At 62.3% G+C, this 115,343-nt stretch carries 103 protein-coding genes and 1 tRNA gene (2 of these 104 only partly in view); 65 read left to right on the top strand and 39 right to left on the bottom strand.

What is annotated here, in order from left to right; all coding sequences use genetic code 11:
* From serC to kdsB, 4 genes are all read left to right on the top strand, one after another.
* Positions 1-202, top strand: the final stretch of a protein-coding gene (gene serC, locus DYST_RS02015; protein ID WP_239949647.1) for a 3-phosphoserine/phosphohydroxythreonine transaminase. It extends 884 nt beyond the left edge of the window; 202 of the gene's 1,086 nt are visible here — the last part of the coding sequence; its start codon lies off the left edge, out of view; it ends in the stop codon at positions 200-202.
* Positions 203-281: 79 nt separating this feature from the next.
* The gene (pheA, locus tag DYST_RS02020) at positions 282-1,370 is read left to right on the top strand and encodes a prephenate dehydratase (RefSeq protein WP_102304693.1); all 1,089 of its coding nucleotides are present in this window, start codon (positions 282-284) and stop codon (positions 1,368-1,370) included.
* 41 nt (positions 1,371-1,411) lie between these two features.
* Entirely contained in the window at positions 1,412-2,710 is a 1,299-nt protein-coding gene (gene aroA / locus DYST_RS02025) for a 3-phosphoshikimate 1-carboxyvinyltransferase (RefSeq protein WP_239949649.1), read from the top strand.
* A gap of 89 nt (positions 2,711-2,799) precedes the next feature.
* On the top strand, positions 2,800-3,573 hold the full coding sequence (kdsB, locus tag DYST_RS02030) for a 3-deoxy-manno-octulosonate cytidylyltransferase (RefSeq protein WP_239949650.1): 774 nt from the start codon (positions 2,800-2,802) through the stop codon (positions 3,571-3,573).
* 4 nt (positions 3,574-3,577) lie between these two features.
* Here the strand turns inward: kdsB and DYST_RS02035 are convergent, their stop codons facing one another.
* Both DYST_RS02035 and DYST_RS02040 read right to left on the bottom strand, forming a co-directional pair.
* Positions 3,578-3,736 (bottom strand): hypothetical protein, encoded by a 159-nt coding sequence (locus DYST_RS02035; RefSeq protein ID WP_239949652.1) that lies wholly within the window; start codon positions 3,734-3,736, stop codon positions 3,578-3,580.
* A 66-nt stretch (positions 3,737-3,802) separates the two neighbouring features.
* The gene (locus DYST_RS02040) at positions 3,803-4,222 is read right to left on the bottom strand and encodes an energy transducer TonB (protein WP_239949654.1); all 420 of its coding nucleotides are present in this window, start codon (positions 4,220-4,222) and stop codon (positions 3,803-3,805) included.
* 198 nt (positions 4,223-4,420) lie between these two features.
* Between DYST_RS02040 and DYST_RS02045 the strand changes: the two genes are divergently transcribed.
* The 4 genes from DYST_RS02045 to DYST_RS02060 all read left to right on the top strand — a co-directional run bounded on the left by DYST_RS02045 (position 4,421) and on the right by DYST_RS02060 (position 7,616).
* Positions 4,421-4,894, top strand: a complete 474-nt coding sequence (locus DYST_RS02045; RefSeq protein WP_239949656.1) for a low molecular weight protein-tyrosine-phosphatase — start codon at positions 4,421-4,423, stop codon at positions 4,892-4,894.
* A 17-nt stretch (positions 4,895-4,911) separates the two neighbouring features.
* A complete protein-coding gene (gene uvrC, locus DYST_RS02050) occupies positions 4,912-6,741 on the top strand; it encodes an excinuclease ABC subunit UvrC (protein ID WP_239949658.1) in 1,830 nt (609 codons plus the stop codon).
* Positions 6,742-6,870: 129 nt separating this feature from the next.
* A complete protein-coding gene (pgsA, locus tag DYST_RS02055; protein WP_239949660.1) occupies positions 6,871-7,479 on the top strand; it encodes a CDP-diacylglycerol--glycerol-3-phosphate 3-phosphatidyltransferase in 609 nt (202 codons plus the stop codon).
* A gap of 61 nt (positions 7,480-7,540) precedes the next feature.
* Positions 7,541-7,616: transfer RNA gene (locus DYST_RS02060), tRNA-Gly, on the top strand.
* A 144-nt stretch (positions 7,617-7,760) separates the two neighbouring features.
* Here DYST_RS02060 and cycA read toward each other — a convergent pair.
* The 4 genes from cycA to DYST_RS02080 form a co-directional block, all read right to left on the bottom strand.
* Positions 7,761-9,173 carry a D-serine/D-alanine/glycine transporter gene (gene cycA, locus DYST_RS02065; protein ID WP_239949662.1) on the bottom strand — a complete coding sequence of 471 codons (1,413 nt, stop codon included), beginning with the start codon at positions 9,171-9,173 and terminating at the stop codon, positions 7,761-7,763.
* A 343-nt stretch (positions 9,174-9,516) separates the two neighbouring features.
* Positions 9,517-10,245, bottom strand: a complete 729-nt coding sequence (locus tag DYST_RS02070; RefSeq protein WP_239949664.1) for a 2OG-Fe(II) oxygenase — start codon at positions 10,243-10,245, stop codon at positions 9,517-9,519.
* Positions 10,246-10,341: 96 nt separating this feature from the next.
* Positions 10,342-11,340 (bottom strand): AraC family transcriptional regulator, encoded by a 999-nt coding sequence (locus DYST_RS02075; RefSeq protein WP_239949666.1) that lies wholly within the window; start codon positions 11,338-11,340, stop codon positions 10,342-10,344.
* A 25-nt stretch (positions 11,341-11,365) separates the two neighbouring features.
* Positions 11,366-12,250 carry an oxidoreductase gene (locus tag DYST_RS02080; RefSeq protein ID WP_239949668.1) on the bottom strand — a complete coding sequence of 295 codons (885 nt, stop codon included), beginning with the start codon at positions 12,248-12,250 and terminating at the stop codon, positions 11,366-11,368.
* Between the two features lie 432 nt (positions 12,251-12,682).
* On the opposite strand from DYST_RS02080, the gene DYST_RS02085 reads away from it, so the two are divergent.
* Together DYST_RS02085 and DYST_RS02090 are read left to right on the top strand one after the other, a co-directional pair.
* Positions 12,683-13,549: a hypothetical protein gene (locus DYST_RS02085; RefSeq protein ID WP_239949670.1), complete on the top strand. Its 867-nt coding sequence runs from the start codon at positions 12,683-12,685 to the stop codon at positions 13,547-13,549.
* Positions 13,546-14,001 (top strand): hypothetical protein, encoded by a 456-nt coding sequence (locus DYST_RS02090; RefSeq protein WP_239949672.1) that lies wholly within the window; start codon positions 13,546-13,548, stop codon positions 13,999-14,001. The genes DYST_RS02085 and DYST_RS02090 overlap by 4 nt, the downstream gene beginning before the upstream one ends.
* Before the next feature lie 28 nt (positions 14,002-14,029).
* Here the strand turns inward: DYST_RS02090 and DYST_RS02095 are convergent, their stop codons facing one another.
* Complete coding sequence (locus DYST_RS02095) at positions 14,030-14,569, bottom strand: DUF2058 domain-containing protein (protein ID WP_239949674.1); 540 nt, start codon at positions 14,567-14,569, stop codon at positions 14,030-14,032.
* Positions 14,570-14,707: 138 nt separating this feature from the next.
* On the opposite strand from DYST_RS02095, the gene DYST_RS02100 reads away from it, so the two are divergent.
* Together DYST_RS02100 and DYST_RS02105 are read left to right on the top strand one after the other, a co-directional pair.
* Positions 14,708-15,091: a YidH family protein gene (locus DYST_RS02100; protein WP_102304682.1), complete on the top strand. Its 384-nt coding sequence runs from the start codon at positions 14,708-14,710 to the stop codon at positions 15,089-15,091.
* Between the two features lie 77 nt (positions 15,092-15,168).
* Entirely contained in the window at positions 15,169-15,933 is a 765-nt protein-coding gene (locus tag DYST_RS02105) for an SDR family oxidoreductase (protein ID WP_239949676.1), read from the top strand.
* Between the two features lie 70 nt (positions 15,934-16,003).
* Here DYST_RS02105 and DYST_RS02110 read toward each other — a convergent pair whose 3' ends face one another.
* The 3 genes from DYST_RS02110 to DYST_RS02120 all read right to left on the bottom strand — a co-directional run bounded on the left by DYST_RS02110 (position 16,004) and on the right by DYST_RS02120 (position 20,391).
* On the bottom strand, positions 16,004-17,212 hold the full coding sequence (locus DYST_RS02110) for an acetyl-CoA C-acyltransferase (protein ID WP_239949678.1): 1,209 nt from the start codon (positions 17,210-17,212) through the stop codon (positions 16,004-16,006).
* 76 nt (positions 17,213-17,288) lie between these two features.
* Complete coding sequence (locus tag DYST_RS02115; protein WP_239949680.1) at positions 17,289-19,673, bottom strand: 3-hydroxyacyl-CoA dehydrogenase/enoyl-CoA hydratase family protein; 2,385 nt, start codon at positions 19,671-19,673, stop codon at positions 17,289-17,291.
* A gap of 94 nt (positions 19,674-19,767) precedes the next feature.
* Complete coding sequence (locus DYST_RS02120) at positions 19,768-20,391, bottom strand: TetR/AcrR family transcriptional regulator (protein WP_102304678.1); 624 nt, start codon at positions 20,389-20,391, stop codon at positions 19,768-19,770.
* A gap of 236 nt (positions 20,392-20,627) precedes the next feature.
* Between DYST_RS02120 and ndk the strand changes: the two genes are divergently transcribed.
* From ndk to moeB, 9 genes are all read left to right on the top strand, one after another.
* Positions 20,628-21,053: a nucleoside-diphosphate kinase gene (gene ndk, locus DYST_RS02125; RefSeq protein ID WP_102304677.1), complete on the top strand. Its 426-nt coding sequence runs from the start codon at positions 20,628-20,630 to the stop codon at positions 21,051-21,053.
* 11 nt (positions 21,054-21,064) lie between these two features.
* The gene (gene rlmN / locus DYST_RS02130) at positions 21,065-22,201 is read left to right on the top strand and encodes a 23S rRNA (adenine(2503)-C(2))-methyltransferase RlmN (protein ID WP_199179065.1); all 1,137 of its coding nucleotides are present in this window, start codon (positions 21,065-21,067) and stop codon (positions 22,199-22,201) included.
* A complete protein-coding gene (pilW, locus tag DYST_RS02135) occupies positions 22,191-22,991 on the top strand; it encodes a type IV pilus biogenesis/stability protein PilW (protein ID WP_239949682.1) in 801 nt (266 codons plus the stop codon). Before rlmN ends, pilW begins: the two co-directional genes overlap by 11 nt.
* Positions 22,992-23,062: 71 nt before the next feature.
* The gene (locus DYST_RS02140) at positions 23,063-23,668 is read left to right on the top strand and encodes a helix-turn-helix domain-containing protein (protein ID WP_239949684.1); all 606 of its coding nucleotides are present in this window, start codon (positions 23,063-23,065) and stop codon (positions 23,666-23,668) included.
* 8 nt (positions 23,669-23,676) lie between these two features.
* Positions 23,677-24,024: a RodZ domain-containing protein gene (locus DYST_RS02145; RefSeq protein WP_239949686.1), complete on the top strand. Its 348-nt coding sequence runs from the start codon at positions 23,677-23,679 to the stop codon at positions 24,022-24,024.
* A 149-nt stretch (positions 24,025-24,173) separates the two neighbouring features.
* Positions 24,174-24,818: a YfgM family protein gene (locus DYST_RS02150; protein WP_239949688.1), complete on the top strand. Its 645-nt coding sequence runs from the start codon at positions 24,174-24,176 to the stop codon at positions 24,816-24,818.
* Entirely contained in the window at positions 24,815-26,041 is a 1,227-nt protein-coding gene (gene bamB, locus DYST_RS02155) for an outer membrane protein assembly factor BamB (RefSeq protein WP_239949690.1), read from the top strand. The genes DYST_RS02150 and bamB overlap by 4 nt, the downstream gene beginning before the upstream one ends.
* Before the next feature lie 23 nt (positions 26,042-26,064).
* Entirely contained in the window at positions 26,065-27,465 is a 1,401-nt protein-coding gene (gene der / locus DYST_RS02160) for a ribosome biogenesis GTPase Der (RefSeq protein ID WP_102304674.1), read from the top strand.
* A gap of 196 nt (positions 27,466-27,661) precedes the next feature.
* Complete coding sequence (gene moeB / locus DYST_RS02165; RefSeq protein WP_428993975.1) at positions 27,662-28,717, top strand: molybdopterin-synthase adenylyltransferase MoeB; 1,056 nt, start codon at positions 27,662-27,664, stop codon at positions 28,715-28,717.
* Here the strand turns inward: moeB and DYST_RS02170 are convergent, their stop codons facing one another.
* A complete protein-coding gene (locus DYST_RS02170; protein WP_239949692.1) occupies positions 28,718-29,839 on the bottom strand; it encodes a GNAT family N-acetyltransferase in 1,122 nt (373 codons plus the stop codon).
* 66 nt (positions 29,840-29,905) lie between these two features.
* Between DYST_RS02170 and folD the strand changes: the two genes are divergently transcribed.
* The 3 genes from folD to guaA all read left to right on the top strand — a co-directional run bounded on the left by folD (position 29,906) and on the right by guaA (position 34,117).
* Positions 29,906-30,772 carry a bifunctional methylenetetrahydrofolate dehydrogenase/methenyltetrahydrofolate cyclohydrolase FolD gene (gene folD / locus DYST_RS02175; protein ID WP_239949694.1) on the top strand — a complete coding sequence of 289 codons (867 nt, stop codon included), beginning with the start codon at positions 29,906-29,908 and terminating at the stop codon, positions 30,770-30,772.
* Positions 30,773-30,949: 177 nt separating this feature from the next.
* Positions 30,950-32,407: an IMP dehydrogenase gene (guaB, locus tag DYST_RS02180; protein ID WP_102304670.1), complete on the top strand. Its 1,458-nt coding sequence runs from the start codon at positions 30,950-30,952 to the stop codon at positions 32,405-32,407.
* A 129-nt stretch (positions 32,408-32,536) separates the two neighbouring features.
* Entirely contained in the window at positions 32,537-34,117 is a 1,581-nt protein-coding gene (gene guaA, locus DYST_RS02185) for a glutamine-hydrolyzing GMP synthase (RefSeq protein ID WP_239949696.1), read from the top strand.
* An 88-nt stretch (positions 34,118-34,205) separates the two neighbouring features.
* Here guaA and DYST_RS02190 read toward each other — a convergent pair whose 3' ends face one another.
* A complete protein-coding gene (locus tag DYST_RS02190; RefSeq protein ID WP_239949698.1) occupies positions 34,206-34,916 on the bottom strand; it encodes an SDR family NAD(P)-dependent oxidoreductase in 711 nt (236 codons plus the stop codon).
* A gap of 21 nt (positions 34,917-34,937) precedes the next feature.
* On the bottom strand, positions 34,938-35,912 hold the full coding sequence (locus DYST_RS02195; RefSeq protein ID WP_239949700.1) for an NmrA family NAD(P)-binding protein: 975 nt from the start codon (positions 35,910-35,912) through the stop codon (positions 34,938-34,940).
* Between the two features lie 5 nt (positions 35,913-35,917).
* On the opposite strand from DYST_RS02195, the gene DYST_RS02200 reads away from it, so the two are divergent.
* Together DYST_RS02200 and tadA are read left to right on the top strand one after the other, a co-directional pair.
* Positions 35,918-36,853, top strand: a complete 936-nt coding sequence (locus DYST_RS02200) for a LysR family transcriptional regulator (protein ID WP_239949702.1) — start codon at positions 35,918-35,920, stop codon at positions 36,851-36,853.
* Between the two features lie 26 nt (positions 36,854-36,879).
* Entirely contained in the window at positions 36,880-37,368 is a 489-nt protein-coding gene (gene tadA, locus DYST_RS02205) for a tRNA adenosine(34) deaminase TadA (RefSeq protein WP_239949704.1), read from the top strand.
* Positions 37,369-37,400: 32 nt separating this feature from the next.
* On the opposite strand, the gene DYST_RS02210 is transcribed toward tadA, so the two are convergent.
* The 4 genes from DYST_RS02210 to DYST_RS02225 all read right to left on the bottom strand — a co-directional run bounded on the left by DYST_RS02210 (position 37,401) and on the right by DYST_RS02225 (position 41,842).
* A complete protein-coding gene (locus DYST_RS02210; protein WP_239949706.1) occupies positions 37,401-38,327 on the bottom strand; it encodes a CHAD domain-containing protein in 927 nt (308 codons plus the stop codon).
* Positions 38,328-38,403: 76 nt separating this feature from the next.
* Positions 38,404-39,225 carry an NAD-dependent protein deacetylase gene (locus DYST_RS02215; protein ID WP_239952052.1) on the bottom strand — a complete coding sequence of 274 codons (822 nt, stop codon included), beginning with the start codon at positions 39,223-39,225 and terminating at the stop codon, positions 38,404-38,406.
* Positions 39,226-39,256: 31 nt separating this feature from the next.
* Positions 39,257-39,982, bottom strand: coding sequence for an HAD family hydrolase (locus tag DYST_RS02220; RefSeq protein WP_233202775.1), 726 nt, complete (start codon positions 39,980-39,982; stop codon positions 39,257-39,259).
* 99 nt (positions 39,983-40,081) lie between these two features.
* The gene (locus tag DYST_RS02225) at positions 40,082-41,842 is read right to left on the bottom strand and encodes an amidohydrolase (RefSeq protein WP_239949708.1); all 1,761 of its coding nucleotides are present in this window, start codon (positions 41,840-41,842) and stop codon (positions 40,082-40,084) included.
* Positions 41,843-42,059: 217 nt separating this feature from the next.
* Between DYST_RS02225 and DYST_RS02230 the strand changes: the two genes are divergently transcribed.
* A complete protein-coding gene (locus tag DYST_RS02230) occupies positions 42,060-43,298 on the top strand; it encodes an OprO/OprP family phosphate-selective porin (RefSeq protein ID WP_239949710.1) in 1,239 nt (412 codons plus the stop codon).
* Between the two features lie 45 nt (positions 43,299-43,343).
* Here the strand turns inward: DYST_RS02230 and DYST_RS02235 are convergent, their stop codons facing one another.
* The 5 genes from DYST_RS02235 to DYST_RS02255 form a co-directional block, all read right to left on the bottom strand.
* Entirely contained in the window at positions 43,344-44,777 is a 1,434-nt protein-coding gene (locus DYST_RS02235; protein WP_239949712.1) for an amidohydrolase family protein, read from the bottom strand.
* Between the two features lie 56 nt (positions 44,778-44,833).
* On the bottom strand, positions 44,834-46,126 hold the full coding sequence (locus DYST_RS02240) for an acetyl-CoA C-acyltransferase (protein WP_239949714.1): 1,293 nt from the start codon (positions 46,124-46,126) through the stop codon (positions 44,834-44,836).
* A gap of 30 nt (positions 46,127-46,156) precedes the next feature.
* Entirely contained in the window at positions 46,157-46,645 is a 489-nt protein-coding gene (msrB, locus tag DYST_RS02245) for a peptide-methionine (R)-S-oxide reductase MsrB (RefSeq protein WP_239949715.1), read from the bottom strand.
* A gap of 81 nt (positions 46,646-46,726) precedes the next feature.
* Positions 46,727-47,104 carry a TraR/DksA family transcriptional regulator gene (locus DYST_RS02250; protein WP_239949717.1) on the bottom strand — a complete coding sequence of 126 codons (378 nt, stop codon included), beginning with the start codon at positions 47,102-47,104 and terminating at the stop codon, positions 46,727-46,729.
* Positions 47,105-47,214: 110 nt separating this feature from the next.
* Positions 47,215-49,656: a TonB-dependent receptor plug domain-containing protein gene (locus DYST_RS02255; protein ID WP_239949719.1), complete on the bottom strand. Its 2,442-nt coding sequence runs from the start codon at positions 49,654-49,656 to the stop codon at positions 47,215-47,217.
* A 378-nt stretch (positions 49,657-50,034) separates the two neighbouring features.
* Between DYST_RS02255 and fusA the strand changes: the two genes are divergently transcribed.
* Positions 50,035-52,164, top strand: a complete 2,130-nt coding sequence (fusA, locus tag DYST_RS02260) for an elongation factor G (RefSeq protein WP_102304657.1) — start codon at positions 50,035-50,037, stop codon at positions 52,162-52,164.
* A gap of 49 nt (positions 52,165-52,213) precedes the next feature.
* On the opposite strand, the gene DYST_RS02265 is transcribed toward fusA, so the two are convergent.
* Positions 52,214-55,246: a sensor histidine kinase gene (locus DYST_RS02265; RefSeq protein ID WP_239949721.1), complete on the bottom strand. Its 3,033-nt coding sequence runs from the start codon at positions 55,244-55,246 to the stop codon at positions 52,214-52,216.
* Positions 55,247-55,468: 222 nt separating this feature from the next.
* On the opposite strand from DYST_RS02265, the gene DYST_RS02270 reads away from it, so the two are divergent.
* The 11 genes from DYST_RS02270 (at position 55,469) to DYST_RS02320 (ending at position 64,445) form a co-directional block, all read left to right on the top strand.
* A complete protein-coding gene (locus DYST_RS02270) occupies positions 55,469-56,101 on the top strand; it encodes a response regulator transcription factor (RefSeq protein ID WP_275666917.1) in 633 nt (210 codons plus the stop codon).
* Between the two features lie 286 nt (positions 56,102-56,387).
* A complete protein-coding gene (locus DYST_RS02275; protein WP_239949724.1) occupies positions 56,388-56,531 on the top strand; it encodes a hypothetical protein in 144 nt (47 codons plus the stop codon).
* Positions 56,528-57,349, top strand: coding sequence for an alpha/beta fold hydrolase (locus DYST_RS02280; RefSeq protein WP_239949726.1), 822 nt, complete (start codon positions 56,528-56,530; stop codon positions 57,347-57,349). Before DYST_RS02275 ends, DYST_RS02280 begins: the two co-directional genes overlap by 4 nt.
* Before the next feature lie 65 nt (positions 57,350-57,414).
* Complete coding sequence (locus DYST_RS02285; protein WP_102304653.1) at positions 57,415-58,068, top strand: hydrolase; 654 nt, start codon at positions 57,415-57,417, stop codon at positions 58,066-58,068.
* A 26-nt stretch (positions 58,069-58,094) separates the two neighbouring features.
* On the top strand, positions 58,095-58,373 hold the full coding sequence (locus tag DYST_RS02290; protein WP_239949727.1) for a XapX domain-containing protein: 279 nt from the start codon (positions 58,095-58,097) through the stop codon (positions 58,371-58,373).
* Entirely contained in the window at positions 58,370-60,250 is a 1,881-nt protein-coding gene (locus tag DYST_RS02295; RefSeq protein WP_239949729.1) for an amidohydrolase, read from the top strand. Before DYST_RS02290 ends, DYST_RS02295 begins: the two co-directional genes overlap by 4 nt.
* Entirely contained in the window at positions 60,153-60,698 is a 546-nt protein-coding gene (locus tag DYST_RS02300) for a DoxX family membrane protein (protein ID WP_239949731.1), read from the top strand. Before DYST_RS02295 ends, DYST_RS02300 begins: the two co-directional genes overlap by 98 nt.
* 20 nt (positions 60,699-60,718) lie before the next feature.
* Positions 60,719-61,627, top strand: a complete 909-nt coding sequence (locus DYST_RS02305; RefSeq protein ID WP_239949733.1) for a glyoxalase — start codon at positions 60,719-60,721, stop codon at positions 61,625-61,627.
* Between the two features lie 26 nt (positions 61,628-61,653).
* Positions 61,654-63,120, top strand: a complete 1,467-nt coding sequence (locus DYST_RS02310; RefSeq protein WP_239949735.1) for an alginate export family protein — start codon at positions 61,654-61,656, stop codon at positions 63,118-63,120.
* 42 nt (positions 63,121-63,162) lie between these two features.
* Positions 63,163-63,858: a YoaK family protein gene (locus DYST_RS02315; RefSeq protein WP_102304649.1), complete on the top strand. Its 696-nt coding sequence runs from the start codon at positions 63,163-63,165 to the stop codon at positions 63,856-63,858.
* Positions 63,859-63,905: 47 nt separating this feature from the next.
* On the top strand, positions 63,906-64,445 hold the full coding sequence (locus DYST_RS02320; RefSeq protein ID WP_102304648.1) for a Dps family protein: 540 nt from the start codon (positions 63,906-63,908) through the stop codon (positions 64,443-64,445).
* 70 nt (positions 64,446-64,515) lie between these two features.
* Here DYST_RS02320 and DYST_RS02325 read toward each other — a convergent pair whose 3' ends face one another.
* A complete protein-coding gene (locus DYST_RS02325) occupies positions 64,516-65,199 on the bottom strand; it encodes an aspartyl/asparaginyl beta-hydroxylase domain-containing protein (protein ID WP_239949737.1) in 684 nt (227 codons plus the stop codon).
* 255 nt (positions 65,200-65,454) lie between these two features.
* On the opposite strand from DYST_RS02325, the gene DYST_RS02330 reads away from it, so the two are divergent.
* On the top strand, positions 65,455-65,712 hold the full coding sequence (locus DYST_RS02330) for a hypothetical protein (protein WP_102304646.1): 258 nt from the start codon (positions 65,455-65,457) through the stop codon (positions 65,710-65,712).
* A 150-nt stretch (positions 65,713-65,862) separates the two neighbouring features.
* On the opposite strand, the gene DYST_RS02335 is transcribed toward DYST_RS02330, so the two are convergent.
* Positions 65,863-67,194: a thioredoxin family protein gene (locus DYST_RS02335; RefSeq protein WP_239949739.1), complete on the bottom strand. Its 1,332-nt coding sequence runs from the start codon at positions 67,192-67,194 to the stop codon at positions 65,863-65,865.
* A 524-nt stretch (positions 67,195-67,718) separates the two neighbouring features.
* Here DYST_RS02335 and DYST_RS02340 point away from each other — a divergent pair.
* The 10 genes from DYST_RS02340 to DYST_RS02385 all read left to right on the top strand — a co-directional run bounded on the left by DYST_RS02340 (position 67,719) and on the right by DYST_RS02385 (position 79,425).
* Positions 67,719-70,595, top strand: a complete 2,877-nt coding sequence (locus DYST_RS02340) for a type VI secretion system Vgr family protein (RefSeq protein ID WP_239949741.1) — start codon at positions 67,719-67,721, stop codon at positions 70,593-70,595.
* Entirely contained in the window at positions 70,592-71,173 is a 582-nt protein-coding gene (locus tag DYST_RS02345; RefSeq protein ID WP_239949742.1) for a transglycosylase SLT domain-containing protein, read from the top strand. The genes DYST_RS02340 and DYST_RS02345 overlap by 4 nt, the downstream gene beginning before the upstream one ends.
* Positions 71,174-71,244: 71 nt before the next feature.
* Positions 71,245-71,763, top strand: coding sequence for a hypothetical protein (locus DYST_RS02350; protein WP_239949744.1), 519 nt, complete (start codon positions 71,245-71,247; stop codon positions 71,761-71,763).
* 73 nt (positions 71,764-71,836) lie between these two features.
* Positions 71,837-73,822 (top strand): T6SS effector phospholipase Tle3 domain-containing protein, encoded by a 1,986-nt coding sequence (locus DYST_RS02355; RefSeq protein ID WP_239949745.1) that lies wholly within the window; start codon positions 71,837-71,839, stop codon positions 73,820-73,822.
* The gene (locus DYST_RS02360) at positions 73,819-74,001 is read left to right on the top strand and encodes a hypothetical protein (RefSeq protein ID WP_239949746.1); all 183 of its coding nucleotides are present in this window, start codon (positions 73,819-73,821) and stop codon (positions 73,999-74,001) included. The genes DYST_RS02355 and DYST_RS02360 overlap by 4 nt, the downstream gene beginning before the upstream one ends.
* A 179-nt stretch (positions 74,002-74,180) precedes the next feature.
* Positions 74,181-75,668, top strand: coding sequence for a type VI lipase adapter Tla3 domain-containing protein (locus DYST_RS02365; RefSeq protein WP_239949748.1), 1,488 nt, complete (start codon positions 74,181-74,183; stop codon positions 75,666-75,668).
* A 305-nt stretch (positions 75,669-75,973) separates the two neighbouring features.
* On the top strand, positions 75,974-77,404 hold the full coding sequence (locus DYST_RS02370) for a type VI lipase adapter Tla3 domain-containing protein (protein WP_239949750.1): 1,431 nt from the start codon (positions 75,974-75,976) through the stop codon (positions 77,402-77,404).
* Between the two features lie 63 nt (positions 77,405-77,467).
* The gene (locus DYST_RS02375) at positions 77,468-78,013 is read left to right on the top strand and encodes a hypothetical protein (protein ID WP_239949752.1); all 546 of its coding nucleotides are present in this window, start codon (positions 77,468-77,470) and stop codon (positions 78,011-78,013) included.
* A gap of 52 nt (positions 78,014-78,065) precedes the next feature.
* Positions 78,066-78,323: a PAAR domain-containing protein gene (locus DYST_RS02380; protein WP_239949754.1), complete on the top strand. Its 258-nt coding sequence runs from the start codon at positions 78,066-78,068 to the stop codon at positions 78,321-78,323.
* Positions 78,324-78,360: 37 nt separating this feature from the next.
* Positions 78,361-79,425 carry a hypothetical protein gene (locus DYST_RS02385; RefSeq protein WP_239949756.1) on the top strand — a complete coding sequence of 355 codons (1,065 nt, stop codon included), beginning with the start codon at positions 78,361-78,363 and terminating at the stop codon, positions 79,423-79,425.
* 82 nt (positions 79,426-79,507) lie between these two features.
* Here the strand turns inward: DYST_RS02385 and ahpF are convergent, their stop codons facing one another.
* Positions 79,508-81,097: an alkyl hydroperoxide reductase subunit F gene (ahpF, locus tag DYST_RS02390; RefSeq protein ID WP_239949758.1), complete on the bottom strand. Its 1,590-nt coding sequence runs from the start codon at positions 81,095-81,097 to the stop codon at positions 79,508-79,510.
* A gap of 156 nt (positions 81,098-81,253) precedes the next feature.
* The gene (ahpC, locus tag DYST_RS02395; protein ID WP_102304643.1) at positions 81,254-81,817 is read right to left on the bottom strand and encodes an alkyl hydroperoxide reductase subunit C; all 564 of its coding nucleotides are present in this window, start codon (positions 81,815-81,817) and stop codon (positions 81,254-81,256) included.
* A 542-nt stretch (positions 81,818-82,359) separates the two neighbouring features.
* Between ahpC and DYST_RS02400 the strand changes: the two genes are divergently transcribed.
* The 5 genes from DYST_RS02400 to DYST_RS02420 all read left to right on the top strand — a co-directional run bounded on the left by DYST_RS02400 (position 82,360) and on the right by DYST_RS02420 (position 88,299).
* Positions 82,360-83,139, top strand: a complete 780-nt coding sequence (locus DYST_RS02400) for a ferredoxin--NADP reductase (protein ID WP_428993976.1) — start codon at positions 82,360-82,362, stop codon at positions 83,137-83,139.
* Positions 83,140-83,292: 153 nt separating this feature from the next.
* The gene (gene dxs / locus DYST_RS02405) at positions 83,293-85,209 is read left to right on the top strand and encodes a 1-deoxy-D-xylulose-5-phosphate synthase (RefSeq protein WP_275666918.1); all 1,917 of its coding nucleotides are present in this window, start codon (positions 83,293-83,295) and stop codon (positions 85,207-85,209) included.
* Positions 85,206-86,135, top strand: a complete 930-nt coding sequence (ispH, locus tag DYST_RS02410; RefSeq protein ID WP_239949760.1) for a 4-hydroxy-3-methylbut-2-enyl diphosphate reductase — start codon at positions 85,206-85,208, stop codon at positions 86,133-86,135. The genes dxs and ispH overlap by 4 nt, the downstream gene beginning before the upstream one ends.
* Complete coding sequence (gene ispC / locus DYST_RS02415) at positions 86,132-87,340, top strand: 1-deoxy-D-xylulose-5-phosphate reductoisomerase (protein ID WP_239949761.1); 1,209 nt, start codon at positions 86,132-86,134, stop codon at positions 87,338-87,340. Before ispH ends, ispC begins: the two co-directional genes overlap by 4 nt.
* Before the next feature lie 92 nt (positions 87,341-87,432).
* Positions 87,433-88,299, top strand: coding sequence for a polyprenyl synthetase family protein (locus tag DYST_RS02420; RefSeq protein ID WP_428993977.1), 867 nt, complete (start codon positions 87,433-87,435; stop codon positions 88,297-88,299).
* A gap of 19 nt (positions 88,300-88,318) precedes the next feature.
* On the opposite strand, the gene DYST_RS02425 is transcribed toward DYST_RS02420, so the two are convergent.
* From DYST_RS02425 to DYST_RS02450, 6 genes are all read right to left on the bottom strand, one after another.
* Positions 88,319-89,974, bottom strand: coding sequence for a copper resistance D family protein (locus tag DYST_RS02425; protein ID WP_239949763.1), 1,656 nt, complete (start codon positions 89,972-89,974; stop codon positions 88,319-88,321).
* A 55-nt stretch (positions 89,975-90,029) separates the two neighbouring features.
* Positions 90,030-90,392: a copper resistance CopC family protein gene (locus DYST_RS02430; RefSeq protein WP_239949765.1), complete on the bottom strand. Its 363-nt coding sequence runs from the start codon at positions 90,390-90,392 to the stop codon at positions 90,030-90,032.
* A 24-nt stretch (positions 90,393-90,416) separates the two neighbouring features.
* Complete coding sequence (locus tag DYST_RS02435) at positions 90,417-93,029, bottom strand: MMPL family transporter (protein WP_239949767.1); 2,613 nt, start codon at positions 93,027-93,029, stop codon at positions 90,417-90,419.
* A 78-nt stretch (positions 93,030-93,107) separates the two neighbouring features.
* The gene (locus DYST_RS02440; protein WP_239949769.1) at positions 93,108-93,845 is read right to left on the bottom strand and encodes a purine and other phosphorylase-like protein, family 1; all 738 of its coding nucleotides are present in this window, start codon (positions 93,843-93,845) and stop codon (positions 93,108-93,110) included.
* The gene (gene shc / locus DYST_RS02445) at positions 93,842-95,821 is read right to left on the bottom strand and encodes a squalene--hopene cyclase (protein ID WP_239949771.1); all 1,980 of its coding nucleotides are present in this window, start codon (positions 95,819-95,821) and stop codon (positions 93,842-93,844) included. Before shc ends, DYST_RS02440 begins: the two co-directional genes overlap by 4 nt.
* 17 nt (positions 95,822-95,838) lie before the next feature.
* A complete protein-coding gene (locus DYST_RS02450; protein WP_239949773.1) occupies positions 95,839-96,978 on the bottom strand; it encodes a phytoene/squalene synthase family protein in 1,140 nt (379 codons plus the stop codon).
* A 293-nt stretch (positions 96,979-97,271) separates the two neighbouring features.
* On the opposite strand from DYST_RS02450, the gene hpnA reads away from it, so the two are divergent.
* Positions 97,272-98,300 (top strand): hopanoid-associated sugar epimerase, encoded by a 1,029-nt coding sequence (gene hpnA, locus DYST_RS02455; protein ID WP_239949775.1) that lies wholly within the window; start codon positions 97,272-97,274, stop codon positions 98,298-98,300.
* Between the two features lie 13 nt (positions 98,301-98,313).
* On the opposite strand, the gene DYST_RS02460 is transcribed toward hpnA, so the two are convergent.
* The 5 genes from DYST_RS02460 to hpnI form a co-directional block, all read right to left on the bottom strand.
* A complete protein-coding gene (locus DYST_RS02460) occupies positions 98,314-99,204 on the bottom strand; it encodes a ferritin-like domain-containing protein (protein WP_239949776.1) in 891 nt (296 codons plus the stop codon).
* 16 nt (positions 99,205-99,220) lie between these two features.
* Complete coding sequence (locus tag DYST_RS02465) at positions 99,221-100,240, bottom strand: lysylphosphatidylglycerol synthase domain-containing protein (protein ID WP_239949778.1); 1,020 nt, start codon at positions 100,238-100,240, stop codon at positions 99,221-99,223.
* Positions 100,237-101,028, bottom strand: coding sequence for a hopanoid biosynthesis-associated protein HpnK (hpnK, locus tag DYST_RS02470; RefSeq protein ID WP_239949780.1), 792 nt, complete (start codon positions 101,026-101,028; stop codon positions 100,237-100,239). Before hpnK ends, DYST_RS02465 begins: the two co-directional genes overlap by 4 nt.
* A 61-nt stretch (positions 101,029-101,089) precedes the next feature.
* A complete protein-coding gene (hpnJ, locus tag DYST_RS02475; protein ID WP_239949783.1) occupies positions 101,090-102,571 on the bottom strand; it encodes a hopanoid biosynthesis associated radical SAM protein HpnJ in 1,482 nt (493 codons plus the stop codon).
* A 23-nt stretch (positions 102,572-102,594) separates the two neighbouring features.
* Positions 102,595-103,761, bottom strand: a complete 1,167-nt coding sequence (gene hpnI / locus DYST_RS02480; protein ID WP_239949785.1) for a bacteriohopanetetrol glucosamine biosynthesis glycosyltransferase HpnI — start codon at positions 103,759-103,761, stop codon at positions 102,595-102,597.
* Positions 103,762-103,806: 45 nt separating this feature from the next.
* On the opposite strand from hpnI, the gene DYST_RS02485 reads away from it, so the two are divergent.
* The 9 genes from DYST_RS02485 (at position 103,807) to DYST_RS02525 (ending at position 113,583) form a co-directional block, all read left to right on the top strand.
* Positions 103,807-104,361: a DUF2147 domain-containing protein gene (locus tag DYST_RS02485; protein WP_239949787.1), complete on the top strand. Its 555-nt coding sequence runs from the start codon at positions 103,807-103,809 to the stop codon at positions 104,359-104,361.
* A gap of 168 nt (positions 104,362-104,529) precedes the next feature.
* Positions 104,530-105,138 carry an isopentenyl-diphosphate Delta-isomerase gene (gene idi, locus DYST_RS02490; RefSeq protein ID WP_239949789.1) on the top strand — a complete coding sequence of 203 codons (609 nt, stop codon included), beginning with the start codon at positions 104,530-104,532 and terminating at the stop codon, positions 105,136-105,138.
* 42 nt (positions 105,139-105,180) lie between these two features.
* Positions 105,181-106,380, top strand: coding sequence for an adenosyl-hopene transferase HpnH (gene hpnH / locus DYST_RS02495; protein WP_239949791.1), 1,200 nt, complete (start codon positions 105,181-105,183; stop codon positions 106,378-106,380).
* A 143-nt stretch (positions 106,381-106,523) separates the two neighbouring features.
* Positions 106,524-107,630 carry a glycosyltransferase gene (locus tag DYST_RS02500; protein ID WP_239949793.1) on the top strand — a complete coding sequence of 369 codons (1,107 nt, stop codon included), beginning with the start codon at positions 106,524-106,526 and terminating at the stop codon, positions 107,628-107,630.
* Positions 107,631-107,738: 108 nt separating this feature from the next.
* Positions 107,739-108,308: a LexA family protein gene (locus DYST_RS02505; protein ID WP_239949795.1), complete on the top strand. Its 570-nt coding sequence runs from the start codon at positions 107,739-107,741 to the stop codon at positions 108,306-108,308.
* A gap of 7 nt (positions 108,309-108,315) precedes the next feature.
* Complete coding sequence (imuA, locus tag DYST_RS02510; RefSeq protein ID WP_102304625.1) at positions 108,316-108,945, top strand: translesion DNA synthesis-associated protein ImuA; 630 nt, start codon at positions 108,316-108,318, stop codon at positions 108,943-108,945.
* A gap of 12 nt (positions 108,946-108,957) precedes the next feature.
* The gene (locus tag DYST_RS02515) at positions 108,958-110,370 is read left to right on the top strand and encodes a Y-family DNA polymerase (protein ID WP_239949797.1); all 1,413 of its coding nucleotides are present in this window, start codon (positions 108,958-108,960) and stop codon (positions 110,368-110,370) included.
* Positions 110,367-113,444 carry an error-prone DNA polymerase gene (locus DYST_RS02520; protein ID WP_239949799.1) on the top strand — a complete coding sequence of 1,026 codons (3,078 nt, stop codon included), beginning with the start codon at positions 110,367-110,369 and terminating at the stop codon, positions 113,442-113,444. The genes DYST_RS02515 and DYST_RS02520 overlap by 4 nt, the downstream gene beginning before the upstream one ends.
* A complete protein-coding gene (locus DYST_RS02525) occupies positions 113,431-113,583 on the top strand; it encodes a DUF3470 domain-containing protein (protein ID WP_239949801.1) in 153 nt (50 codons plus the stop codon). Before DYST_RS02520 ends, DYST_RS02525 begins: the two co-directional genes overlap by 14 nt.
* A 10-nt stretch (positions 113,584-113,593) precedes the next feature.
* Here the strand turns inward: DYST_RS02525 and DYST_RS02530 are convergent, their stop codons facing one another.
* A protein-coding gene (locus DYST_RS02530; protein WP_343214852.1) for an FTR1 family protein crosses the window boundary here: on the bottom strand, positions 113,594-115,343 show its 3' portion. It continues 173 nt past the right edge of the window; the window shows 1,750 of its 1,923 coding nt (coding positions 174-1,923); the start codon falls outside the window, past its right edge; it ends in the stop codon at positions 113,594-113,596.

The following is a 115,343-nucleotide window of genomic DNA, read 5'->3' on the forward strand; positions in this document are numbered from 1 at the left end:
GCGCATGAATGTGCCATTCACCCTGCACGATAGCGCGTTGGACGCCGATTTCCTCAAGGAATCGGAGGCGGCTGGCCTGCTCGCACTCAAAGGGCATAAGGCGATTGGCGGCATGCGCGCCTCGATCTACAACGCGGTGCCGCCCGAAGCGGTGCAGGTATTGGTGGCCTTCATGCAGGACTTTGCCAAACGTCACGGATGAAACCGTTGCATGGTGATGGGGTATGCGGGACTATCCCGCGTTCCCCGTTTGGACTTCTTTCCTTCCGCATCGTTACGACATGACCGACAAGAAATCCTCGCTTTCCGACGTGCGCGAGCGCATCGACAGTATCGATCAGCAGATCCAACAGCTGATTTCCGAACGCGCCGGCTGGGCGCAGGAGGTGGCGCGCGTGAAGGGCGCAGGGCTCTCGGCGATCGACTATTACCGACCGGAGCGCGAGGCCCACGTGTTGCGCATGGTGGTCGATCGCAACGATGGGCCGCTTACCGATGTTGAGATGGTGCGGCTTTTCCGCGAAATCATGTCCTCGTGCCTGGCGCAGGAAGATCCCCTCAAGGTCGGCTTCCTCGGCCCCGAAGGCACGTTCAGCGAACAGGCTGTGCGCAAGCACTTCGGTCACGCCGCGTATGGGTTGCCGCTTGGCAGCATCGAGGAAGTGTTCCAGGAGGTCGCGGCGGGCCATGCCGATTTCGGCGTGGTGCCCGTGGAGAACTCCGGGCAGGGCATGATCCAGGTCACCCTGGATATGTTCCTCACCTCCGAAGCCACTATCTGCGGTGAGGTGGAACTGCGCGTCCACCAATGCCTGCATTCGCTCAACGGCAAGCTGGAAGGCATCAAGCGTGTCTATGCGCATGCGCAGTCGTTGCAGCAGTGCAAGACCTGGTTGCGCATCAATCTGCCCGGCGTGGAATGCGTCGCAGTGAGCAGCAATGCGGAGGCAGCGCGTCTGGCCCGCCACGCAGATGATGCCGCCGCTATTGCCGGCGAAACGGCCGGGCGCGTCTATGGTCTCAAGACCGTGGCGCAGGCCATCGAAGATCGCGCGGACAATACGACGCGCTTCCTCGTCATTGGGCGCTCGTTGTTCCCGCCTTCGGGCAACGACCGCACGTCGCTGCTCATCACGGTGAACGACAAGCCGGGCGCGCTCTATCATGTGCTCAAGCCGTTCGCCGAACACGACATCAGTCTTAACCGCATCGAATCCCGTCCCGCCCATTCGGGCAAGTGGCAGTACGCGTTTTTCATCGACGTGTCGGGCCACATCAACGACGAGCCGATGCAGGCCGCCATGAAGGAAATGGGCGAGGCCGCCGCGCAGGTGCGCGTGCTTGGCTCTTACCCGGTGGCGCTGCCCTGATATGTATCGGGCCGCCGCAGGGCGGCCCCTGGAGAATCCCCGTGACCCGACTCGACTGGACCAGTCACCATGCCCGTGCGCTGAAAGGTAGCGTGCGCGTGCCGGGCGACAAATCCGTATCGCACCGCGCACTCATGCTGGGTGCGCTGGCCGAAGGTACTTCGCATATCCGTGGTTTCCTGGAAGGCGAGGACACGCGTGCGACCGCCGCCGTCCTTCAGCAATTGGGCGTGCGCATCGACGCGCCGGCTGATGGCGAGCGTGTGGTGCATGGCGTGGGCCTGCATGGCTTGCAAGGCACTACCTCGCTGCTCGATTGCGGTAACGCTGGTACAGGCATGCGTCTGCTCGCCGGCTTGTTGGCGGGGCAGGCGTTCGACAGCACGCTGGTGGGCGACGAATCGTTGTCTAAGCGCCCGATGCGTCGGGTAACCGACCCGCTAGCCAGCATGGCGGCAAAGATCGATACGCAGGATGGTCTTCCGCCGCTGCGTATTCATGGCGGCCAATCGCTTACCGGCATCGCGTATACATTGCCGGTGGCCAGTGCTCAGGTGAAATCGGCATTGCTGCTTGCTGGGTTGTACGCGCAGGGTGCGACGGAGGTGATCGAGCCGCACCCGACGCGCGATTACACCGAACGCATGCTGGCCGCGTTTGGCTGGCCTATCGAGTTCGCGCCCGGCCGCGCGAGGCTGACGGGTGGGCACTCGCTTCGCGCCACGAACGTGGATGTACCTGCGGATTTTTCCTCGGCTGCGTTTTTCCTGGTCGCCGGTAGCATCGTGCCAGGGTCCGAGCTGCATCTGCCGGCGGTGGGTCTCAATCCACGTCGCACTGGTCTGCTGCAAGCCTTGCGCCTGATGGGCGCGGATATCCGCGTGGAGAACGAGCGCGAGAGCGGCGGCGAGCCGGTCGGTGATCTCGTAGTGCGGTACGCGCCGTTGCATGGCATCGAACTGCCCGAGGCACTCGTGCCGGACATGATCGATGAATTCCCCGCACTGTTCGTGGCCGCCACCGCGGCCACGGGTAAGACCGTGGTGCGGGGTGCGGCGGAGCTGCGCGTGAAGGAATCGGATCGCCTTGCCAGCATGGCGGCGGGCCTGCGTGCACTCGGCGCCACCATCGATGAGGTGCCGGATGGCGCGACGATCGAAGGCGGCCCGCTGGGCGGTGGCGTCATCGACAGTCACGGGGATCACCGCATCGCCATGAGTTTTGCGGTGGCCGGGCTCATCGCCAACGGCCCGGTGCAGATCCATGACTGTGGCAACGTAGCGACCTCATTCCCGGGCTTCCTCGAGCTGGCGAACGGTTGCGGGTTCGACCTTCGCTAGGCTTGACCCTCTCCTTCAGCGAGGGAGAGCCTGTCACTCGCCCTGTGGAGATGTAGCCGCTACGCTTGGCGCTCCGTCCCGAGGTGACCATGTCCGCTGCCACGCCCTCCTTCATCGTCGCCATTCCCGCCCGTTACGGCTCTACGCGTTTGCCAGCCAAGCCGCTGCGTGAAATCGCAGGCGTGCCGATGGTGGTGCGTGTGGCACAGCGCGCGCTGGAGGCAGGTGCTGCGCAGGTGATCGTCGCCGTGGACGACCAGCGTATCGCCGATGCCTTGCAGGGGCAGGGTGTGGATGTGTGCATGACCCGCAGCGATCACGCGTCCGGTAGTGATCGCTTGGCTGAATGTGCCGAACACTATCGCTGGGCCGACGATGCCATCGTGGTGAATCTTCAGGGCGACGAGCCATTCGCCCCCGCTGCCGGCATCCGTGAAGTAGCCCGCGCACTGGCCGACGACGATGCCCCCATGGCCACGCTGGCTACACCCATTACGGAAGCCCACGAGCTGTTCGATCCCAACGTGGTCAAGCTGGTGCGCTCGGTCGGTGGGCGCGCGCTGTATTTCAGTCGTGCACCGGCGCCGTGGGCGCGCGATGCGTTCGCGCTTCATCGTGATGTTCTGCCGGAAGGCGTGCCGTTCCTGCGCCATATCGGCATCTATGCGTATCGGGCGGGTTTTCTGAAGCGCTACACCACGCTGGCGCGCACACCACTGGAGCAGGCGGAGTCACTGGAGCAACTGCGTGTGCTTGAGCACGGTTTCCCCATCGCCGCCCGCCTGACGCCGGAACCGTTTCCGCCGGGCATCGATACTGAGGCTGATCTGGAGCGCGCAGAGCGCTGGTTGAGCGGCAGCTGATCGATCAGCGTCGACGGCGTACGAGCATCACGAACAAACCGCCGAGCACCAGGCCCACGACAAGCCCGATACCGGCGCCCCAAAGGGCGCCGTTGTTGCCGGCGATGAGGCGGCCGATGAAGAAGCCGAGCACGAATAGAATGGGTAGTGGCAAACAGCCCATGCGTATCTCTACCGTTCCTTCCGTCCCCTGCGCCGCGACGCGTCGCGCAGAACGGGCGGATTCTGGCTATTTGTTGAAGGTAATCGGGATCTGCACATAGCCGTCGGCGGGTGCGCCCTGCTTGATCGCCGGTTTGTACGACCAGGCTTTCACCGTCCGGATGGCCTCGTCGTCCAGTGCCGTCGATCCGGATGACATCATCACGTGGAAAGACTTTGCCTTGCCGTCGGCGCCCACCTGCACCATCACCACCACCGTGCCCGCGACACCGGCGTTTTTCATGGCGGTGGAATAACGGGGCGCGGGCTGGGGGCGATCCTCGTCGACGCTGGCTGGGCGGTCGGCAGATACGCTGTCGGCATGACTCGCGGCGGATGATGCGGCCGCTGGCGCGGATGAATCCTGTGCAGCGGTCCCGGCGAAAGCCGCCTGACCCAGGATGATCGCGGCAACGCAGGCCGCTGTCGTCATCAGCTTGCTCTTCACGTTCTTCCCCCCTGTTAACCACCCAAGCATAGTCGGGCTGTGCGCTTGGCAACAATCATGTCCTCTGGCACAGCGGGCGGGCTTGATAGTGGCCTGTTGCGCAGCCATAAGAATGAATTGCGCAAGGCGGGCCGTAGAGTCCTGCGCCTGGTTTGTCGACATTCGCGCCATAAGGGCCTGAGAGGAACATTGTTTCTGATGAGAACTCGCGAAGGTCTGTCCATTCTTTTCGTTTGCATGGGCAATATTTGCCGCTCCCCCTTGGTGGAAGCCGTGGCGCGCCAACGCAGTGCAGAGGCGGGCCTGGCATTGACGCTAGCCTCCTGCGGCACGGGAAACTGGCACGCTGGCAAAGGAGCCGATCCCCGGATGGTGCGGGCCGCCGCTGCCGCAGGGTACGACCTTGCGCCGCATCGGGCGCGCCAGGTGCGGACGTCGGACTTTGTGGAGTTTGACTGGGTGCTGGCCATGGACCGGGACAATCTGGCGTACCTCGAAGAGACCCGCCGTGGGCGCGGGGTGGAACCTACGCTGTTTCTGCCCTGGGCGAGCGTGACCGAGCCGGAGGAATTCCCCGATCCGTACTTTGGTGCGGAGGAAGGCTTCCGTCATGCCGTGGCGCTGGCGGAGCAGGGCGTGGATGGCCTGATCGCACGCCTGCGGCGCGGGTGAGCGGATAGAATTACGCGATGCAGTCCACTCCGCCGCCGCAAGCCTTCGACGGCAAGGCTTTCGTCAAAAACCTCTCTACGTCGCCGGGCGTCTATCGTTATTTCGACGAGGAAGGCGACCTGTTGTATGTGGGAAAAGCCGGCAACCTGAAGAAGCGCGTCGGTAGCTATTTCCTCAAGCCGCGCATGGAACCGCGTATTGCGGCGATGGTGTCGCAGATCGCGCGCGTCGATATCACGGTAACGCGCACTGAGGGTGAGGCGCTGCTGCTCGAATCGCAGCTGATCAAGTCGCTCAAACCGCGTTACAACATTCTGCTGCGCGATGACAAAAGCTACCCGTACATCTATCTGTCGGGCAGCGAAGAGTACCCACGGCTCGCGTTCCATCGCGGCGCACGTAACATGCCGGGGCGCTATTTCGGACCGTACCCGAGCACGTTCGCCGTGCGCGAAAGCCTCAACCTGATGCAGAAGCTATTCAAGGTGCGGCAGTGCGAGGATAGCTATTTCAAGAATCGCTCACGGCCTTGCCTACAGCACCAGATCGGTCGATGCACGGCGCCGTGCGTAAAGCTGATCACCGTGGATGACTACCGCAACGACGTGCGTCACGCGGAGATGTTCCTCGAGGGGCGCAGCAGTGCGGTGATTGACGAATTGGCCGGGCAGATGGAGCAGGCCAGCAAGTCGCTGGCATTCGAGCGGGCGGCGTCGCTGCGCGATCAGGTGGCGGCCCTGCGCAAATTGCAGGCGGAACATCACGTGCAGGGTGCTAGCGCGGATATGGACGTGTTGGCGTGCCGCATCGAGGCGGGCATGGCCTGCGTGAGCGTGCTGTTCTTCCGCGATGGCATCAGTCTCGGCACGCGCGACTTCTTCCCGCGCCTACCGCTGGACGCCGAGCCGGCCGATGTACTGGAGCAGTTCATCGCGCAGTACTACCTTGATCGCCCTATGCCACGCGAGCTGATCCTGGGCGAGACGCTGCCGAACCAGCAGATCCTTGGTGAGGTGTTGGCGCAACAATCCGGTCACGTGGTGGAGCTGAAGTCGAGTGTGCGTGGTGAGCGCGCGCGGTTCCTGCAAATGGCGGAGCGCAATGCCCAAGCCTCGCTCACGGCCAAGCTGGCAAGCCGCCAGACGTTGGGAGCCCGCTTCGACGATCTGCAGAAGCTGCTGGAACTCGGTGAGCCGCCGCGTCGCATCGAGTGCTTCGACATCAGTCATACGCAGGGCGAACTGACCGTCGCATCGTGCGTTGTATTCGGACCGGAAGGTCCGGAAAAGTCGCACTACCGCCGCTTCAACATCACTGGCATCACGCCCGGCGACGATTACGCCGCGATGCATCAAGCCCTGGTTCGACGCTTCCGCAAGGTCGCGGAGGGCGATGGGGCCAAGCCCGACGTGCTGCTGATCGACGGCGGTGGCGGGCAGGTGGCTCAGGCGCTGGATGTGCTCCGGGAGCTAGGCGTAACGGGCATCAACGTGGTCGGCGTGGCCAAGGGGCCGGGCCGCCGCGCGGGCGAGGAAACGCTGGTACTGGCCGACTCCGGACGCAACCTGCATCCGGGGTCGGCGTCACCGGCCCTGCACCTGGTGGCGGCCGTGCGCGACGAGGCGCATCGCTTTGCCATCACCGGGCATCGCAAGCGGCGCGAGAAAGCGCGGGAACGCAGCGTGCTCGAAGATGTCCCAGGAGTGGGCGCGCGTCGACGCTCGGCACTGTTGAAGGCCTTTGGTGGCCTGTCAGGTGTCGAGGCGGCCGGCGTGGAGGAGCTGACTCGTGTGAAAGGCATTGATCGCGGGCTAGCCGAACGCATTTATGCTGCACTCCATGGCTGATCGACGCGGATCCGGGTGTGATCCGTCATTTCAGCGAAAGCCAAAATCCCGCATGATCGAAGGCAGGGCTTCAGCCGATTCGATGATGGCCGATTCACTCTGCTGACTGCTTCAACCCGGAAAGGATTTATGCACATCAACCTGCCCACCTGGCTGACCTTGTTCCGTGTGCTGCTATTGCCGGTCATGGTGGTGGTGTTCTATTGGCAGTTTCCGGGCCACAACATCACGGCCGCCATCGTATTCATGCTGGCGGCCATCACCGACTGGCTGGACGGCTACCTGGCGCGGCGCATGAATCTCACCTCGGCCTTCGGGGCTTTTCTCGACCCGGTGGCTGACAAGCTGATGGTGGCGGTCACCCTGTTTCTGCTGGTGGAGACGCATCGCGGCGGCTGGCCGGGCATCCTGATGGCGATAACGGCGGCGGTGATCGTGGGGCGTGAAATCAGCGTCTCGGCCCTGCGTGAATGGATGGCTGAGATCGGCATGCGCTCGACGGTAAGAGTGGCTTTCATCGGCAAGCTGAAGACCGCCATGCAGATGGTGGCGCTGGTGGTGCTGATCGTGCAGCACGAGAAGAGCGCCGAGGCGCTGCGCCTGTATCACATTGGCGAGGCGCTGCTGGTGGTCGCCGGCATTCTCACCATCTGGTCGGGCCTGTACTACCTGCGCGCGGCCTGGCCCAGCCTCCGGGGAGACGCGACGGGCCATCCGTTGCCGCGGAGCGAAGACTGAATATTGTTTGTGACAGGTGCTTGACGGCCGCGCATTACCCATTACAATGCGCGACTCCGATGCGGGAATAGCTCAGTTGGTAGAGCACGACCTTGCCAAGGTCGGGGTCGCGAGTTCGAGTCTCGTTTCCCGCTCCAGATTTCATTGATCGATGCATCGCGATCAGTAAAAAAGCGACCTCCGGGTCGCTTTTTTTATGGCTCACCACCAGGTGCTTCCTCTGCGGTGATCGCCAAGCGGGCTCATTGCGAGCGAGCAATGAGCCCGACGAGTCGGCACTATCAGTGCGTGTGCTTGCGATGCTCGATCGCCTGCTTCCGATAGAACGGATAGCAGATGGCAAGGCACACAAACCACAGCGGTGTATAGATCAGCCCCTGTAGCGTGTCCGCCTTCTGTGCAAACACCCACAGCACGAAAGCGAAGAACGTTAGCACCAGCCAGCACATCACTACACCGCCGGGCATCTTGAAGATCGACGTGGCGTGGCGCTCCGGATGCAATTTCCGGTAGCGCATGTAGGCGATCATGATCAGCGACCACACGAAGATGAAGCAGATGCTGGAGATCGTGGTGACGATGGTGAAGACCTTCATGACATCGCCTTCCTGGTAGAGCAGGAACACGCCGATAAAGAGCAACGCGCAGGAATAGGCCAGACCGTTGGCCGGCACGTTGTTGCTACTCAGCTTGGCGAACGGACGCGGTCCGAGTTTGCCGGCCGAAAGGCCGTAGAGCATGCGTCCCGTCGAATAAATGCCGCTGTTGGCCGACGATGTGGCGGAGGTGAGCACCACGAAGTTGATCAGGCTGGCGGCGATCGGAATGCCGATCAGCATGAACAGATTGACGAAGGGGCTGCGGTCCGGCACCACTTCGTTCCACGGCGTCACCGTCATGATCACCAGCAAGGCGAGCACGTAGAACACGATCACGCGGATGGGAATGGAGTTGATCGCCTTCGGCAGTGTCTTCTCCGGATCGCGCGCCTCAGCCGACGCAGTGCCGACCAGCTCGATGCCGACGAAGGCGAACACCGCGATCTGGAATGCCGCCATAAATCCGCTGCCGCCGTGCGGGAACCACCCGCCGTTGGCCCACAAGTTCGATACCGCGGCCTTGGCACCCGAAGGCGAGGTGAAACCGATAGCGATCAGCACGATGCCAACGGCGATCAACGCCACGATGGCGACGATCTTCACCAGCGCAAACCAGAATTCCATCTCGCCGAACAGCTTCACTGTCAGCAGGTTCAGGCTGAGCAATAGCCCGATGCATACTGCGCCGGGCAGCCACAGGGGCACGCCCGGTGCCCAGAATTGGATGTAGCCCGTAATGGCGGCCACATCTGCGATGCCGGTGACCACCCAGCAGAACCAGTAGGTCCACCCAGTGAAGAAGCCAGCGCAAGGGCCGAGCAGGTCGTAATTGAAATCGACGAACGACTTGTAATGCAGATTGGACAGCAGCAGCTCGCCCATCGCGCGCATCATGAAGAACAACACGCTGCCGATGATGGCGTAGGCGAAGATCACCGAAGGGCCAGCCAGGCTGATGGTCTTGCCCGACCCCATGAACAGGCCGGTGCCGATGGCGCCACCAATGGCGATCAGCTGTAGGTGGCGGTTGCGCAAATTGCGCTGCAGGTGGTGCTCGGTGCCTTCGGTGGCAACGGCAGTATCGTGGCTCTGCATCGGCGGCCCGGTCCCCTCGGAAGCTTGGCGGAAGGGGCCATCTTAGGGCCTGTTAACCCTATTCGCGTAGCCCGCGTTGCTTGTCCGTAGCTGGCCGGTGGTGGTGCGTGGCGCTGGCCTGGCTGGTGGCCAGGTCAAGCCGCGCGCTGCCGCCGGGCGGCTACGGACAAGCAACCTTCGGGCTGGGTCTTTTTGCCCGCCATACTGCGTCATCACTCAGTCGTGTACGGACGTACACTCCTTCGCTCTTCCTTGTCTGGCGGGCAAAAAGATCCCAGCGCGGGCCACGCGAATAGGATTAACAGGCCCTATGATTTCTTGGCCGGGCTAACTGGCCGGGGCCTTACTGCGCGTCGTGGAAGATGATGCCCAGCGTATGGCGCTGCCCGTCGCGGATCGGGCTGACGCCGTGGCGCATGGCCACCCGGTACGTGCCTCGCGTACCGCTGACTGGGCGATGGTTGACCGCAAAGATCACCGCGTCGCCTTGGCGAAGCGGCACCACCTCGACGCGCGACTGCATGCGCGGCCGTTGCTCGGTGAGTACGAATTCGCCGCCGCTGAAATCACGTCCGGGCTCGGACAGCAGAATGGCCACCTGCAACGGAAATACGTGTTCGCCGTACAGATCTTGATGCAGGCAGTTGTAGTCGCCGGGGCCGTACTGCAACAGCAGGGGCGTGGGGCGCCGCTGTTCCGCGGCATGGCAGCGGGCGAGAAAACTGTCGAGCGTATCGGGAAACGTCGTGTTGATGCCCAATTGCGCATGCCATGCATTGGCAACATGGGCGAGATGCGGATAGCACAGCGTGCGCAGTTGTTGCACAAGCGCAGGCAGAGGGTAGGAGAAGTACTTGTACTCACCGCGCCCGAAGCCATGTTTGGTCATCACCACGCGGCTGCGGAAACCGTTCTGCTGCGCGTAAAGCGTCGATATCGCTTCGCACGCGCCGGCTTCCAGCAGGCCTGGCAGTCGCGCACTGCCCGTTGCGTTCAATTGTTCGGTGATCGCACCCCAATCACTATCGTGCAGACGCTGCGCGAGTGAAGGGCTGATGGATGTCATGATCATAGGATGGCTCTGGCGTGCATCGACACAGCATGTACGCGTACGGCACTCATGAACATCCGGTTCTTGCGCTGCGCAAGAATCCCCCCGCGGTGATGTTCAGCCTGGGGCTGCAGAGCGCCAGCGTGTGGGCGTGTCGCCCTCCCATTGGCGGAAGGCGCGATTGAACGAATTGAGTTCCTCGAAGCCCAGTAGGAAGGCGATTTCTCCCGTGTCCAGGTCGGTGGCATCCAGTAGCCGACGTGCGAGATGGTGGCGAACCTGATCAAGCACCTGCTGGTAGCTCGTACCGGCTTCACCGAGCCGGCGTTGCAGCGTGCGGCTACTCAGATGCAGGGTGTCGGCGACCTGGGCCATGCGCAAGTGACCGCCGCGCATGCCTCGCGCGAGCACGTTCCACACCCTATCCCGTAACGGTGTGGCGGCGGTCTGTTCGCGCAGGGAGCCTTCCAGGACCGGGAGCAGGTCGGTGAGGTATCCATCGTCGTGTGTGACGAAGGGCAATTCCAGGTCTAAGCGCTGATAGACGATGCGATCTTGCGGCGCGTTGAAGCGCAGCTCGCAGCGGAAGTGCGCGTGCAGTAGCTCGCCGTCGACCGGCCGCCGGGTCAGTTCGATGCGACGCAAGTGCAGGGGGCGCCCCGTGCCACGTTCGGCCAGGGCAAAGTTGGAGGCGAAGATGGCATCGACGAGCAACTGCGGCGCATGGCCCTCCGCCAACATCCAGCGCATAGACACCGCAGCCTCATCGCGCGTGAGTTCTACCACCACATCTTCGGGGCAGGTCAGACGCTTGTAGCGCGCCAGCTTGTCGAGGGCGTCGCCCAATGTGCTGGCGTGCAGGGCGGCAGCGGTCACCATGTCGTAGACCTCGTGCCGCGTGCCGTCGCCGAGCTTCAAGCCCAGCAATGGATCACGGCAGATAGTCTCAACGGCATGCCAGAACGCGAAGAACTGTGCGGTGGTCACCACCGGACGCGGCACTTCCATGAGATCCAGCGACAGGCCCGCGTGCGTCAGCACCGCGGGCACGTCGAGGCCGATCTCGGTCATGCGCACGAAGGCGCCACGGCTGAGCGGGATCTGATCGGCTCTCATTGTTGGGTTACCCGAGCGGATGTGATCAGATTACCGATTGCACCATCCGGTCGCGCTCTTCGGCGGCTTCCGGTGTCAGGTCGAAATCGGTCGAGAGGCTGAGCGTACGCCATTTTGCGTCCTCAGCAGCCATCTTCGCGGACTGTTGTTCGGCCAGGAATACTGCATCCGACCCCAGCAACAGACGCAACGGCGGCTGCGGTTCGCGCGCGATGGCCAAAATGGCTTGTGCAGCCTTGGTCGGATCGCCGGTTTCGTTGCCCACGTAGCTGCGGCGCGCGTTGAGCATGGGAGCGAGTACGGCGGTGTATTCCGAATTGGCCGCTGGCTCGAACACCGTCATGGACGGGCCACCCCAATCTGTGCGGAAACCACCTGGCTCGATCAGCGTCACGTGGATGCCGAAACCGGCGACTTCCTTGGCCAGCACTTCCGAAAAACCTTCCACTGCCCATTTGGCAGCCTGATAGGCACCAAGCCCCGGCACGCCGATGCGTCCACCGATCGACGAGAACTGGATGATGTGGCCGGAACGCTGTTTGCGCAGCACGGGGAGGGCTGCGCGGGTCACGTTTACGGTGCCGAACAGATTGGTTTCTACCTGGGCGCGGAAATCGGCATCGCTGCCTTCCTCAATCGTGGCCAGGTTGCCGTAGCCGGCGTTGTTGACCACGACGTCGAGACGTCCGAAGGCGTCGAGGGCTGCCTGGATGGCAGCCTGTGCCGCTTTGGCGTCCGTCACGTCGAGCGCAACCGTTTTCACCTGGCTGCCGTAGCGCTCCACCAACGAGGCGAGCTGGGCCGGCTGGCGGGCCGTGGCGACGAGCTGGTGGCCGGCGTCAAGCACGGCTTCCGCCAATGCTTTGCCGAAACCGCGCGAACTACCGGTGATAAGCCAAACCTGGGACATGGGTAACCTCCTGCTGGGGTCATGTGGGTAGACAGACCTTAGGAGGCGGGCCGGGGCGGCGGGTAATCCGATTGCGCCAAAAGTGGCACGGCTGGATTACCAGGTGAGGTCGTCGGGCACCTGTAGTGCAGGCTGCGGTCGCAAAGGTTCTGTGGCGAATGGCGACTCGGCTCGGAAGCGACGATCGGCTCGAGGCTCTGCGGCGGCGGCCTGATCGCTACCTATAGCGATGAACGCGTATCGTAAGAAATTCAAGATTTGAGGCTTCATGCCGCTAAGAAGTGTTAACTATGGTGCATCGGTTGCCAAGTAGTCCTTCTCGAGACTTATCTCGGCACCCTGGCTTTTGACCTCAGCGGGACTCAAAGGCAGACTTGGTTTTGGGGCGATCTTAAAGAATGAGATTAATCGTATTTATCATGGAGCTTCGAAATGCTTTTGGGTCAGGACGCTAACGCGCTTTTTTGCCTTTTTAGGTACCAGATTCTTCCGATCAATCGAAACCTCACTGATGGGCTTTTCCAAGGTTCGTCGGATGTTAGCGCTCTTTTGGCGAGGAAAAACGATTACTTCTCAGAGGCGCTTCTTTCCGCTCAGCGTCTCATATCTAGGGGAGTCCGCGTAGAGCACAGTCTAGTCCATCAGGTCGGGGATTTTTATCTCTTTAAGATGGCGGCGAACCGGCATCTTCGCCGTGAAACCAGGGATTTCAAGAAGGAGGATTTGGATAACTGGCCTGCTGTATATGTCGCAATATGGAATGATCCCGATAGACAGATTATTGCAGTGCAACAGCGGGTGACTGCTTTCGCTGCTGCAATGACTCCTGCGAAGATTATTGAAGGCACAGCCAACGTTCACTTGGAGAAGTGGGGGCTGCGTGCACATGTGGAACCTCTATTCGAAGAGCGTGCGTTTTGGCAGCTCGTAAATGAGTACGGGTCGCGAATTAAGCGCCTTACTTTCGAGCTCGTAACACCGAATATGTCAAACATCTCGGCTTCGCTCGATGATGACTTGAAAAATTTGGCTAAAAGTACCAATACGGCGAAGACGAAGTTAACACTTGAGCCTGACCAAGCTGCGGTGCTCAATGTTGATTCAAATAATCCCGGCCTAACATCTCTTGTGGACTATGCGAGCAAGGGAGGTGGCGACGTCACATTGAAGATCAGAGGGGTGAAGAAAACAATGCGGGCACAAAAGGATATTCGTCAAATTGAGGTTGACTCAATCATCATGAATGGTGCTCCGGAGGCTGTCGTGGATATGCTAAAAGAAATATTGACGACGGAATGAAAAACGTTCTTCCGACAATTAGGTCGCTTGTTTTTGCATTTTCTTTAGGGTGCATGCTTGCGTTTACTCAGATACTTTTTAAGTCCACCACTGTTTCTGATTATCTTGCATTAAATCTACTTGCTATACTGGCCGGTCTCTTTGCGGTCAATTGTGCTACGCTGGGTCTCGTTTTGACCAGAATGAGTCAAATTATCGATTTTGAGCGAAGTGCTGATTTTAGTCAGGCAATTGCAAGCATGAAGTGGTCATTGTTGGAGCAGCTTTCACTGATATTTGTTTGCGTTGTATTTCTAATCATTCGTGGATCAAAAGTTCCATTTATTTTAGAGAATATTCACTCAATTTTTTTTGAGGCGCTTTTGTACTCCATTTTTTCTTATGGGTTGCTTGTGGCCTTTGATGTGGGTAATTCGATATTTGTAATTTTGAAGTACCGAAGGCAACCGTAATGCGCGGTATCTCCGGTAGCCCTAAGCCTCACCAAGCCAGGTCGTCGGGCACCTTGAACTGGCTGTAGAACTCGTCGTCTTCGCTGGCTGTGGCGTTTTCAGCCGACTTGCCGTGATCCAGCACGATAAGCGAAGCGTCGCGCTCGCGAATCTTGTCGGCGGCACCGCGCGGCAGCAGCTCATAACTATCGCCGGCGCGTACAACCACCAGCACGCCCTTGGCCAGTTGGGTACGCAGGGTTTCGCTCACCGGCATGCTGTGGATCTTGTCCCCATCGGTGAAGCGGTAGCTGATCTCACCTTCGCGCTTGACCTTGTTGGTCTCGATAATCTGGCGTACCTGCGCGCCGATTTCGCGCGCCTGCGCCTGGGCATTGCGTTCGGCGGCGAGGGCGCGGTCACGCTCGGCCTTTTCGGTCAGCAGCCGCTGCGCGTCGATCTTCTCTTCCGGAGGCGAGGCCATGCCTTTGCCCTGGCGTTGCTTGACCTGCTCGCGCGCTATCTGGTCGACCTTGCCCTTCTTGGCGAGACCGGCCTTGAGTAGTTGTTCCTGTAGAGGGTTGCGCATGGGAAATTCCGGGAAGCCTGACCGCAGATTGTAGCGCCGTTCTGCGACAGCTCTGGCTGACCTGCTCGGCGGAGGCGAGATCGTACGTGGCATCATGACCTGGGCAGGGGCGTCGGCGCCCGATGAAAAGGACATGCCGTGATACCGCGTTTCTCCGATCATTCGGCCAACGAGCGCACCTATCTGGCCTGGGTGCGTACTGCGATCTCGGTGATGGCGTTCGGCTTTCTGCTGGAGCGCTTCGATATCTTCCTGCTCTTCACCACGCGGGCCGCCGAACGCGCAGCCGAGGGGCTTCATACGCGTGCCTCGCAATGGCTGGGGCTGGGCTTGCTGCTGGTGGGTGCGCTGATGATCGTCGGCGCCACGCTGCGCTTCTATCGCAACCGGCGCGCGATCGAGTCGGCGGAGTCGTCGATGTACGGGGATTCCTGGGTGGCGCGGGCGATGGCCATACTGCTCGTGCTGATGGCGATCTTCCTCACGGGATACGTGGCCAGGCAGATTGCGGCACTGAGTTGAAGCGCAAGATCCGGATATAACGCAGCTGTTTACGTAGTTACCTTGCCCTGCCCGATGAAACGAGAAGGGCAGTGAGCATGAATCAACTCAAGGACAAGGTCGCCATCATCACCGGCGCCAGTTCGGGTATTGGATACGAAGCGGCAAAGCTGTTTGCCAAGGAAGGGGCAAAGGTTGTTGTAGGCGCGCGACGAAAAGCGGAGCTTGACGCGTTGGTCGCCGAGATCGAGCGTGCCGGCGGGCAGGCCATGGCGGTGGCCGGCGACATTCAGGACGAGGCTGTGGCTCGCCATCTGGTTGAAGTGGCCGTGGGCACCTTCGGTGGCCTGGATATCGCATTCAACAATGCGGGCATGACGGGTGACGCAAACCCCGTCCACGAGCTTTCGATCGCGTCGTGGAGCGAAACGCTGAACACCAATCTCACCGCGGCGTTTCTGGGTGCCAAGCATCAGATTCCCGCCATGTTGACCAGGGGCGGCGGCTCACTGATTTTTACATCCACCTTTGTGGGCCACACGGTGGGTTTTCCGGGAATGGGAGCATATGCGGCGAGCAAAGCTGGGCTTATCGGCCTGAGTAAGGTCATCGCGGCCGAGTACGGCGCGCAGGGCATTCGGTCGAATGCGCTCCTGCCGGGAGGCACGGATACGCCGATGGGGCGCGCAGTTGCCAATACCCCCGAGTCGCTTGCCTTTGTACAGGGTCTACATGCGTTGAAACGTCTGGCTAAACCGGCAGAGATTGCGCAGTCCGCGCTCTATCTAGCGTCAGATGCGTCGAGCTTTGTGACGGGAACGGCGATGCTCGTGGATGGCGGCGTTTCCATCACTCGAACCTGAGCTAAATCGCATCAAAAAACGGCGCCGTATCACTACGGCGCCGTTTTCATGTCCCACTTAGTGGCCGCGATCAGAGCGCTTCGAACACGCCTGCTGCGCCCATGCCGGTGCCGATGCACATGGTCACCATGCCGTACTTCTGCTTGCGACGGCGCATGCCGTGCAGCAGCGTGGCGGCGCGGACAGCGCCCGTGGCGCCCAGCGGGTGACCGAGCGCAATGGCGCCGCCCAGCGGATTCACCTTGGCCGGGTCGAGGCCCAGATCGCCGATGACGGCCAGCGCCTGTGCGGCAAACGCCTCGTTGAGCTCGATCCAGTCCAGCTGATCCTTGGTGAGGCCGACCTGCTTGAGCACCTTCGGAATCGCTTCCTTCGGGCCGATGCCCATGATCTCCGGCTTCACGCCAGCCACCGAATAGCCGACGAAGCGGCCGATCGGGGTGAGGTTGAACTCCTTGATCGCCTTCTCGCTGGCCAGAAGCAGCGCGCCCGCACCATCAGACATCTGAGAGGAGTTGCCGGCCGTCACTGAGCCGCCGAACTTGTCGTTGCGGAACACCGTGCGCAGCCTGGACAGCACGTCCAGCGTGGTACCGGCGCGCGGACCTTCGTCCGTGTCGATCAGGCGGCTGTCGGTGGTGATGCCGCGTGTGGCCAGGTCGGGGTAATGATCATCGAGCTGGAACGGGGTGATCTCGTCCTTGAATTCACCGGCGGCAATGGCAGCCAGCGCGCGGCGATGGCTTTCCACGGCGAAGGCGTCCTGCTGCTCGCGCGTGACCTTCCACTGTTCGGCGACCTTCTCGGCAGTGATGCCCATGCCGTAGGCGATGGCGACATCTTCCTTGTTGGCGAAGATGGCGGGATTCATCGCCACCTTGTGGCCCATCATCGGCACCATGCTCATGCTTTCGGTGCCGGCTGCAATCATCAGATCGGCCACGCCGAGCTGGATGCGATCAGCAGCCATGGCAATCGCCTGCACGCCCGACGAGCAGAAGCGGTTGATGGTGACGCCCGGCACGGTGTACGGCAGGCCGGCGAGCAGCGCACCGATGCGCGCCACGTTCATGCCTTGCTCGGCTTCGGGCATGGCGCAGCCGACGATCACGTCTTCGATGCGATGCGGATCGATACCCGGCGCCTGCGCCATCACGGCGCGGATCACGTGGGCGAGCATGTCGTCCGGACGGGTGTTGCGGAACACGCCGCGCGGCGCTTTGCCGACCGGCGTGCGGGTGGCGGCGACGATGTAGGCGTCTTGCACTTGCTTGGTCATGAGTTTTGCTCCGTGGCGTCGCGCGTGATTCGCGGCGACGCACTCAAAGTTTTTTGGTCGCGGGAAAGACGCGCTATCAGTTACGCAGCGGCTTGCCAGTGGTCATGGTGTGCGCGATGCGGGCCTGGGTCTTCTCGGTCTTGGCCAGCTCCACGAAGTGCTTGCGCTCCAGCTGGAGCAGCCACTCTTCGTCCACCTGCGAACCGCGCTCGATCTTGCCGCCGCACAGCGTGTCCGCGATGCGCGTGGCGATGGCCACATCATGCGGCGAGGCGAAATAGCCTTCCGCGAGATTGGCGAGCGAGGCCTGGAACGTAGCGGTGCCGACATCACCAGCGACTGGGATGTTGCGAGCCATCATCGGCGGACGCCAGCCGCTTTCGGCCAGCGACAGCGCAACCTTCTTGGCCACAAACAGCAGTTCGTAGGCGTTGAATACGACCACGTCGCTGTCGCGCAGTAGGCCCAACTGCTTGGCTTCCATTGCGCTGCCCGACACCTTCGCCATGGCGATCGTCTCGAACACTTTCTTCAGAGCTTCGAACGGATCTTCCGGGTTGGCCTTCGCGGCGCGGATGGCCAGCTCATGTAGACCACCACCAGCCGGCAGCAGGCCGACGCCCGCCTCGACCAGGCCGATGTAGCTCTCCAGTGCGGCAACGGTGCGTGCCGAGTGCATCTGGAACTCGCAACCGCCCCCCAAGGCGAGGCCACGCACGGCGGACACCACCGGCACCAGCGAATGCTTGATGCGCATGCTGGTGGCCTGGAAGTTGGCGACCATCTTCTCGAAGTCGTCGAACTTGCCAGCCTGTAGCAGGCCCAGCGCGCCCTTGAGATCAGCGCCAGCCGAGAACGGCTCGCCGGTCTGCCAGATCACCACGGCCTTGAGCTGCTGCTCGGCGACATCGATGGCCTGCTGCACGCCATTGAGCACGTGGTCGTTGACCGTGTTCATCTTGGTCTTGAACGAGATGATGCCCACGCCGTCGTCGCCCAGCGTCCACAGACGCACGCCGTCGTTCTCCCACACCGTGGTGCCCTGGTCGAACTTCTCGCCGAGGATCGGATCGGGGAACAGCTGGCGCTGGTAGACCGGGTGCTGCGAACGCGGTTTGTCGGTGTTGGCGCTGGCCGAGTACGAGCCGTTCTTGCCATGCACGCCGCTGCGGCCGTCGGTAACCCACGCAGGCAGCGGGGCCTTGCTCATGGCCTTGCCGGCGGCGATGTCTTCAGCGATCCAGCCGGCGACCTGCTGCCAGCCGGCGGCCTGCCAGGTCTCGAACGGGCCGAGCTTCCAGCCGTAACCCCAGCGGATGGCGAAGTCGACGTCACGCGCGGTGTCGGCGATGTCGGCCAGGTGATAGGCGCTGTAGTGGAACAGGTCACGGAACGTGGCCCACAGGAACTGTGCCTGTGGGTCATTCGACGCGCGCAGCTTGCCGAACTTCTCGGCCGGATCCTTGATGGCGAGGATGGCGGCGACTTCGTCAGACGCCTTCTGTTCGGACGGGCGGTAGTCCTGCTTGGCCACGTCGAGTACGACGATATCCTTGCCGGCCTTGCGATAGAAACCCGCGCCGGTCTTCTGGCCCAGTGCACCCTTTTCGATGAGGGCGGAGAGCCACACCGGTGCCTTGAAGTACTCGTGCCACGGATCATCGGCCAGCGTGTCGGCCATGGTCTTGATCACGTGCGCCATGGTGTCCAGGCCGACGACGTCGGCGGTGCGGTAGGTCGCACTCTTGGGACGACCCACGGCCGGACCGGTGAGCGCATCGACGGTGTCGAAGCCCAGGCCAAACTGCTGCGTGTGGTGCATGGTGGCCAGCATCGAGAACACGCCGATGCGGTTGCCGATGAAGTTCGGCGTGTCCTTGGCGTACACCACGCCCTTGCCGAGCGCCGTGGTCAGGAACGCCTCAAGGCCTTCCAGCACATTTTTGTCGGTGAGCTTGGTCGGGATCAGCTCGACCAGGTGCATGTAGCGCGGCGGGTTGAAGAAATGCACGCCGCTGAAGCGATGGCGCATTTCTTCCGGCAGTGCTTCGGCCAGGTTGTTGATCGACAGGCCCGACGTGTTGGATGCGATCACGGCGGTCGGCGACAGGTGCGAAGCGATCTTCTTGTAGAGATCCAGCTTCCAGTCCATCCGTTCGGCAATCGCCTCGATCACCAGGTCCACGTCCTTGAGATGATCAAGATGTTCGTCGTAGTTGGCCGGGATGATCGTCGCGGCGACGTTCTTGTCAGCCAGCGGGGCAGGGGAAAGCTTCTGCAGATTGGCGATGGCCTTCAGCGCGATGCCGCTCTTGGGACCGTCCTTGGCGGGCAGGTCGAACAGCACGGTTTCGACGCCGGCATTGCTCAGGTGCGCGGCGATCTGCGCGCCCATGACGCCGGCGCCGAGTACCGCGGCCTTGCGGATACGTAGCGCTTTGGGGATGGATGGAGCGGTCATTGGCTTCTCCGTAGTGCGAAACGCTGGGGGTGATGGAACGTTGGGTAGTGAGACGGGCGGCCGTAGTCGCCCGAAAGAATTCGGTGGTGTGTGATCAGGGGGACTTGAGGCCCGCGGCGGCGAAGCGGATGAGGTGCTCGGCGGTCTGTTCGCGGTGACGGTGCTCCGGCACGTCGCTCTTGCGCTGGATCATGCCGAAGCCCGACATGGCATGCGTCAACGCACCGGTCACCAGGTCCACGCGCCAGTACAGCTCCTCCTTGCTCAGGTTCGGCAGCAGGCGCGCGAATTCGGCGGTGAATTGGCGCATCACGTGGCCGTAGTTGTCCGACAAGAACTTGCGCAGGGTGTCGTCATGCTCGGCGAACGCCCGGGCCAGCACACGCATGAAGAGCGAACCATTGCCATCGTGGGAGAGCTCCAGTGCAGGCACGATGAAGGCAGCCAGCACGTCCTCGATGGTGGTATCGGGCTCCCCGGTGACCTTCTGCAGGGCCGCCATGCGGCGTCCGTTGAGCTGATCCAGGCGGCGGCGGAACACCTCTTCGATCAGGCGGTCCTTGGAGCCGAAGTGGTAGTTGACGGCGGCCAGGTTGACTCCGGCGGCAGAGGTCAGCTGGCGCAGCGAGGCGCCTTCGAAGCCGTGGCGGGCGAACAATTCCTCCGCCGCGCCGAGAATGCGTTCCTTGGTGGGCATGGAAGCACTGGAGACTGGCATGGTTCGCAACCCTGGTCAGGAATCAAACGATCGTTTGAGGATACGCGGGTCGATTTACGCTCGTCAAACGGTCGTTTCAGACAGTGCCCCAAAACCAGCGCCCGGCTTGCGTATCAGGTAGAATCTGTCAAACTTTCGTGAGCTAAATCCGTATATCTAGACAGGATTTGGCGTAAGTTCGCCGGTAACACGGCCGACCGCCCACTCAGATACCAGTTTTTCCGGAGCAGACCCACATGGCGCTGGAGCGCACCCTTTCCATCATTAAGCCCGACGCCGTTGTCAAGAACGTGATCGGTGAAATCTATGCACGCTTCGAGAAGGCAGGCCTCAAGGTCATCGCTTCGAAGATGAAGCAGCTGTCGCGCGCCGAAGCCGAAGGCTTCTACGCCGTGCACAAGGAGCGTCCGTTCTTCAACGCGCTCGTCGAGTTCATGATCTCTGGCCCGGTGATGATCCAGGTGCTGCAGGGTGATAACGCCATCCTGAAGAACCGCGACCTCATGGGCGCCACCAATCCGAAGGACGCCGCGCCGGGTACGATCCGCGCCGACTTCGCCGACTCCATCGACGCAAACGCTGTGCATGGTTCCGACGCCGCCGAAACGGCTGCCGTCGAAATCGCGTACTTCTTCGCGACGACGGAAGTTCATCCGCGCTGAGGCATGCAGTTGTGAACCAGGCAGTCATCATCAATCCGCCCGACAAGGTCAACCTGCTCGATTTCGATCGACAGGGCCTGCGGGATTTCTTCGCGCAACTCGGCGAGAAGCCGTATCGCGCCGAGCAGGTGATGAAGTGGATCTACCACCGCCTGGAAGACAACTTCGAAAACATGACCGATGTCGGCAAGACGCTTCGAGCCAAGCTCGAAGCGTCTTGCTACGTCGGTGTGCCCAAGACGATGTTCGACAAGGGCGCCGCCGACGGCACGCACAAGTGGCTGCTCGGCATGGACGGCGGTAACGCCGTTGAGGCGGTCTATATCCCTGAGCCCACCCGCGGCACGCTGTGTGTGTCTTCGCAGGTGGGTTGCGGCCTGAACTGCCAGTTCTGCTCCACTGCGACGCAGGGCTTCAACCGCAACCTCGCCACGTCCGAGATCATTGGACAGATGTGGGTGGCGGCCAAATACCTCGGCAACGTCACGCACCAGAATCGCCGCATCACCAACGTGGTGATGATGGGCATGGGCGAGCCGTTGCTGAACTTCGACAACGTCACCAAGGCCATGAGCCTGATGCGCGATGATCTGGGCTTTGGCCTTGCGTCCAAGCGCGTCACGCTATCCACCGCTGGCCTGGTGCCGATGATCGACAAGTTGTCCGAAACCATCGATGTGTCGCTGGCCGTGTCGCTGCATGCCGCCAACGATGAGCTGCGTACGGAACTCGTGCCGCTCAACAAGCGTTATCCCATCGCCGAATTGATGGCGTCTTGCCAGCGCTGGCTGGATCGCAAGCCGCGCACGTCCATCACGTTCGAGTACACCCTGATGAAGGGTGTCAATGACCAGCCCGAGCACGCGCGCCAGCTGATCAAGCTGATGCGTCGCATGCCGACGTGCAAGGTCAACCTGATTCCGTTCAATCCTTTTCCTGGCACGCGTTTCGAGCGCTCCGACGTCGAAACCATTCGCGCCTTCCAGACCCAGTTGCTCAATGCCAACGTGCTCACCATGTTGCGCCGTACCCGAGGCGACGACATCGATGCGGCATGTGGTCAGCTCAAAGGGCAGGTTTTGGATCGCACCCGTCGTCAGGCCGAGTTTCTAAAGCGTCTGGACGAAGGGGCGAGCCATGCGGCTTGATCGAATTCTGCTGAGTGCGGGTGCGGCCATGCTCATGGCGGCCTGCGTGCCCGTGTCCAATACCAATACGTCCACACCGCCTCCGGACAAGATTCCGCGCACGACCAAGGCGGAGCAGAAGCAAGAGGGTGCTCGCGTCCACACTGAGCTGGCCCAGCAATACTTGGTCAACGGTGACCTGGAAGATGCACTGGTCAAGATCAACAAGGCCTTGCAGTTCGACCCTAATTACGTGCCCGCCCACACCGTCGCCGCGGTGATCTACGAGCGCATCAACGACATGCCCAATGCCGAGTTGCACTATCGCAAGGCGCAGTCGCTGGCTCCGGACAAGGGTGACACCAATAACAACCTCGGCTGGTTCCTGTGCAGCCGTGAGGGCAAGACGGCCGAGGCATTGCCGTATTTCCAGAAGGCCGTGGCCGACCCGTTCTACCAGACCCCGTCGTTGGCCTGGAACAACGCTGGCATCTGTGAGCAGAAGGCACAGAACCTGCCGGGTGCCGAGGCAGACTTCCGCAAGGCGCTTGAAATCGATCCAAACAACGGTGGGGCGTTGTATCAGCTCGCCAATGTGCTTTATCTTCAGAACGATGCGTTCCGCGCGCGTGCCTTCATCCAGCGATTCGATGCGCTGGGTCAGCCGACCGCGGCATCACTCAAGCTTGGGCACGACATAGAATCACGGTTGGGCAACAGGGATGCTGCTCTTAACTACAGTAGGCGACTGCAAAGCCAGTTCCCGGATTCGGAACAGGCGCGCGCCCTCGACGCAACCGCACGCCAATGACCTCTCAGCAGTCAAATCCGGCCGACAGCGGCAACCGAGAAGTTCCTTTCACCCAAGCACCTGATGTCACCATGGATACCGAACCCTCTCCGCTGGAAGCGATCAAGGGCAATCTTGGCGGGCGTTTGCGCGCTGCGCGCGAGGCCCGTGGGCTTGGTGTCGAGGCGTGCGCGCATGCGCTGCGTCTGCCGACCCGTGTGCTCAAGCAGATCGAGAGCAACGAATACGGTGGCATCGACTACGAAGTCTACCTAGCGGGTTATCTCGTCAAGTACGCGCGCTATCTGGGTGTCGACGAGACCGAGGTGAAGGCGGAGCTTGAGCAGATCAGGCTGGCTCAGCCGTCGCTGGTTGCCACCGGCGGCATTTCGCATTCGCGCTACCTGCTCGAGAACTACGCGCGCGCCGCGACCTACGTGGTGCTGACGGCGGCCATCGTGGTGCCAACCATCTGGCTGGGCGTGCGTGGCACCCTTGATCGCGACGTCAGTCACTTGGCGCCGCTGGACGCCGCCCCTGTAGCGCAGGTGGATGCGCCGGCGAGCAGCGCCAGTGCGGCTGTGGCTGCCGTGGCTGTTGCACCTGTGAAATCGCAGGATGGTACGGCTGATGTCGCCGCCGCTGCCCCTCAGCAGCAAGTGGCTCAGGAAACGCCACCCCGCAAGATCAGCCGCTGATGGCATCCATGACGCCATTCCCCAATCTGAGTGGCGATACGCACGCAGCCGCAGCGCCCGTGGCCTCGGATGCTGTGGGCAATGGTTCGCACAGCCTGGTGCTCAACCTGCAGAGTGCCAGCTGGGTCGAGATCACCACCAAGGATGGCTCGCGTCTTGAATACGGCTTGCTCTCCGCTGGCATCTCCAAGACCTATCACAGCGATCAGGCCATGGAAGTGCGCATTGGTAATGCCAATGGCGCGCAGGTCACGCTGGATGGCCAGCCCATGCCGCTGGACAGCTACCGCCGTTCGAACGTCGCTCATTTCCGCGTAGAAATGCACGACGGCAAGGCAGCGCCTGCCGGCGCCTGAGTCGCGCGCCGGGCCTGTGCGGTCTGGCGCAATCGGTTATGCTTGCCCATTGTCCGCTCGGTGACGAGCGGGCAAGTCGGGCTGATTTCTTTTCCGCATGACGGGTGCCGCCAGAGGCCCTTGATGTGTGGCTCCCTTAGGGTGATTGCATGGCATTTGAAGCGTACGACGACTACGAACAGAGCGAACGCGTACAGCAGTGGTTGCGCCAAAACGGCCTGTCCATCGTCGTCGGCATTGCGATCGGCTTGGTCGGCATCTTCGGCTGGGGCAAGTGGAACGACCATAAGGCTGCGCATCAGGCTGATGCTGCAAACATCTATGCGCAGATTCAGGTGGCCGCGGCCTCTGGCAAGGCAGACAACGCCGACCAGCTGACCGATCAGCTGCTCAAGGACTACACCGACTCCGCTTATGCCGTTTTCGCCGTGAGCGATCGCGCGGAGCGTCAGGTCCAGGCCAAGCAACTGGATAAGGCTATCGAGTCCCTGAGCTGGGCCGAGACCCATGCCTCTGATGCGAACCTCAAGGCGCTGGCCCAGATGCGCATCGCGCGCGTCCAGCTGGCACAGGGCAAGGGCGCGGACGCGCTGGCCGCATTGGATCGCATGCCGCCGAAGGCTTACACGGGCGTCGCTCAGGAACTACGCGGCGATGTGCTGGTCAAGCTTGGGCGCCCGGACGATGCTCGCAAGGCGTACGAAGCCGCCAAGGCGGCAATGGGTGAGAACGCGCCTCAAAGCGTGCAGATGAAAATCGATGATCTGGCCGTGGCCGGGAAGCAGGGTGCATGAAAGCTGAAGTGAAGAAGCGCGGTGCGATGAAGCGCGTTTGGCTGGTGGCGCTGACCTCCCTGGTGGTCCTTGCCGGTTGCCACTCGTTCAAGAAGGAAAATGTCCAGCCGCCGACCCCGTTGGCCAAGGACTTCAAGCCGACCGCCCAGGTCAGCAAGCTGTGGACTACTAGCGTGGGTGATGGTGCTGGCGACAGCGGCGTCCGTTTGCGCCCGGCTTTCGCCGATGGTGTGCTGTATGCCTGTAGCACTGACGGCAAGCTAGCTGCCATCGACGCGACCAGTGGCAAGACGCTGTGGTCCAAGAGCTCGCGTACCAAGGGCTGGTTCGGCTGGGGCGACAAGAAGCGCGCCGATGCCTTGTACGCCGGTGGTCCGATGGTGTCCGGCGATCTGCTCGTGGTCGGCACGCTCGATGGTCACGTGTACGGCATCAACGCGAAGGACGGCAGCCCGCGCTGGGAGTCGGTCGTCAATTCCGAAGTGATTTCTTCGCCGGTCATCTCCGGCAACCTCGTGATTGCCCGCACCCAGGACGGCCGTCTGTACGGTTTCGACAGTGCCACCGGCGAACGCCACTGGGTGTACGACCAGGACAACGTGCCGCTGCTCAGCCTGCGCGGCAACGGCCCGCTGCTGGCCGCCAATGGCGTGGTGTTCTTCGGTAACGACGCCGGCAAGTTGGTGGCGTTGCGCGAGGACAACGGCGAGAAGCTCTGGGAGCAGACGCTCGCCAGCGGCGAAGGCCGCACCGAGATCGACCGCTTGGCTGATGCCGACGGCGCGATCCTGCTTTCCGGTACCACCCTGTATGGTGCTGCCTACCACGGCAATCTGGCTGCCATTGATGGCCCCAGTGGCCGTCCGCTGTGGGGCCGTCCGTTCTCCACTTTCACCGCGCTGGATGTCACCGACAACGCCATTTATGGCGTGAATGACGAATCGCAGGTGTGGGCGTTCGACAAGAGCGGCGGCGCTGACATGTGGAAGAACGACGCGCTCAAGTACCGCTGGCTTACGGGCCCGGCCGTGCTGGGTAATTACGTCGTAGTCGGCGATCTCGAGGGCTACGTGCACTTCCTGCAGACCGGTGATGGTGCACTGGCTGCACGCGAGCGCTTGTCCAAGAAGGCCATCCGCGCCCAGCCACTGGTTGTGGGTGACATTGTGTACGTCGAAGATGAGAAGGGCCGCATCGGCGCTTACCGTCTCGGCGGCCGCTGATCGAATCAAAGGTTGTCTAAATAATGCTGCCCGTCGTTGCCCTGGTCGGTCGCCCTAATGTCGGTAAATCGACCCTTTTCAATGCAATGACGCGCAGTCGTGACGCCCTGGTGGCTGATATGCCGGGCGTCACGCGAGATCGACACTATGGCGTGTGCCGCACCGGCACGCGCCCGTTCGTGGTGGTAGATACCGGCGGCCTGTCGGGCGAAGAGGAAGGCATCGATGGCCTGACCGCGGCGCAGGTTCGCCTCGCTATCGAAGAGGCCAGCGTATTGGTCTTCGTGGTCGACGCCCGTGACGGCCTGTTGCCGCAGGACCGGACCATCCTTGATGAGCTTCGTCGTAGCGGCAAGCCGATCATCGCCGGCGTCAACAAGACCGATGGCCTCGACCTGCAGAACGCCATGGCGGAGTTCGCGGTGTTCGGCATCGCCAACACGTTGCCGCTCGCTGCATCCCACAATCGCGGCACGGAAGATCTCGTCGCCTCGGCCATCAAGCTGCTGCCCGAGGAAGAGCACGAAGAAATCGATCCGGGCGAAGCGGACAGCATTCGTGTTGCCATCGTCGGCCGTCCGAATGCAGGCAAGTCCACGCTGATCAATCGCCTGCTCGGCGAGGATCGCCTGATCGTTTCCAATGTAGCCGGTACGACGCGCGATCCCATTCGTGTATCGCTTGAGCGTGACGGTCGCAAGTACACCCTGATCGACACCGCCGGCGTTCGCCGCAAGGCGCGCGTGGAGGAGGCGGTGGAGAAGTTCAGTGTCATCAAGACACTCCAGTCAATGGCCGCCGCCCAGGTCGTGGTGGTGATGGTCGATGCGCGCGAGAACCTGGCTGACCAGGACCTCACGCTGATCGGTCACGCCGTCGACGAGGGCAGGGCATTGGTGATCGCCGTCAATAAGTGGGACGGCATGGACAGCTATCAGCGCGAGCAGTGCCAGCGAGCGCTGGAGCGCCGCCTGCAATTCGTCGACTGGGCCAAGACCGTGTTCATCTCGGCATTGCATGGCTCTGGCCTGCGAGAGCTGATGAAGGGTGTCGTGCGGGCGCATCACGCTGCCACGAAAGAACTGGGTTCGTCCGAACTCACAAAAACACTCGAGATGGCCTACGAAGGCTATCAGCCGCCGTTGGTGCGGGGTCATGCGCCCAAGCTGCGCTTTGCGCATCCTGGCGGCAACAATCCGCCGACCATCGTCATCCACGGCAGCCGCACGAAACACATTGCGCCCGCTTATCGTCGCTATCTGGAAAATTTCTTCCGCAAGCGATTCAAGCTGGAAGGCACGCCAGTGCGTATCCTTTTCCGCGACGGTGAAAACCCCTTCGCCGGCAAGAAGAACGTGCTCACGGACAGCCAGAAGCGTAAGCGTCAGCGCATGATCCGCGAGATGAAGAAGCGCGATCGCTGAGATTGAGGTCCGGGCGGCGTACTGCTGCTAGCCAAGGTCTGGCAGCCCGCGCCTCATCCCCCGTTTCGCCGTAAGCTAGTCCAATGACGAGCCTCAATCGCGACCGTTGGCTGGAATCCCTGCGGGCCAGCATTCCCGAAATCCCCCCCCTGTCGATGCACTCGCCAGACAGGCGCAAGGTGGCCTGTTGATCGACGTGCGTGAAGACGGTGAGCGGGCCAGTGGCACGCCGGCGGGCGCCGTGGGGCTGTCCCGTGGATTTCTTGAGCTTCGCATCGAGCAGATCGAGGCCGATCGCCAGCATCCCATCCTGGTTCTGTGCGGTAGCGGGCAGCGCTCGCTGCTGGCCGCGGAAGCTCTGCAGCGCATGGGTTACGAGCAGGTGGTGTCGGTGGCAGGCGGATACCAGCGCTGGAAAGCGGAGGGTTTGCCTATCGCGGCGGGAGCCTTGGATAGCGATGCCGCCGAGCGTTACGCAAGGCAACTGCAGCTACCTCAGGTGGGCGAGGCAGGGCAAGCCAAGCTGGCAGCCGCGCGCGTGGCACTGCTGGGGGCGGGCGGTCTCGGTGCGCCGGCCTCGCTCTATTTTGCAGCGGCCGGCGTGGGGCAGATCACCCTGATCGATGACGATCGAGTCGAGCGTTCGAACCTGCATCGACAGGTCATTCATGCCGATGCCCGTGTCGGCATGTACAAAACGGAGTCGGCGCGCATCGCGCTTTCCGCGCTCAATCCCCGCGTGCGCATTGAGATTCGCAATGAGCGCCTTCAAGCGGACAACGTCGAGCGGCTACTGGCTGATCACGATCTAGTGATTGATGGTGCTGACAATTTTCCTGCGCGCTACTTGGTGGCAGCCGCGTCACGGCGCCTGGGACTTCCCATGGTCTATGGCGCGGTCGAGCGCTTTACGGGACAGGTCAGTGTGTTCGATCCGCGCCGAACGGAGTCGCCCTGTTACCGATGCCTGTTTCCGGAGCCGCCTGCAGCAGCAGATGCACCCAATTGCAGCGAGGCCGGCGTGCTTGGCGTGCTGCCAGGGATTGTGGGTTTGCTGCAGGCAACCGAGGCGCTCAAGCTGATCCTCGGCATCGGCGAGCCGCTGGTGGGGCGGTTACTCAACGTCGACGCCCTTGGCATGCGTTTCAAGGAGACGCGTTTGCCGCGCGATCCTGGCTGCCCGGGATGCGGCGACGGCGCCACATTCAATGGGTATGAGGATCTAGTGCAGCTCTGCGCCACGGCGGGTTGATCAGCGCAAGTCGTCTGCGATGAACGAGTAGATCGCGGCGTCCTGCGGTTCGCTGCGCAGTAGCAGACGGCGACGCGCAATGGCCTCGAATCGCGCGCCAGCTTTCTCCGCAACGCGCCGGCTGGCGACGTTGTCCTCGGCGATTACGATTTCCAGTCGACGCAAATCCGTTACACGCAGCGCATGGCGTGCCAATAGGCACACAGCTGCCGTGGCAATGCCTTGCTCCTGTCTGCTCTGGCGGACCCAGTAGCCCAGGTTGGCCATCCCGTACTCAGGTTGCCAGTGATTGAGCGCGATGCAGCCGATGAGTTCGTCGGTCGCCCGGTCCGTAATAGCCAATGCGCATTCGTCGCCGACGCCTTGCCACGCCAGACGCGTCTGCGCGATCCAGCGGGCGCCATCTTCCATGCTGTATTTGGGCGTGCACCACGCTTGCCAGCGACCGATGCTGTCCATCGACTCGTGCAGGGAGGCGTGGAGCGCTGGCAAGTCGGTGTGGCGAAACGGGCGCAGGCGCAACGTACCTTCCTCCAGCACGGGGCCAGGTGAGGCATCGCCTTGCTCCGGCGGTAGCAGCGAGTACACCGCGGCGGGAACGGCCTCATCGCGCAGAAGGATATGGTTGGGCGAGATACCGTCGAGATGCGCCCCAATGCTCTCTGCAGTACGGCGGCTGGCCACGTTTTCTACCGCAGCCACAATCTCGATGCGGGCCAGGCCCAGCACCTCGAAACCAAACGCAGCGATGGCCCGCGCCGCGCGCTTGGCGACACCTTGGCCCTGGGCTGATTCGCGGACCCAGTAACCGAGGTTGGCGCTACCCCTTGTGTGGTCGATGCGGTTGAGGCCGATATCGCCCAGTGCGCGGCCGCTCTCGTCGAAGATCCCGAAGGTATAGGCATCGCCACGCTCGCGGTTGGACTGGCACGTCGCAATCCACGTTGCGCTGTCGTCCCGGCTGTAGCTATCGCGCAGCCACGACATCCACGGTGACACGGTGGCGTGCGATTCTCGGGCGGCCTCATACAGCGAGTCGGCGTCTTCGGGCTGCCATGGGCGTAGCCGAAGCCCTTGGGCGTCGAGTTCGATGCGGGCGGTCAAAGCGGTTGTATCAGCCATGCGGTTTCGTTTGTGTGCGTGCGGCCGAGCCGGGATAATAGGTCTCTTTGTAGGCGGCCCCGGACCATGAGCGCACGTATCCTTGACGGCAAACGCATCGCGCAGGAGCTGATGGACCGCATCGGGCGGCGTGTCGCCGAACGCACGGCCAAGGGGCAAGATGCGCCCGGTCTGGCCGTCGTGCTGGTCGGTGACGATGCCGCGTCGTCCGTCTACGTTCGTAATAAACGCAAAGCCTGCCATCAGGTTGGCTTCCGTTCGTTCGATTTCGACCTGCCGTCCAGCACTACGCAGGACGAGCTGTTTGCCTTGATCGATCGCCTCAACGCCGATCCGGCCGTGCATGGCATCCTGGTGCAGTCGCCGTTGCCCGACCATATCGACGAGGACGCCCTGGTCGACCGCATTGATCCGGGTAAGGATGTGGACGGCTTCCAGGCCGTCAACGTAGGCCGCCTCGCGCTGCGCCGCTTCGGCCTGCGCCCGTGCACGCCGCGTGGCGTGATGACCCTGCTGGGCCATACCGACCGCCCTGTGCGTGGTCAGCATGCCGTGGTCGTCGGTGTCTCCAATCACGTGGGGCGTCCGCTGGCGCTGGAATTGCTGATCGCCGGCTGCACCACCACCTGCTGCCACAAGTTCACCCGTGACCTGGAAGGCTTCGTGCGTCAGGCAGATATTGTGATCGTCGCCGTGGGCAAGCCTGGGCTGGTCAAGGGTGAGTGGGTCAAGCCGGGCGCGGTGGTGATCGACGTGGGCATCAATCGACTCGAAGACGGTCGATTGGTGGGTGATGTGGATTTTGCGCCCGCGGCCGAGCGCGCTAGCTGGATCACGCCGGTGCCGGGTGGCGTCGGTCCCATGACCGTGGCGACGCTCTTGGAAAACACGCTGGAAGCGGCGGACGCGCGCGACGCAGCCCATCACGGTTGATCGCGGCGCGCCACGAAAACGCGGCTCATGAGTTTTGCGCGGGCCTTGAAACTGCGGCGTCAAACCATATGCAGAGAGCCTTCCCGCAGAAGGTCTGACCGGCTTTTCGTTCATGCAGAGAGTAGCGGGGCCTAGGCCTTCTGCGTATAATCTCCTCTTTGCAGCGGGACAAAACGCATGCGCATCCTCGCCGAGGCTCTCACCTACGACGACGTTTACCTCGTTCCGGCCCATTCGGCCGTTCTGCCACGTGACGTAGACACCTCCACGCGGCTCACCCGAAACCTGCGCCTGAATATCCCCATCGTGTCCGCCGCCATGGATACGGTCACCGAAGCCCGCCTCGCCATCACCATGGCCCAGCAGGGCGGCATCGGCATCATTCACAAGAACATGACCGCCGAGCAGCAGGCCGCCGAAGTGCGTCTGGTGAAGAAGTTCGAAGCGGGCGTGATTCGCAGTCCTATTTCGGTCGGCCCGAATACTTCCATCCGCGAAGTGTTGCAGCTCACCCGCGCGCACAACATCTCCGGCGTGCCGGTGGTGGATGGCGAACAGCTGATCGGCATCGTCACCAGCCGTGATCTGCGCTTCGAGCGCAAGCATGAAGACCCCGTGCGCAACGTCATGACCCGCCAGGAGAAGCTGGTGACGGTGCGTGAAGGCGCCAGTCAGGACGAAGTGCTGCAGCTGCTGCACAAGCACCGCATCGAGAAAGTGCTGGTCGTCAATGACGACTTCCAGCTGCGTGGCCTGATCACGGTGAAGGACATCCAGAAAGCCCGCGACAACCCGAACGCCGCCAAGGATCGCCTTGAGCGTCTGCTGGTTGGCGCCGCGGTGGGCGTGGGCGGCGACACCGAAGCGCGTGTTGAAGCGCTGGTGGATGCCGGCGTGGACGTGCTGGTGGTCGACACGGCGCATGGTCATTCGCAGGGCGTGATCGAACGCGCCGGCTGGGTGAAGAAGCGCTACCCGCAGGTGCAAGTGATCGCCGGCAATATCGTCACCGGTGAAGCGGCGCGCGCGCTGCTCGATGCCGGCGTCGATGCGGTGAAGGTGGGCGTGGGCCCTGGTTCGATTTGCACCACGCGCGTTGTCGCTGGTGTCGGTGTGCCGCAGATCACCGCCATCGACCTCGTCGCCACGGCGCTGAAGGATGAGATCCCGTTGATCGCCGATGGCGGTATCCGTTATTCGGGCGACATCCCCAAGGCGCTCGCCGCCGGTGCATCGACCGTGATGCTGGGCTCGATGTTTGCCGGTACCGAAGAGTCGCCGGGCGACGTCGAACTGTTCCAGGGTCGCCAGTACAAGAGCTACCGCGGCATGGGTTCGCTGGGCGCGATGGCGCTGGGTTCCAAGGATCGCTACTTCCAGGACGAAGCCGACGCCGACAAGCTGGTGCCCGAAGGCATTGAAGGTCGTGTGCCGTATCGCGGCTCGCTGCGCAACATCATTCACCAGCTGATCGGCGGCCTGCGCGCCTCGATGGGTTACCTCGGTGCTGCCACGGTCGACGACGTGCGCCAGAAGGCGCAGTTCGTGAAAGTGACCAGCGCCGGCGTCACCGAAGCGCACCCGCACGACATCCAGATCACCAAGGAAGCGCCGAATTACCGGCTCAATTCCTGATGGATACGCGCCGGCCTCATGGCCGGCGCATTCGTTTCAACGGAAGGCGACGCTCACACGCGTCGCTTTCGCATTCAACGATTCAAGCGCGAAGTGCAGGGCGAACCTGTCGCGCACCGGAGCCGGACCGTGACCGACATCCATAACGACAAGATCCTCATCCTCGACTTCGGCGCGCAGTACACGCAGCTGATCGCTCGCCGCGTGCGCGAGATCGGCGTCTACTGCGAAATTTGGGCGTGGGACCACGACCCTGCCGAGATCGCCGCGTTCGGCGCCAAGGGCATCATCCTGTCGGGTGGCCCGGAATCGACCACGCTGCCGGGCGCGCCTAGCGCACCGCAGGAAGTATTCGATTCAGGCCTACCGATTCTTGGCATCTGCTACGGCATGCAGACCCTGGCCGCCCAGTTGGGCGGCGCCACCGAAGCCGCCGACGCGCGTGAGTTCGGCCATGCGGAAGTGGATATCGCCTCCAGCAGCCGCCTGTTCGCCAATCTCAGCGACCACGACAGCGCGCACCGTCTGGATGTCTGGATGAGCCACGGCGATCACGTCTCCAAGGCGCCGCCGGGCTTCGTCATCACGGGCAGCACGGATCGCATTCCGGTCGCGGTCATGGAGAACGAGGATAAGCGCTGGTACGGCGTGCAGTTCCATCCGGAAGTGACCCACACCAAGCAGGGCACAGCGCTGCTTCAGCGTTTCGTCACGGAAATCTGCGGTTGTCAGACGCTGTGGACCGCCGCGCACATCATCGAAGACCAGATCGCCCGCGTGCGCGAGCAGGTCGGCAGCGATCACGTGCTACTGGGCCTCTCCGGCGGCGTGGATTCGTCCGTGGTGGCCGCGCTGCTGCACCGGGCTATCGGTGACCAGCTGACCTGCGTGTTCGTCGACACGGGCCTCCTGCGCTGGAATGAAGGCGACCAGGTGATGGCCACCATGGCTGAGCACATGGGCGTTAAGGTGATTCGCGTCAACGCCGCCGAGCGCTACTTCAAGGCGCTGGAAGGCGAGGCCGACCCGGAAGCCAAGCGCAAGATCATCGGCCGCCTGTTCGTCGAGATCTTCGACGAGGAATCGGCCAAGGTCACCGCTGGCGGGCACGGCCAGGTGAAGTGGCTGGCGCAGGGCACCATCTACCCGGACGTGATCGAGTCCGCCGGCAGCAAGACCGGCAAGGCGCACGTCATCAAGAGCCACCACAACGTGGGCGGCCTGCCGGAGCACATGAAGCTCAAGCTGGTCGAACCGTTGCGCGAGCTGTTCAAGGACGAGGTGCGCCGTATCGGCGTGGAACTCGGCCTGCCGCGCGCCATGGTCTACCGTCATCCGTTCCCGGGCCCGGGCCTGGGTGTGCGCATCCTGGGCGAGGTGAAGCCGGAGTATGCCGAGCTGCTCGCCCGTGCCGATGCCATCTTCATCGAAGAGCTGCGCGCCTGGGACCTGTACGACAAGACCAGCCAGGCCTTCGCCGTGTTCTTGCCGGTGAAGTCGGTGGGTGTAGTCGGCGATGCACGTGCCTACGAATGGGTGATCGCACTGCGTGCGGTGGAGACCATCGACTTCATGACGGCGCATTGGGCGCACTTGCCATACGACTTCCTTGGCAAAGTTTCAAATCGTATTATCAATGAGTTGCGTGGTGTTTCTCGTGTCGTTTATGACATCAGTGGCAAGCCGCCCGCCACTATCGAGTGGGAGTGAGTTCTCCCGCTCCATAATACGGCCCGAACATGAGGTGTATTTTCTAACCACCTGATGTTCGGGCTTTTTTATGGGCGAACGAACCGAGTCACCACGGCACGCTCATACCCAGGTAGTTCAGGAATTTCAGGCCGTGATGACCAGCGTGCGTGGCAATGACGTCGACCACGCATGGGATGCTCTCCTCAACGGACAACACGGCCTCCGGGCCACCCATATCGGTGCGTACCCAGCCCGGGGCGATCAGCAGCAACGAGCGGGGATCGCCGGCGTGGCGTGCGGCGAAGCTGCGCATCAGCGTGTTCAGGGCTGCCTTGCTGGCGCGATAGGCCTCCCATCCCCCATCGATGTTATTGCCGACGCTGCCCAGGTCAGAGGACATCGCTACGATGCTGCCGCTGACGGCGACCAACGGGGCCAACGTCTCGATCACGCGCATCGGGCTCAGCGCGTTGGTCACCATGGTGTCGACGAAGGCGTCTGTGCTGATCTCGGCAATGGGTTTTTCTGCGTCGATCGCGACGCCTGCATTGACGAACAGCAAGTCGAGATCTCGCCCGGCAAGGCGTTGGCTAAGCGCCTGCAGTTGCGCTGGTGAATTGATGTCGAGCAGCTCGATCTCCAGCCGGCCGTCGGCGCTGGCAGCCAGCTCATGGAGCGGCCCGGGTTTTTCGTGACGAACCGTGGCGATGACTTGCCAGCCGCGTTTGAGGTATTCGTCGGCCAACGCGAAGCCAAGTCCGCGGGAAGCGCCCACGATGAGCGCGGTTTGCTGCGTCTGATGCTTGCTCGATGTCATGGAACCGTCCGTCAGTTGGCCTCAGGAAGACCGTTCAACCAGATCGCGCAATACGCTTTCCAGTGTTGTTGTCGCCTTGAGCGAGCCCGCCTCGCCCTGCTCGAAGTCGATCCAGCCCTCGTTGAAGCCATCGAGCATACGCATGCGGGGATCAGGGTTTTGCATGCCTTGCGTTTGGAACAGGTTTTCCCACGTATCGCGGGGTACAGGCTCGGTGCTTACGGAACGTCCGAGAGCGGCAGCGAAGCCGCTGGCGATGTCGAGCGCCGAATAACGGCGCGGCCCTTCCAGTTCGATGATCCGCGTGCCTTGCCAACGGTCCCTCAGGGCTCCCGCTACGGTGTGGGCGATATCGGCGGTTGCCACCATGGGAATAGGGTGGTCGAGCGGTTGCAGAAAGCTGGGGATGAGCCCCTTGCGGGCAGCGGCGACGTCCCACGCGGCGTTCTCCATGAACCAGCCGGCGCGTACGAAAGCCGTGGGTATCGGCAATTCTCGTAGCGCAGACTCAACCATGCGCGAATTGCTCAGCAACGAAAATGCCTCCACATGGGCACCCACCGTGGACAGGAATACCACTCTGTCCGGACGCGCAACATCCACAGCCTGGCACACGGCCGCGATGATCTTCTGGACGCCGGGGAACCCAGGGGCTGGGTCGTAGTCGGGCGGAATCATCAGGAAGACGCCGTCAGCGCCTGCGAAGGCTGTGGCGAGTGCGTCCGGATCGCCGGCTGTCGCCAGCGCGACCTCGCAGCCGCGGTCCATCCAGCGGCCCGCCTTCGTCTCGTCGCGCAGGATCGCGCGAACGGTATAGCCCTCCGCCAGCAATTCGTTGGCTACCTGGCCGCCAACCTGGCCGGTGACACCCATTACTGCATACATGCCCGGAATCCTCATTCTGGCGGCAATGCGCCGCGTTCGAAGGCGATTCTGGATGCGTGCAACTCGTTTCGCGATAACATCAATGACAATAGATAAGTGACGAAAAGGCATCAATTATGTCTTTCGACGAGCGCATGCTTAACGGGATGAGCGTGTTCGCCGCCGTGGTGGATGGCGGTAGTTTTGCCGCCGCTGCCGAGGCGCTGGACATGTCTCCGCCCGGCGTCAGTCGCGCCATCGCCCGGTTGGAGGCTCGACTGGGCATCCGCCTTTTCGACCGCACCACGCGCTCGGTCCGCCTGACGGATGAAGGGCGGCGCTTTTACGCGCAGGTGCTGCCGTTGCTGTCGGGGCTGGAAGAAGCTGCTGCCAATGCCGCACAAGGGGCTACCAGCGTGCGCGGTCGGTTGCGCGTGCACATGGACCCGCTGTTCTCACGCCTGGTGCTGGCGCCGCGGCTGGGTGAGTTCATGACGGCCTATCCACAACTGGAGGTGGAGCTTGCGACGCGTGACCAGCTGGGTGACATCGTGGCCGATGGTTTCGATGTGGCTGTCCGTTTTGGCGAGCCACCGGATTCCAGCCTGGTAGCGCGCAAGCTGCTGGATACACGCATCCTCACCGTGGCGGCGCCGGCGTATCTGCATCGCTACGGACACCCGGCCCGGCCGCAGGAACTGGAAGCCGGCAAGCACATCTGCATCGAGTTTCGCGATCCTGCGACCGGCCGCACGTTTCCCTGGGAGTTCCATCGCAAACGCGAACAGCTTGCCGTGAAAACCACCGGTCGGTTGATCGTCAACGACGGCGGCACCATGCATGCCGCCTGCGTGGCCGGTTATGGCATCGCGCAGGTCATGGATGTGGCCGCCGGGCCTCTGGTCGCAAGCGGGCAGTTGGTCGAACTGTTTCCCGATTGGCCGGACGAGCGCTTCCCGCTCTATGTGCTTTATCCCTCTCGCCATCATCCGTCGGCGAAGGTCCGCGCCTTTCTCGATTTCGTCATCGACATCACGGCCTCGGCACAGCCCGCATCGCTGGCGATAGAATGACCGGCCCGCTGTCTGTAGCCGTCCCGATGACCGACACCCTCCTGCCCCTGCCGCAGCAGTTTTCCGCCGAAGACGAGGGCTACATGCGCCGCGCCTTGCAACTGGCTGCGCACGCGCGTGACGCCGAGAACGAGGTGCCAGTGGGTGCGGTGCTGGTGCAGGGCGAGGAGATCATCGGGCTGGGTTGGAACCGCAACATCACGCTCAACGATCCCAGCGCACACGCGGAAATCATGGCGCTGCGCGCGGCAGGCGAGAAGCTGTCCAACTACCGCATGCCAGGCGCGACGCTGTACGTGACGCTGGAGCCGTGCGCGATGTGCTCGATGGCGCTGGTGCACGCGCGCATCGGGCGTGTGGTGTACGGGGCCACCGATCCCAAGACAGGCGCGGCAGGCAGCGTGTTCGATACGCTGATTTCCGACCGCCACAACCATCGCGTGGTGGTCGAGGGTGGTTTGCTAGCCGATGACGCATCGACCATGCTGCGCGAGTTTTTCCGCGCCCGGCGCTAGTTGCTGCCATGCCATTTCCCGTGCGGCGCGAATTAGTGGGCCGCAGCGCGCCAGTAGGCTTTCAGTTGCTCCAGTTTGGCGAGTGACTGCAACGCTTTTTCCGAAGCCTCATAGGCCGTGCGTTTGGTCCAGCGCCGGAAGGCCTTGAGCTTGGCTTTGGTGTTGTCACCGGTCGCCACCTCGCCGATCAACGTGCGCGCCATCATGCGGTCATGCGCCAGACCCAGGTGCCCCTGCAGGTCGGCAAGGCGCTTCAACCACTGCATGGTGGCAGCCTTGGGGAAGGCGTGCTGGTACAACTCGATGCTATAGCGGAGTTTCTTGGTAGCGCTGCGCAGCCGATGCAGGCGCTTCTGGCCGCCATCCAGCTTGTCGGCACGCTTCCTCAGATCGGCAAAGCGCTTTTCGATAACCGCGGCGGCAACTTCGCGCACGCGTTTGTCGCTGGGTGGTTCCAGCACATGCACCCAATGACGCCAAGCCCGTATCGGCGTGGTCAGACCGTACTTTTTAAGCTGGACGAGTGCGCCCTTGTGATTTTGCTGCTGCCGCTCGCTGAGCGTCTTGCGTACGGCCTGAGTCTCGTCGAGTTCGCCGTGCTCCTTGTCCAGGAAGATCGGCAGCGTTTCCATGGCGAGGATGTCCATGTCGCGGCATTGCCCGGTGGCTTCGCGGCAGCAGCGCAAATAGCTCAATACGTCGTGCAGGTCATCGTCGGACAGGGTAGCCACGTCTTTCAGCGTGGCGGTCACGCGGCGCAGATTGACGCGCCATGCGTGTAGCAACTTGGGATCGTAGGGTTCTTCCAGCAGTCGCTTGCGCGATTCGGCTGCTTTGACCAAATAGCCATCCAGGGTTTGCCGGATGCGATCGAATTCCGAAACTGTGCCCGGGCGGTTCCTGGCGGGAGCCGGCGATGCGCGCGATGGGGTGACGCGATGCTGGAGCCTGGCATTCATGCAGTGATTCCGGACGACCGGGACGTCTACTTTGCATCAAATTGTCATAATGCGCGAGCGGCCTCCCGCCGCACGCTCATGACAGAAAGGCCAGCACCTCAGCGCAGGATTGTTCGATTTTCAGGCTGAGCAGCGGATCCGCCCGGGTCTTGCCCATGTTCACCGCGGCAATCGGCTTGCCGTCGCGCGCGGCGGCGGCTGCGAACCGGTAGCCGGAAAAGACCATCAGCGACGAACCGACCACCAGCATGGCGTCCGCGTCGTTCAGCGATGTGATGGCGGCGTCAACGCGGTCGCGGGGCACGTTTTCGCCAAAGAACACCACGTCGGGCTTGAGGATGCCGCCGCAGTGCGGGCAGGGCGGCACTGCGAAGGACGAGAAATCACGGCCGTCCAGGTCGGCGTCGCCGTCCGGTGCATCACCCGCGTCGAGCATCGCCCAGTCGGGATTGAGCTCGACCAGCGCCTGCTGAAAGGTGTCTCGTGGCAAGTGCACAGCACAGTTCATGCAACGCACTTCATTCAGGCGTCCGTGCAGGTCGATCACCTGGCGGTGTCCGGCTGCTTGATGAAGTCCGTCGACGTTCTGGGTGAGCAGTGCGGTAACACGACCCTGCTGTTCCAGTCGCGCCAATGCATGGTGCGTGGCATTGGGTAGGGCGCGCCCAAAGCGGCGCCAACCCACCAAGCTGCGTGCCCAGTAACGTTGGCGCGTGGTCTGCTCAGCCATGAAGGCCTGATAGGTCACCGGTTGCGGTCGTTTCCAACCGCCGTTGGCATCGCGGTAGTCCGGAATGCCCGAATCTGTACTGCAGCCCGCGCCCGTCAGTACAAACAGGCGTGGATGCGCTTCGATAAATTCGCGCAGCCGCGCCTGATCCTGTGCGATATCGCGCATGGGTTCGATCGTAGATTCAGCGATGGTCGCGTCAGGCTGCAGCACGGCCTTGTAACTCCTCGATGGCGCCAGCGATGCCGCCAGGGCCTTCCACTTGTATGACGCGCGAAGCACGGTCGACAAAGTCGGTATCGGTTTCGTGCGCCCAGGTCACGTGGTAGGGCATATAAACGCCCCAGCCGCCCATCTCAACCACCGGCGCGATATCCGAGCGCAACGAATTGCCGACCATGGCGAAATGCGCAGGCGTGAGCTGGAACTCTTCCAGCACGTTGCGGTAAGCGCGCTCGTCCTTCTCCGAAACAATCTCGATGCGATGGAACAGGTCAGCCAGCCCACTGCTCGCGACCTTCTGTTCCTGGTGGAACAAGTCGCCCTTGGTAATAAGCACCACGCGGTGATGTTGCGCAATGGCTTCCACCGCTGCACGAATCCCCGGCAGAAGGTCCACGGGATGCGCCAGCACCTGCTTGCCCAGCTCGATGATGCGATGCAGGTCGGTCGCGCTGATGCGCTGCTCGGTGATGTCGATGGCCGATTCCAGCATGGATAGCGTCATGCCCTTTGCGCCGTAGCCGAACAGCTTGATGTTGCGGCGCTCGGTGGCCAGCAGCCGGTCATGCACGTGCACATCGGCCAGATCCACGTACGCGCCGATAATGCGTTCGAATTCGCCGTGCGCCGACTGGTAATAGCCCTCGCTGTGCCACAGCGTGTCGTCGCCGTCGAAACCTACCAATTCAATCACGTTGCTCATCCATCCACCGCGCCAGACCAACTAGTCAGATGGGGTCATTTTCCCAGAAAACACTGGATTTGGACGGTGCTGCCGACCTGGGGCTGGCGACCTCGGCGTTCAGGACAGGGCGCCACGGGAAGAGGGGGCCGTACGTTGTTCGGCGTGTCCACACGCTGGTGGCCTCCAGACGCCATAGCCGTGATGCAGGGCTGACCAGACCGGCAGTGGCGCCGGTGGCGGCAGATCCAGCGCGCTGAAGTCACCGTCGGCGAAGACAACGCGCCCGTCCATCACGGTGAGCGTTGCGCTGATGTGCCGGATGTCTTCATCAGCGACGTCGAAATAGTCCTGTGTGAGCACGGCGAAATCCGCCAGTTGGCCGATGTCGATCTGCCCCTTGCGGCCATCCTCACCCGAGAACCAGGTATTGGCCCGAGTGTGCAGCGCAAGCGCCGTAGCTCTATCCAGCCGTTGTTCGGCGGGATACAGCGCGACGCCACCAAGCGTGCACCCCGTGACCAGCCAGGACAGCGTCACCCAGGGATCCATGCTTGACCGCTCTGTTCCGCCGGAGCCGATACCGACACGCAGGCCAGCGTCCAGCATGTGGCGTAGTGGCGGCGTCCGTGCGGCGGCGTGGTCGCCGTGTCGCTCGATGAAGTACACCCCCTGATAAGCCATGTTGGGTTGCACACAGATGCCTCCGCCGAGACGGACCATCCGTGCGATCTGGTGGTCGTCGATCGTTTCTGCGCCGTCGATGAACCAGGGGACTGACTGCAGCGGCAGCTTTGCATCGATGCGTTCGAGTACGTCCAGCACCATGCCTATGGTTTCGTCATAGCTGGCGTGCATGCGCCAGGGCCAATTGCGTGCGACCAGCCGGCTTATGACGTCCTCAAGATCAGCGGCCGCCTGGGTGGGAATGGGCGACGGCGGCTGGCGAAAATGGGCGTAATCCTGGGCGGCGTGTACGAGCACGCTGCCGGCTCCGTTGAAACGGAATGCATCGTCGCCGTCGCGAGGCCGATGGATGGTGGACCAGTGCAGGTAGTCGGCGATCTCCGCGCCGGGTGTTTGGGCGGCGAGATGATAGGCGACGCGCACGCTGAGTAGATGGTGCTGCGCCAGTTCTTCCACGGTGGCGTAGTCGCTCGGGTAGCGCAGCTGTGGCGAGCCGGGATCGATCACGCTGGTGATGCCGAGGCGGTTCAGTTCACGCATGAACTGGCGCGTGCTGTTGATCTGGTATTCGTGAGGAAGCCCGGGCGCGTGCGCGAGCGCCTGCTGGAATACTTCCGTGGACGGTGCTGCGATGAGCAACCCGGTGGGCGCGCCAGCAGCGTCCCATTCGATATGCCCGCCGGGTGGGTCAGGGGTGTTTGCATCGTAGCCGCAGGCAGCGATAGCGGTACCATTGAGCAAAGCGCGATCCTGCAGGTGCTGGATATAGACCGGCGTGGATGGCGCGATGCGATCGAGTTCGTCCAGTGTCGATAGCCGGCGTTCGGCGAACTGGTGTTCGCAGAAACCGCCGATCACGAATACCCATTGCGGAGCCGGCGTGCGCCGCACTTGTTCAGCCAGTACGCGCAACGCTTCGTCCAGTGTCGGGATGCCATCCCAACGCAGTTGCTGGTTGTAGCCCAGGCCTGTGGCGACCAAGGGTAGGCAGGCATCGATCAAACCGGGGATGACGCGGCGTCTTCCCGCATCGATGAGGATGGTCGCCGGACCGGCGAGCGCACGTATCTGGCCATTGGTACCCACCGCAGCAATGCGGTTACCGCTGACGGCCAACGCCTGCACTTCGGGCCGATGCGCGACGCCGGTATGGATCTTCGCGTTGTGGACGATAAGCGTCGGATAGACAGCCATGGGTGTCGCCTTGATGCCAAACCACCCCCGCCCTCAGGTGTAAGCGCTGGCGTGTTTAGGCGACGTCAAGCCGTTTGATCAGGGCGCCGCGTACGCGGATCGTTAGATTTCATGCAGTGCATCGCGGCGGAAACCGGGCATGTGCATATGCGCAAAAGTCATTTCCCGCCATGACAGGGGTTGGACAGCATCCATCTACTCGTTGGGAGGCGAGACCATGAACCGAACCGTGCCTGCAAACACCGTCAGTGTCTTTCGCCGTGCGCTAGTCGCGGGCGCACTGCTGTGCGCATGGCCGGTGTGTTGTCTTGCGGACGGCTATGACTTCTACAGCAACTGGCCTACCCATGTGACGGCATCCGACGGTACGGATTTCGGGCTGGCCGTGCTTTATCAGTACGACGTCAATCAGTTCTCGCACGACAACGGAAAATTCGACGATGCAGGCACCAATCGTCGCCGTTACTTCGGCCTGTATCTGCGCAAGCCCGGTGTTTACGACGCGATCGCGCAGTACGACTTCCAGGCCAAGCAGTGGGCGGATGCCTTCGTGCGTTTCCGTAGCAGCGGCGTGATCGGTAAGGATGTGGGCAATTTCCGCTTTGGTTATTCCAAGACGCCGGTGGGTTTCGAGGGCGTAACCAGCAGCTCCGCCACCACCTTCATCGAAACCGCGCTGCCCACGCAGGCGGTCTGGGAGGGGCGCCGTGCAGGGTTCGATTGGGCGCTGGTGCGGCCGCATTTCATCATCAATATCGGCGACTACTTCTGGCGCAAGGATTTCGACGGCAACAACCCGGGCAGCACCTGGGCCGGACGTGCGGCATGGATGCCACTCAACGCTCCCGGTAAGGTGCTACATCTGGGCGTTTCCGCGTCGCGGGAGAAACTGGACTGGGCGGATGATGGAACGGTGCCACCGTCCGCACGGCTGCGCGCTCGTCCGGAGGATGGTCTGTCGCCGGTTCGTCTGGTCGACTCGGGCAACCTGCCTTACAGCAAGAGCGTGAACCGCCAAGGTTTCGAATCATTATGGATCGAGGGGCCTTGGTCGCTGCAGGGCGAGTACCTGAAGGCACAGGTCGACCGCTACCACGGCAAACCCGACTACGACGCCAGCGGCTTCTATGTGTTTACGACCTGGACGCTGACCGGCGAGTCGCGTGCCTACAGCGATGGCAACGTCGCTGATCGCCGTTACAACGGCCGCGACCTGCAGGCGGTGCGGCCCACCCATGCGTGGGGTGCCGTGGAGTTAGCGGTGCGCTACAGCGAACTGGATCTCAACGACGGCTCCATCACCGGCGGCAAGGAGCACGACTGGACGGCCGGCGCCAACTGGTACCTGGGCGAGCACCTGAAGTTGCAGACCAACTATGTGTGGGCTTTCAGTGACCGGGGAAACCTGAAGGTCGATCCGCACATTTTCGAAGTGCGCGCCCAGGTGTACTTCTGATGGATGTTGCTGGCGCTCCCGTGAGGGAGTGCCAGCAATGCGTGATCAATGCAGGCCGACTGTGTCGTGGGTGGCCTCGAAAATCTTTTGCGTGTCGTAGCCCACACCGTTCTTGAACACATACGGCATGTGTTCGATGTCGGTGGTGGTCTTCGACGGATCGCCGTCGATCACCACGAGATCGGCGCGCTTGCCCACCGCGATCGTGCCCACCTCGGCATCGCGCCCGAGGTACTTCGCGCCGTTGTACGTGGCGACCTTTACCGCTTGCTCGAACGCGAAGCCGGCTTCGACCAGCAACTCGATTTGACGCTTGGATGAATAGCCTGGCACCACACCGCCATAGCCGGTCGGGTCGGTGCCGGCAAGCAGCAGGCCGCCGGCGTCGGCGTATTGCTTCTCCATGCGGGCGAGCTTGAGGTAAGTCTCTGGCGTCATACGCCCCTTGCTGCTCTGCACCTTGTTCCAGGAAGCCTCGTACTGTGCGCGTACTTCGGGAAGCATCAGGTCCAATGCGCCCTGAGGTGCCTTGGGGCGCCCGGGTACGAAGGTCTCGAAGACGGTCAGGGTGGAGGTGAGCGCCACATGGTGGTCGATCATGTCGCGCATCAGTGACTTCACTTCTGTGGAGTTCGCCTCGACTGCAGCAAGCGAGGCGGACACGGCCGGGCTCTTGGGGCACTGATCCGGCTGCTTGTCCTTCACGAAATCGCTGGACACAAAGAATCCGTGCTCCAGATTGTCGATGCCCATGTCCACCGCCTCGCGATAGGTCACCGAACACAGGTGCGCTGTGACTTTGGCCTTGCGGGTATGCGCCGTATCGATCACACGCTTCAATTCATCACGCGTGATCTGCATGTACGCCTTGTAGGAGGTGACACCTTCATCCGCCCAATAATTGACGGTGCGTTCGGCATCGTCGGGGCCGCTGAGTACGTGCACGGCGGGAATCGGCAGGCCAGGGCCGTTGAGGTAGGGTCCGGTCACGTCCATGTCCGGGCCGACCACCTTGCCTGCGTTGATGGCATCGCGCACGTTGATATCGGCATACGGCATCATCGAGCCCGCCGTGCGCATCGTGGTGGTGCCGCCCGCAAGATAGAGGCGCGGAAAGCTGTAGCTCATCTCGTTGTACTCGACGCCACCGGCTGGATAGAACATGTGCTCGTGCACCATCACGAACCCGGGCATTAGCGTCTTGCCCTGGGCGTCGATGACCTTGGCGTTCTGCGGCACCTTTACTTTGCTGCTCCTGCCGAGCGCGGTGATGCGGCCCTTGTCGATCACCAGCGTCTGGTCGCGCATGGCCTTTGCGCCGGTACCGTCCACGACGGTGGCGTGGATGAAGGCGACCAGTGGCTGGTCGTAGGCAACAAAATCTTTGTCCGACGGCGGCTTGCTATCAGCCGCCGAGGCGGATGCCGTGACCTGCAGGCCAGCGAAGGCAAGGGCGAATAGCGTGCGTTTCAGCGTCATGGATGCTCCCCCATCTCAAACGTAGGGAGCATCCTGCCAGTCACGTTGCCGGACGATCAACCCGCTTCGAGCAACGCCACCGTGCCCTGGCCGCCATCGGCGCAGATGCTGACAATGCCAAGCGTGCCAGCAGGCATCGCCGCGAGCTCTTTCACCGCCTGACTCAGGATGCGCGCGCCGGTGGCGCCGAATGGATGGCCGATGGCGAGGCTGCCGCCGTTGGGGTTCACGCGATCGCGTGGGAAGGGGCCAAAGTCGCGGTCGACGCCCGCCTTGCGGGTAAGAAACTCACGGCTTTCCAGTGCTGCCATATGGAACAGCACCTGCGCGGCGAACGCCTCGTGGATTTCCCACAGCGCCACGTCGTCGTAGCGCAATCCGTGCCGCGCCAGCAGCTTGGGAATGGCGAACGCGGGAGCCATCAATAGGCCCTCGACACGGAAGTCGACCGCGGCGATTTCCCAATCCACCAGCTTCACGCGCGGCACGTGCGAGGGAATGCGGCCAAGTCCTTTTTCACTGGCGACCCACAGACCAGCTGCGCCGTCAGTCAGTGGCGACGAATTGCCCGCAGTCAGCGTGCCCTGGCCGCTGGTGCGGTCAAAGGCGGGCGGGAGTTTGGCGAGCTTCTCAAGCGAGGAGTCGGCTCGAGCAATGCTGTCGCGTCGGAACTCGCCGACGGGAATGACCAGGTCGTCGAAGAAGCCGTTGTTCCACGCTGCCACCGTGTGCTGGTGACTGGCCAGCGCCAGGGTGTCCTCGTCTTCGCGACGCAGGTGCCAGTCCTTGGCGGTGATCTCGGTGTGCTCGCCCATGCTCAACCCCGTCGTGCGGTTCACGATGCCGGGGATATACAGGCTGACATCGCCCAGCTTCAGCGACAGTGCGTGCGAAACCTTCTCGCCGAGCGAGCGGGCCTTCTGAAACTGGCGGATCCAATCGGACAGGCGCTGCGGCAAGCCCAACTGCACGCGGCTGAGGCTATCCACACCGCCCACCAGGGCGAGCTGCAGGCTGTCATCGTCCAGCATGCCGGCGGCTTCGATCATGCCGATCATGCTGGTGGAGCAGGCCATGATGGTGGAGAAGGCGGGAATGGTGGCCGGAGCACCGGCGTCCATCAGCACTTCGCGCGCGATGTTGCTCCAGGTGAGGTTGGGCACCACCGTGCCCCAGGCGGCGAAATCGGGGCGCTGACCATCGGGCAGACTGGCCAGCATGCGTTGCACCACGGGCACCGATAACGCGATGGCGTCGTAGGAAGCGAGTGCGCCATCCACCTTGGCGAAGGGCGTGCGCAGGCCAGAGGCCAGCCAGACGGGACGACCGTAACGTGATTTCAGCGACATGGATGTGTCCTGACGATGCGGTTGAGGAAATCAGGCGGGGAAGTTTTGCCAGACCGCGCCCTCGGGCGCGCCACGGCCGAGTTTGTCCGGCAGCGGATCAGTGGCGGCTGCGAATTCGAGCGACACAGAATTGATGCAGTAGCGCTGATAGCTCGGCGGCGGACCGTCGTCGAACACGTGACCCTGGTGGCTACCGCAGCGTGCGCAGCGGATCTCCGTGCGCACCATGCCGTAGCTGGCATCGCGCACGTAATTGAGGTGTGTGTCGTCGAAGGGAGTAGTGAAGCTGGGCCAGCCGGTGCGGCTGTCGAACTTCGCACCGGCCAGGAACAGCGGCAGGCCGCACAAGCGGCAGCCATAAACGCCTGCGCGCTTCTCCGTCAGCAGTACGCCACAGAACGGCGACTCGGTGCCGTGGTCCAACAGCACCTTACGCTCATCGGCGGTCAGCGTCGCGGCAAGGGCGTCGAATTGCTGCGGAGTGGGCGGGGACAGGTCGAAGATGGAGCGATGGCTCACAGCGTGATCTCCTCGGCAACGACTCCGGGGCGGAAGCCCGGGAGTCCTCATAGTCGGGGCAATTGCGCCCGCCTCAAGGGGTCAGCGCTGACGCTCGCGAGCTTCTTCCCCTTGCACCGTGAGCACCGACTCGGGTCGAGCCTCCAGTCGCGCCTTCGGTATCGGGTCGCCGCTTTCGTCCGATACCCCATAGGTGCCTTCGTCGATCTTCTCGAGGGCGCGCTGGATGTCGGCTACTCGTTGGTCGTCCACGTCGTGTTGGGCCTGGCGTACTTCTTCCTGCGCCAGGCTCTGCGCCTCGTCTTCGAACTCCTCCGCCTCGTCGCCGTGTTCTTCGGTGAAGGCACGCTTGCGCGCATTGACGTCGAGTTCGCCGCCCAGCACCTGCCGGCGTAGAGCCTCCAGGCGCTTGCGCTGTTGGGCGATGAATTCAGGGGTAAGAGTAGGTTCTGCGGCCATGGGAAGTGACTCCGTAAGAATAGGTATGCCCGGAGCTATCGCACATGGCTCGTTCGCGCGTGGTGAAGGGGTTGCGTGCTGACCCGCCAGGGCGGGTCAGCACGGTACGCTCACCAGCGATAGGCCACCTTGCCGTACACATAGGCGCCATTGAAGCCGAACGGCGAAAACACCGAGTACGGCAGTGTGCCATTGTTGTCGTTGGCTGGGATTACCCGATCGGGGTATGTGTTGAACACATTGTCGCCACCGAGGGTGAAGGTCCAGCGGTCGAGGTTGTAGTTCACCGCAAAATCAAAAATCCATTTCGCGCCGAAGGTCTGGTCCAGCGCAGCGGTGGTGGAGTTATAGGACACAAAGCTGCCATAACGCGTGGCTGTGCCGTTGAAACTCCAGTGGCCAAGGCTGTAGAGCTCGTTGAGGATGAGCTTACTGCGCGGCGTCGTATCGGCCAGCAGGCCGTACTGGTCGCGCCGGTCGATACGCTTGAGGTTCACGCCGAGCTGATTGAGGATGGCCGGATTGGCCTTGATGTCGGTGACCTTGTTCTTGTTGTAGTTGTAACTCAGTGTGCTCTGCAGCGTGCCGGCGTCACCGAAGTCGCTCAGGTAGCTCGTCACCAGATCGATGCCGCGCGTACGTGTGTTTACCGCATTGGTGAAATAGGCGATGCCGCTGTAGTTGCTGGCGGTGACGCCGTTGGCGGCAAGGTAGGACTGCACCGTCGGCGAGGTCGTCGCCAGGTTGCTGGACAGGGTGATGCGGTTGTCGATGGTGATCTGGTAGATGTCCACGCTCAGGTTGAGCGCATCGACCGGGTTCCACACTGCGCCCAGCGTGTAGTTGTGTGATTTCTCCGGCTCCAGCGGTTGGGCGCCGAGCAAGGTGCCGATCTCGCTGTTCACGGGCACCAGGCCGGTATTGTAGATGCCGGCCGGCAGGTGTAGCGAATTGCCCGCACCGTAATAAAGCGAAGACGTGTACGAGTAATGCTGCTGCGCCAATGACGGCGCGCGGAAGCCGGTGGACGCACTGCCGCGCAGGGCGAAGCGATCGGTAAAGTCAAAGCGGCCCGCGAGCGCGCCGGAAGTGGTGTTGCCGAAGTCGCTGTAATCCTCGTGGCGCAGAGACAGCGAAGTGCTGAAGCGATCGGTGAGGTTGGATTCGAGGCTGACATACTCAGCCACGTCGTGGCGGCTGTAGGAGCCCGCATCGGTGGGCTGATAGCCGCCAAAGCCCTGGGCTCCGCCGGAAACGCCCGACCTGCCGGTGTACCACGAGGTCAGGTCGCCCGCATCGATCGCATAGGTCTGGCGCAGGTATTCCGCACCAAACGCCAACGTCACCGGGTTGGGCAGCCAACTGGTCGAGAACTCCTTGGCGATGTCCACATCGAACGACTGCTGCGCCGCCTTGAGGATGCCGTCGTGGAATTCGGTGGGGCTGTAGCCGAAATCATGCAGGAAGGCGCGATTGACGCTGTTCTCCGTGGCGTACGACACACGGTTACCGCCGTAGTTGCCACTGATGTCCCAGCGCCAGCCGCTTTCCGTCTTGCCACGGATGCCCACCACCAGCGATCGATCGGTGGAATCGGCGTGCTCCAGCGGCAGGTAGCCGTTCGGGTAGAGCGACGGCACCGAGTTGCTGTTCGCCAGGTTGCGGAAGAACGCCGGTGAGGTGGTGTCGCGGTCACTGTAGTGGCCGAACGCGTAGAGCTGAACGTTGGGCGTGAGGTCGAACTGCGCATTCACGAACAGGTTGTGGTCTTTCACCGCCGGGTCACCAAAGCGCTGCGTGGTCCCTTCCCAGGGGCGCGTGCGGTTGGGTTGCGAGCGATTGGTGTAATCCTGGTTGCCGTCCTGCAGCGTGAAGCGGATCCAGCCCTTGTCATCGCTCAATGGCAGCGCAAAGTTGGCCGAGCCCTGCCACTGGCGGCCGTCGCCTGCAGAGTATTGGCCACCGCTCAGGTCGACCTCGCCGCCTTGCGCGCCCTTCTTGAGCACGACGTTGATCACGCCGGCGATGGCGTCCGAACCGTATTGCGCGGACGCGCCATCGCGCAGCACCTCGATGTGATCGATGGCACCGATGGGAATGGTGTTGAGGTCCACCGCTTGCGAACCGCGGCCGAGCACACCGTTGGTGAGCAGGATGGCGCCGGGATGCCAGCGCTTGCCATCCACCAGCACCAATACCTGGTCCGGCGACAGGCCGCGCAATTGGGCGGGGCGTTGTGAATCCGCGGTGTCGGATGCCGAAGGCCGCGGGAAGGTCAGTGACGGGATGATGCGGGCGAGTGCCGTGGTCAGTTCCGTGGTGCCGGTCTGTTGCAGTGTCTGCGCCGAGACGACGTCAATCGGTGTGAGCGAGCTGCTCTCCGTCCGGTTGTCCGCACGCGTACCGGTGACAATCACGGTACTGAGCTTCTTCGCGTTGTCGGTGGACGGCGCCGGTGTCGCGTCCTGCGCAGAGGCCTGCGAGAGGATGGAAAGAAGCGCAACGGCGAGGATGCTTGGCGCGGCCTTAAGGCCGACGGCGTTCTTATGCATGTAGTGGGTTCCCCAGTCGAAAGAAGAGCAGTGACGCAATGCAGCAATTGCAGGCTAATAGCGTTCGTAAGTTCTAGTCAACAGCGGTATAGACGTCTAAACATGTCCAATGACTATTGGTTTTCAGCTCATAACCTCAGGGCATGAGCACCTCGGCCGCAGCAGGCCAGTTGGGCGAGTGAGGCGACAGCCAGGGGACAGTTAGAGGGGTGCCTGGCGTTGGGGTGATGGATGTCGCCTGGCGCTAGTCGCTGATTTCAAACGACTTCACGCGACATTGATGCTTGGCTGAACGACCCTATATTGAGCGGATCCCTGGACAGGGTGGATTGATGGACCCCGTCCGGTTGGCAGGTACCTTCATTCAAGGCGGAACCCATGGCACGTAAGAAGTCGCTTCAGCTGTATCGGAACATTGGCATCATTGCGCACATCGATGCCGGTAAGACCACGACGACCGAGCGCATCCTGTACTACACGGGAAAGAAGCATCAGATCGTTGACGTGCATGACACCAAGGACGGCAAGGGTTCCACCACCACCGATTACCTGGAGCAGGAGCGCAAGCGCGGCATCACCATCCAGTCGGCGGCGGTGTCCACCGAGTGGAAGGGTCACCAGATCAACTTGATCGATACGCCAGGCCACGTGGACTTCACCATCGAGGTGAACCGCAGCCTGCGCGTGCTCGATGGCGCAGTCGTCGTGTTTGACGGCGTGGCGGGCGTGGAGCCGCAGACGGAAACCAACTGGCGTCTGGCTGACCAGTACAACGTGCCGCGCGTGTGCTACGTCAACAAGATGGACCGCACGGGCGCCAATTTCGAGCACTGCGTGAAAGGCATTCGCGAGCGCCTCGGCGCCAACGTACTGCTGTGCCAGGTGCCGCTGGGCAGCCATGACGAGTTCATTGGCATGGCCGACCTGGTGGCCGGCGTGGGCTATATCTGGAAGGGTGACGACAAGGACAGCCCCTGGGATACCGTGCCGCTCGATGAGATCGCCGGGCGTGTGACGTTCTCCGAGGCCGGTGACCAGGCCTGGGTCGCCAATCTGGCGAAGCTGCGCCAGGAAACGTTGGAATACGCCTTGGCGATGGATGACGAAGCCTTCGATCGCCTGATCGAAACGGGCGAGTTCGATCCTGAGAAGCTGAAGGAATGCATCCGTAAGGGCTGTGTGTCCGGCAAGCTGGTGCCGGTATTCTGCGGCTCCTCGTACCGCAATAAGGGCGTGCAGCAGTTGCTGGATGGCGTGATCGACTATATGCCGTATCCGGGCGAGAACGGCGGCATTGCGCTGGTTGACGAAGACGGCCACGTGACCGGCGAGCAAGGCGTAGTGGACGAAGCGCCGGCTCGCGTGTTGGCCTTCAAGGTGATCAACGACCAGTTTGGCACGCTTACCTTCTGCCGCGTTTACTCGGGCGTGGTCAGCAAGGGTGACACCTTGCTCAACGTCACGCGTGGCAAGAAGGAACGCATTGGCCGCATCGTGGAGGTGCAGGCGAATGCGACCAAGGAAATCGACGAAGCACGCGCAGGCGATATCGTCGCTTTCGTTTCGCTCAAAGAAACGGAAACCGGCGATTCGCTGTCGGACCCGGCGCATCCTGCGCTGCTCGAACGCATGCGCTTCCCTGATCCGGTCATCAGCGTGTCGGTTGAGCCCAAGACCCGCAACGACGTCGATAAGCTGTCGTCGGCGCTCTACAAGATGGTCAAGGCCGACCCTTCATTGCGGCTGGAGATGGACAAAGAAACCGGGCAGACCGTGCTCAAGGGCATGGGCGAGCTGCACCTGGAAGTGACCATCGACCGCATGCGCACCGAGCTTGGCGTGGACGCGACCATGGGTAAGCCCAAGGTGAGCTTCCGCGAGGCCTTTGGTCGTACGGTCGAACATACCTATACGCACAAGAAGCAATCGGGCGGCTCCGGCCAGTTTGCCGAAGTCACCATGGTGTTCGAGCCGCTGGCGACCGGTGGCGGTGTCGTTTTCTCCGACGAGATCGTCGGCGGCCGCGTGCCGCGCGAATACATCCCGGCGGTGGAGCACGCGGTAGATGTTGAGTCGCGCGAAGGCCAGGTGGCCGGCTACGAAGTGGTGGACTTCAAGGCCCGCCTGATCGACGGCAAGTACCACGACGTCGATTCGTCCGCGCTCGCGTTCGAGATAGCGACGCGCCAGTGTTTCCGCGAGGCCCAGCGGCTGAGCAAGCCCAAGCTGCTTGAGCCGGTGATGCGATTGGAAGTGTCGATGGAGCCCGATTACCTGGGTGACGTTATCGGCGACATCAATCGGCGACGTGGCACGGTGAATGAGCAAGGGCAGCGTGGCACGCAGGCATTCGTGCAGGGCTTTGTGCCGCTGGCGGAAATGTTCGGCTACATCAACTTCCTGCGTTCGGCCACGCGAGGCCGTGGCACGTTCACCATGGAGTTTGACCACTACGAGGAAGTGCCCGCCAATCTGGTGGACACATTGATGGAGAAAGAGGCGAAGTAATGTCTCAACGCTTACGCCGTGAGCCGTTTCGCGCTCACGGCGTGGCGTTCTACGCTGATCGGTAGGCCGCGCGGCAAGGAATGCTCAACAGCCATTCCGTGCCGCGTGGGTGCGCACGCCTCAGCGCCAGTTTGGCGCCCAGTCGCTGCGCGCGTTCGCGCATGCCGACAATGCCCCAGTGTCCGGCTTGTGCGGCGGAGCGCACGATGGCTTCGTCCATGCCGGTGCCATCATCGGTAATGCGTATACGCAACTGGTGCACTTGATGATCCACGTGGACCTCGACGTGTTTCGCCTGCGCGTGGAGAAAGGCATTGCGGATCGCTTCGCGGACGATGTCGATGATTTCGTCGCGTGCGCTGGGTAGCAACCTGCGTGGCTTGCCTTCTGCCGTGAGGCGGAAGGCTACGTGAGGATAGAGCGAGGCCAGATCCTCACCCACGGCGAGAATCGACTGCACCGGCTCATTGTCCTGCGGACCATCGCCGCGCAAGGCGATGATCTTGCCGCGCCCCTCGATCACCATTTGCCGTGCCTGCTCGATGGCGGTATTCAACGCGTCGCCATGGGCCTGGTCGCGCACCGGTCGGGCCATCAGGGCTTGCAATCGCAGTAGCAGGCCTTGCACACCCTGGAGCAGGGTGTCGTGGATTTCGCGCGCGATACGCTCGCGCTCGTTCATGCGTTCCATCAACTGCAGATGCACCCGGTCGGCGGCCAGGCGTGTGCGCCACAGGAAGAATGCGGCGATCAGCGTGACGATAACGACGATGCACAGCGCGTAAAACCAGCGTGCCTGATAGAACCATGGCGCAATGGTCAGGCGGGTTTCGGCGCCCTGCATGTTCCACACGCCATCGTCGTTGGCCGCGATCACGTGGAAGCGATAAGTGCCGGGGGCAAGGTTGGAATAGAACGCATCGCGGCGGTTGCCCGCGTCCTGCCAGCCCGCATCCACGCCATCCAGCCGGTAACGGAAGCGCACGCGATCCGGTATGGCGAGGCTTGCCGCGCTGTACTGCACCTGCAGGTTGGTCGTGCCCTTGGGTAGGTCGATTTGACCGGCTGCAGCGTAGTGCCTGCCGTTGGCGATGACCGATGCGATATCGACGGGCGGCGGCAACAGGTTGCTGCCGAGCTCGTTGGGATCAATCCAGGCCGGGCCCTGGTTGGTCAGGAACCACAGATGCTGAAGGTCATCCACGACAGCCGTCGGAACGACCGCGGCCTGCTTCGCGATGCCCGGCAACCCGTCGCGGTAGTCGAACAAGCGATAGGCCGGCGCGTGATCGGGCTGATCGAAGCTGGTGGCGGCCTCGGCTGCATCAAGGCGCAGGACGCCCTTGCCGGTGTTCAGCCAAATGTCTCCGCTGGACGTGCGTACGATGCCGGTAATGCCGCTGAATGCGTCGTTGTCGGCCACGGACATGGTTGCGATACGGCCATCGCGCCATCGTGCCAGCCCGTGCTCGCCACCAATGAGTACGTCGCCGCTGCCGGCTTTGATCGAGGTGACCGTGCCCACGTGCAGACCGTTGGCGGCCGTGTAGAGCTGGGCGGAGTGATCGTCAAGGCGCACCAGACGATCATCGGCGTAACCGATCCACAACGCGCCGCGGTTGTCGCTGGCAAGCGCCGTGGGCGTATCGTCGATCAATGCTCGCGTCGGAATGACCTGTTGCCACTGTCCCTGCCGGAGTCGATAAAGACCGTGCTCGGCGAGCGCGAGCCAGAGCTGATCCTGGTTGTCGAGCGCGAAGGCATTGACGCGTGTCAGGTCCGACGAAACCGGCCACTCGGTGCTGTCGATGGATTGTCCGTGCAGGCGATAGAGCTTGTTTCGGCCGACCATCCACAGGTCGCCGGCATGGTTGAACTGCATGCCGCTGGTGTCGTGCAAATCGCTGCGCACGACCTTATCGCCGTTGCCGTCGGAACGGTACAGCGTGCCGCCATTGGCAACCCACATCACGCCTGATGCATCGACGGCCATCGCGTAGTCGGCGGCCATGCCGAGCGGAACCTGTCCGGGCACCTGGAAACTGTTGCGATGGAAGCTGGCCAGGCCCATGTTCGTGCCGGCCCAGATCGTGCCTTCGGCATCCTGCAGCAAGGGCACGGCGCGCTCGGAAACGAGTCCGCTGGCCTTGCCGATGACTTCGGCAAGATCCTGTGCGCGCAAGGAGCGGCCCGTGGCCAAGTGCTCCACATCGGCGACGCGATAGATACCGCCGCGATCGACCAGGGTGCCCCACAGGTTGCCGTAGCGATCGAACAGCAGGCGATTGGCCCAGGCAAAGTCCGTGTCACCCGGGCGTTCCGCGGCGGTGACGCTGGGGTGATCGGGCGTAAGGCCGGGCAGGGCGCGGGTGCCATGGTCGTGATCGGACAGCCACAGCGTTCCATCCGGCGCCTGCGCCACGATGCCGTACTTGGCCATGCTCACATGGGTCGGCTGGAAACGATGTTCGCCAGGGCGAAGAAACATCAACGATTCGCCCGTGGTCACCCACAGCGTGCCGTCGCGCGCGGTGATGAGCCAATCGGCGCGATGCGAAGGGTAACCCCAGTCGGCACCTACGGTCCGCCACTGGCTGCCGTCAAAATGGGCAAGGCCACCTTCCGTTGCGGCCCAGACAGTCCCATCGCTCGTCTGCGCAAACGCCAACACCAAGCCGGGCGGGAAGTCCTTGCCGGGCGCGTATTGCCGGAGGTGTCCTGCTTGCAGCTCGCTCACGCCGCCGTAATAAAAGCCGAGCCACAGCGAGCCATCGTGCAAGGAGCCCATCGCGGTGATGTCGTTGGAGCGGAAACGCTCGCCGTCAGCTGGCTGAAAGCGTTCGAAACGAAATCCATCGAAGCGATATAGGCCGCTGCCAGTACCCAGCCAGAGGTAACCACCCTTGCTCTGCGTCATGGCCCAGATATCGGCGGGCGTGCCGGTTTCCGTGGTCCACAACCGGCGGCGAAAGCCTGGTGAATCACTGGCATGGGCGGTGAGCAGCACGCTCGCCGTCAACAGCGCTGCGCCAAGATAGCGCGCAACGTGACGGACGAAGGCCGGCCATCCGAGCATCGTCATAGGTAGTCCGTGTGAGCCTGGCCGGTGATATCCGGCGGCGATGCGTACAGCATATCGCCACGGGACATGCAGCCATAGGTGTTGCGCGGCGAACACAGAATCACCCGATTGGGCATTGCTCAGCATGGTGTCGCGCCAGCTATAGTTCGAGCCGTTACCCCCGGCCGGTCTCCCCGCGCCTGCCGATGAGGTCCGCCCAGTCATACGTCGAGGGACCATATCGTGACAGTTGATGCGACACGCATCCGGGTCCTGATCGCCGACGATCACCCGATCATGCGCGACGGCATCGTCGCGGCGATCGAGAGCGCACCCGACATGGACGTGGTGGGGCAGGCGGCTGACGGCGCGGAAGCCATCGTGCGCTACCGCGAACTGCGTCCGGACGTAGCGCTGGTCGATCTGCAGATGCCGGGCGTGGATGGCCTGCAAGCCATTTCAACGCTGGGCGCCGAGTTTCCGGACGCGCGGATCATCGTGCTGACGTCCTATCCCGGCGATGCCCGCGTGAAGCGCGCGTTGACGTTTGGCGCCAACGCCTATTTGCTGAAGACGGCCACGCGCGATGAAATCCTTGCCGGCATCCGTTCGGTCATGGGTGGGCGGCGCGTGATGGCGGTGGAAGTGGCGGGAGACATCGCCTCCCATGCATGGTCGGAAATGCTGAGTGATCGCGAGCTCAGCGTATTGCGGCTGGTAGCGACGGGCCATACCAACAAGCGTATCGCCGACATTCTTTGCGTCTCCGAAGACACGGTGAAGGCGCGACTGAAGAACATCATGACCAAGCTGGGCGCACTCGACCGCACACATGCGGTGACGTTGGCGCGCAATCGCGGCTTCTTCGACGGCTGATTCCGTCGCCTCCCCTGTAACACGCAAGACACACTTTCCGCGTCACACGCGGCGTGGCTGCGTCTGCGTTTTCTTCCAAGGCATCAACTACCTGATCGGGTAGGCAAGATTTGCCGCGATTGGGATACCTAGTTGGCGCGTAATGGGAAGAATGTCAGTGGGCGGCGAGGGCACTCGCAGGCCCGACAAACCCCACCACTTCCGTCACGCGCGCATGGCTCTACGCAGGATACGGTTCGCCGCAGCCTGATGTGCCGCGCTCGACGGATTCATCGGGAGAGCCCGCGTGTCGATGAGCGATCAACGTCCGGAGATCGACTCCGCCAAGCGCGTCTTTTCTGGCGGCATGGCGACGGCATCGGCTGCACTGGCGCTGCCCGTGATCGGGCGAGCGCGTCTTCCTATCCCTCACATGGAAAAATCAACATGAGCTCGATCACCACCAAAGACGGCACCGAGATCTATTACAAGGATTGGGGGCAGGGGCAGCCCGTCGTGTTCTCGCACGGTTGGCCGCTGTCCGCCGATGCGTGGGATGCGCAGATGTTCTTCCTCAGTTCGCAGGGCTTCCGCACCATCGCGCACGACCGTCGTGGCCATGGCCGCTCCAGTCAGCCCTGGAATGGCAACGACATGGACACCTATGCCGATGACCTCGCCGCACTGATCGAGAAGTTGGACCTGAAGAACATCGTGCTGGTTGGCCATTCGACAGGTGGCGGCGAAGTGGCGCACTACATCGGCCGTCACGGCAACGCGCGTGTCGCCAAGGCGGTGCTGATCGGTGCGGTGCCGCCGATCATGGTCAAGACAGCCAACAATCCCGGTGGCCTGCCCATCGAGGTGTTCGACGACATCCGTGCGAAGACGCTGGCCGATCGTTCGCAGTTCTTCAAGGACTTGTCCGGCCCGTTCTTCGGCGCCAATCATCCGAACTCCAACGCTACCCAGGGCATGCGCGACTCGTTCTGGATGCAGGGCATGATGGGCGGCTTGAAGGGCCTGTATGACTGCATCAAGCAGTTCTCGGAAGTGGATTACACCGACGACCTGAAGAAGATCGAGGTGCCCACGCTGGTGATTCATGGCGACGACGACCAGATCGTGCCGATCGATCACGCAGGCCGTCTGTCCGCCAAGATCGTCAAGCACGCCACGCTCAAGGTTTATCCCGGCGCACCGCATGGCCTGACGGCCACGCACCAGGAGCAGGTCAACAAGGATCTGCTCGAGTTCATCCGTTCCTGACCCTCCCGAGGCGCGCCGGCAGCCTCAGGCCGGCGTGCCCTTTATTCGCACCCTGGAGTACTCCCATGTCCATCACCGCCACGCCGACCCCGGGCAAGCAACTGATCACCCCGACGGACCACACGCTGATCCTGATCGACTTCCAGTCGCAGATGTCGTTTGCCACGCACTCGATCGATCCGACCGTGTTGCGCAACAACGCGGCGCTGGTTGCGAACGCGGCGGCCAGCTTCAAGGTATCGACCATTTTGACCACGGTGGCCGAGAAGACCTTCTCCGGCCCGATGTATAGCGAGATCACCGATCCGTTCCCGGGCCAGGCGCTGCTGGATCGCACGTCCATGAATACCTGGGAAGACGCCGCGGTGATCAAGCGCGTCAATGCGATCGGCAAGAGCCGGCTGGTGCTGGCTGGCCTGTGGACTTCGGTGTGCATTGTCGGCCCGGCACTGTCGGCGCTGGATCAAGGCTTCGAGGTCTATGTGATTGCCGACGCGTGCGGCGACGTATCGGCCGAGGCACACAACCGCGCCATCGAACGAATGATCCAGGCAGGTGCTCGCCCGATGACGTCGCTGCAGTACCTGCTGGAACTCCAGCGCGACTGGGCACGCACCGAAAGCTACGACAGCACCACGGATATCGCCAGGCGCTTCGGCGGTTCCTATGGGCTTGGCATTACCTACGCCAAGAGCATGTTCGGGGCCCACGAAGGCTGATTGCTGGGCGCCTCTGGAGCATGGCCATGAAAATCTACGTGATCTCGCTAGCTGCCGGCGTATTGGTCGGCGTCATCTACGCCCTGTTGCAGGTCCGCTCACCGGCGCCGCCCCTGGTGGCGCTGGTGGGTCTGTTGGGTATTTTGTGCGGAGAGCAGTTGCCTCCGTTGGTGAAAAATATCCTGCATCGTCAGGCCCAGCCGACCGTCTGGCTGCGCGAACAGGTCAAGCCGCATATGTGCGGTGAATTGCCCTCGGCTCATCACGCCGCGCGCAAGAGCGACTCTACGGAGCAGAAGTCATGACCACCGGCGATAACGCACCCGATCTGATTCTTCATGGTGGACGCATCACCACGCTCGATCGCGGACTGCCCGAGGCACAGGCAGTGGCCATCGCCGATGGCCGCTTCGTGTCCGTGGGGCGCGATGCCGAGGTCATGCCGCTGGCGGGGCCGCGCACGCGCGTGATCGACCTCAAGGGTCAGCGCGTTTTGCCGGGCTTAATCGACAATCACCTGCACATCATCCGCGGTGGCCTCAATTACAACCTGGAGTTGCGTTGGGATGGCGTGCGCTCGCTCGCCGACGCCATGGCCATGCTCAAGCAGCAGGTGGCGATTACGCCAGCACCGCAATGGGTGCGCGTGGTGGGTGGCTTTACCGAGCATCAGTTTGCCGAGAAGCGCTTGCCGACCATCGACGAACTCAACGCTGTTGCACCGGATACGCCGGTGTTCCTGCTGCACCTGTACGACCGCGCCATTCTCAATGGTGCAGCCCTGCGTGCGGTGGGCTATACCAAGGACACGCCGGAGTCGCCGGGCGGGCAGATCATGCGCGATGGCGCCGGCAATCCCACTGGCCTGCTGCTGGCCAAGCCGAACGCTGCGATCCTGTATGCGACGTTGGCGAAAGGGCCGAAACTGCCGTTCGACTACCAGCTCAACTCCACGCGCCACTTCATGCGCGAGCTGAATCGCCTTGGCGTCACTGGCGCCATCGATGCGGGTGGCGGCTTCCAGAATTACCCTGACGACTACGCCGTCATCGAGAAACTCGCAGCAGAAAACCAGCTCACCATTCGCCTCGCCTACAACCTGTTCACGCAGAAGCCGAAGCAGGAGAAGGAAGACTTTCTCAACTGGACGAGTAGTTCGAAGTACAAGCAGGGTGACGATTACTTTCGCCACAATGGCGCGGGTGAAATGCTGGTGTTTTCGGCAGCGGACTTCGAGGACTTCCGGCAGCCACGCCCGGACATGCCGCCGCAGATGGAAGGCGAGCTGGAAGAGGTCGTGCGTGTGCTGGCCGAAAACCGTTGGCCCTGGCGCATGCATGCCACCTATGACGAAACGATCAGCCGCTCGTTGGACGTGTTCGAGAAGGTCAATCGCGACATCCCGCTGCAGGGGCTCAACTGGTTCTTCGACCACGCGGAAACCATTTCCGAGCGCTCCATCGACCGCATCGCCGCGCTAGGTGGCGGCGTGGCCGTGCAGCATCGCATGGCGTATCAGGGCGAGTATTTCGTCGAGCGTTATGGCCCAGCCGCCGCGCAGACGACGCCGCCGGTGAAGCGCATGTTGGAAAAGGGTTTGCGCACCTCGGCGGGCACCGATGCAACGCGTGTGGCGTCGTACAACCCGTGGGTGTCGCTGTCTTGGCTGGTGACCGGAAAAACGGTTGGCGGGCTGAGCTTGTATCCGCGTAGCAACTGTCTTGATCGCGAGACGGCGCTGCGCATGTGGACCGAGAACGTCACGTGGTTCTCCAATGAGGAGGGTAAGAAGGGCCAGATTAAAGCGGGGCAGCTCGCTGACCTGATCGTGCCCGATCGCGACTTCTTTGCTTGCCCCGAAGCGGATATCGCCGACACCACCTCGGTGCTGACCATCGTCGGTGGCCGCGTGGTGTACGGCAGCGGCGGTTTCTCCTCGTTCGAGGATGTGACCGTGCCGCCGGCGATGCCCGAGTGGTCGCCGGTGCGGACCTATGGCGGATACGGTGCCTGGGCGCAGCAGCGAGATGCGACGCCGGCTGTATCTGTCGCAACCTGCGCCTGCAATCACGGATGCTCGGTGCATGGCCACGATCACGTCGGTGCGTGGTCGAGTCGTTTGCCGGTATCGGACCTCAAGTCGTTCTGGGGCGCACTGGGTTGCGCGTGCTGGGCGGTGTGACCATGGCCACCGCGACATCCTCATCGAAAGGTTGGCGGGAGCGCTTTGCCTCGCCGCTGGTGCACTGGCTGGCCTTGCTCGGCCTATGCGCGGCTTACCTGCAGGGTGGGTTACAGAAAGCATGGATATCCCGGCGGCCATCGCCGAAACGGCCCACTTCGGAATGTCGCCAGCGGGGCCGGTGACGTTCGCGGTGATCGTGCTGGAACTTGGCGCGTCGCTGGCCATTCTCAGCGGACGTGGGCGTTGGGTGGGGGCATTGCTGCTCGCGGCCTTCACGTTGGCTGCAACCTTCATGGCCAATCGTTTCTGGGCGGTGCCCGTCGCGGAGCGATTTGGCGTGACGAACGCTTTTTTTGAACACCTCGGCTTGGTCGGTGGCTTCCTGCTGGTGGCATGGCATGACTTGCGCGACCGGGCGACACCTTCTTCATCCGCTGGTTACTGATCATCCAAGGGAGTTTCTCCATGCGCACGTATTCAAAGCTTCTCGCTCTCGCCCTTGGCTTCAGTGCGGCCGGGGTCGCATCGTTGCCCGTTTTTGCCAAGGAAGCGCCGGCCACGCCGATGGTGGCGGTGGGGTCGCAGTACGACACCACGCACGTTTACGTTGCTCCGGCAGATGTGGATCGCTTCGTGGAGAGCTTCCTCGCCACGTTCGGTGGTCAGAGCACTAAGCAAGGCATTGCAACGGTGACGCCCACGCCCAGCAGCACCAGCACCCAGTTGTTGCAAACGCCGGTAGGCACGGTGTCGCTGTTCGGCTTCCGCACGCCGATCCCGCATCCGTTCGGCGATGAACGCACGGGTTATCTGGTGACCGACATCGACGTGGCGGTCAAGGCGGCCCGTGCGGCCGGCGCGGATGTCATCGTACAGACCTTTCCCGACCCGATCGGTCGCGACGTGGTCATCCAGTGGCCGGGCGGCGTGAATATGCAGCTCTACTGGCATACCACGCCGCCGAACTACGCGCCGTTCCAGACTGTCCCGGAAAACCGCGTCTACGTATCGCCGGATCGCGCGGGTGCATTCGTGAAGAGTTTCCTGACGTTCTCGCACGGCAAGGTGGTTGCTGACGATGCCAAGGCGCCCGGCGTGGAAATCGGCCGGAGTGGCGATACGTTCCACCGCATCCGCATCGAGTCCACCTTCGGGAAGATGACGGTGCTCGTCACCGACGGGCACCTGCCGTATCCGTATGGCCATGAGATGACCGGCTATGAAGTGACGAGCCTTTCCGACACGCTGACCAAGGCCAAGGCGCATGGCGTGAAGGTGTTGGTGGAGCCGTATACCAGCGAAGGTCGCGAATCGACGGTGGTGGAATTCCCGGGTGGTTACGTGGCTGAAATCCACGCTAGCGCCAGCCACTGAAGACCATGAAAGAGGCGGGAAGGGCATTGAGCCCTTCATGTATCGGTGCGGGGGCGATCGTTGCTCCCGCACGCTCCATGGCGGCGGGGATGATGTTCGGCCTGGGTCTTGCGTCGGTCGCGGTCAACGCGCAAGAGGTTAGTGCGGATTCGACACAAGTGACGCCCGTCCAGAATGTGGCCGAGAGACCCGCATTGCGCAGCAATCGCTGGCAGGAGGATTGGTCGGTGCTGGCTGATCCTTCGTTGCGCACGCAATGGGGCGATGCGCTCAAGTATCTGTCGCTGAGTAATAGTGATACGAAGACTTATCTGTCGTTCGGCGTGAATTTGCGTGAGCGAACGGAAATGCAGGACGCCGCCAGCTTCGGCATCGGCCACAACCCGAACAACACCTATCTGTTGCAACGCTTCCAGCTGCACGCCGATCTGCATTTCGCCAGCTATTGGCAGGCGTTCGTGCAGTTTGAGGATGCGCGCACCATGAACAAACAGGTGATCAGCGGTGCCGACCGCAATCCCTGGGATCTGCGGTTGGCCTTCGTCGCTTATGTGCGGACCTTCGCCGGCGGCACCTTCAAGGCGCGCGTGGGTCGCCAGGATTTTGCCTTTGACCTACAGCGCTTCGTGTCGTTGCGCGATGGTCCGAACGTGCGGCAGTCGTTCGATGCGATCTGGGCCGATTGGGAGGGCAGCAAGTGGCGCTTTATCGGCTTTCTCAGTCAGCCTGTGCAATACAACGACGAGCACCCGTTCGACGATATATCCAGCCACCATTTCCGTTTCCACACGCTGCGCGTCGAGCGTCTGCTATGGGGCAAGGACGAGCTTTCGGCTTATTACTCGCTCTACAGTCGGGACAACACGCACTATCTCGACGCGGTGGGCGATGAGCATCGCGACGTGTATGACGTGCGCTTCGCTGGCAACCAATCGGGCGTGGATTGGGATCTGGAAGCCATGGCGCAGCGCGGCCATGTTGGTGCGAAGGATATTGACGCCTGGGGTACCGGCGCGCGGGTCGGTTACACCTGGCCTGTCACCTGGTCACCGCGAATCGGATTACAGATGGATGCAGCCTCGGGGGATCGTCATCCGGGTGATGGCACGGTGGGTACGTTCAATCCCCTGTTTCCCAATGGCTATTACTTCACGTTAGCGGCCTATACCGGTTACACCAATCTGCGGCACGTCAAACCCAGTGTGACCATCAAGCCGGTGAGCCGACTCACACTGATGGCTGCAGTGGGATTTCAATGGCGCGAATCCACTGCCGATGCCATCTACGTGCAGCCGAATATTCCGCTGCCCGGCACGGCTGGACAGGGAAGCAAATGGACCGGTGCGTACGGCCAGGTGCGCGCGGACTACGCCTTCAACGCCAACTTCACCGGTGCGGTAGAGGCTGTGCATTATGACGTGGGGCGTGCGATACGCATGGCCGGTGGACGCGACGCCGACTACGTCGGCGTCGAAGGGAAGTTCATGTGGTGACGTTACGAAAAAACACACCCGACCCCGGGAGAGGATGAGTGTATGAATGAAAAACCTTTGTTGCCGACCATCCTCAGTGTGATAGCCGGCTATGTCGATACGGCGGGCTTTCTGGCGCTGCACGGTCTGTTCACGGCGCATGTCACGGGCAACTTTGTCACCATCGGGGCGGCGCTGGTGTCGGGAACGTCGGGCATCGTGGCCAAGTTGCTGGCGCTGCCGGTGTTCTGCGTTTTCGTTATCGGTGCGCGACTGCTTCGTTATCGCCTGATCGATGCCGGGCAGCCCGTGGTGCGCTCGCTGCTGTCGATCAAGCTGGCGTTGTTGGTGGCGGCGATGGTGCTGGCCATCTACTACGGGCCCTTCCCGCAGGGTGACAGTTGGGCTGCGACGTTGACCGGCATGACCCTGGTGGGCGCCATGGCCATCCAGAACGCCGTGCACCGCGTGCATTTGGGCAGCTCGCCGCCGTCGACATTGATGACGGGCACTACCACGCAAATCATGCTGGACGTGGCCGATCGCATTCGTGGCGTGCCTGCGGCGCAGCAGGCCGCCCTGAATGGTCGGCTCAGGCGCATGAGTTTTGCCGTGCTGGCGTTCGCCATCGGCTGTGCGGCGGGTGCGTTGTTTTATGCCTTTGGCGGCATGTGGTGCTTTGTCGTACCGCCCTTGCTGAGCGTGGCGGCGGTGTTGCGATATGGCGATGCCGATCCCGAGCCAATGCCGACATCGTAATGACATTTGCCGGGCCATACTCAACCGGTCAACCGCGGAGATTCCTCATGGGCAAGACAAGCAAGGCCAAGACAGATACCAGTAGTGCGAAGGTCCGCCAAAAGGCGCCCCTCAATACGCCATCGGCGCTGGGTGAAAAGGCTACGCGCGATATCTCGGCAGAGCTGAATGCGCTGCTGGCTGATGTCCTGGCTGTGTACCTGAAGACCAAGAACTTCCATTGGCACATGTCCGGGCCGTATTTCCGCGACTATCACCTACTGCTCGACGAGCAGTCGGACCAGATCTATGCCACGGTGGACCCTATTGCCGAGCGCGTGCGCAAGCTGGGCGGCACCACGCTGCGTTCGCTCGGGCACGCCAAGCGACTGGCTCGCCTGTCCGACAACGACGCGGACTTCGTGACGCCGGACGACATGCTGGCCGAGCTGCGCGAAGACAATCAGCGCCTGGCCGGTTACATGCGCGCCACGCATGAGCTCTGCGACGAGTACCGCGACGTCGCCACGGCCAGCTTGCTAGAGAACTGGATCGACGAGGCCGAGCGCCGCGTGTGGTTCCTGTTCGAGACCAGCCGTCACTCCTGATGGCATTGTCCGCGACCGGCAACGGTCGCGGCCAACTCTGTTGTTGCAGTTTCCTGCTGAGCTGGATCGCTCAGGCGATGCCGCGCCAGCGCGCGACCATGCCGACCCCTTTGGTGACAGCGCTCGATAGCAGGCGCAGGTCGAGCGGCATGTCCGGGCGATAGACGTCCAATAGCAAGGCGATGCGCGTTTGCTCGCAGCGGTTCCACACCTCGTGCGGATAAGTGTCGTCCCACAACAGCTGCTCACCACTGCCCATTCGATGTTCTTCGCCAGCCAGCCATAACACGGCGGCGGGAAGTCCGTCCTCGGCAAGTGGGGCTTCCAGGTTGAGCTGATAGCGCAGGATTCCCCGGAACGGCCCGCTGTGACGCGGTATGTGCTTGTGCGGGGCAAGGAAGGAGAGCGTGGCCGACAGTACGCCGGGGCAGGCGGCCAGCAACTCGGCGAGAAACGGGCAGCGCGCCAGGTTGGCGTGGATGTCCTGCCCGTAGATCTTGAGCAGAAACATGCGCCAGTCACGTCCATCGGTGGCCGAGATCTCGGCCTGGGTTGGCATGATTTCGTGGAAACGCGGAATGGGCTGGGCGCCCTCGAGCACGGCCATCGCCTCGCCGCGGATGACCTCCCATGCGTCGTGAAAGCGGTGGCCGTCGGGGAAGCAGGTGTCGATATCGAGTACGGGTGGCGTATTGATGCGTGCGTCGTAAAGGCGGCGGATGGCCCGCGACGACAGCTCATAGAGCGAATCCATCTTCGGTGTTCCCTCTTTTTTCTTGATGGGCGTACTCGCCCCGGCACCGCGTGGCCACCTTCCCAGTAGCCGACATGTTGCACGGTAGCGACAGAAATCTCCTCGTCACGTGAACGCACGGGGCCCACTTCGGCCGACACGGCCAATAAGCGGATCTACATGAAAAAAATGGTCTTTTTGGCTGTTTTTTCGTGGGATTTTTCTTGTATTTTACGTGACGTCACGTAAAATAGGCGCAAATGAGGAGGGCGCACCATGGTTGACCCACAAGATCCGGGCACGCTTGCCTTGCCCCTGACGTTCAAGCGTTCGCGCGGACGTCCGCGCAAGCCCAATGCCTTGACGCCAGCGGAGCGTGCGCGTCGTTACAGGGCGAGGAAGAAGACGCTATCGATACATGCCGTATCGCTGGCGGTTCACAGCGACGTGGTGCGCGAACGTGACCATGCGTTGTCGCAGGTGAGGCAGTTGCGCGGCGAGCTGGAGCGTTTGCTACAACAGCTGCAGTCATAACGGGTGGCTTGCGCGGCGATCGCTGCGCGCCATGAGCGAATTCGTGACCGCCCAGGTGGCGGTCGTGTGCGTTTGTTTTGCTTCGCTAGAGCAACGGGTCCGGCGGTGTCTGGGCCACCGAACCACGCATGCAGGCCGCCCTAAGCGACATCAGGCCTTGAGTGCGGCCTTCAGTGCTTCAGCTTGCTTGGGGAACCACGGGCCATTGGTTTCCAGCACGCCATCGGCAAGCTTCTTGGCTTCATCGTCGCGATGAAGAGCCTTCAGTGCCTTCACGCGCTGCAACGCTACGGCGAGGCGGTTGGCGCCATAAGCCTTGTTGGCGGCCTGTGCGAGATAAGGCAATGCATCGGCAGGCTTGCCCGTATCCACCAGGCTGCGGCCGTAACGGTACGCATAGACGTAGTCGTCCGGATAGGCGGCGATCAGCTTGCGTTGATAGTCATCCAGCTCTGCGGTGCGCTTGGCGCGTGTCAGGTAGATGCGCAGGTTGTCGGCGAGATTGCGATCGCTGGCGAGGTTGCTGCCAAGGCGCTGGCGTGTCTGCGTGATGGCGCGATCAAGAAGGGCCGTGGCAGCAGCCTGATCGCCAAGCGTTTCGTCCAATTCAGCGCTGGTCAGCACGGCGCTGCGCTGGTCAGCGCAGGCGGGTTTGGCAACGAGCACCTGTGTACTGACGTAAGTGTCGAGCGGTTTGCGCTGCGTGGCGAGCAGGGCCTTGCGTTCGGCGGCAGGCAATTTGTCGGTGGCATCGAGCAGATTGTCGAGTACGTACGGGCGCTGACAGCCGATGTCCTGCGCCAGCACTTTCTGTGCACTGGCGATTACTGCAGTGTTGTCCTTGGCTGCGAGAGCCTTGATCAGCGTGAGTTGATCAAGCGCCACGACAGTGCGGCTGTTCTTGCGGGCATTCTGTTGCCGCGCTGTGGGTAAGGCTGCAAACCAGTCCAGGCCCTCATTGCCCTCGGAGCGCGCCTGATACGCCTCGAGCACGCTGGCGATATCGTCGTCGCTACCCTTGAGTGCTTTCTGCTTCAGGCCATCCAGCGTGTTGCCCGTGGCGAGGATGGCGTTGACCTTCGGATAGAACTTTTCGCGCGGCTGCTCCGCCGAGATACGGCCGAGCTCATTGCCGTGCTCGTCCAGCACCACGTAACTGGGCAGGAAGGATGCATTGAGTTTCTTCATCCAAGTCTGGCCATCCGGCGAATCGGCGTCGGCCTCGACCACGATGGCCTTGCGTTGCACAGCGTCCCATTCCGGGCCGTTCAGCACGTGGCTGGCCATGTAGTAGCACGAGTAGCACCACACCGCCTGGAAATCGACCAGCACTGGGCGATGTTGCTCGGCAGACACCTTCAGGGCTTCGTCGATGGTGAGTGGCGCCTTGGCATCTGCTGCGTGCACGCCGACGCTGGGGAGCATGGCGAGTAGCAAGGAGGCAAGCAGCGGATTCTTCATGCGGCGGTGGGTCTGAGGCATGACGTCGGCTCTCTGTTTCATGGGCGGGATGTTGGTACTGCCGCCGCACGCTTCCATTGCGCCGTGCGGGAGTCGACGACTTTCGCGTCGGCGGCAGCGTTCGGAGAAAGGGTCCCTGCCGGGAGCGGGGCGTTCCGGCGCCTCGATATCATGGGTGCAAGATTGCGCCGATGTCGATGGGTGGATCTATGAAAGCCCGGACCATGAACGATTGAAAGAGGTCGGCAGATGAAGGTTTCTCATGTCGACAGAACTTATGGTTATAAGCCGCGTATTCACGGGCGTGTGGGGTGATAGGCAAAAGTAAATGCGTACTGATTCCTGACTCCTACTCTTGCGCGCACGGAAGGCTTGACGTGCTTTTGTGACTTCAGCGCTACATCGATGGTGGCTCCGGATGAGAGTGCTCTGCACATTCAGACATATCCAGTAGACATGACTTTCTCGGCATCGTTAACGTCGCTTGGCTGCGCGCTCCGCACTTTCGCTGTGCTCGCACTACAGTCACGGAGGATGTTGCAACGATGTCCCGCAGTGCCGATGTTCGCTTCACTTTCACCCCAGCAGCCTCGTCTACCGCTTTTGAAGTGGTGAGCTTTGGGCTCGAGGAGTCCCTCTCGGCTGATGGGCTCCCATCCGCTGACGGCGCCCCGTTGCCTTATCGCTTGAGCGTCGAGCTATCTTCTTTCGACGACAACGTCGACTTCTCCACACTGCTTGACGCTCCAGCCCATTTCGCCATCTGGCGTGATGGCCAAGTGGTACGACATGTCCATGGCATCGTCACGGCCTGGGACCAGGCTGATAGCGGCACACACCGAACGCGTTATAGCGCGGTCTTAGAACCCGCGCTCGCCCGCCTCACGCTGCGCAGCAACTGCAGAATATTTCAGCAACTGTCGGTGCCCGACATCATCGGGGCGCTGCTCAAAGAGCACGGCCTGCTGGGTGTGGAGTGGAACCTCTCGGGTACGCACCTGCCCAGAGAGTTTGCATGCCAATGGAATGAGAGTGACTGGGCCTTTGTGCAGAGAATTTCAGCCGATGAAGGCATCCTGCTATCGATTGAGCACGAAGCGAATCAGCATCGACTGATCTTCACCGACACCACGCAGAGTCTGCCCAAGGGCGGCGCGTTGATCTACGAACCGCAAGCCGGCGGTACCGCCGATCAACCCAGCCTGCGCAAATTCCGCTACAGCCAGCGCATGGCCCCGACGAGTACCGTGGGGCGCGAGTACACATTTTGGAACGCCAAATATAATTTGGAGCATCAGGCGGCACCGTACGCGTCCGAGGCGAAATTGGGGCGGGTCACGTCCGACGACGAGGTGTCCAGCGAGTACGCCTCATCCGTGCCAAGCACGTCAGGGGCATCTGGGGGAAACTACGAGCGCTACCGCTACCCCGCCGATTACAAGAAGGATGAGGTAGGCAAGCCCTTTACGCGTACCCGCCTCAACGCCGAGCGGCGCGAGGCGGCCCAAGCCTTTGGCGCGGGCGATGCCGCGTTTCTCGTACCAGGCACGTCGTACACCTTAGAAGGCCATCCGCGTGACGCGTGGGATCGTGAATGGCTAGCGGTACGCATACACCACGAAGGTACCCAACACCCCAGCCAAGGCGAAGACGCTACCGAAGGTGCTACCACCTACAGCAACACCGTCGTCTTCGTGGTGCGCGAGTTTGAATGGAAAGCCCCGCTATGGCCCAAGCCACGCATGGACGGCCCGCTGATTGCGACCGTGGTAGGCCCCGCGAATGAGGAGGTATGGGTCGATAAGTGGGGCAGGATCAAGTTGCAATTCCCATGGGATCGTGACGGCAAGAGCAACGAGGCCAGCTCCTGTTGGGTGCGTGTCGCCAAGGGCTGGGCGGGCGTTGCCTACGGCATGCAGGCACTGCCGCGCGTTGGGCATGAGGTCGTCGTCGTCATGCTGGCGGGGGATATCGACCAGCCGATGGTCGTGGCGGCCGCGCACCATCCCGGCAATCCGCCTCCCTACGAACTGCCCAAGTTCCATGCGATCCACACCGTCAAAAGCAAAGAGCTCAAAGGCAACCGTGGCAACGAGTTGCGCATCGACGACACTTCACAGCAGATCAGCGCCGCGCTGATGAGCGATCACGGCGCCACCGCCTTGCACCTCGGTTACCTCACTCACCCACGTCCGCGAGGCGGTGCGCCGCGTGGTGAGGGCTTCGAGCTGCGCACCGACGAACACGGTGCCGTGCGTGCGGCCAAAGGCTTGTTCCTATCCACCGATGGGCAAGCCAAGGCGGAGGGCGGTCAGCTCAGTCGTGCCGAGTTGGTGCAGTGCCTGGAAAGCGCGCTGGAGTTGGCCAAGCAACTGGGTGACTACGCAGGCCAGCATCAGGGTCTTTCTCACGACGCGCAGCCGCAGCAGAACCTGAGCCATGCCGTGCGTGACCTGGGGCACGGGGCCAACGATGAGAAAGCCGGTGCCAGTGGTGGACAGCCGCTGATCGCCTTGAGTAGTCCCGCAGGCATCGCCGCCGGCACGCCTCAATCCATCACCCTGGCCGCAGGTCAGCATATCGATAGCGTGGCGCAGCAGAACCAGCAATTCACCGCAGGTCAAACGCTCACCATGAATGCAGGGCAGGGCTTAGGGCTGTTCGCCCACGGCGGCGAACTCAAACACATCGCTCATCAGGGTGACCTGAGCTTGCAAGCGCAGCAGACCAATGTACGCGTGGAGGCCAAGCAGAGCGTGGAGTTCTACGCCACTGATGATCACATCCTGGGTGTTGCCAAGAAGCACGTCACGTTCATGACCACTGAAGGTGCGTACGTCAAGTTGGACGGTCCCGATATTGAGTTTGGGTGCCCTGGAAGCATGCGCTTCAAGGCTGCCAGCTATGACATGGAGGGCGCAGGCAGCATGCATGGTGAGCTGCCGCAGTTCGATGTGGGTGACACGCAGCGGCGATTTGTTGCGTTGATGGCCGGTAGCGATCAACCCATGGCCAAGATCCCCTACAAGATGCGACTTGCCAATGGCGAGCTCATCGAAGGTACGACGGATGCCGGCGGCGCAACATCTCAATTGCAGAAGGGCGCCATGCATCTTGTACAAACCCATTTGTTTAGTCCTGCGCAAGCTCAGATCACACCTTCCACGGGTGTCAGTTCATTGGCCCAGATAAAGCAGGATGGTGCCTATAGCCAGCAATTCCTGTTACAGGACGAGCGTGATGGCAGCCCATTGGCAGGCTATCCGTACACAGTGACCACGGCTGACGGGCAGAACATCTCGGGCGTGGCTGATGCACAAGGGTATACACAGCCTATCTTCACCGATCAGGCGACGGATGTTTCGGTTGCCGTCTACGACATCGCTCAACCTCTGAATCCGATGTGGGATCAACTGACATGAGCACCGCCAAAAAGACGCCGCTCAAAAAACATTCAGCGAAAACCACGCCAAAGTCGGACAAGCAACGCGTTGCCGTCTCCGTTGACCTGTCTGCCCGGCTCAAGCAGATCAGGGCGCTTGTGGTTGCCAACAATAAGTCCCTCCAGGGTGCTGACGTCATCATTTGCCAGATCTACATGGAGTCGCGCTTCGACCCGAAGGCGTCGTCCGACAAGAGCTCCGCCAAGGGCCTGATGCAGCTTCTCAAAGCCCCCATTCGTGAGCTTTACCGTTTGAGGGAGCTTGAGAAACCGGCGGCGCAGAGGCGTACCGAAACCAAGGTCTATCAAGAAGCCGATGCATATCACGATGGTACGGCGCTGCTTGATGAGGCCACCAACATTCAAGCGGGAACCGAGTACCTGCAGCGCCTTATTGATCACCGCACGCGACAAAAGAAGGATGACCCCGTTGCTGAGGGCTTTAAAGACTACAGGGGCGTTCCCAACGGCATCTATTACAAAAAGATAAAAGCAGCCGCCGACAAGCTGCGTAACGACCCGGACAACGTAAAGATCCTTCAGGACATGGTGCAATGAAGCCTGCATGGTGTCTTTTGATGCTTGCACTTCCGCCTTGCATGGCATGGGCGAGTTCCCAGGGACAAAATATGTCGTGTCCACTGGGTCGTGATGGCACCCACGTCGTTGCTGTCACGAGCAAGCGCCCCGTTGCAGATACGCGCCATTACGATCTGCGCGTAGGCAACGACAAACCGGTGGCGCTGTTCGACAGCACGGGCAGGGCAGACAGCGACGACCCCAACTTCGATGCGTCACGCGGATCGGATGTGCAGATCGAATGCCTTGGTGCACCGGAAAAAGTGTTGGTGATTTCTGGCGAATTCACCTCCAACTTTTTGCAGGGCGTCGCCATTCGCTTCAATACCGCCATGCACCGTTGGGAGCGGGTCGATTTTGCCGAGCGCACGCGTCCCATCGCGGTTTACCTGGAAGCCAGCGGCATGTCGGTGATCTTCGCCAATGGCGGGCAAGAGGTGGCAGGACGCTATCTGGTCTATCGCTACCCCGGCCAGGCGGATGCAATGGCCGGTCCTGTCGCGGTGAACACCCTGCCGGCGGGGCGCGATATCGAAACCATTCGTCTTCCTAACCGCCCTAAGCCATAGAGCGCGAACAAATAACGCCTATCTGCATTTGCGAGCGGCGCGCCTTCGTGCCCGCTTCCGGAGATTCATCGTCATGCCCGACGCCCCATCCCCCGCGTTAGCCCGCGCCCAAGGCATCACCATCCCCCAGGGTGGTGATCACTACATGCCCATTGGCCCCAAGCGCCCGTGCATCACCATCCTGGTGCACGGCGTAAACGATCTCGCCGGTGTCTATGCCGACATCGAAAAAGGGCTGTGCGATGGCCTCAACGAACGGCTGGATCTGCTCACGCCCGGCAAACTGTCCGGTGATAACCCCGGGCGGCTGATGGCCGCCACTTACAGCCTGCCGCAGGACGATCAAGGTAAGGCCGCCAACCCTGATGCTATCTACTACCGCCGCAAGTTCGGCAGTGCGCGGCGTGGCGAGGACGGCATCTGCAGCATCGTGGTGCCGTTCTACTGGGGCTACCGCGAAGAAGAGCACGCCATCCAGAAAGACAAGCCGCATGGCGAGTGGCTGGATCGCCACGGCAATCGGCTGGACAAGGCCGGCACCAAAGAAGGTGGCCCATTCGCCAACGCCACCACCACCTTGCCGGACATGTGGGGCAACGGCTTCAGCGGCTACCTGTTTGGTTTTGTACCGGTGGATGCCGTGGCAGGCACCGCCACGCACCCGCTGCTACCTGCCGCGCATCGCCGCTACATGGTACTCGGCGCCCAGCGGCTGGCCATGCTGGTGCAAATCATCCGCAGCCGTTACCCCGGCGACACCATCAACGTGGTTGGGCATAGCCAGGGCACCATGCTCACCTTGTTAGCCAATGCCTTGCTCAGCGAAAAGGGGCAGCGCCCGGTCGATGGGTTCGTGATGATGAACTCACCCTACAGCTTGAATGAGCCGCTCACCGAAACCCTGCAAAGCTTCACTCAGCAACAAACCCGCGAGGCGCGCCTGGCGACGCTGAGCGGCATCGTCCAGTTCATGACCAGTCAGCCCAACACCACCGTCTCGCTGGCCGACATGGCCGGTAACGACGTCAACACCCGTGTGGGCGGAGCCAACTGGAATGGCAGCACCTGCCAAACGCGCATCGATGGTCAACCCGTCAACCTTACCGAGCGCGACAACCGCGGCTGGGTCAACTTGTACTTCACGCCGCAAGACCAAACCGTAGGCCTGTCCAACGTGGAGGGCATCGGTTGGCAAGGCATACCCGATGCCCGTGGCAGCCAGCTGGTGCTGTCGCAACTGGGCGCGCGCTTCAGCCAGCGCGTATTTACCCTGCGTCGTCGCAACGATGCCGTTGAGCAAGTGGGTGCGCAACCGGCCGGCTACCGTTACATCCTGTTGCGCGACGGCGAAAAAACCTGGGAAGACACCGGCATGGACTGGACGGCGCGTTTTGGACGCGCCAGCTTTTCGGCCGGGCAGGCGGTGACCCTCAACAGCGCCGCGCTGCCTTTGCCGGTGACGGCGGATTTTGCCAACGGTGCGGATGTCACCCAGCGCGATACCGCCAGTGGCGTGTATCAGGCCAACCAGCATCTGGACCCCGTCGACGCGCGCATTGCCATCACCCGATCCAGCGGCTGGAACCCCGACAAGGACTTGTTCACCACCGAGATGGACGAAGGCAAAGCCTTCGCTCGGGGGCGCAGCGCGGAGGATGTCGAAGCTGTGCTCAACGAAGGCATGGACGTCGCTGATCGCACTCAGGTCAAGCGAGTCATCATGCTTGGCAATGGCAAGGTCAACATTATCCGCAGCGAAACGCCCAACGAAGCAGCGCGACGTTGGCAGAGAGTGGAAGTGCCACTGTCGTTTCACTCGGCTATTCCGGCCAACCCGATGCATAGCCAGCGCGTGTTGGCTTATGACGTAGCGATAGGGCCTACGCTTAGCGTGATGGAGGAGGGGTTTTATGCGTACCTGTGCCGCGTGGCGGATTGGCGGCTGGATTGGCAGAAAACCAATGCTGGCTGGACGAATCAAAAAAAGACCAGCACACCTGTTGGTGCTGAGGATTTGCCAGTCCAGAGGTGCTGTCGTTTTACAACGACAAACAATTGACCACTGCTGAGTTCAAGAGGCTGATTGACGACACAGTCAGCTACCGACAAACCGGTAAGCCACCGGCACAGATGGACATCGATATGCCGAAGCTGGTGGCCGGCCAGACCATCGGTGGGCGCTTGTTGGGTAAACCTCTGCAATACGGCGGAACACCACCTAAAGGAGATAAGGCGTGATCCATCGGCCTTCATCATGGTGCCGCTTCAGCCTGAGTGCGCTCTGCGCACTCGCCAGTGTCACGGGGCATGCAGTATCTGCGACGCCATCCCCTGATCCGTTGGCCAGGCTTGCCTGTGTGATCACACCTTCCTCTTCTGCGACCACTCCCGCATCGCCGGCCACGGAGGCCATATCCATGCTCGATTCACTGCAGCACAAAGCACCTACCGGTACCTCACGTCTGGAAACGCTGGATGTGCTCAGTGTTGGTCTGAGTGTGGACGTGTTTCGTCAGGGACAGGCGTGGGGTGCGTTGCAGCAGCAGGCTGCGGCGCAGCCCAACAGCCTTCACGTGGGTTCCGCTTTGCCGATGGACCCGAAAAAATATCCATCGAACGCTGACGACAAGGATGTTGCGTATGAGAAGCGTGAGCTTGATGCGCTGGAGTTGGGGTTACGTGATTTTCCTGAAAAGTGGTCCATCCCTACGGTGACGGTGGTGCGCGGCTGGAGTTCGGATATTCCCAACCCGCGCGTTCCTATCGATATGACGCAAAACATGCTGGGCACATTGGTGGATCGTTTGCGTCCGGACGCAGGGCTGCACTGGCACCGCATTCGCAACTTGCCCAACGGCATTGCTTGCGATGACGACCCGGAGTTTGTCATTGAAAGCATTTTTCAGTTGTTCGAGCGCAGTCCTGATTTGCCGGCGGTGCTGATCTACGTTGATGAGGGCTTCAATATGCAGGCGGCACTGTCGAGCAAAAATGTAAGCCTTCAATCCATCAAAGGTGGGTTAGATGGCCCGCGCGAACCCGGCGAACTCACCGACAGTATGGTCGCCCTCGTCGTGGGTCGTCGCGAACGCATCAACTGGTTGCGCTTCTTTGCACCGTACACCAAGGTCAACAAGAACCCGGTCGACCCAGAGTTCACTGGCTGGGCACGGCCGGCCAAGCAAACCTTTGTGCCGACGCCCTACATCCCCCAACCCTTTACCAAGCGCGCGCTGGAACAATGGGATGCACTGAAAACGCTCGCCGTGCTGCATCGCCCGGTGACCGTGTCGCTGGATAACCCCGCCAAGCCCGGCACACGCTTGAAGAGCGAAGCGCTTGCCACGGCCTTGGCCGACGGCTGGAAAAAAGCCATCGACGGTGTCACACCATCACCGGCACGCGTGTTCTACGACGGCGGCCCCAAGCCCGTCACCCCACCGCTGGCTGAACTGACGCCCGCCCTCAAAGTCGCCGGCAGCAGCGTGGATCTGCTCGATTCCAAGGAAAGCTACGACCTCACCCAGCGCCTGGGCGACACCGGTGCGGCCTCGCCATTCGTCGGCATCGCGCTAGCCACCATGGCGACCTATCTCAACGCCGACACCAGTATCGTGATACCGCTGCGTCGCAACGACGAAGCCACGCTGATCACCATCACCTCCGCCACACCAGGCAAGAAACCCGCAGGCGATCCCTTCGGCGTCAACCTGCTGCCGCAGACTGCCAGCAGCGAGAAGCCCTCCGCCCGCATACGCGCCGAACTGGCAGATCAATGGCGCCAGGAAGAAGCCCGCCGCAACCCCACCATACGCCCCATCGATCAGGAGCAGATCGCCCGCGACAAGCAGGCGCTGGACGACTTTATTGCCGGTGGGCCGGGCGTGGATTTGGACAAGCCTTGAGGGCGGGCATATCCATGGGTGAATCCCATGGGCCGTGTACGAAAGGCATGAGATGTCGGCTTTCGCCGGAATGATGAATCCACGGTTTCGCTGGATGGTGTGGGCAGCGTTTGGCCCGACCACGGAGATAGGTCATGACGTTGAAGTCTTTGCTGGGGTGGCGTTTGGGTCTGAGTGCGCTTTGCGCGCTCGCTAGTGTCACGGCGTACGCGGCGCCATCCCCTGATCCATTGGCAAAGCTTGCCTGTGTGATCACGCCTTCTTCTGCGACCCCTTCCGCACTGCCGGCGACGGAGGCCACATCTATGCTCGATTCACTGCAGTACAAAGCGCCCACCGATACCTCGCGTCTGGAAACGCTGGATGTGCTTAGCGTCGGCTTGAGCGTGGATGTGTTTCGTCAGGGGCAGGCGTTGGGTGCGCTTCAGCAGCAGGATGCGGTGCAGGCCAGCAGCCTTCACGTTGGGTCTGCTTTGCCGATGGACTCGAAGAAATATCCTGTCACGGCCGATGATAAGGATATGGCGTACAGCAAGCGAAAGCTCGATGCATTAGAGCTTGCTTTGCGGGATTTTCCCGAAAAATGGTCGATCCCCACGGTTACAGTGGTGCGTGGCTGGAGCCCGGAGACACCCAATCCTCGTCTCACGGCGGATGACGTAAATGAGATGCTCACCACGATGGTCGATGGCTTACGCCCAGATGCTGGTTTGCACTGGCACCGTATTCGCAGCTTGCCCAATGGTATTGCTTGCGATGACGACCCTGAGTTTGTTATCGAAAGCATCTTTCAGTTGTTCGAGCGCAGTCCTGATCTGCCTGCGGTGCTGATCTATACCGTTGACGGTTTCAACATGCAGGCTGCACTGTCTAGTAAGAACGTGAGTCTAAGGTCCATCAAAGGAGGCGGCACAGGCCCCCGCGAATCCGGTGAACTCACCGACAGCATGGTCGCTCTCGTTGTGGGGCGCCGCGAACGCATCAACTGGTTGCGGTTCTATGCGCCGTACACCAAAGTCAACAAGAACCCGATCGATCCGGAGTTCACTGGTTGGGCGCGCCCGCCCAAGCAAACTTTTGTATCGACGACCTACATCCCCCAGCCCTTTACCAAGCGCGCGCTGGAGCAATGGGATGCGCTGAAAACACTCGCCGTGCTGCATCGTCCGGTGACTGTGTCGTTGGATAACCCCGCCAAGCCCGGCACACGCCTGAAGAACGAAGCGCTTGTAACGGCATTGGCCGATGGCTGGAAAAAAGCCATCGACGGTGTCACGCCATCACCGGCACGTGTGTTCTACGACGGTGGCCCCAAGCCCGTAGCCCCACCGCTGGCTGAACTGACGCCCGCCCTCAAAGTCGCCGGCAGCAGCGTGGATCTGCTCGATTCCAAGGAAAGCTACGACCTCACTCAGCGTCTGGGCGACACCGGTGCGGCCTCGCCATTCGTGGGCATCGCACTGGCCACCATGGCCACCTATCTCAACGCCGATACCAGCGTGGTGATACCGCTGCGCCATAACGACGAGGCCACGCTGATCACCATCACCTCCGCCACACCGGGCAAGAAACCCGCTGGCGATCCCTTCGGCGTCAACCTGCTGCCGCAGACCGCCAGCAGCGAGAAGCCGATCGGCGAGATTCAAAACCGCTGGGCAGCACCGTGGCTACAGGCTACCGCGCGCCAGACGACTATGCGCCCCATCGATTCGGACGTCGGCTTGTACTCACCTTGAGCGACATGCTTCGGCGCGGTGATGGCCGATGATCTCTCTGCACCTTTCCAGTAAGGAAATACGATGGATTTACTTCCTCTCCATGCTCCTGATGGCTATCACTGGCACGTGTCCCGCATGGTCCAGACGCAGGCCTTGGTGCCCGATGGCTGGTTTGTTCATGAGGGCGTGACAAGGGACTTTTCGCTGCTGACCATTTCCGAGGACAAGCCCAACGAGGAGGGGCGATTCCATCGGGGGTTGTTTGTGAAGTTCATTTCCGGTTTCTCGCAGCGCCGGGGTGTATCGCCGATTGAGCATGCGCGGCAGGCGATGGAGCAGATTCGGGCAAGCGAGGACGTTCACTTCTCACGGGATGTGGCGACCAGCCCGAACACCGTTCAATTGTTCGCGACGTTTCGCGGGAAACAGCCGTATCCACATGGCGTACATCTGATGCTGATGGGTGATGCCTTGTATGACGAGTTTCGATGGGTCGCGTTCATGGCGCCGGCAGAATCGTGGGTGGAGGCATGGAGCCATGCTCGGTGCATGTTCGAGCATCTGCTTTTCTGGCATCCGAGCGACCTTGATGATCTTTCCGAGTCCTTTTCTGGGGCTATCCATTGATGTCAGATCTGTTGACTGAGTTGTAGCCAACGGACTCTTTGAGGAGGTTCACGTGCTGTTTCCAGGTAAGCGCCCCGTGCGCGAGGGCGATACAACAACGCACGGTGGCACCGTGTTGAATGCATCGCATCTTTGGCGGATCGGCGGTCGCCGCGTTGTGCAGGTTGGCGACGCCGTGATGTGCCCTTCATGCGGGCATACCACCATTGTGGAAGGTGATCCGCTGCTGCGGATGGCAGGTGTATCGGTGGCGCTGCATGGTCACCGCACCAGTTGCGGCGCTTTGTTGCTAGCCAGCCTTCAGGGTTGAACTGGCATTGGATGGTAGTTGAAGGATGGGTGGGTACATGCCGCACAAGGAAGTTCACGACGGGTTAGCGCATCCGGTGCTCGATCACTGCAAAGGGGCGTCAGCAAAAGTGGTGGCATTGGGCTTTACCTGCCTGGATCAGGTGTGGCAGGGGCAGGGCGCTCTGTATCGCTTTCAGTGCCGCCGTGGACATGTGTTTACGAAGAATCTGCGCGGTTTGATCGTTGCAGTAAAGCCACGTTGCACAGAATGCGTTCAGACGGAACGCACGGAGCGGCTTCATGCGATGAGCCGGGAGGCCGGCATAACGCCCTTGATGTCGGAATGGCTGGGTGGCGATGTAATGCATCGTTTTCGCTGCCGTCATGGGCATGAGTGGCAGTGCCTTGGGAAATCGTTTCTATGGAAAGAAGTACTGAGTTGCCCACGGTGTTCCATTGATGCCATGCGCTCGCAGATGCTGCTGGAGGATGGACTGACGCGGTTGCGGCAAGCGGCGGTGAGGCGGGGTGGCGAGTGTCTCGCGACGATTTACAACGGAACGGACCGTCGTTATCCGTTTCGCTGCGCGCAGGGCCATTTATGGAGTGCGATAGGAACGGCAATCTTGCACCAGGATGTCTGGTGCAAGACCTGCTTCGTGGAGCAAAGCACGGAGCGCAAGTTCCTCAAGGACGGCATGATGCGCATACGGGCGAAAGCACAGGAACGTGGTGGGCAATGCCTGGATACTGCCTATGAGGGCACCAATGCCCGCTATCGTTTCCGTTGCGGCAAGGGGCATGAATGGCAGGCGGCGGGCGCCAGCATTCTGGATGGCGGCTGGTGCCGTATCTGCTTCGACAGGGGTAGGCGTCTCGGGATGGATGCAGCGCACGCGGTGGCACGCGAGCGTGGCGGGCAATGCCTTTCAACGGAGTATGAGAACGCCAATGCCAGGATGCATTGGCTGTGTCATCGCGGCCATGCGTGGTATGCGACGCTTGGGAGTATCCGCGCGGGTCACTGGTGCGCAGAGTGTGCACATATGGCGCTGATTGCTCAGCGTAAGTCCAAGGCTCGCCGTCGATATCGCGTAGCGGGCAAGGCGGAGAGCGACTGACCTGGTTTTTCTCCAAAAAAAGCCCGGCCCTGCGAGCCGTGAGGGGAGCGGCTGCGCGGGACCGGGCGTTGGAGCGACGTTGTCAGGCGGCGACGGTTTCCTGTTCCGGCTCATCTACCGGTAGGCGGATCAGGTAGTCGAAGGCGCTCAGTGATGCCTTGGCACCTTCACCCATCGCGATGACGATCTGCTTATAGGGCACCGTGGTGACATCGCCGGCGGCGAACACGCCCGGCACCGACGTCTCGCCACGTGCGTCCACTTCAATTTCGTGACGCGGCGACAGCTTGATCGTGCCCTTCAGCCAATCAGTGTTAGGCAGCAGGCCGATCTGCACGAATACGCCTTCGAGCGCCACGTGATGATTCTGGTCACCGGCACGATCGGCGTAGTTGAGGCCTGTCACCTTCTGGCCATCACCCGTCACTTCGGTGGTCTGCGCGCTGACGATGATGTCCACGTTCGGCAGGCTGCGCAGCTTGCGCTGCAGAACGTCGTCCGCACGCAACTTGCCGTCGAATTCGAGCAGCGTGACATGACCCACGATGCCGGCCAGGTCGATGGCCGCTTCTACGCCGGAATTGCCGCCGCCGATCACCGCCACGCGCTTGCCCTTGAACAGCGGGCCGTCGCAGTGCGGGCAGTAGGTCACGCCCTTGTTGCGGTATTCCTGTTCGCCCGGCACGTTCATGTTGCGCCAGCGGGCACCGGTGGAAAGGATCACCGTCCTCGCCTTCAGTGTGGCGCCGTTGGTCAGGCGGACCTCATGCAGGCCGCCTTCGGTGGTGGCGGGTATCAGTTGTTCGGCGCGCTGCAGGTTCATCACGTCCACGTCGTACTCGTGTACGTGCTGCTCCAGCGAGGCCGCGAGTTTCGGGCCTTCGGTGTAGGACACGGAAATGAAGTTTTCGATGGCCATGGTGTCCAGCACCTGTCCACCGAAGCGTTCGGCTGCTACGCCAGTACGGATGCCTTTGCGCGCCGCATAGATGGCTGCCGCTGCGCCGGCCGGGCCGCCGCCGACCACAAGCACCTCGAACGGTGCCTTGGCGTTCAGTCGCTCGGCGATGCGCTCATGCGCGTTCGTATCCAGGCGTGCGGCGATCTGCTCGATCTCCATGCGGCCGGTGTCGAAGAATTCGCCGTTGAGGAACACGGTGGGAACGGCCATCACTTGACGCTCGTTCACTTCGTCCTGGAACAGCGCGCCGTCGACGGCGACGTGCGAGATGTTCGGGTTGAGCACGCTCATCAGGTTCAGTGCCTGCACGGTGTCCGGGCAGCTATGGCAGGACAGCGACATGAACGTCTCGAAGCGGTATTCGCCGTCGAGGTTGCGCACCTGCTCGATGACGTCCTGCGAGGCCTTGGACGGATGGCCGCCGACCTGCAGCAGTGCCAGCACCAGCGAGGTGAACTCATGGCCCATCGGGATGCCGGCGAAGCTCACGCCCACATCGGTACCGACGCGGTTGATGGCGAACGACGGCTTACGTGCCGCCGTGCCGTCAAGGCGCAGCGAGATCTTGTCCGACAGCGGGGCGATATCTTCCAGCAGGGCCTTGAGCTCCTGCGCCTTCTCGCTGTGGTCGAGGGAGGCCAGAAGCTCGATCGGGTGTACGACCTTCTCGAGGTAGGCCTGCAATTGGGACTTCAGATCGGCATCCAGCATGGTGACTCCGTCGTTTATTCAGGGTGAGCGTTGCCTGCACCCTGGGGTTGCCGGGGTGTTGCGCGTGCTTTCGTATTCGGAAGAAGGACCCGGCAGAACGCCGGGTCCGGTGCGGCCCGATGCAGCGGGCCGCAACACAGTGCTACAGGGTCTAACTTAGATCTTGCCGACAAGGCTGAGCGACGGCTTCAGGGTCTTGTCGCCTTCCTGCCACTTGGCCGGGCACACTTCACCTGGGTGGGAAGCGACGTACTGAGCGGCCTTGACCTTGCGCAGCAGTTCGGCAGCCGAGCGGCCGATGCCGTTGTCGTGGATTTCGCACAGCTTGATCTGGCCTTCCGGGTTGATCAGGAAGGTGCCGCGCAGCGCCAGGCCTTCTTCTTCGATCATGACGTCGAAGTTGCGGGTGATGGTGCCGGTCGGATCGCCGATCAGGGTGTACTTGACCTTCTTGATCGCATCCGAGGTGTCGTGCCATGCCTTGTGTGCGAAGTGCGTGTCGGTCGACACGCCGTAGATCTCGACGCCCAGCTTCTGGAACTGCTCGTAATGATCAGCAAGGTCTTCCAGCTCGGTCGGGCAGACGAAGGTGAAGTCGGCGGGGTAGAACACCACCACAGACCACTTGCCCTTCAGCGTGGCATCGGTCACATCGATGAACTGGCCGTCCTTGAAAGCACTGGCCTTGAACGCTTTGATTTCGGTATTGATCAACGACATCGTTGTTTTTCCGTTGGTTGTGGTGAATTGGTAGACAAGAATACGGGAAGGATGGCGATAGGTCTAATTGATAGTTGGCATGATGGTCATTGATGGTGACTATGGGTGACCGTCTCCAAGCCGGCCTGCCTTTCCCGTTGGGGTGGCAGGCGCCCATCACACCCCAAGATCTGGTGGCGCCGTGGCGAGGGTGCAACCCGGCGCGACGTTCCGTCCTGGTCTCTCGAGCGCGATTTGCTCCGCGACGCGATGTGCATGCGCGCATGCAAGCGGGCGCGCATTGCACCTGTGCGACAACCGTGCGGAACACGTGTCGGCTAGCAGGCAGAACGTGATCGATGCGTGACGATTTGCATGTTTGCGCAAGGACGTTGCGCGGATTGTGCAATAGACGAAAGAGATCAGGGTGCAGGATTGACTTCGACCGGTCCGTACTTGTACCTAGATACTTACGGTCAAGCCATGCGACGCCAGCCAGACCTGTGATGCGCGTCGGATGGTCTGGTCGCTTGCAAGCAACTATTCACTTGGCAACGGTGGCTGTGATGGTGGCATTGGCGACGGAATACGTGATCGACGTTCATCACTGGAACGATAGCCTTTTCAGTTTCCGGACCACGCGTGATCCGGGCTTCCGGTTCGATAGCGGCCATTTCGTGATGCTTGGGCTGGAAGTAGAAGGCAAGCCGCTGCTGCGTGCGTACTCGATCGCCAGTGCCAACCACGAAGAACACCTCGAATTCGTCAGCATCAAAGTGCCCGATGGGCCGCTGACGTCGCGCTTGCAGCACCTCAAGCCCGGCGACCCGCTCATCGTCAGTCGCAAGCCGACCGGCACGCTGGTGCTCAACGACCTTCGCCCCGGCAAGCACCTTTACCTACTCGGTACGGGGACGGGGCTGGCGCCTTTCCTGAGCATTGTGCGTGACCCGGAAACTTACGAGCGTTTCGACAAGATCGTGCTGGCGCACGGCGTGCGCCGGATCAGCGACCTGGTGTTCGCGGAATACCTGGAGCACGAACTTCCGGGCCACCCCTACCTTGGCGACCTGGTGCGCGAGAAGCTGGTCTATTACCCCAGTGTCACCCGTGAACCATTTCACCATCGCGGGCGTCTTACGGATGCGATTGTCGACGGACGCATGAGCGATGCCGCTGGCCTGCCGTCGCTGAATCCGGAAACGGATCGGGTGATGTTGTGCGGCAGCCAGGCGATGCTGGATGACACGAGTGCCTTGTTGGACGGTCGCGGTTTCCAGGTTTCGCCGCGCACACGTGAACCGGGCGACTATGTGATCGAGCGTGCGTTTGTCGAAAGGTGAATGCAGGTGAGCAGGATGCAGTATGGCGTGGCGGTGCCGTCGCAGGCATCGCCCGATGGTGTTCCAGTGGTGCTGTTGCTGGTGACGGCAGGCACGTTTGCTTGGCTAAAAACGTCTAGATAGAGACTCCGAAAGCCCCGAGGAGAGTCCGTCGTGTACGATCTGCTACGAACCGTTGATTCACCGGCGCAGTTGCGCGAGCTGGACATGCCGGCGCTGCATCAGTTGGCGAGCGAATTGCGCGTATTCATCCTGGAGAGCGTCTCCCACACGGGCGGGCATCTTTCCTCCAACCTCGGCAGCGTCGAGCTGACCATTGCGCTGCATTATGTATTCGATACACCAGGCGACCGTCTGGTGTGGGACGTCGGTCACCAGTCGTATCCGCACAAAATTCTCACCGGCCGTCGCGAGGCGATGGGCGGCATTCGACAGCTTGAAGGCATCTCCGGTTTCCCTCGGCGCAGCGAGTCGGAATACGACACCTTCGGTACGGCGCATTCCAGTACGTCGATTTCGGCGGCGCTGGGTATGGCGCATGCCGCGCGCATCCTTGGCGACGCGCGCCACAGCATCGCGGTGATCGGTGACGGAGCGCTCAGCGCGGGCATGGCGTTCGAGGCGATGAACAATGCCGGCGTGGCGGAAGACCTGCCCCTGCTGGTGGTGCTCAACGACAATGACATGTCCATTTCGCCCCCCGTGGGTGCGCTGCGGTATTGCTTCGGCCGGCTGATTTCCGGCCGCTTCTACCAGCACGCGCGCCGGGGTGTGCATTACGCGTTGCGGCCCATTCCGCCGATCAGCCATCTGGCATCGCGGCTGGAGTCGCAGATGAAAGGCTTGGTGGTGCCGTCACCCTTGTTCGAGGAGTTCGGCTTCAACTACACCGGGCCGATCGATGGTCATGATCTGGACGTGCTGATTCCGGCGCTGCAGAACATCAAGACGTTGCGCGGCCCGCAGTTCCTGCACGTCATTACGCAAAAAGGGCACGGCTACAAACTGGCCGAGGCCGATCCCATCCAATACCACGGCCCAGGCAAGTTCGATCCCAAGATCGGCTTGGTCTCGTCTGCCAAGGCCGCGCGCAAGAGCTACACGCAAGTGTTCTCCGAGTGGCTGTGCGACGAGGCGGCGCAGGATCCGCGCATCGTCGGCATTACGCCCGCCATGCGCGAAGGCTCAGGGTTGGTCGAGTTTGAGAAGCGCTTTCCTGATCGCTATTTCGACGTCGCCATCGCCGAGCAGCATGCGGTGACGTTCGCGGCCGGCCTGGCGACGGAAGGGCTGCGACCGGTGGTGGCGATCTATTCCACCTTCCTGCAACGTGGCTACGACCAGTTGATCCATGACGTCGCGTTGCAGAATTTGCCGGTGGCCCTTGCGATCGATCGTGCTGGCATTGTTGGCGCGGATGGCGCTACGCATATGGGCGCCTTCGACCTAGCCTACCTGCGCTGCATTCCGAACATGGTGGTGATGGCTGCCTCGGACGAAAACGAGTGCCGCCAGATGCTGCATACGGCCGTGAACCACGATGCACCTTGCGCGGTGCGTTATCCGCGCGGCACCGGGCCGGGCGTGGCTACCGAAGCGGTCATGAGCGTGTTGCCTATCGGCAAGGGCGAGTTGCGGCGGCACAGTGGAAAAGCACCGGGTCAGCGCGTGGCTATCCTCGCGTTCGGTTCGATGGTGGCGCCCAGCCTTGCCGCCGCCGAAGCGCTGGATGCGACCGTGGCCAATATGCGTTTCGTGAAGCCGCTGGACGAGGCGTTGGTGCGGCAGCTAGCCCAGACGCACGATGCGGTGGTGACCGTGGAAGAAGGTTGCCTACAGGGTGGCGCCGGGTCGGCCTGCGTCGAATGCTTGTCCGACACGGGTACGGTGGTGCCGGTACTTCGCCTGGGTCTGCCGGATGAATTCGTCGAACACGGCGATCCGGCCACGTTGCTCAATCACTACGGGCTGGATGCGGAGGGCATTCGTGCTTCCATCCAGCGTTTCACCGACCGGGTGCTGGCTGCCAAGCCAAGCTGCGCCGTCGCGCGGGAGGCCCGTTCTCCATGAAAGTGATTCTTGCCCAGCCACGCGGTTTCTGTGCAGGCGTGGTTCGCGCCATTGAAATCGTCGAGCGCGCCTTGCAGCGTTATGGCGCTCCCGTATACGTGCATCACGAGATCGTGCACAACCGGCACGTAGTCGACGATTTGCGCTCCAAGGGCGCGATCTTTGTTGACGACCTGGCCGACGTGCCGGAAGGCGCGCACGCCATTTTTAGCGCGCACGGCGTCGGCCGTTCCGTCGAAGCGCTGGCCGAGCGACGCAGTCTGCAGGTGCTGGACGCGACGTGTCCGCTGGTAACCAAAGTGCATAACCAGGGCCAGCGCTACGCACAGGAAGGGCGCACGGTGGTGTTGATCGGCCACGCCGGTCATCCCGAAGTGGTTGGTACGCTCGACCAGATTCCCGGGCCGGTGGTGCTGGTGCAGGACGTGGGGGAGGCCGAAACGCTCGACTTTCCTGCGGACGCACCGCTCGCCTATGTCTCGCAGACCACGCTGAGTGTCGATGACACGCGGCGCATCATCGACGTGCTGCGCCGGCGCTTCACCAACTTGTCCGGCCCGAGCACGGGCGACATTTGCTACGCCACGCAGAATCGTCAGAGCGCGGTGCGCGAGCTGGCGGGGCAGGTGGAAGTGATGCTGGTGGTCGGCTCGCCGAACAGCTCGAATTCGCGTCGCTTGCAGGAAATCGCCGAAGAGTTGGGCGTGCCTAGCTACTTGCTTGCCGACGGTGGCGAACTGCAGCAGGCGTGGGTGGCCGATGCGCGTATCGTCGGACTCACGGCGGGCGCGTCGGCACCGGAAGCGTCTGTTGATGATGTACTTCGTGCCTTGCGGCAACTCGCTCCGGTGGAGCTGGTCACCATGGACGGACGCCGCGAGCGCGCGGTGTTTCCTCTCCCGGTGGTGTTGGAGGCCGTGTCATGAACGTGCAGCGCTTGAGCATTCTTGGTTCCACTGGCTCCATCGGCACCAGCACATTGGATGTGGTCGCGCGCCATCCGGATCGCTTCCGCGTGTTTGCGCTCACGGCGCATCGCCAGATCGATCGGTTGTTTGACCAGTGTCGTGCGTTCCTGCCGGAAGTCGTGGTGGTGGGTGATGCCGAGGGTGCCGCGGAACTGAAGCAGAAGCTTCGCGCGGCGCGTTTGTCCACCGAAGTGGCTTACGGTCCGCAGGCGTTGAGCGCGGCGGCTAGCGCGGCGGCTTGCGATACCGTGGTGGCTGCCATTGTCGGCGCGGCGGGTCTTGCCTCGTCGCTGGCCGCGGCACGCGCCGGCAAGAAGATCCTGCTGGCGAACAAGGAGGCCCTGGTGGTGTCAGGGGCTCTGTTCATGCGCACCGTGGCTGAGCATGGCGCCACGCTGTTGCCACTGGACAGCGAACACAACGCCATCTTCCAGTGCCTTGGTACGGGCTCGTGCACGGGGGCAGGCGTCGAGCGCCTGATCCTCACTGCCTCAGGTGGTCCGTTTCTGCAGCGTGAGTTGGATACGCTGGATGCCGTGACGCCCGACCAGGCCTGCAAGCATCCGAACTGGGTGATGGGGCGCAAGATTTCGGTCGACTCGGCCACCATGATGAACAAGGGGCTGGAAGTCATCGAGGCTCGCTGGCTGTTCGACATGCCGGCGGAGCGTATCGAGGTGCTGATTCATCCGCAGAGCGTGATTCACTCGATGGTGGCTTACGCCGACCAGTCCGTGCTTGCGCAACTGGGCAACCCCGACATGCGCACGCCGATTGCGCATGCCATGGCGCATCCGGATCGTATCGACTCGGGCGTGGCGCCATTGGACCTCACACGCATGTCCAACCTGAGTTTTTATGCGCCGGATCTCGCGAGGTTTCCGTGCCTGCGGCTTGGTCTGCAGGTGTTGCGTGACGGTTGCCGCGCTAGCGTGACCTTGAACGCCGCCAATGAAATTGCGGTGGACGCGTTTCTGCGGGAGCAGATTCGTTTCACCGATATCGCGCGCGTGGTGGAGCGCACGCTTGATCAGTTGCCGGCACTGGCTGCCACCGCGCAGCTGGACGATATCCTTGCCGCCGACGAGCGGGCGCGTGCGACGGCTCACCAAATTATTGCCAAGCTATCAGCGCCGCGCGCTGTCGTAGCAACCATTCATTGATGTGATGCGGAGACGAGTGCGTGAGTGAAGCGATTCAACTGTGGCCTGCTTCGTCCGGTGCGCCGGCACACGCCGAGCCGCTGGAAACCTGGATGCCACGGATCCTGCAGCGCACCGAGCGGGCACTGGAGCATTATCTGCCGTCGGTCGATACCGTACCGGCGACGCTGCATGACGGCATGCGCTACGCCACGCTCGGCGGCGGAAAGCGCCTGCGTGCGCTGCTTTGCCATGCGTCGGGTGAACTGGTGGACGCGGACCCGGCGACTCTCGATGGCGCTGCCAGTGCGATCGAAATGATCCACGCGTATTCGCTAGTGCACGACGATCTTCCAGCGATGGACAACGATCTGCTCCGCCGCGGTCAGCCGACCGTGCACGTGCGCTATGGCGAAGCGATGGCGATCCTCGTTGGTGATGGTTTGCAAGCCCAGGCTTTCGCCGTGATCGGTGACATGCCGGCCAGCGCGACTCAGCGCGTGGCACTGCTGAAGGAGCTCGCGGCCGCAAGCAGCTCACAGGGCATGGTGGGCGGGCAGGCGATCGACCTGGAAAGCGTGGGGCATGTGCTGTCGCGCGATCAGCTCGAACAGATGCATCGATTGAAGACGGGCGCCTTGTTGCGGGCGGCGGTATTCATGGGTGCGCATTGCGGTGCGTTGGCCATGTCGCCGGAACTCCACTCAGCGCTCGATGGTTACCAGCGCGCCGTGGGGCTCGCGTTCCAGGTGGTCGATGACATTCTGGACGTGACTACCGATGCGGCCACGCTGGGCAAGACGCCCGGCAAGGACGCGCAGGACAACAAGCCGACCTACGTGTCGCTGCTTGGGTTGGATGCCTCGCGCAAGTTGGCGGAGGACCTGGGCGAGCGTGCGCGCGCCGCGCTGGCTCCGCTGGGTGAGCGCGCCGCGCACCTGCATGGCCTTGCCGACATGGTGGTGCATCGCATTCGCTGAGCGGGTATCGCGGGGCGCCTCACGCCTCGCGATACCACAGCAAGATCACGCCGATCAGCATGAAGCACGCCGGCCACACGTAGCCCGCAATACGCCCGCCGCGACCGGGCAGGCGCAACTCCAGCCATCGCGACCAACCCGCGGCCACGCCGGCCAGCGCCAGCGGCGTGTGGGTCAATTCAATCAGCATCTGATCTTTCACGTTGGAAATCTGATGACTGTGCGTGAGCAACATGGCGCCGCCTACGGCGACCAGTAGCGGAAAGACCAGCGCCGCGCGCTCGCTCTTCAGGCGGCCAGTGCGTACGGACCATTCGAATGTGCCGAACAGGATGATCAGCAATACGAAGAATCGGTGCTGCGCCACTTCTACATCGCGCCACGCCACCCACCATCCCTCCTGACCCAGTGGCCATACCTCAGGGTCGGATCGGAGCAGCAAAAAGGCCGCCATAAGCAGGAACAGTAGTGGCCAATGGCGCGCCCATCGCATGCCCGCGCGACTGAGCAAGGCGAGGAAGCCGATCAACAGGACGAAGATACCTGCCCAATGATGGTTGTATTCGGACCACGCGATATCTTCGGCATTGCGCGGCGGCAGGATGCCGGAACCAGGCGTCGTGGCCGACTGCGTTACTTGGTGATCACGCGCGGCGTCCTGATCCAGTTGGGTCTGCAATTGCGAAATGGCTAGCGTGTCGTGATCGGGTGAACTCAGGCGCGGCCATGCCGGCGCATTGCGTACGGCGATTTCGTGCAGTGTCACGCGATCGGTGGTCAGGTCGACGGCAGGTGGTACGGACGTCAGCGAGGCCGCCGCGAAGAAGATGGTGAAGCCGATGCCGATCTCCACTTCGGCAAAGCGACGCATGCGCGTCACGGAGGCATCGCCTCCCTTGCGCAGGCGTTCGGTGACCAAGAAGTTGCCGAGCCCCAGGCCCAGCAGGCCGATGAACATCGCCACCTTGGCGCCAACCATGACGCCGTAGGCCGTGCCGTAGAAACCCTGCGCGTCGCCCACGTAGAAGATCCACATGGTGATGCCGGACAGCAGGACGCAGGCCACGCCGATCATCGACATACGGGAGAAGCGCGAACCGACCAACCTTAAGCCATCAGCGTCCTGCAGGTGGCGTAGTACAACCACAAAGCAGGGAATGGCACCGATCCAGATCGCGGCGCCGAACTGGTGCAGGCCTTCCACGAGCATCAGCAGGGTGTTGTCGTCCAGGCGCGCATAGGCATGCGTAGTGGCCGTGGCGGCGGCCAGTTCGATCAGGCCGACCAGCAGCAGTAGCGTGCGCGGAATCGACCGCGCCATGGTGCGTTGGCCCAGGCAAAAGGCGATGGCGAGCGCACAGAGGATCTTGACGCTGGCCGCCACGGCGAACGACGCCTGCATGACGTTGGAGAAGGGCAGGTCGACGGTCGACATCAACACGGACACCTGCAGTGCGGTCGTCGCCAGTTCGGCGAGCACCAGTCCCCAGGCGCTCCAGCGGGTCAGGCGCACGATGCGTTGTTCCAGCGCGTCGCCCTGTACCAGTCGTGAGCTCAGCGGGTGCAGCAGGAACACAAGGAAAAGCAGGCCGCCCAATGTCATGGACTGGGCGACGATCACCAGTCCATGCAGGATGACGCTCAGGTAGCCAAAAATGTCGACGAGCAGTGCCACGGTACCCCCGTTGGTCAGCGGTGGCTAACGATTGCGATGACGTTGATTGCCGCGCTCAGGGCGCGGGCGTCACGTTGAACGGCAGGTCGCCGCGCGTGATGTGTCCGTCCAGAGCCAGTGCCTGCCAGCGGATGACATAAGCGCCGGGCTTCAGGTCCGTCGCGCTGTCCAGCTCGTTGGGCTTGTCTGCACTGGCGGTAATGGCGAGCGGCGTTTCACTCTTGTCGGCGGCGACGAGTAGCAGTCGTGAGCGCCCCTGGTCGATCTTGCTGTTGTACTTGAGTGTCAGTGCCACATGACCGGCCGCGACGCTACCGTTGGCCTTGGGCGTGCTGTCGGTGAGGATGGCGTGGGCGCTGACGTTGAGGCTGGCGAGCAGGGCGAGAGTGGCGAACGCGACGCGACGATTGAGTTGCATGCGGTGACTCCAAAGCGACGGGGATCAAGTGTGGCTGAAGGGTTGTTTGCACAGCCCGATCGAGTAAAGCATGGCGGGCAGGAAGGCGAAGGTGGACAGCAGCACGGCCACCAGACTGAGCAACAGCACGCCGCCCATGCTCGCCGTGCCTGGGTGGCGAGCGATGGCCAGGCTGCCGAAAGCCGTTCCCGTAGTGAGCGCAGAGAACAGGATGGCGCGTGCCGTGGGCGAGCCAAGGAACAACTGCATGCCGTGGCGCCAGTTCATTACGAAGTAGACATTGAACGACACGCCTACGCCCAAGAGCAGCGGCAGCGCGATGATGTTGGCGAAGTTGATGGCAATGCCGAACAAGCGTGCCAGCAGCGCGGTGAGCAGGGCAGACATCAGCAGCGTTGCCAGCACCAGGCCGGCGTCGCGTGCGCGGCGCAACACCAGTATCAGCACAATGGCGATGGCCGCGGTGGCATAGATCGCCGCCTCGCGGAACGCGATGAGAATGGTGTCGGCCGCCCTGATGGTATCGACGGCGGAACCTGCGGCATCCGGGGCTTCCTTCTGCACGGCCTGGACGAAATCGCGCAGGCCGGCAGTGCTCTGTGCCTTGGTGGTGGGCGTTACCTGCACGCGCACGCGCCCATCCGGTGCAAACCAATCGCGGCGCAGGTCGTCCGGCAGATTCTGCATGGTGATGGGTGTGGCCGATAGCGAGTCGGCCAACTGGTTGAGTGTGTAGGGCAGGTACTTCGTCAGCGCGTCGTTCGCTGTCGCCATTTGTTGGTCGTTGCCATGGGCCAGTGCAGCCAGTGCCTTGCCGATGCGTCGCAGCGGCGAGTTGGCTGGCAGCTTGTCGGCAACACTGGCGATGCCGTCGCTGGTTTCCTTGGCGGCGTCACGCATCTCGTCGGCGGTAGGTGCTGCGACTTTCTCGCCAGGGTTCAGTACGGCGTACATCAGGTCGGATGCTTGCTGCAGCTGCTCCAGTTTGTCGTCCTGACCGGTGGGAACGAAGTCGACACCCGATACGACTTGCGCCACTTCCGGCAACTTGCCCAGCTTCTCGCTTAGGGCTTTTGCAGCAGGCAGGTCTTTTGCCAGCACGTCCATGGTGAACGGGTTGGTGTTCGGGTCGTCCATCAGTGACGTGAGTGTTTGCATTGCCTCGGTATCCGCGCGCTTGGTGTGCAGCGGATTGGCGTCGAACGGGATGGTGGCCGCGCACCAGATGCCGATGACGCCAAGCACGACAAAGACCGTCAGCACGGCTTTGCGGTTGCGGTTTAACCACTTATCCGCAGCGACGCTGCCGGGTAGCGCGACTTCTGCGTGCGGTGATCCTTTTGCCAGCAGGCGCAGCAACGCAGGCAGTACAGTGAGCGTGCAGATGAGTGCTAGCAGCATGCCGACGCCAGCGATGATGCCGAGCTCCGCGACGCCGGTGAAGTCGGTCGGTGCGAAGGCGAGGAAGCCGCAGGCCGTGGCGAGCGCGGCAAGCCCGACCTGGCTGACTACGCGATTGGCCGTTTCATGCAGGGAGTCGTCAAACGTACGGTCGCTGTACTGGCGGGCGTGCAGGCGCACGCCGAACTGGATGCCGAAGTCCACCGCGAGGCCGACGAACAGCACGGCGAATGCCACGGAAACCAGGTTGAGTCGGCCGACGGAAAGCGCGGCAAAGCCCAGCGTGTAAATCAGGCCAACCACCAATGTGATGACCACCGGAACGATCAGTCGCCAGGTGCCTAGCGCCAGCACCAGCCAGAACACCAACAGCAGGCTGCTACCGATAGCGATGGGCCCGGCGCGATCGGTCAGCGAGGCGAACTCTTCATCGGCCAACGGCACTGAGCCGGTGTAGTTGATGTGCACGCGGCCCGATTTCACCTCAGGCAGTTCATGGGCCAGTTGCAGCATCGCTTGTGTGGCGGCCTGTCCCGGCTCCAGCGCCGTGTGGTCGAGCACTGGGTGGATCAGGATGAACTCTTGCCCGCCGTTGCTGTTGACCAGATCGGGCGTCAGTAGCGCCTGCCAGGAGAGCGGTGCGTTCTTGCCCGCCACTGCGTCTTCCATGGTTTGCGCGACGTTGCCGAGCGCCGGATCGTACGAGGACAGGTCATCCGCCATGCCGCGACGCACACCTTCAACCATAAGGTTGATGCCGTTGAAGAGGCCGCGTGCGGACGGATCCTTGGCCAGCGGACCGAGCAGAGGCTGTGCCTGCAGCATGCTGTCGAGCGTGCTTTCCAGTTCATCCTGGGGAAGCAGTAGCAGGCCCTCGCGATTGAAGAAGGGGCTGATGCCCGGCGTGGACGACGAGCGGAAATGTTCCTTGTCAGCCACCAGTTTGGCGTTGAGCGCCTGCGCGGCAATGCGAGCTTCTTCGGGCGTAGGTGCGCGCACCACAGCGGTTAGCGTGTCGCTGAACTGGGGGAACTGGCGCGCAAAGGCGGCGCTCTGTTGCCGCCACGGCAGCTTGTCGGAAAAGAGATGGTCCGAGTCGGTGTCGATGCTCAGGTGTCGCGATGCACCCCAAAGACTCAGCATGACAAACAGGGCGGTCAGCAGCAGGACGACATAGTGATGCCGGCCACTGCGGTCCACCGTCCAAACCAGGCCTTTATGAATCGCTTTGAACACGCCGTCGGACCTCCGGGCTACGATGCCGCCGGCCGTACGTCGAGGCCAAGCCTGACATCCGAAAACAATGGTTGAAGATTAGCAGGACCGGGCCGCGTCGCGCGCCAGACCCGCACCTGCCGCTTGTGCCGCCGCGCGCAAGGCACGTGTCGCCTTGCTCATGCGTGCAGCCAGGGTTGGCAGCTCCATCAGTAGATAAGGGTGACGCAGTAAGGTGGCCAACATGCGCAGGCTGCGAGGGCGACCCCAGGCATCGATGCTGCTCTGTAGTTCGGCGGGTACGTTGTCCTCGCGCTCGTCGACGATCGCACGCAACACAATGAAGGGTATTCGGTGCTCTGCGGCAACGATCGCGATGGCGGCGCTCTCCATGTCTACAGCAAGCGACTGGTGGCGTTCACGCATCCAACCTTTCGCCTCCACGGAAAGCAATGGCTCGGGCAGGCTCAACAAACTGCCTTGCTCCACCAGCGGAAGATTGGCCGCCGTCAGGCAGCGGATGAGCGATGCGCGCCACGCCGGATCGGGCTGGTAGTCATGACTGCGTTCGTCGAGCACGCAGGACGGGCAGAACAACGTGCCGCTCCGCAGGCCGGGAGCAAGACTGCCGGCTACGCCAAACGAGACGAGTGCGCTGGCACCCGCCTCGATCAACGCCTGTGCTCCTTCGCGTGCGGCCTGTTGGCCCATGCCGGTGAGGCAGAGGAACTCCCCTGTATCGAGCGTCGACGTTGCGCACACCGGCACGAATCGGCGCGTCAAGGTGCGCGCTTCGGCGGCCAGCGCTGTCACGATGCCCACGGTGTTCGGCGTCACCGGCTCGGCCGCGAGCGCGCCATCAATTGGCGATAACGGGTAAGTGCCCATAGCGGGAAATAAGCGGTGTAGCCGTGATATTTCAGAAAGAACACCCGGGGGAATCCGGGTGCGTTGAAACTCGGGTGATACCAGAGGTCCGCCTCTTGCTCGCCCTGTGGTTGCTGATGGTCGAGCAGCCACTCGATGCCGCGCCGCGCCGCGTCGGATGCATGCTCACCCGCAGCGAACAGGCCGAGCAACGCCCACGCGGTGCTGTGAGGCGTGCTTACGCCGCCGTTGGTGCCGCGCAATTCAGGGTCGAAGAAGCTGTCGTTGGTTTCGCCCCAGCCGCCGTCGGCATGCTGCTTCGCGAGTAACCAGTCAACGGATCGACGAATCCACGGCTGCTGCATGTCTTCGCCGACCAGCGCAAGGCCGGCCAACACGGACCACGTGCCGTAGATGTAATTGGTGCCCCAGCGCCCCCAGTACGAGCCATCCGGCAATTGTGCGCCATGGAGATACGTCAGGCAGCGTTCGATGGCGGGTTTGTCTTGCGGGCGGCCGAGCGCGCCGAGAAATGCCAGTACGCGTCCGGAGACATCTTCCGTCGGCGGGTCGAGCATGGCGCCATGATCAGCGAAGGGTATTTCGTTGATGTGGTAGTGCGTGTTGTTGCGGTCGAATGCCGCGAAACCGCCGTTGTCGGACTGCATGCCGATAAGCCAATCCGCGGCGCGCTCGATGCGCTCGCGATACACGCCTTCGCGCGGGGTTCCGCGCACGGCGACGTGCAGCAGGCCAGCGACAACAGCGGTGTCGTCGAGGTCAGGGTAGTACGCATTGGCGTACTGGAAGGCCCAGCCGCCCGGCGCGAGATCCGGCGCCTGTTCGGCCCAGTCGCCCTTGAGTTCGAGTTCTTGCAAGGGCGCGAGCCACTCCATGGCGCGGGTCACCGCATCTTGCGTGGCCTCATCGGGCGAGGCGCGCAACAAAGCGAAGGCGGCCCAACCGGTGTCCCACACGGGTGACACGCAGGGTTGGCAGAACGCGGTGCCATCGTCACGATGCACGATCAGCTTCTGCAACGACTTCAGGCAGGTGGCACGCGCGGGGTGATCTTTGGCGTAGCCCAGCAGATCCATCGCCTCCAATGCGTTCACCATCGGCGGGAAGATGCCGCCGAGGCCGTCCTCGCCATTCATGCGCGGCAGGAACCATGCTTCGGCGCGCTTAATGGCCTTGTGGCGCAACGAGGACGGTATCAGTGGGTCGCAAGTTCGCCCCAGCTTGTCCAACACGAGAAATAGCTTGCTGGTGAAGGTAGTCGTGCCGAAGTAATGGCGCTCCTGGTCGGGCGGCGTCACGAACAATTCGGCAATGCCAATGTTGCGCGGGTTTTTTGCCTTCGCCTTCATCGAGCACAGGATGAACAACGGCACCATCGTGCTGCGCGCCCAGTACGACACCTTGTCGAGGTGGAATGGCGCCCAGCGCGGAAACAGCATGATTTCCACCGGCACGTATGGCGCAGCACGCCACGGCACCTGCTCAAACATGGCGAGCAGGATACGTGTGAAGACGTTGCTCTTCGCCGCACCGCCTTGGGCCAGGATGGCCTCGCGAGCGCGCCGCATGTGCGGCGCATCGGGCGAGTCGCCGGCGGCCTTGAGGGCGTAATACGCTTTGACGGTGCATGACATGTCGAGCTTGCCGTCGTGATACAGCGGCCAGCCGCCATGCGTATCGAGTCGTTGCTTGAGGCGGATGTACCGCGCCAGCTTTTCTTGCAGCACGTCATCGATCTCGTCGATGAAGTGCATCATCAGGATGTACTCGGAGGAGATGGTGCAGTCGGTTTCGAACTCGAAACACCAGTGGCCGTCGGGCCGCTGCCGGGCCATGAGCGCGTGGCGCGCGCGGTCGATGGCCTGGTCGATGCGATCTTTTTTGTGTTGCGGTTGACGCGAGGGGGCTAGGGTAGGAGGCGCCATGGTGGCTGGCGTATCCGTCATAACGATCGTGCGTTCTTGAAGTCCGACGCTCGTCGCCACGGCCACGCTACGTTCCTTGCCTGAGGCACATCCCACTCTGGCCCTAGCGGTGTAAGTGGCAACTTGCGGGCCGCTGCGCCGAACAGAAAACGGACCGCCGGATCGTACTTGTCGCTGAGGCGCGTCAAACCGATGGTCTGGGCAACCGCGGCGCGCGAAACCTTGACCTCTGTGCCCGACGAAAAATCCAGGCGATCCTGCAGATTGCGCAGCGTAAGCACGGCCAGGCCGATGCTCCACAGGCAGAACCGACGGAACCCGGCGTGGCGCGCGGGCACGAGCAGGGTGTACTCCACAGCGCGGCACAGGTGAGAGTGCGCAACGCCGATCAGTTCAATCATGGCGTTGGCGTAGCGGGCATCTTGCTGGCCGGCCGTGAGGTCGCGGAGTTCCACGCCGTGACGCGCAAAGACATCACGCGGAAGCCAGCACACGCCGTGGCTGCGATCTTCCCATTGGTCCTTGAGGATGTTGGTCATCTGCAGGCCCTGGCCGAACGAAATGGCCAAGCGCATCAGCGTGCGTGTCTGCGGAACCAATTCGGGTTCGAAGTCGATAAGCAGCTTGGTGAGCATTTCACCGACCACGCCGGCGACGTGGTAGCAGTAGCGATCCATGTCACGCAGCGTCTCCAGGCCTTGCGGGCCTACGACACGCTGGAAGTCGTGCATGCCTTGCGACATCACGCGCAGGCATTCCACGATGGCTTCATGCTGCGTGGGGTTGAAGGTGTCGGTGACTTCCAGCACCAATGGCAGCCTGAACACCAGATCGCGTTCGCTTTCCGAGGTGGCATTGGATAGGCGTGGCGCGATGTCGGCGGCAAATCCGCGTGCGTCCACGTGCCCGGTGACGGCGCTGACGAAGGCGTTTTCGTAGCGACCCTTTTCTTCCGCGGTGAAAGCGGGCTCGTCTTCGATGGTGTCGGCAATGCGACAAAGCAGGTACGCGTTGGCAACGACGTCGCGCAGTGCCGGCGGCAGCTGCGGGATCGTCAGCGCAAACGTCCGTGAAACCTTTGGAAGAATCGCTTCCTGGTAAGCGCTGGCGTTGCTCGGGGCGACCTCAGCGGCTTGTTTTGCATCGAACATTGGCATGCCTGGGCCTTCTTAGTATTCACATACAGAGAAACCAGCAACGTCGGCATGGTATCACCCTGTCCCTGTGAGACGTAGCCATCTGACCAGAGCAAATGTCTTCGGTTTGTCGAGACGTTCACGCACGTTGAATAGATCACAGCATTCCCAGGGAAAGCGGGCGGGGTAAACGCCTGGCACTGGTGTGACGCGCCGAGAGGTGGCTACGGTGACGGGATGCGATGCCGCCGTGCGCGCGGTTCGTCCATAATGAACCGCAACTCCTCCCCGAGTTCAGGGATAAGCACACTTATGTGTCCAGAGTTTGTGCTGGCGATGGTCGGGCATACCTCGGTATCCAGCCGGTGAGGTCACTGGTTACTGGCGCCACGGGATTTGTCGGCTCTGCCGTCGTGCGGCGCTTGTTGCGCGAGGATCATCGCGTGCGCGTGTTGGCGCGGCGGGGTTCCGACCGGCGCAACCTGCAGGGTTTGGATGTGGAGGTGGTGGAAGCCGATCTGGCCGACGCCGCGTCGCTTGCAGGAGTTTGCGACGGTTGCGATGCCTTGTTCCACGTGGCCGCCGATTACCGCCTGTGGGCACCCAGGCCGCAGGAGTTGTATCAGACCAACGTCGAAGGAACGCGCGCCTTGCTGGATGTCGCGCGGCGGGCCGGTGTGCCGCGCGTGATCTACACCAGCAGTGTGGCAACACTGGGCATTCCCAAGGACGGCACGCCCGGCGACGAGGCGACCTCGGTGTCCCTGGCCGACATGGTGGGCCATTACAAACGTTCCAAGTTCCTGGCGGAGCAACTCGTCAGCGAGTACGCGGCGCAGGGCTTGCCGGTGGTGATCGTGAATCCGTCCACGCCCATTGGCCCGCGGGATATCAAGCCGACGCCCACCGGGCGCATCGTGCGCGACGCCATGGCGGGCCGCATGCCGGCGTATGTCGATACGGGACTCAACGTTGTGCATGTTGACGACGTGGCCGACGGGCACTGGCTGGCCTTCCGGAACGGTACGGTCGGTGCACGTTACGTGCTTGGCGGCACCAACCTTAGCCTGCGCGAGTTGTTGTTTGAGATCGCCGACATTGTTGGCCGCCCGCCACCGCGTTGGCGCTTGCCGCATGGCGCGGTCATGCCGGTGGCCTATGTGGCGGAAGCGTGGGCAAGACTCACGGGCAAGCCGCCGATCGCCACGGTGGAAGAGGTGCGCATGTCCCGCAAGCGCATGTTTTTCAGCAGTGCCAAGGCCGAGCGGGAGTTGGGTTACGCCGCGGGGCCTGTGCGTCTGGCGCTGGAAGATGCGGTGGCCTGGTTCAGTCTGCACCGCTGACTTTCACAGCGGTTTATTTCACAAACCGCCTCGCCAGGCGTGCCATGCGCGGGACGAAGGTTGGGCGTAGCAGGCGTTCGTCATAACCGCCCATGCGGAAGCTGTCCTGCGCCAGACAAAGGTCGATCAGTTCGCCGACCTTCAGATCCAGGCCGATCTGCTCATGCCCGGTCAGGGTGAAGTTGGCGTCCTGCATTTCGCCATTGCCATCCAGTCCCTTGGCGATGCCGATGCGCTCCCAGATCAGGAACAGCCATACGCGCATCACCTTGAGTTCGAACGCCGGGCGTCGCCACCACGGCAGTCGCTTGCGATACCACGCCACCCAATTGGCAAAGAACAGGATGTGTCGGGCTTCTTCCTGCATGACCGGCTCGAAGGTTTCCACCAGTTCGGCAGGAAAGTAACCCGTTTGCTTGGCGGACTCGAACAGGCCGAACGCGAAAAAGCTGTCGATGCACTCGCTGTAGCCGGTGACCAGCCAGCCCCACTCGGGGTCTTTCGGCACCTCGTACTCAGGTTCCGGCGCGAGTTCGATGCCGTAGGCCGCGACCATCTTGCTGAGCACCACCTTGTGGCGTGCCTCTTCGTCGCCGTCCATGGTGAGCGCTTCGTGCAGTAGTGGGTCGGCCACCGTGTTTGTGTAGGTAGCGACGCGCAGCTTGGCCTTGCCCTCGGTCTGCACGGCGATGTCCCAGATCGGCAGCGAGGTAATGCGGTGCAGGGCATCGGCGCTTAGCGTGGGCCAGTCGATCACGGCCGGCTTGTAGGGGTTGTGCGTGTCCAGCAGCATCCGGCAGAACAGACGCTTGTGTGCGTCGGAACCGATCTTGATGCGCCCCGGCTCATTGCCTGCCCAGTGGCGCATGATGTGGTCGGCGGCGGCTACGGCGTCATGGGACATGCTCACCTCAGTCGATTCACGGTGTCTCGGAAAGCTTTGGCTTGCGGCGCGAGAGCCAACGGCGATGCATGCGATGCGCTTCCGCCCACTGCCACGACAGCAGGGCGGGCACGCCAAAGCCTACTTCGCGGGCACGCTTGACCAGCGACAGTGCAATGGCGGCATCGGCGGGCAAGCCGATGATGTTGCCGAACAGCACCAGCCCGCCTTCCTGCACGCCCAGGCCCGCGGGTACGAAGAAGATGATGTGGCGCACGGCCTGGGTGGTCGCCTCGATGGCGATCGCATCCCACACGGAGATGGGAAAGCCCAGCAACTGCAAAGCCAGCCAGCTTTCGAAGCTGCCCACCACAAAACCGCCCACCTGCCATGCGCAGGCTACGGCCAGTCGTGCGGGCCTGCCGTAGAGCTTGCGGACTTCCTCGTCCAGGCGAGCGCCATCCAATAGTTCGGTGAAGCGCGAGGGGCCACCGAGCAGCTTCTCCGCAAACGTTTCCAGTCGCGAGAACATCTGGCCATGCCGCAGTATCCAGATCAGGCCGATGGGTAGCGGAAGCGTGGCCACCACCGCCCAGATCACTGAATTGAGTGTGCCGATATGGCCCGCCATGCCGATCAGCAACAACAGGCCCAGGGCAACGAAGACGTATTGGCTGACCAGGGTCAGTAGCACTTCCATGACGACGCTGGCCGCTACGGGCGCACCGTCTAGCCCTCGCCATTTGACCAGGCGGATACCGACGATTTCGCCGCCGATATTGGCAACCGGAAGCAGGCGATTGCACGCCTCGCGCACCGTGGCAACCCAAAACAGGAAGGGCGCGCCGGCTCGCCGCTGCGGGTCGCTTGGGGCCAGTAGTGCGCGCCAGCCGAATACGTCCAGCAACAAGGGTAGGGCGTGGAAAGGTAGCAGCCAGAGCAAGGCCCAGCCTGCATGGTCGAAGGCGCCCTCAATGGCTGACCAGTTTTGGTGCGTGACCAGGATGATCGCGGCAACCAACCCGAGCAGTCCGGCGATATAGACGAAGTACTTCATGCGGCCGCCGGATCGCTGAAGCCCGCGCAAAGTTGGCAGTGTTCCGCCACGGCTTGTCGTACGCGTGGCGAAAGCAGGGCGGCCAGTTCGTCGGCATGCCGGTAATCGGCCATGGCAGGCGTGAGCTCTCCATGGGTAGCCGGATGCAGGTAGATCTCGTTCAGTCCGTCGGGTAGTCGTTGCACCACGTCCAGTAGCACCTTTTCGTCCATGGCGCCCGTGTGCTGGATGCCAAATACATGATCGTTGGAGCGTACACCGGCACGGCGCAGCCGGTGGCGCATGAGTGTCAGCCAGGGTTTGAGCCAGGGGCTGGCGTTGGGTTCGGCCGGCCAGCGCACAGCGCGCAGGCCGTAGCTGCGGCCGATGGAAAGCATCAAGGTCAGCACAGTGGGATGAAGATGAAAGTGTTTGTGGGCGTTGACGTGGTCGAGCGGCAAGCCCGTGGCGGCGAACGCTTGGAACTGGGCGCGGATCTCGGCGGCCAGTTGCTCGCGCACATGCGGCAGGAAGAAGAAGCGAAATCCGTCGCGCACCATGTTATCGCCGAAGTTTCCTCGTGCATCGACCAGATCGGGTATGCGTGATGGCGGCAAGGCCGATTGTCCATCCGCGAGCACCAAATGCAGGCCCACGGCGAGGCCCGGCATCTGTCTGGCGCGCGCCACGGCATCGGCCACGGCCGGTGCCGTGACCATCAGGCTGGCCGCGCCCAGCACGCCTTCGCGATAGCCACGCTCGACCGCTTGGTTGACGGCGGTGTGCAGGCCGAAATCGTCGGCCGTCACGATCAATCGTGGGCGCGCGGGTGCGGGTGGAGCAGTCATCGGTACAGCGCAGGCCTTGCGGTCATGCCTCGTGTGCGCGCAGGAATCGGAAGAACTCCACGCCTTCGCGCAATCGTCGCTTGGTCATCTCCCAGCTGCCAGCCATTTCCTTCACGATCTCCCAGATCTTGGAGGGCCGGAAATAGAAGCTGCGGTAGAACGTTTCCACGCCGTGGAAAATATCTTCCTTAGAGAGGTGCGGATAGCTGATCATCGCCAGCTGCACGCCCTTCTCGTTGACCAGGTGAGCGGAGTTATTGGGTTCCAGCCAGCCGTTCTCGATGGCCTGCTTGTACAGTGAGGTACCCGGGTAGGGTGCGGCCAGCGACACCTGGATAGTGTGCGGGTTGATCTCCTTGGCGTACTGGATGGTGCGCGCGATGGTTTCCTTGGTTTCGCCCGGCAGGCCGAGGATGAAGGTGCCATGCACGACGATGCCGAGCTTGCGGCAGTTCTCGGTAAAGGTGCGCGCGATGTCGGTGCGCAGGCCTTTCTTGATGTTGTGCAGGATCTGGTCGTCGCCCGACTCGTAGCCCACCAGCAGCAGGCGTAGGCCGTTCTCTTTCATGATCTTCAGCGACTCGTACGGTACGTTGGCCTTGGCGTTGCAGCTCCATGTCCAGCCCATGGCGTGCAGTCCGCGCGCGATGTCGTGCACGCGATCCATGTTGGAGCTATCGGTGAAGGTGTCGTCGTCGAACATGAGTTCGCGGACTTCGGGCATGTTCTCCTTGATCCACTTCGCTTCAGCCAGCACGTTGGCGGCCGAACGCACACGGTAGCGATGGCCGCCCACCGTCTGCGGCCACAGGCAGAACGTGCACTTGGATCGGCAGCCGCGTCCGGTGTAGATCGACACGTACGGGTGCATCAAGTAGCCGATGAAGTAGCGCTCGATCTTCAGATCGCGCTGGTAGATCGGCGCCACGAAGGGCAGATCGTCCATGTTCTCGATGGTGGCGCGCGACGGGTTGTGCTGCACGCTGCCGTCGGTCAGCTTGTAGCTGATGCCGGCGATGTCTTTGAAGGCGCGGCCTTCGGCCACTTCCTTGCAGGTGTAGTCAAACTCCTCGCGTGCCACGAAATCGATGGCCTGCGACGCGAGCAGCGAAGCATCCGGTTCCACCGCCACCTTGGCGCCCACCATGCCGATAAGGATGTTGGGGTGACGCTCCTTGAGCAGCTCCGCGAATTTCGCGTCGGTGGGGAAGGATGGCGTGCTGGTGTGAATGATCACCAGGTCGTAGGTGCCTGCAATGCCAAGGGTGTCTTCCACCGACAGTTCTTCCACCGGGGCGTCGAGCACGCGCGATCCGGGGACGAGTGCGGCCGGCTGCGCCAGCCAGGTGGGATACCAGAAACTCTTGATCTCGCGTTTGGCTTGGTAACGGGAACCGGCTCCGCCGTCGAAACCATCAAACGAAGGGGCTTGTAGAAAAAGCGTCTTCATGGGATTGCCAAGCTCCTGCAGCAGTTTGTTCTGCGTTTGCAACGAGTGGTTCATCGCACTTTTCGGCCTTGCGTTCATTAAGGATACCGCGATGGCGCGTGGTCGCGCGCATGCAATACCTGTCCTCGCCAATCCACCCGCCAGTGGATCAGCGCACCTGCCCATTCCACCAGCAATAGCGCGTCGCGAAAAGGGGTGAGCCAAAAGTCATGCCAACGGGAAGGTCTTGCGGTGCTCCGCCACGATGCGAGATAGCGCACCGTTCGTGCCGTTCCGCCAACGAGGGCGATGACGAGGCAGGGCACTGAGGGCGACAGCAGCAGGGCGAGCAGCAGCACGGGCCAGGTAAAACAAATGAAACTGAAGATGAATCCCAGCGGGGAAATGGCGCGTATGGTGCGCAGCCAGCGCAATTCATGGTGCCAAAGGCTGGCGAGCCGCGTTTCGCTGACATCGGTGCCCACGACCAGGTCACTCAGCACCGTATGCAAGCCCAGTTGGCGCGTGCGTTCACCCAGCCAGAAGTCATCCGCCAGGGTGTCCTTCAGCGCGTCGAAGCCACCGATGGCCTCTAAAGCATCGCGGCGCAGGGCAATGGTGGAGCCGAACGCAAAACGGGTAGAGCCGAAAGCGTGTGCCAGCCGTACGGAAGGTGCGAACCAGTCGTCGATGAACAGCTGGCCCAGTCGGGAGCTCAGTGCGGCATGCGATACGCCATGGTAGAGGCACGTCACGATGCCTACGCGCGGATCGTTCAGCGGTGCGGTGACCCGCGAAAGGTAGTCCGGCGTCACGCTGATGTCGCTGTCCGCCAGCACCAGCCAGTCGTGCCGTGCCTGCGCGAGCACGTTCATCAGGTTGCTGACCTTGAGGTTGGCCCCGTGCACCATCGGATCGATCACCAGCGCCATGGGCAACTGGGGAAATTCGCGTTGCAGTCGTTGCACCACGGCGATAGCCGGATCCTCCGGGTCTCGTACGCCAAAGAGAAGTTCATAGTGCGCGTAGTGTTGCTCGCAGAAGCCGCGCAGGTTCTCGTAAAGCCTTGGCTCGGCGCCATGCAGCGGCTTGAGAACGCTGACCGGTCGGCTTGCCTGATCGTTCACATTCGCTCGCCGATGCTTGCGCACACGTTCGCAGCGGAACCAGGCCCACAGGCTCAGGCAGGCGTATGCCGTAGCGGACAGGGCCAGTGCGATGCCCAGCCATGACAGCGGTGTTGTAACGGAGGCATGGAACGGCATGAAGTCTGCTCGGACGCGATCCATCATTCCTTCCAAAGTTAATGCATGCACTTTGTGAAAGCCTATCTTTCCCGATGGCAGTGGGCTGTCCGGTTTCTCCTGGTATGGGGTCTGTCGTGTGGCGCGGCGTTTGCCCAGGCGCCCTCCGGCGACGGCTCCGCTGCTGCGGCCATCACGGGCGACTGGCTGGTGGATAGTCGTGACGCCATTATCCGCATCGAGCCGCAGGGTGATGCCTTTGTCGGCACCATCGTCTGGCAACTGCATGACACCTACGGTCCCGAGGATGGGCCGGAGCTCAATGGCAAGACGGTCACGGATCGGCACAATCCCGATCCTGCGTTGCGCTCCCGTCCGTTGACGGGGCTGCGCCTATTGTGGGGCTTGCGTTATGACGCCGACGCGCAAGCCTGGGTGGATGGCCATGTCTATAACTCGGACAACGGCAAGGAATACCACTGCGAGGTTCATGTGCCGTCACCCGATCGCCTCGTACTGCGTGGCTACATCGGTATCCCGCTGCTGGGCGGAAGCACGACATGGACTCGTACACACGAGCCCTTTCCTGCACCGGCAAGCAGCGTTCATTCGACGAATTGACGACGGGCGACGCGGCGCAAATGTTTGCGAGGGGCTACTCGGCTTCGCTCATCCTTGCTAGCCTGAGTGGGCATTCGTTTGACGGTCGGAAGCGCGTTACGCCATTTGTGACGAAGATGTGATGACCGGGCGTGTATCGCTGTCCACCGGAAGAGAGAGGTTTGAGCCTTGGCTAGCCGCGAGTTGGACTACAACGAAAGAGTCTGGTCAAGGGACGTGGTTTCCTTCCAGGATGAGCCGCTGGTGCTGGTCGATGAACACGACCGCGAAACTGGCTTCCTCGACAAAGCTGCCGCACACCACGGGCAGGGCATCCTGCATCGTGCGTTCTCGTTATTCGTGTTCAACACGGATGGCGAGTTGTTGCTCCAGCAGCGCGCCGAAGGCAAGCGATTGTGGCCCGGGTATTGGTCCAATACCTGCTGTAGCCATCCGCGTCGCGGCGAGACTATGGAGACTGCTATCCACCGCCGGCTCGGCGAAGAGCTGGGCATGCAGTGCGAGTTCCAGTTTCAGTTCAAGTTTCAGTATCAGGCGCAATTCGATGCGGAAGGTGCGGAACATGAACTCTGCTGGGTCTATGCCGGTCGAACGGATGTGGCGCCTGTCGCCAATATCCATGAGATCGCCGCATTGCGCTATGTGGCGCCGGATGCACTCGATCGCGAGATCGTTGCCCATCCGGAACGCTTCACGCCGTGGTTCAAGATCGAGTGGGATCGATTGCGGCGAGAGCATGCGCATGTGTTTTCGCCGCCGGCGACGCTGGCGTCCTGAGCGCCTATACTTTGGTTCAACGATGTAAACGTCTGGAATTTTGTGGCTCGCGCCAGTGGCGCGGCTCGTAACGATCCATCGATCATCGATGAGGAGATTCCGTTGGGCATTCCTCTTATTCAGCAAACCAAGATCGCGCGTTACATCATCAGCAAGAAGCTGAGCGGACAGAAGCGGTATCCGCTGGCGATGATGTTGGAGCCTTTGTTTCAGTGCAATCTGGCCTGTGCAGGTTGCGGCAAGATTGATCATCCGAAGGATATTCTGCAGAAACGCATGAGCGTGGAAGACGCCCTGCGTGCTGTGGACGAGTGCGATGCACCGGTAGTGTCGATTCCCGGTGGCGAGCCACTGATCCACAAGGAGATGCCGCAGATCGTGCAGGGTCTGATCGCGCGCGAGAAGTTCATCTACCTGTGCACCAATGCGCTCCTGTTGACCAAGCACATCGACGAGTACACGCCGTCGCCGTACTTCACCTGGTCCGTCCATCTGGATGGACTGAAGGAGCGGCACGATCAGTCCGTGTGCATGGAGGGCGTGTTCGACAAGGCAGTGGCAGCGATCAAGCTGGCGTTGTCCCGCGGGTTCCGCGTCACCATCAACTGCACGCTATTCAATAACGAGAAACCGGAAGAGATCGCCGAGTTCTTCGACTTCGCCATGTCGCTGGGCATCGAGGGCATCACGGTCTCGCCGGGTTACAGCTACCAGCATGCGCCGCGACAGGATGTGTTCCTTGGGCGCACGGAAAGCAAGAATCTTTTCCGCGACGTGTTCCGTGTTGGCAAGGAACGCAAGAGCAAGTGGGTGTTCAATCAGTCGTCGATGTTCCTGGACTTTATCGCGGGCAACCAGAGCTATCAGTGCACGCCGTGGTCCAACCCCACCTACAACATCTTTGGTTGGCAGCGACCGTGCTATCTGCTGGTCGATGAGGGCTATGCCAGCTCGTACAAAGAGTTGATGGAAGACACCGCGTGGGACAAGTACGGCGTCGGCATCAACCCCAAGTGTGATAACTGCATGGCGCACTGCGGTTTCGAAGGCACGGCAGTGGATGACACCTTTGCGCATCCGTTGAAGGCCGCGCGCGTGGCGACGTTTGGTCCGCGCACAGACGGCGCGATGGCGCCGGATCTACCGGTGCTGTACGGCGATCGCAACGATGCAACGGCCATCCACATTCCCATCAGTGCCATCCAGCGTCGGAACTCGTCTGGGATAGATGCTGGCCACTGAGGGCGCGCCTGTTTTCCTCGCTGTCATTCCCGCGAAAGCGGGAATCCAGCGTCTTTGCTCGGGCGAAACCTAAGGGCACTGGATTCCCGCTTTCGCGGGAATGACGGTGCTTTGAGATGTGGCTCTTGAGTGGACCCTAGTTCATGTGGCTATTCATCTGCGCCATCGTCCCGGCCTTGATGTGGCTGGGACTGTTGCTCGTGCCGTGGCGACCTTGGAGCACGCGCGAGCATCTTGAGGCCGCTTCACCGTCGGGCTTAAGGCTCGACGGCATCACGGTGTTGATTCCCGCACGCAACGAGGCCGACGTGATCGGTACGACGCTGCGTGGCCTGCAGGCGCAAGGTGAGGGCTTGCAGGTCATCGTGATCGACGACCAATCGACCGATGCCACGGCGGCGATGGCGAGTGCCTTCCCGAATGTTCGCGTGGTTTCCGGTGCACCTCTGCCGGATGGCTGGGCGGGCAAACTCTGGGCATTGGAGCAGGGCCGGCAACACGTGCGTACGCCGCTGACTTTGCTGCTGGATGCGGACATCGAGTTGCGCCCTGGCATGCTGGCGACCCTGCTGTCACACAAGCAGCGTGAGCAGCGGCAGTTCGTGTCGATCATGGCGGATCTGCGCCGCACCAGTTTCTGGGATCGCCTGCTGCTGCCCGCGTTCGTCTATTACTTCAAGCTGCTTTATCCGTTCGCCATTTCCAATTCGCGCTCCACGCTGGTGGCAGCGGGGGCGGGCGGCTGCATCCTGGTTGATACGGACATGCTGGAGCGCATCGGCGCCTTTGCCAGCTTGCGCGATGCACTGATCGACGATTGCACGCTCGCGCGTCAGATAAAACGGGCGGGTGGGCGTACCTGGATCGGGCTGAGTCGTGACGTGGTAAGCCTGCGGCCGTACGGCAGTTTCGATTCCATCCACCGCATGGTCGCGCGCTCGGCGTTTACCCAATTGGGCTACTCGACCGCGTTACTGCTGGTGGTGACGTTCCTGTTCCTGCTGGCTTACGGTGTGCCGCTGGCCTTGCTCGGGGCGCTGCATGTCTGGCCGCTGGCCTGGGTGGCCTTGTTGGCGATGATGCTGGGTTATCTGCCCATGCTCCGGTACTACCGGATGCCTCTGTGGTGGGCATTGCTGCTGCCGCTGGGTGCGGCCCTGTATCTAGGCATGACCTGGAGTTCGGCAATCCGTTACTGGCGTGGCGTGCGCTCCCAATGGAAGGGGCGGGTCTACGGTACGGGTGTGTGATTTTCTTTTTAATCAATGATTTATATTTTAGGCGCGACCCGCTGAATCTCGATCCATGAGAATGCCGTCGTGGTATCTTGATTACCGTCCCGGTAATCAAGTCATTCCATGCCTCCTTCAGAACACGGTGGACGCCGCTCCGGCGCCGGTCGCCCCGCTGGCGAACCGAGCCAGCGCATTCGTGTGCCTGACAGCCAGGTGCCAGGGGTGCTGGCCTACCTGGAGGCTTACCGCAGCCCGGCCTCGTTGGAGGCGCCGCGCCCCGTTTCACTGGATCCGTCGACGGTCGCGCTGACGGCCTTCCTCAGTCGGGTGCCGGCCGGTGTGCCCACGCTGGCCGATGACGACGTCGACGAAGTGGTCGATCTCAACCAGCATCTGGTACTGCCTGGGCATGAGCCGAGCACCTTCATCATTCGCGTGTCGGGCTGGTCGATGATCGGCGCGGGCATCTTCGATGGCGATGAAGTGCTGGTGGATCGCGCGCTTGCGCCGCGCCAGGGCGACATCGTGGTGGCGGTGGTCAATAACGAGTTGACCATCAAGCGCCTGGGCAAGGTGGATGGGCACGTGGCGTTGCTGCCGGAGAACGCGCACTTCAAGCCCATTGTGTTCCGTGAGGGCGAGACGCTCAGCGTGTGGGGCGTCGTTACGCGTTGCCTGCGAACCTTGCGGTAACCGTGTCATGGGTCAGGTCGTCGCGCTCGATTCGCTCCTCCATAGCCGCCAGGTCTGGCAAGGGCGTGCCGCTCCAGCGCCGTCCAGCACCCAGCCCACTGGCTGGCCGATGCTTGATGCGGCGTTGCCGAGCGGTGGCTGGCCCGAGCATGCGATGACCGAGATCCTGCTGCCTGCCGATGGCGTGGGCGAATTACAGTTGGTGCTTCCCACGCTGGCGCGACTGACGCGCGAGCAACGCACGGTGATGGTGATCGCGCCACCCTACGTGCCTTACGTGGCGGGATGGGAGGCGCGTGGTGTGGTGATGTCGCGCGTGGATATCGTGCAGGCCGACGAGCGCGACGTGCTGTGGGCTGCGGAGCAGTGTCTGCGCTCGGCCAGTTGCGCTGCCGTGCTGGCATGGCCCATGAAAGCGGACGATCGTTCGCTGCGCCGCCTGCAGGTAGCCGCCGATACCGGCAAAGCATTGGCCTTTGTATTTCGTGATCGCCACCATGCGGTGCAGGCTTCGCCGGCCGCCCTGCGCCTGGAATTGGAAAGCACACCCGAGTGGCAGGTGCGCGTACGCAAATGCCGTGGCGGCAATCCGCCGATGCAGGCGGTATCGCTGGCGTTGGCTTCTGGCTGGTCGTGACGGGACGCTATCGTGCTCTGGGCCTGCATACTGCTGCCGCAACTGGCGCTGGACGGTGTCCTCCGGCGACGGCCACCCTCGGACGAGCCGCTGGTGTTGGTGAGTGGCCCCGCGCAGGCGCGCATCGTGCATGCAGCCAATGCATCAGCACGTGCGGCGGGCATGTATCGCGGGCAGAAGCTCGTCGCGGCACAGGCGCTGCTGCAACAGTTCGTGATGATCGAGCACGACGCGGAAGACGAGGCACGCTGGCATCGTCTGTTGGCTGCCTGGGCGTACCGTTATAGCGCCGAGGTCGGCCTGTATGCGCATGCCGTGGTGCTGGAGGTCAGTCGCAGCCTCAATCTATTTGGACCGTGGCCGCGTTTTGAGTCGCTGCTCCGCGATGACCTGAAAGAGCTGGGTTTTCGTCATCGCGTTGCACTCGCGCCGACGCCGCACGCCGCCTATGTGCTGGCGGGTGTGCACGATGGTCTGGCCGTCACCTCGCCGGAGATGCTTCGGGAGGCACTGTCTCCCGTACCCATTGCGCGTGCGCGTTTGCCGGCGGAGGCCACGCAAGGCTTGCCGTCGATGGGTATTCGCACACTGGGGCAGGTGTTCAAGCTGCCGCGTGCCGGGTTGCAGCGGCGTTTTGGTGAGGCCTTGGTGGCCCAGCTTGATCGCCTGACCGGTGACGAGCCGACACCCATGGAAAGCTACCGTCCGCCCGACGCGTTCGAGCAACGCATGGAGTGGACGCACGAGATCGAGCACGTTGAAGCCTTGATGTTTCCATTGCGCCGCCTGACCGGCGACATGGCGGCGTATCTCGCAGGCCGCGATGGTGGTGTGCAGCGTTTCGAACTCGAGCTGGAACATCGCAGCGGTGCGCCGACACATGTTGCGGTAGGTATGCTCACCGCCGCGCGCGATGCCGCGTTGCTGTTCGATTGTGCGCGTGGTCGCATCGAGCGACTTGAGCTGCCGCAACCGGTCATGGCCATGCGACTGGTGGCGCGCGAATTGCCGCCGTTCGTGCCGGCGGGCCGCGACCTGTTCGATACGCGCCCGGTTCATGCGGTGCCATTGGAGCAGTTGCGCGAACGTTTGCGCGCACGGTTGGGCGAGCAGGCCATTCAACACCTGCGCCGCACGGTGGATCCGCGGCCCGAAAAAGCGCAAAGCACGTCCGCGGCATCCACCTGGGCAACGTCGCCGGAAACCTTGCCGCGTCCCACCTGGTTGCTGGATACGCCGCGCCCTTTGCGCGGCCCGCCGCCCGAAGTGCTGGCCGGCCCTGAGCGCCTCGAAACCGGCTGGTGGGATGGTGGCGACATACGGCGTGATTACTACGTGGTGCGCACAACGCAAGGACAATGCGCCTGGGTGTTTTGCGCACCGGGCGAGCAAGGGAACTGGATGCTTCACGGGTGGTTCGCATGAACGACTACGCCGAGCTGCATTGCCTGTCGAATTTTTCGTTCCAGCGTGGTGCGTCCAGCGCGCGTGAACTGTTCGATCGGGCAAAGGAGTGCGGCTATCGTGCGCTAGCGATCACTGATGAATGTTCGTTGGCCGGTATCGTGCGCGCTTACGAGGCGTCGCGTGACACGGGGCTGCCTCTGATCGTCGGTGCCGAGTTCCAGATCGAAGGTGGCACGAAGCTGGTGTTGTTGTGCGAGAACCTGCAAGGCTATACGGCGTTGTGCGCCCTTATCACGCGCGGGCGTCGCGTGGCGGAGAAGGGTACGTATCGCGTGACGCGCGATGATTTTGCTGATGGCCTGCCGGGTACGCTGGCCTTGTGGTTGCCGCAAGGCGATTTGCGGCAGGAGCGAGGTGCCTGGCTGAAGACCTTGTTCGATGGGCGCCTGTGGTTGGCCGTCGAACTGCATCACGGGTCGGATGATGCGCGCCGCTTCGAAGAACTGCGCACGCTGGCCGAGGCGCTGGCATTGCCGATGGTGGCGACGGGCGACGTGCATATGCACGTGCGCCGCCGTCGCGCCCTGCAGGACGTGATGACGGCGATCCGCCATCGCCGCACCGTGGCCGAAGCAGGCGACCTGTTATTTCCCAATGGCGAGCGGCATCTGCGTACACGCGAAGCCTTGTCGGCGATCTACTCAGCGGAGCTGATGGCCGAAAGCGTGCGCATCGCCGAGTGCTGCCATTTCGTGATGACGGATATCAACTATCGCTATCCCGCCGAGTTGGTGCCGGAGGGCGAGACGCCGACCACATGGCTGCGGCATTTGACGGAGGAAGGCCTGAAGTGGCGCTGGCCGCAGGGTGAGCCGAAGAAGGTGAGGGATCAGGTTGAGTACGAGCTAAAGCTGGTCGAGAAGCTTGAGTACGAGTCGTACTTCCTCACCGTTCACGAGATCGTGGCGTTTGCGCGCAGCAAGGACATTCTTTGCCAGGGGCGCGGGTCGGCGGCGAACTCGGCTGTCTGCTATGCGTTGGGCGTGACGGCGGTGGACCCGGCCACGACCACGCTGCTGGTCGAGCGCTTTATCTCTGCAGAGCGCAACGAGCCGCCGGATATTGATATCGACTTCGAGCATGAGCGGCGCGAAGAGGTCATCCAGCACATCTACGAAAAGTACGGCCGGGAGCGTGCCGCGCTGGCCGCCACGGTAATCAGCTATCGCGGCCGCAGCGCCGTGCGCGACGTGGCGCGTGCCCTCGGTTTGCCCTCGGACCAGATCGATCTGTTGTCGCGCACCTTTGCGTGGCAGGACGGCGACGACCCGATGGATGGCCGCCTGCGCGAGCGCGGTTTCGACCCTGATAGTCCACTGTTACGCCGTGTGCTCGTGCTTACGGCGGAATTGATGGGTTTTCCGCGCCACCTGTCCCAGCACGTGGGTGGCTTCGTCATCTCCGATCAGCCGCTGTCGAATCTGGTGCCGGTGGAGAACGCCTCCATGCCCGATCGCACCATCATCCAATGGGACAAGGATGATCTGGACACCATGCGCCTGCTGAAGGTGGATTGTCTGGCACTGGGCATGCTTACCTGCATCCGCAAGTGTCTGGCCTTGTTGCAGCATCACCATGGTCGCGTGGAAACGCTGGCGTCGATTCCTCCGGATGATGACGCGACCTATGAGCTGATCCAGCGTGCCGACACCATCGGCGTGTTCCAGATCGAATCGCGTGCGCAGATGGCCATGCTGCCGCGGCACCGGCCGGAGAATTTCTACGACCTGGTGATCCAGGTGGCCATCGTTCGTCCTGGTCCGATCCAGGGAGACATGGTGCACCCGTACCTGCGTCGCAAGCGTGGGGAAGAGAAAGTCACCTTTCCCTCTGAAAAGCTCCGTGGCGTTTTTGAGCGCACCTTGGGTGTGCCGCTGTTCCAGGAGCAGGTGATGAAGCTGGCTATCGAGGCGGCCGAATACTCGCCCGGCGAAGCGGATCAACTGCGCCGCTCGATGGCTGCATGGCGACGCAACGGCGACATGGAAATTCATCGCCAGCGGCTGATGGCCGGCATGCTGAAAAATGGATTCACAGAGGAGTTCGCCGCACGTCTGTTCGAGCAGATCAAGGGCTTTGGCTCGTATGGGTTCCCCGAGAGCCATGCGGCGAGCTTTGCCTTGCTGGTGTATGCCAGCTGCTGGCTCAAATGCCATTACCGCGCGGCTTTCATGTGCGCCTTGCTCAATGCGCAACCAATGGGGTTCTACGACGCTAGCCAGATCGTGCAGGACACACAGCGTCACGGCATCAAGGTGCGGCCGGTGGATGTGCGCCATAGCGACTGGGACAACATGCTTGAGGACGACCCTTCGTCGAAGGGTGGTTTTGCGCTTCGGCTGGGCTTCCGACAAGTGCGCGGATGCCGCCAGGAAGTGATGGCGCAGTTGATGATCGCGCGGGCCCGTCGGCCATTCGACGACGTGGCCGACCTATGCGCCCGCGCCGGGCTCAACCGCCATCAGCAGGAGGCGCTGGCCGAGGCGGATGCATTGCGCGGCCTGGCGGGGCACCGTCATCGCGCGCGTTGGGCGATGGCGGGCATCGAGGCGCAATTGCCGCTGTTCGGCAACACCAGTCCGCAGGAGGACGACGTGGCCTTGCCGCCACCGTCACAGGGTGAAAGCACGCTGGCCGATTACGCGCGCATGGGGCTCAGCCTGGGGCCGCATCCCCTGCGGCAGATTCGCGCGCGTCTTCGCGCCGCCAAATGCGTGGATTCACGTAGTTTGCAGGGCTGCCTTCACGCCAGTCACGTGCGCGCTGCGGGCTTGGTCACACAGCGGCAGCGCCCGCAGACCGCCAGTGGTGTGACCTTCATCACCCTGGAAGACGAGTACGGTCCCATCAATGTCGTGGTGTGGAGCCACGTGGCTGAGCGGCAGCGGCGTATTTTTCTGGAGTCACGCTTGCTCGGCGTGGACGGTCGCTGGGAGCACGTGGATGGCGTGAGTCACCTTATCGCGCATCGCCTGCATGACCTGAGCGAGCTGCTGGGTTCGCTGGACAGTCGTTCGCGTGACTTCCATTGAGTGCACGGTTTCAGTGTGTCGCCGGGGAGATGCCGAGCTCGCCAAGCAGTGGCCGGTCATCAACGCCAAGATTCCGGCCATGTTCGACGCCGCCGACTGGGACGGCCGCCCGCATAAGCGGGCTTTCCTGATTCGCTGAGCGTGGCTGCTCAGGCGCTACGTGCTCGCCAGCGATTGACTGCGAAGCCGAAGGCAAGCATCAGCGCCACGGCCAACTGTGCCAACAAGGATTGCCACGTGGGGTAGATGCCCAACAGGTCAATGGATGGTGCTGGCGCCACGGTGACGGCTGTCCATCCCGCCTCCTGCAAGGCGGCTACGCCCTTGCCTGTAAGCACGATGGCGAGCACGGCGATCACCAGCGAACTGACAGAGAAGAACAACCCCAGTGGCAGGCGCTGGCTGGTACGCAGCAGCACCCAGGCGATGACGCCGAGCATGACTGCGCCGGCAGCCAGCCCGGCGAGCAGCCACACACCCTGACCCTCGTTCCACAGCGCCGTGTAGAACAGGATGGTTTCAAACACCTCGCGATAGACCGAGATAAAGGTGAGGCCGAACACGAACCAGGCCGAACGCCGGTTCAAGGCCGTCGCCATCTTTGCTTTCAGGTAGGACTGCCAGCGGCCGCCGATGCTCTTTTGGTGCATCCACAGGCCCACGCCCAGCAACACGGCGGCGGCGAACAGCGACGATAGGCCCTCGGTCAGTTCGCGGCTGGCGCCGCTGATCGAAATCGCATAACTGGCCGCCGCCCAGGTGATGGCGCCGGCCAACAAGGCGAGTGTCCAACCCCAATGCACGTAACGTGTCGCGTCATGCCTATCCGCTTTGCGCAGGAAGGCGAGCAGGGCGACGACGACCAGGAGGGCTTCCAGGCCTTCGCGCACCAGGATGGTGAACGCACCGATGAACGTCGTCATGGGGCTGGCTGCCGTTTCGGACAGCACGGTCTGCGCCTGCCCGAGCAGGCCGTCGACCTCGTGCGCCTGCTTGGTCACGGCATCATCGTTAGGGGATTGCGACAGCGTCGTGCGGTACGCACCCATCGCAGTTTCGATGCGTGCACGCAACGAGGCATTGCGCGTATCCAGTTGCGCCTCGACCGGCTCGACGCCGTCCAGATAGGCCGACAGAGCGAGCTGCCTGGCTTCTTCGCTTTTACCGTTGCGATGCGCTTCCAGGCTGTCCGCCAGTCGAGCACGCGCCAGCGGTATGCCGGCGAGTGCCTCATGCACGGCCCCGGGGTGGGCACGCAAGTAGCCGATGATGAGGTGCGCCTGTGCAACGCCCAGTGTGTCGGCCAAGCCCGCCGCGCGAGCACGGGCTAATTCGCTCGGCGAGGCGATAGCGCCTCGGGCGCGTGCATCGTCCCGCCACGCTTGCTCGCCCCGCGTCGCAGTCACGGGATAAGCGAGCGTGCCCACGTAATAGGCCAGCGACCAGCGGTCGTCGCTGGAAAGCGCTTGGGCGTAGCTCACCATCGGCGTGCCGGCGACGCCCTGGGTAATCACCTCGTACAACGACAGCGGGCTGCGCTGGTCGGCGCGACTCACCTCGGTGAAATCGATCGGGCGAGGCGAGAGCTGGAGTCCTGCAGGGCCGTCGCCATGCCCGGTGGCGCCGTGGCAGGCCGCACACTGCGCCTGGTAAAGCGATGCGCCACGTGTCAGATCGGGTGTTTTCGTCGGCGCCGTGGGAATGGGGTAGGCCTGCAGCAGCGTGTCCGTGAGCGCATGCGCCTGCCGCGCCACATCGGCCTCGGGTGCCTTGGCATCGATCAGCGACACCAGCTGGTCAGCTTGCTGTCGCAGTGCCGGTGTGGCCGGTGATACCGGCAGGGCCAGTACGCGCTCGCGCGCATGGCGCGCAAACTCTCGCATCTCGGCGTATTCCGAG

The sequence above is a fragment of the Dyella terrae genome (genome assembly GCF_022394535.1).
Lineage (GTDB): Bacteria > Pseudomonadota > Gammaproteobacteria > Xanthomonadales > Rhodanobacteraceae > Dyella.

Bases quoted from the DNA above. Each gene is read 5' to 3' on its own strand.
- pheA (WP_102304693.1), top strand. From the start codon at position 282: ATGACCGACAAGAAATCCTCGCTTTCCGACGTGCGCGAGCGCATCGAC.
- kdsB (WP_239949650.1), top strand. From the start codon at position 2,800: ATGTCCGCTGCCACGCCCTCCTTCATCGTCGCCATTCCCGCCCGTTAC.
- DYST_RS02035 (WP_239949652.1), bottom strand. From the start codon at position 3,736: ATGGGCTGTTTGCCACTACCCATTCTATTCGTGCTCGGCTTCTTCATC.
- DYST_RS02045 (WP_239949656.1), top strand. From the start codon at position 4,421: ATGAGAACTCGCGAAGGTCTGTCCATTCTTTTCGTTTGCATGGGCAAT.
- uvrC (WP_239949658.1), top strand. From the start codon at position 4,912: ATGCAGTCCACTCCGCCGCCGCAAGCCTTCGACGGCAAGGCTTTCGTC.
- pgsA (WP_239949660.1), top strand. From the start codon at position 6,871: ATGCACATCAACCTGCCCACCTGGCTGACCTTGTTCCGTGTGCTGCTA.
- cycA (WP_239949662.1), bottom strand. From the start codon at position 9,173: ATGCAGAGCCACGATACTGCCGTTGCCACCGAAGGCACCGAGCACCAC.
- DYST_RS02070 (WP_239949664.1), bottom strand. From the start codon at position 10,245: ATGATCATGACATCCATCAGCCCTTCACTCGCGCAGCGTCTGCACGAT.
- DYST_RS02075 (WP_239949666.1), bottom strand. From the start codon at position 11,340: ATGAGAGCCGATCAGATCCCGCTCAGCCGTGGCGCCTTCGTGCGCATG.
- DYST_RS02080 (WP_239949668.1), bottom strand. From the start codon at position 12,250: ATGTCCCAGGTTTGGCTTATCACCGGTAGTTCGCGCGGTTTCGGCAAA.
- DYST_RS02085 (WP_239949670.1), top strand. From the start codon at position 12,683: ATGCTTTTGGGTCAGGACGCTAACGCGCTTTTTTGCCTTTTTAGGTAC.
- DYST_RS02090 (WP_239949672.1), top strand. From the start codon at position 13,546: ATGAAAAACGTTCTTCCGACAATTAGGTCGCTTGTTTTTGCATTTTCT.
- DYST_RS02095 (WP_239949674.1), bottom strand. From the start codon at position 14,569: ATGCGCAACCCTCTACAGGAACAACTACTCAAGGCCGGTCTCGCCAAG.
- DYST_RS02105 (WP_239949676.1), top strand. From the start codon at position 15,169: ATGAATCAACTCAAGGACAAGGTCGCCATCATCACCGGCGCCAGTTCG.
- DYST_RS02110 (WP_239949678.1), bottom strand. From the start codon at position 17,212: ATGACCAAGCAAGTGCAAGACGCCTACATCGTCGCCGCCACCCGCACG.
- DYST_RS02115 (WP_239949680.1), bottom strand. From the start codon at position 19,673: ATGACCGCTCCATCCATCCCCAAAGCGCTACGTATCCGCAAGGCCGCG.
- DYST_RS02120 (WP_102304678.1), bottom strand. From the start codon at position 20,391: ATGCCAGTCTCCAGTGCTTCCATGCCCACCAAGGAACGCATTCTCGGC.
- ndk (WP_102304677.1), top strand. From the start codon at position 20,628: ATGGCGCTGGAGCGCACCCTTTCCATCATTAAGCCCGACGCCGTTGTC.
- pilW (WP_239949682.1), top strand. From the start codon at position 22,191: ATGCGGCTTGATCGAATTCTGCTGAGTGCGGGTGCGGCCATGCTCATG.
- DYST_RS02140 (WP_239949684.1), top strand. From the start codon at position 23,063: ATGGATACCGAACCCTCTCCGCTGGAAGCGATCAAGGGCAATCTTGGC.
- DYST_RS02145 (WP_239949686.1), top strand. From the start codon at position 23,677: ATGACGCCATTCCCCAATCTGAGTGGCGATACGCACGCAGCCGCAGCG.
- DYST_RS02150 (WP_239949688.1), top strand. From the start codon at position 24,174: ATGGCATTTGAAGCGTACGACGACTACGAACAGAGCGAACGCGTACAG.
- bamB (WP_239949690.1), top strand. From the start codon at position 24,815: ATGAAAGCTGAAGTGAAGAAGCGCGGTGCGATGAAGCGCGTTTGGCTG.
- der (WP_102304674.1), top strand. From the start codon at position 26,065: ATGCTGCCCGTCGTTGCCCTGGTCGGTCGCCCTAATGTCGGTAAATCG.
- DYST_RS02170 (WP_239949692.1), bottom strand. From the start codon at position 29,839: ATGGCTGATACAACCGCTTTGACCGCCCGCATCGAACTCGACGCCCAA.
- folD (WP_239949694.1), top strand. From the start codon at position 29,906: ATGAGCGCACGTATCCTTGACGGCAAACGCATCGCGCAGGAGCTGATG.
- guaB (WP_102304670.1), top strand. From the start codon at position 30,950: ATGCGCATCCTCGCCGAGGCTCTCACCTACGACGACGTTTACCTCGTT.
- DYST_RS02190 (WP_239949698.1), bottom strand. From the start codon at position 34,916: ATGACATCGAGCAAGCATCAGACGCAGCAAACCGCGCTCATCGTGGGC.
- DYST_RS02195 (WP_239949700.1), bottom strand. From the start codon at position 35,912: ATGCCTTTTCGTCACTTATCTATTGTCATTGATGTTATCGCGAAACGA.
- DYST_RS02200 (WP_239949702.1), top strand. From the start codon at position 35,918: ATGTCTTTCGACGAGCGCATGCTTAACGGGATGAGCGTGTTCGCCGCC.
- tadA (WP_239949704.1), top strand. From the start codon at position 36,880: ATGACCGACACCCTCCTGCCCCTGCCGCAGCAGTTTTCCGCCGAAGAC.
- DYST_RS02210 (WP_239949706.1), bottom strand. From the start codon at position 38,327: ATGAATGCCAGGCTCCAGCATCGCGTCACCCCATCGCGCGCATCGCCG.
- DYST_RS02215 (WP_239952052.1), bottom strand. From the start codon at position 39,225: ATGCGCGATATCGCACAGGATCAGGCGCGGCTGCGCGAATTTATCGAA.
- DYST_RS02220 (WP_233202775.1), bottom strand. From the start codon at position 39,982: ATGAGCAACGTGATTGAATTGGTAGGTTTCGACGGCGACGACACGCTG.
- DYST_RS02225 (WP_239949708.1), bottom strand. From the start codon at position 41,842: ATGGCTGTCTATCCGACGCTTATCGTCCACAACGCGAAGATCCATACC.
- DYST_RS02230 (WP_239949710.1), top strand. From the start codon at position 42,060: ATGAACCGAACCGTGCCTGCAAACACCGTCAGTGTCTTTCGCCGTGCG.
- DYST_RS02235 (WP_239949712.1), bottom strand. From the start codon at position 44,777: ATGACGCTGAAACGCACGCTATTCGCCCTTGCCTTCGCTGGCCTGCAG.
- DYST_RS02240 (WP_239949714.1), bottom strand. From the start codon at position 46,126: ATGTCGCTGAAATCACGTTACGGTCGTCCCGTCTGGCTGGCCTCTGGC.
- DYST_RS02250 (WP_239949717.1), bottom strand. From the start codon at position 47,104: ATGGCCGCAGAACCTACTCTTACCCCTGAATTCATCGCCCAACAGCGC.
- DYST_RS02255 (WP_239949719.1), bottom strand. From the start codon at position 49,656: ATGCATAAGAACGCCGTCGGCCTTAAGGCCGCGCCAAGCATCCTCGCC.
- fusA (WP_102304657.1), top strand. From the start codon at position 50,035: ATGGCACGTAAGAAGTCGCTTCAGCTGTATCGGAACATTGGCATCATT.
- DYST_RS02265 (WP_239949721.1), bottom strand. From the start codon at position 55,246: ATGACGATGCTCGGATGGCCGGCCTTCGTCCGTCACGTTGCGCGCTAT.
- DYST_RS02280 (WP_239949726.1), top strand. From the start codon at position 56,528: ATGAGCTCGATCACCACCAAAGACGGCACCGAGATCTATTACAAGGAT.
- DYST_RS02285 (WP_102304653.1), top strand. From the start codon at position 57,415: ATGTCCATCACCGCCACGCCGACCCCGGGCAAGCAACTGATCACCCCG.
- DYST_RS02290 (WP_239949727.1), top strand. From the start codon at position 58,095: ATGAAAATCTACGTGATCTCGCTAGCTGCCGGCGTATTGGTCGGCGTC.
- DYST_RS02295 (WP_239949729.1), top strand. From the start codon at position 58,370: ATGACCACCGGCGATAACGCACCCGATCTGATTCTTCATGGTGGACGC.
- DYST_RS02300 (WP_239949731.1), top strand. From the start codon at position 60,153: ATGGCCACGATCACGTCGGTGCGTGGTCGAGTCGTTTGCCGGTATCGG.
- DYST_RS02305 (WP_239949733.1), top strand. From the start codon at position 60,719: ATGCGCACGTATTCAAAGCTTCTCGCTCTCGCCCTTGGCTTCAGTGCG.
- DYST_RS02315 (WP_102304649.1), top strand. From the start codon at position 63,163: ATGAATGAAAAACCTTTGTTGCCGACCATCCTCAGTGTGATAGCCGGC.
- DYST_RS02320 (WP_102304648.1), top strand. From the start codon at position 63,906: ATGGGCAAGACAAGCAAGGCCAAGACAGATACCAGTAGTGCGAAGGTC.
- DYST_RS02325 (WP_239949737.1), bottom strand. From the start codon at position 65,199: ATGGATTCGCTCTATGAGCTGTCGTCGCGGGCCATCCGCCGCCTTTAC.
- DYST_RS02330 (WP_102304646.1), top strand. From the start codon at position 65,455: ATGGTTGACCCACAAGATCCGGGCACGCTTGCCTTGCCCCTGACGTTC.
- DYST_RS02335 (WP_239949739.1), bottom strand. From the start codon at position 67,194: ATGCCTCAGACCCACCGCCGCATGAAGAATCCGCTGCTTGCCTCCTTG.
- DYST_RS02340 (WP_239949741.1), top strand. From the start codon at position 67,719: ATGTCCCGCAGTGCCGATGTTCGCTTCACTTTCACCCCAGCAGCCTCG.
- DYST_RS02345 (WP_239949742.1), top strand. From the start codon at position 70,592: ATGAGCACCGCCAAAAAGACGCCGCTCAAAAAACATTCAGCGAAAACC.
- DYST_RS02350 (WP_239949744.1), top strand. From the start codon at position 71,245: ATGTCGTGTCCACTGGGTCGTGATGGCACCCACGTCGTTGCTGTCACG.
- DYST_RS02355 (WP_239949745.1), top strand. From the start codon at position 71,837: ATGCCCGACGCCCCATCCCCCGCGTTAGCCCGCGCCCAAGGCATCACC.
- DYST_RS02365 (WP_239949748.1), top strand. From the start codon at position 74,181: ATGCTCGATTCACTGCAGCACAAAGCACCTACCGGTACCTCACGTCTG.
- DYST_RS02370 (WP_239949750.1), top strand. From the start codon at position 75,974: ATGCTCGATTCACTGCAGTACAAAGCGCCCACCGATACCTCGCGTCTG.
- DYST_RS02375 (WP_239949752.1), top strand. From the start codon at position 77,468: ATGGATTTACTTCCTCTCCATGCTCCTGATGGCTATCACTGGCACGTG.
- DYST_RS02385 (WP_239949756.1), top strand. From the start codon at position 78,361: ATGCCGCACAAGGAAGTTCACGACGGGTTAGCGCATCCGGTGCTCGAT.
- ahpF (WP_239949758.1), bottom strand. From the start codon at position 81,097: ATGCTGGATGCCGATCTGAAGTCCCAATTGCAGGCCTACCTCGAGAAG.
- ahpC (WP_102304643.1), bottom strand. From the start codon at position 81,817: ATGTCGTTGATCAATACCGAAATCAAAGCGTTCAAGGCCAGTGCTTTC.
- ispH (WP_239949760.1), top strand. From the start codon at position 85,206: ATGAAAGTGATTCTTGCCCAGCCACGCGGTTTCTGTGCAGGCGTGGTT.
- ispC (WP_239949761.1), top strand. From the start codon at position 86,132: ATGAACGTGCAGCGCTTGAGCATTCTTGGTTCCACTGGCTCCATCGGC.
- DYST_RS02420 (WP_428993977.1), top strand. From the start codon at position 87,433: ATGCCACGGATCCTGCAGCGCACCGAGCGGGCACTGGAGCATTATCTG.
- DYST_RS02430 (WP_239949765.1), bottom strand. From the start codon at position 90,392: ATGCAACTCAATCGTCGCGTCGCGTTCGCCACTCTCGCCCTGCTCGCC.
- shc (WP_239949771.1), bottom strand. From the start codon at position 95,821: ATGGCGCCTCCTACCCTAGCCCCCTCGCGTCAACCGCAACACAAAAAA.
- DYST_RS02450 (WP_239949773.1), bottom strand. From the start codon at position 96,978: ATGCCAATGTTCGATGCAAAACAAGCCGCTGAGGTCGCCCCGAGCAAC.
- DYST_RS02460 (WP_239949776.1), bottom strand. From the start codon at position 99,204: ATGTCCCATGACGCCGTAGCCGCCGCCGACCACATCATGCGCCACTGG.
- DYST_RS02465 (WP_239949778.1), bottom strand. From the start codon at position 100,240: ATGAAGTACTTCGTCTATATCGCCGGACTGCTCGGGTTGGTTGCCGCG.
- hpnJ (WP_239949783.1), bottom strand. From the start codon at position 102,571: ATGAACCACTCGTTGCAAACGCAGAACAAACTGCTGCAGGAGCTTGGC.
- hpnI (WP_239949785.1), bottom strand. From the start codon at position 103,761: ATGCCGTTCCATGCCTCCGTTACAACACCGCTGTCATGGCTGGGCATC.
- DYST_RS02485 (WP_239949787.1), top strand. From the start codon at position 103,807: ATGCACTTTGTGAAAGCCTATCTTTCCCGATGGCAGTGGGCTGTCCGG.
- DYST_RS02500 (WP_239949793.1), top strand. From the start codon at position 106,524: ATGTGGCTATTCATCTGCGCCATCGTCCCGGCCTTGATGTGGCTGGGA.
- DYST_RS02505 (WP_239949795.1), top strand. From the start codon at position 107,739: ATGCCTCCTTCAGAACACGGTGGACGCCGCTCCGGCGCCGGTCGCCCC.
- imuA (WP_102304625.1), top strand. From the start codon at position 108,316: ATGGGTCAGGTCGTCGCGCTCGATTCGCTCCTCCATAGCCGCCAGGTC.
- DYST_RS02520 (WP_239949799.1), top strand. From the start codon at position 110,367: ATGAACGACTACGCCGAGCTGCATTGCCTGTCGAATTTTTCGTTCCAG.